The organism is Hyphomonadaceae bacterium ML37 (genome assembly GCA_027627685.1).
Taxonomy (GTDB): domain Bacteria; phylum Pseudomonadota; class Alphaproteobacteria; order Caulobacterales; family Maricaulaceae; genus Oceanicaulis.
This window is the reverse complement of record CP091241.1, coordinates 388,777-498,876: the sequence shown is the minus strand read 5'-3', so window position 1 is coordinate 498,876 and position 110,100 is coordinate 388,777. Positions and strand designations below refer to the sequence as shown.

Below are 110,100 nucleotides of genomic sequence, written 5' to 3'. Positions count from 1 at the left end.
GTCGGAAACCGCCCGCGCGCAAGCCGACGGCCTGCTGGCCGCCGACCGCACGCGTCAGGAGGAGATCACCCGCTCGCGCGAGACCATCGCGTCAGTGTCCAGCGCCTTTGAGCAAAGCGTCACCGCCGTCCTCACCGATCTTCAGGCCGCCTCGGGCGAGCTGGGCCAGCTCGCCGGTCAGCTGCGCACGGATGCGGGCGCCACGCGCACCAGCGCCGAAGGCGCCGCCGGTCAGGCGCGCGACACCAGCGCCCATGTGGAGGCCGTGGCCTCCGCGGCTCAGGAGCTCGCCGCCTCTATCGCCGAAGTGACCCGCACCTTGAGCGCCGCCGACGAGATTTCCATCCGCGCCGAGACCGAAGCCGGCCGCGCCGGCGGCTCCATGGAGGAGCTGCACAATGCCGCGCGCGAAATCGAGGACATCGCCGAACTGGTCAGCGCCATCGCCGAACAGACCAATCTTCTGGCGCTGAACGCCACCATCGAAGCGGCGCGCGCTGGCGATGCCGGGCGCGGCTTTGCCGTGGTGGCCAGCGAGGTCAAGCAGCTGGCGGTCCAGACCGCCCGCGCCACCGGCGATATCCGCAGCAAGATCGAAGCGATGCGTACGGCGGCCGCCTCCGCCAACAGCGCCCTCACCGGCATTGCCCGCACCATTTCCGACATCCGCGAAGCCTCCTCCAGCGCGCGCAACGCCTTCGCCGAACAGTCCTGCGCCACTGATGAGATCGCCCGCCTGGCCGCCGACGCGGCAGGCTCCACCGCCCGCGTGGGCGAAGAGGCCGGCGCCGTCACCGGCGCAGCGGCCCGCGCCGACGAGGCCGCCGCCCGGTTCGAGGACGCCGCGCGGGGCCTCGCCTCAGCGGCTGACCGTCTGGGCGAGGAGCTGGTTCAGTTCCGCGGGCGCCTCACCGACGCGGCCTGAGCTGCGGCGCAACCGCCGGCGGCGCAGATCAGGGCACGCCTTAGCGCCTCGCGCGCAGCGCTGTCGGGCGCGCCGGCGCGCGTGATGACGCCAGGACGCACGACAAGTCCTTCAAAGGGCGCGCTGGCGAGGCGTAAAATCCGTTCGGCGACAAGCCGGGCAAGGACGGGTTCGGGCGCGACCAGCACATGGTCAGACACCGCGCAGACCTGCGCCAGCAGGGCGTAATCATCACTGACCAGATTGGCGTCCGCTGACGGCCAGGGCCAGACCGGACGGCGCATGCGCGCGGGCGGCGTGGCTGAAACGAACGGAAAGTCGGCCAGCGGTGCGCCCGAAAGGGCGGGATGTCCGGGCCGGACGGCGGCCGCGATTCCGGCGCCGGAAAGCGCAGTCACCGCCAGGGCCGAATCAGCCTCGGCCGGCTCGCTGTCACACACCGCCATGTCCAGCGCGCCGCTGCGCACCGCCTCTACAAGCTGTTCAGAGGCGCCTGCCTGCACGCGCAGCCGGACCCGGCGCCCGTCCTGGTAATAGACCGCCAGAGCCCCCGGCAGAAGATGGAAGGCGACGGCGGGACCGGCGCCCAGGGTCAGCACGCCGGCCTCGCCCGTGCGCCAGGCCCGCGCCTGGGCGATCAGGTCCGCGCTTTGCTGCGCCAGCGCCGTGGCGCGCGGCAGGATTGCCTCGCCCAGCGGTGTCAGGATCAGACGCCGTCCGCTCCGGTCGAACAGAGCGCCGCCCAGGCGCGCCTCGATCAGCGCCAAGGTGCGCGACGCTGCAGGTTGGGAGACATTGAGCGCTTGCGCAGCCGCCGTCAGCGTACCCTCACGGGCACAGGCGGTCAGGAGACGCGCTTCACGGACCTCCAAAACCATAACCTCCATGCATGACAGAATGTGTTTTTGATATTGGATGTTATGCGTGGTGCGGTCCAGTCTGGATTGCGATACGCACCGGGGAGCGCCATGGCCTACCAGATCATCATTCCGGCGATTTTCATCGGCTTCGCCCTGCTGGAAATCTTGCTGGGCCGGTTCAACCCGAAGGACCGCGCGAGCGCGCGCGACGCCTTCATCGAGGCGGTGTCCACCCTCACCATCATCCTGTTGACCGTGCCGGCGATCTTCGCGGTGGCGCCGCTGCTGGTGGAGATGATCCGTCCGGGCTCGGCGGGCGCGCTGGCCTTCCTGCCCATCTGGGCGATGGTTCTGATCCTGCTCGTCGGCGACGACATGACCCAGTACTGGTGGCACCGGCTGAACCACCAGATTCCCTGGCTTTACAATCTGCACCGCGCCCATCATTCGGGCGCCTATATGAGCGTGCGGATCGTCTACCGGAACAATCTTTTCTACTACCTGCTCATGCCGGGCATCTGGATCTCGGCGGTGCTGGTCCATCTGGGGTTCGGACCAGTCTACGTGGTCTATCTGATCATCAAGATGACGGTCATCTTCGCCGCCCATTCCAGCTGGCGCTGGGACGAGCCGCTCTACCGGATCAAGGCGCTGTCGCCTTTGATGTGGCTTATCGAGCGCACCATCTCCACCCCCGCCACCCACGCCGCCCATCACGGTCTGGACGCCACGGACGGCGTCACGCGGTACAAGGGCAATTACGGGAACCTGTTGTTCTTCTGGGACGTGCTGTTCGGCACCGCGCTGATCACGCGGCGCTACCCGGAGACCTACGGCATCGAAGCCATGGCGCCAGTCAGCGCGCGCCGCGAACTCCTGTGGCCTCTGGTTCGCAAATAGCCCAGAGCGCAATCCGAAAAGTGGGAACCGGTTTTCGGAAAAATTGCGGTCCAGATCAAAAGCTGGAGCGTGCGGCCTGACGCAGTCAGGTCGGTTAAAGCTCTAGCCCTTGAAGAAGGCCTCCACGTCGCGCACCAGGGAGTCCCGGGCCGCCGCGACAATCTGGGCGCCCTTTTCCGGCGTGGCCTGGGAGGGGTCCGAGCCGATGCGCCCGTCGGGGAAATTGCGCCGGTAATCGGCCGCATCCGTGAACGAACCTTCCGGCGCGATTTTCGGCGTCATGACCACGTCCTTCTGGGCGTCCGGATAGGCGTAGTACGTCACCGCCACTTCCGAGGCCGTGGCGTGGCTGCCATCGCCCACCGGGAAGATGGACTTGCACACGCCCATGACGCCGGGCAGCTCCCACCAGTTCATCTGGCGCAGCTTGTAGGGGCAGGCGTCGCCATCCATGGACCAGGCCGCATAGCTTTCAGCGAACGCCGCCGAGATCGTCGCGATATTGCCACCATGACCGTTGAGGAAATAGATCCGCCGGAAGCCGTGGCGCACCAGCGAATCGATCCAGTCATTGATCGCCGCGATCATGGTGGAGGGGCGCAGCGTCATGGAGCCGGGAAAGCCCAGATGATGCTGGGCCACGCCCACATTGAAGGTCGGCCCCACCAGGAAGCCGCCCGCATCGCCCGCCTCGCGCGCAATGACTTCAGGGCAGATGGCGTCAGTGCCGATCAGCCCGTTGGGCCCATGCTGCTCGAACGAGCCGATGGGTATGACGATGCCTTTGGAGGTCTTGAGATGGGCCTCGATCTCGGGCCAGGACGCCTGTTGTAGCTGCATGGCGCTCCCCTTCACGCTGGGACGGACAATGCGCGCGACAGGACAACACGTCGGCCCGAAGCGCAAGCGGAGTGTTCAGGAGTCCCCCCTCACCCCACCTCGATCACATCGCCCGCCTTCAGCAGAGTCAGCAGCGCCACCAGATCATCGCGCGCAATCGCGATACAGCCCTCGGTGGGCCGATAGTCCGGGCTGGCGCAGTGGAGGAAGATCGCCGAGCCGAGGCCGGGGACCGGCGGGTCGTCGTTGTGGCCGAGCACGACGACAATGTCGTAGAGCCCGTCTTCGCGGGTCATCACTTCATGGCGCCCCGGCCAGGGCAATCTGACCGGCCGGTTATAGGCGGAGTCCGCCGGGTCGTCGCACCAGCCGTCATCCGGCCCGATCGGGTCGAGGACCAGGGCCGTGTCCGGACGTTCCAGCCGGTCGGGGCGCCACAGCGCGCGGCGCACCGTCCAGGCGCCCGCCGGGGTCGCGCCGTCGCCCTCGCGCTTCGTCTCCGCCGCGATGAGGCCTGAGCGCCCGATGGCGGCCGGAAGCGGACCCAACATGTCTCCCTCAAGGGCCATGACGACCCCGTGCGGCCCGTTTACGTCCCGCAAAACACGAATCGCGGCCATCTTATCCTCCGGATAGCGCCTGCCCGCCGCGCGCGGTGCGCCGCCATCACGCAAAGTTTGACACCGCTCACCCATGCGTCAATCGCCCCGCGCCGCGCCTTGCGGTAGTGAGCCGCCGACCGCCCGCGCTTGCGCCGGGCGGCGGAACAGGCAAGGCTGGCGGCTTAATCGTCCGGCCAGGGAGCGCCCGCCATGACGACCCACACCATTCTTCTGGTCGATGACGACGATTTGCTGCGTGAGGCGCTGGCCGAACAGTTTGGCTTTGAGGACGGGTTCGCCGTCCTGACCGCCGACGGGGCCAGGCCCGGCATGGAGCTGGCCAGATCCGAGCCGGTGGACCTGATCATCCTGGATGTCGGCCTGCCGGATATGGACGGGCGGGAGGCCTGCCGCCACTTGCGCAAGGCCGGGATAACCACGCCGATCATTCTTCTGACGGCTCAGTCCGGCGACGCTGATCACGTGCTGGGATTGCGCTCAGGCGCCGATGATTTTCTGGCCAAGCCGATCTCCTTCGTGGTGCTGCTCGAACGGGTGAACACCCAGCTCAAACGCCATCAGGCCAGCGAGGATGCGGTGCTGCCGCTGGGTCCCTACCGCTTCAAGCCGGCGATGAAGCTGCTGCTCACAACCGAGGACAAGAAGATTCGCCTGACCGAGAAAGAGACCAGCATTCTCAGATACTTGTACCGCGCCAGCGGCAAGCCTGTGGCGCGCGAGGAGCTGCTGGACCAGGTCTGGGGCTATCACCGCGAGGCCAATACCCACACGCTGGAAACCCATGTCTACCGCCTGCGCCAGAAGATCGAACCCGACCCCCAGCACGCCCGCCTGCTGATCACCGAAACCGGCGGCTACCGCCTGCAGATCTAGGGACTTAAGGCGCTCAGCCTCAGCCCCCATGGCGGATCAATATGGCCATCTGGCTGGCGCCGCCAATATCTGGATCGACGCCCCCCATGTCCTGAAAGCCTGCGCCATAACCGGCCCGGCGCGCCACGCGCCGCGCCCAGTCGCGAAACTGCGCCCGGCTCCATTCAAACCGGTGTTCGGGATGGCGAAAGCGGTGGGCGGGCACGCCCAGCCGCGCATTGTATTCGGCGTTGGGCGTGGTGAGAATCAGCGCGGGCGGGCGCGCCTCGTGCAGGATGCGCCGCTCCAGCCGGCCGAGCTCGGCGGGCGCCAGATGCTCGATGACCTCCACCATGACCACGCAGTCCGCCGCACCGATCCAGCGCCCGGCTTCGATCAGCGTATCATGGCGCAAGGTGACGCGCGCCTGCGCGTCCGGTCCCGCTTCAGCCAGGCGCGCCGCCAGCGCGTCCAGCCGCGCACGGCTGATTTCCACGCCGGTGATGTGGTCGATGGTCTCATCCTGCGCCAGACGGATCAGAAAATCGCCATCGCCGCAGCCCAGATCGGCGATGCGCCGCGCGCCCAGCGCCCGCAGGGCGTCGTGCACAGCGTCAAGGCGTTCAGCGTGCAAGGGCGTGGGCATGGGCGGCTTCCGTTCAGCGCGGCGGGGTCTATAACACGCGCCATGCCCCCGCCCGCACCCTCAGAAACAGCCATCGGGGCCACCCCGCCCTGCCCGGTCTGCCGCACGCCGGAGCCTGCGCCCTTCGCCCGAGTGGACGGGACGGATTACTGGCGCTGTACGGCGTGCCAAGCAATTTTCATGGATGCGCGCCATCACCTGCCGCGCGAGGCCGAGCACGCCCAATACCGCCTGCACCGGAACCACCCTGATGATCCGGGCTATCGCAATTTCCTGTCAAAAATGGCGGACCCGCTCATGGCGCGGCTCAAGCCTGGATCAAGCGGGCTGGATTATGGCTGCGGGCCGGGACCGGCGCTGGCGGCCATGCTCAGCGAAGCCGGGCACGCCATGGCGCTATACGATCCGCTCTTCGCGCCAGGCCGCGCCGTGCTGGACGCGCGCTATGACTTTGTCACCTGCACCGAAACCGCCGAGCATTTCCACGATCCCTGGACCGAGTTCGAAACCCTCGCCGGCCTCCTGAGACCCGGCGGCTGGCTGGCCGTTATGACCAGCTTTCAAACCGACGAGACAGCCTTCGCCCGCTGGCACTACCGCCTCGATCCCACCCATGTGGTCTTCTATAGCGAGGCCACGCTGCGCCATGTCGCGGCGCGTCTGGGCCTGGAGATAGATGTTCCGGGCAAGGACGTGGCGCTGATGAGGAAGCGGGTATGAGGCTCAGGCGCGTGAACACGCCTGCCAGCCTCCTACCCGCACGCACCCCTACCCCATCGTCGGAATGACAAACGCCTGATCCGTCACTTCGCCGGTGGGCCAGCGCTGGGTGACGGTCTTGATCTTGGTGAAGAAGCGCACCCCTTCCATGCCATGCTGGTTGGTGTCGCCAAAGGCAGACCGCTTCCAGCCGCCAAAGGTATGATAGGCCACCGGCACCGGGATCGGCACGTTCACGCCCACCATGCCCACATTGACCTTGGAGGCGAACTCGCGCGCCGCCAGCCCATTGCGGGTGAAGATCGCCACGCCATTGCCATAGGGGTGCTCGCTGGGCAGGCGCGCGGCTTCTTCCAGATCCTGCGCGCGCACGATCTGCAGCACGGGGCCGAAAATCTCTTCCTGATAGGAGCGCATATCCGCACGCACCTTGTCGAACAGGCTCGGCCCGATGAAGAAGCCGTTCTCATAGCCCTGCAAGGCAAAGCCGCGCCCGTCCACGATGAGCTCGGCGCCCTCGTCCACGCCCATCTGGATATAGCTTTCCACCCGCGCCTTGTGGGCGGCGGAGACCACCGGACCATAGGCCGCATCGGGATCGGTGGAAGCGCCAGGGACCAGCTTCTCGATCTCGGGCAGGAGTTTCCTGATCAGCGCATCGGCGGTCTTGTCGCCCACCGGCACCGCCACAGGCAGGGCCATGCAGCGCTCGCCGGCCGAGCCGAACGCGGCGCCGATGAGGTCGCGCGCCACCTGGTCAAGATCAGCGTCGGGCAGGATGACGGCGTGGTTCTTGGCGCCGCCCATGGCCTGCACGCGCTTGCCGTTCTGCGCGCCGGTCACATAGACGTACTGGGCGATGTCGGACGATCCCACAAAGCTCACCGCCTTGATGTCAGGGTGGTGCAGGATGGCGTCCACCGCTTCCTTGTCACCGTGGACGACGTTGAGGATGCCATCAGGCAGGCCCGCCTCGGTCATCAGCTCGGCCAGGCGCAGCGGCACGCTGGGGTCTTTTTCCGACGGCTTGAGGATGAAGGCGTTGCCGCAGGCGATGGCCACGCCGAACATCCACATCGGGATCATGGCGGGGAAGTTGAACGGGGTGATGCCCGCGGCCACGCCCAGCGGCTGGCGCATGGAATACACATCGATGCCGGGACCGGCGCCTTCAGTGTACTCGCCCTTCATCAGGTGCGGCACGCCGCAGGCGAACTCGATCACTTCCAGTCCGCGCTGGATATCGCCCTTGGCGTCAGCGACCACCTTGCCGTGCTCGGTGGCCAGCAAATGCGCCAGGTCATCGATCTCGCGCTCCATCAGCTCCTTGAAGCGGAACAGGACGCGCGCGCGCTTTTGCGGATTGGTGGCGGCCCAGGCCGGCTGGGCGGCTTTGGCGGCAGCCACGGCCTCGCCCAGCTCTGCGGCGCTGGCCAGCCCGACGCGCGCCTGCACCGCGCCGGTATTGGGGTCGAACACATCGCCGTGACGGCCCGACGTCCCGGCGAGGCGCTGGCCGTTGATGTAGTGGGGAATTTCGCGGGGGCCGGACATGGGGCTTCCTCCTTGCGCCGCCTCTGGCGGGCGGCGTCTTTTGTTTTGTTCGATGATTATCCGGGCCGGTTTAGCCGCTGGCGCCGCGTCTTGTCGAGGCTGGGCGCGCGCGTGCGCTCAGCGGCGCGACAGCTGCGCCTGCGCCCCGCTGGCGGTCTCGCCCGCCCAGCCGCGCAGCTCGTCCGGGGCGGCAGTCATCAGCACGCCGCCCATACCATCAAACAGGGTCAGCACGCTGTCTTCTGTGTTGAGGCGCCAGAACGCCGCCTCATCGAGCCCCGCCGGGCAATCTGGGAAGGCCATCGCAAGGCCGGCGGCGCCATCGACGGTGACCAACGATCCTTCCGGCGCAGCGCTCGGCGCATCCAGCACGACGCGGCACACCCGCTCTTCAAGGCGCAGCTCATAGGATCCGGGCGCTTCGGCAGTGGACAGAAGGGCGGCGGAGGCGAAGGCGGCGAGGATCATGGGGTGCTCCCAAGGCTGGAGCGCGATGCTAGTGCGCGACATGCCCCGGTGTCGAGGCGTGAGGGACGCCGCGCCTCACAAAGCCTGCTGATTCACCCGGGCCATCAGCGCCTCGGCCGTTTCCTTCCGTTCGGAATACCGGTCCACGAGATAATCGGCGCAGTCGCGGGTCAGGAGCGTGAATTTCATGAGCTCCTCCATCACATCGGCGATCCGGTCATAATAGGGCGAGGGACGCATGCGTCCATCCGGCCCGAATTCCTGCCAGGCCTTGGCGATGGAGGACTGGTTGGGAATGGTGATCAGCCGCATCCAGCGGCCAAGTACGCGCAGCTGATTGACAGCGTTGAAGCTCTGCGACCCGCCACAGACCTGCATCACCGCGAGCGTCTTGCCTTGCGTGGGCCGCACCGCGCCCAGCGAAAGCGGGATCCAGTCGATCTGGGATTTCATGACGCCTGTCATGGCGCCGTGGCGCTCCGGGCTCGACCACACCATGCCCTCGCACCAGGTCACCAGCTCGCGCAGCTCGGCCACCTTGGGATGGCTGGCCTCGGCGCCGTCGGGCAGGGGCAGTCCCGACGGATTGAAGAAGCGCGTCTCCGCGCCCAGCCGCTCCAGAATACGCGCCGCTTCCTCCGCCGCCAGACGGCTGTAGGACACCTCCCTGAGCGATCCGTAGAGCAGGAGGATGCGCGGGCGGTGGGTGGCGCGCACGGGCGGGAACAGCCGGTCCGGTTCGGGCGTGCGGAAGCTGTCCTCGTCCATTTGCGGCGTATCGTTTGGATCAGCGGTCATGGACTTCACGCCTCCGGGAAGAAGCGCCGCGTGCGGTTGGCCAGCGCCACCAGCGACAGCATCACCGGCACCTCCACCAGCACGCCCACCACAGTGGCGAGCGCCGCGCCGGAATTGACCCCGAACATGACGATGGCCACCGCCACGGCGAGCTCGAAGAAGTTCGATGTGCCGATCAGCGCGCAGGGCGCCGCGATCCGATGCGGCGTCTTCCACGCCCAGGCCGCCGCATAGGCGATGGCGAAGATACCATAGGCCTGAATGAGCAGCGGCGCCGCGATCATGGCGATGACCAGCGGGCGTTCCAGGATCACATCGCCCTGAAAGCCGAACAGCAAAACCACCGTCGCGATCAGCCCGATGACTGAGGCCGGTTTGACGCGGGACGTGAAAGCCGCGACTCGCGACTCGCCGTCCGGCCTGGCCAGCCCGCGCGTCAGCCACAGCCGCGTCGCGATGCCGGCGGCCAGCGGGATCACCACATACAGCACCGTCGACAGAATCAGCGTGTCCCACGGCACGGCGATATCGGTGACCCCCAGCAGGATCGCCACCAGCGGCGCGAAGGCGAACACCATGATGACGTCATTGGCCGCCACCTGCACCAGCGTGTAATTCGGGTCGCCTTTGGTGAGCTGGGACCACACGAACACCATGGCGGTGCATGGCGCGGCGCCCAAAAGGATCAGCCCGGCAATGTATTGTGTTGCGTCTTCGGGCTCGATGAAGGGTGCAAAGACAAACTCGAAGAACACCACCGCCAGAGCCGCCATGGAAAAAGGCTTGATCAACCAGTTTACGACGAGGGTGATGACCAACCCCTTGGGCTTGTCGCTCACCCGGGCGAGGCTGGTGAAGTCCACGCTGATCATCATCGGGTAGACCATGGCCCAGATCAGGACCGCCACGGGCAGGTTCACCGAGGCGTATTCCAGCCCCGCCAGCCCATTGAACGCGCCGGGAAACACATAGCCCAGACCAACCCCGGCCAGAATCGCCAGCGCCACCCAGACAGAGAGCCATTTTTCAAACAGGCCGATCCCGGCGGCGGGCTTGTCCCGGGTGATATCGGTCATGAACAGGCCTCATGGGCGGCTTTGAGGGCGGCGCTCAGCCCTTTGGGATCGTGCGGGCCGGCGTCCGAGGCCAGCACATGCCGGACGCGCGCGTCCAGCGCCGCATACGTCGCCTCGAACGCCGCGCGGCAGGCGTCGGGATCATCGATATGGGCGGGGTCGGGCAGGCCCCAGTGGGCGCGGGCCGGCGCGCCGGGCCAGACCGGGCAGGGTTCGCTGGCCGCCGAATCGCACACCGTGATCACCGCGTCCATGACCGGCGCGCCCGGCGCCTCGAACTCGTCCCAGCGCTTGGAGCGAAAGCGCGTGATGTCATGACCGTGGCGCGCCAGCGTGGCCAGCGCTTCAGGGTGCGGCGCGCCCTTTGGATTGGACCCGGCGGAGAAGGCGGTGACGCGCCCCTTCCCCAGCGCAGCGAACAACGCCTCGCCCAGGATCGACCGCGCCGAATTACCCGTGCACAGGATCAGAATGTTCATCGCATGCCCCGCCATCAAACCGGTTTTGCCGCCCGTGAGTGGCCGTGATACGATCCTTACTTCAACATTTCAAGAGATATTGAAATGAGAGGCAGCACATGATCGCAGACACGCTCGCAACGGCCCAGGACGCCCTCACCGGCCAGGCCTCGGCGCGGCTGGGCGCGCTGGCGCATGAGACGCGGCTGACCGTGTTTCGCGCCCTCATGCGCGCCGGGCCGGAGGGACTGGCGGCGGGGGCGCTGGCCGGGTCGGCACAGGTCAGCGCGTCCAATTTGTCATCCCATCTGAACGTCCTGCTGGGCGCCGGGCTGGTGACGGTGCGCCGGGACGGACGTCAGCGTATCTATGCGCCCGATCTCGAGGCCGTGCGCGAGCTTCTGGGCTTTCTGGTCAATGAGTGCTGCCAGGGCGCGCCGGAAGTGTGCGGCGGCCTGGTGAAGTGCTGAACCAAACTAGTTCGCCACGATGATGCGCACGGCGTCCGGGGCGCGCCCGAACCGGATTGTCTGCACGCCGCGCAGTTCGCGCGCGCCAGGGTCAAGCTGGATCACGCGCTCGAACACGCTTGTCAGCTCTTCCTCGCGCCCGTCGGGAAAGACCGCGAAGGCGTCGGGCGAAGGTCCGTCGAACACGAAGTCAATGCGGCGGGGCCGCGGCGCGATCAGAGCGCGCAAACCAAGTGCGCGGCGCATGGCGGCCCGGGTCTGGGCCAGCGCCGCCTGGAGATAGGCAAGTTCATAAGTTTGCGACGGCGCACCGGTCAGGGCAAATTGCACATTCACCGCAACGCCGCCCTGGGGCGCGTCGGTCGCCAGCAAAAGGCCGGCCGCCAGCCGGTCCGGCGCGGGCGGCGCCACGGCGCCGTCCGGGCCCGGCTCCAGCGCACGCCAGTCCTCGCCCTCCAGCCCCGTCCAGAAGCGCCGCGCCTGCCCGTCCGGACCGGGCTGCGCACGCAGCTCATAGCGCAGGGTGAAGGCGTCGCGTTCGTCCTCCGGCAAAGCGTTGTATTCGCCCCAGAAGGCAAAGATACGTTCGGCCGGAATTGTGCGGGCCTCGGGCGCCGGAAGATCTGCGCCCGCCAGCGCCAGCGCAGCCAGAAGGGCGGCGAACATCAGTCGGTCTCCGGCTTGCGGAACAGCAGCGTCATCCGGTCCGATTCCCCGATCGCCTCGTATGGTGCGCGGTCAAAGGACGGGTCGGGCGGCTCGCCCAACGGCGAGGTGCGGCTCACCGGCGGCAGGGTCCAGACCCCGAACGGGTGATCAGCCGTGTCGGCCGGATTGGCGTTGATCTCGCTGGCGCCGACCAGCTCGAATCCCGCCTCCACGGCGAGCGCAATGACATAGTCTTCCTGCACATAGCCCGACGCCGCACGAGGGTCCTGCACCCGGTTGGCGGGCAGGCGGTGCTCCACCACGCCCAGCAGTCCGCCGGGCCTCAGCGCCTCGAACATGGCCTCATAGGCGGTCTCGACAAAACCGCCCGCCATCCAGTTATGGGTGTTGCGGAAGGTCACGATGGCGTCGGCGGCGCCGGGCTCGAACCGTGTGAAGCCTTCCGGCCCGAAAGCGGTCAGGGTGAGGTCGCCGAAGGCGGGCTGTTCAAACCGCGCCGCGAACCGCTCGCGCAGGGCCAGTGCGCCCGCATCGTCCGGCTCCACTGCTGTCCAGGCCGCCACATAGGTTCCGCCATGGGCCGCAATCCAGGGCGCCAGAATATCGGTGTACCAGCCACCGCCCGGCCAGATCTCAACGATGGTGGATGACGGATCGAGGGTGAAAAATTCCAGCGTGTCAGCGGGATTGCGCGCCGCATCGCGCGCGCGCGCCGCCGCATCACGCCAGGGCGCCGCGGTGACATCGCCCAGCCGGGTGAAGTCCAGCGCTTCGGCAGGCTCCGATCCGGGCGTGTCCTGCGGCGCGGTTTCAGACCCGTCGGACGCCGCGTCCGAAGCCGCATCATCTGCAGGCGGCGCGTCGGGATCGGGCGCCCCGCCGCCGCATGCAGCGAGCCAGAGGCTGAAACCGGCGCAGAGCGCCAGGGCGGACAGGGGGCGGGCGGACCGGATCATCAGGCAACTCCGTTGCGGCCAGGGTCACAAGTCATGGCCAAACCACGTCGGTCCGGCAAGTGGCGGGGCGCCTCTTGCAGAGCGCAGAATCGATTCCCACATCGGTCTCGTCGGGCAGCCAGACGGGGCCTGACAGAACGACGGCCCTGACGTCCGGCGCTGCTCAGGCAGGCCCGACAGGGGGCGAACAGAAACTGCAAAGGGCGCTCTTCCACACCGGGAGCGCGCCAGATCGCTTCGAAGGAGGATCACGATGCGTACTGTAGACTTCACCCCGCTTTACCGGACCATTGTCGGTTTTGACCGGCTGGCCGACATGATCGACACCGCCGCCAAGCAGGAGACCGGTGTCGCCTACCCGCCCTACAATATCGAGCAGGTCAGCGAGCACGAATACCTGATCGAGCTCGCTGTGGCGGGCTTTGCGGAAAACGACATTGATGTCGAGGTTCAGGAGAACGTCCTGTCCGTGGCCGGCAAGCGCGCCGTCAACGATACTCAGGAGGCGCGCAATTTCCTGCACCGCGGCATCGCGGAACGCTCGTTCGAACGGCGCTTCCACCTGGCTGACCATATCCAGGTCCGCGATGCGCGCCTTGAGAACGGGCTGCTGACCATCCGGCTCGAACGCGAAGTGCCCGAGGCCATGAAGCCGCGCCGGATCGAGGTCAATGGCCGCACCGATGGCCGGACCGGCGCCAAGCTGCTCTCCGGCGCAAAGAAGGCGTCCGCCGCCTGATTGCACGGATGAGCCACGGACCGGCCGGGCGCGATTCCCTCCCCCCAAGCCCGCGCCCGGCCGGGTCCGGTATCTGAAGATGTGTTCCCCCGACTGACCCTGCGCGCCGCTTCCCACGGCGCGCCGGTTGTCGTTCAGGCGTCAGCTCTTGGGATGGGTGTCGCGCCATTGCTCCATGGACTGGGAGATGGCGAAGGTCTCGCGGTATTTCGGGCTGCCGGCGGGGCGCGGGGCGCGGTCGCGGGTCAGCTCCATGATTTCGGCCAGCTTGTTGTGCGCCGCGCCAGACTGCCCCGCGCCGATATAGGCGTGCAGCTCCACCAGCGCGCTCGACAGGGCGTCATGGGCGCGGATGACGAAATAGGGCTCGTCCTCGGCCAGATCGGGATAGCAGTCATACTGGGACGGATTGGCTTTCGAGCCGATTGGGGCGGCCATGGCGAGAATCTCCCTGATGTGCGTGCAACACTGCGCGACAGAACACTAGCGGGCTTCGCGCCTGCACGGGACCCGGTTTCGCAGGAAATCTGACTAGAGCGCGCTGAGCGCCGCGTCGAGATCAGCCCACAAATCCTCCACATCCTCCAGCCCCACCGACAGGCGCACCAGACCGTCACCGACGCCAGCCTGCGCGCGCGCCTGCGGGCTCATTGCCGCATGGGTCATCAGGGCCGGGATGGACACCAGCGATTCAACCCCGCCCAGCGACTGGGCGAGGGTGAAGAGGGCGAGTTTCTGCGTGAGCGTCCGCGCGGCGTCCGTTCCCGCGTGGAGTTCGAAACTCAGAAGCGGTCCGTACCCGTCCTGCTGGCGCGAGGCGATCGCGTGGCCGGGATGGTCCGTGAGGCCGGGATAATCCACCCGCGCCACAGACCGGTGCGCGGCCAGCCGCACGGCGATGTCTCCAGCGCTCTGCGACTGCACCCGCGCGCGCACCGGCAGGGTCCGCAAACCCCGAAGGGCCAGGAACGCATCAAACGCCGCCCCGCCCGTACCGGCGGCATTGGCCCACCAGGCCAGGCGTTCTGCAAGCGCGCCATCGCGCGTGCACACCACGCCGCCCACCATATCCGAATGACCATTGATCAGCTTGGTGATGGAGGCGAGCGACACGTCTGCGCCATGTTCCAGGGGCCGCTGCAGCACCGGCGACAGGACGGTATTGTCCACTACGCTCAATGCGCCCGCCTCGCGCGCCAGCGTACACGCGGCGGCCAGATCGGTCAGGCGCAGGCGCGGATTGGACGGGGTCTCGAAGAATGCCAGCGCCGCGCCGGGCGCCAGCGCGCGGGCCAGCGCCGCCGGATCGGTGCAATCGGCATAGACCAGATCAAACCCGCGCTGCGCCGTGCGCGCATCGAACAGGCGCCGCGTGCCGCCATAGCAATCATGGGCGCACACGATGCGCGCGCCATTGGGAAGGTCGTTGAGAATGAGATCGATGGCCGCCATGCCCGACGCGGTGACCACCGCGCCCGCTGCGCCTTCCAGATCGGCGATGGCGCGCGCCAGCAGGTCCCGGCCCGGATGGGCGGTGCGGGCATAGTCGAAGGGCCCGGGCACAGCCGGATCGTCCCGGCGATAGGCCGCCGACAGGCTGACCGGCGCCACCACCGCGCCCTCAACCGGATCGGCATTGATGCCCGCGCGCGCCGCCCGTGTGCGGATGCGGCTCATGACCGCCCTGCCAGGAAGGCGTTGACCGCCTCGACCTCTTTGAGGAAACCGTCATGGCCATACAGGCTGTCAATACGGATGACGCTGGCGCGCGGGGCGCGGGCGGCGGTGGCCGCCACATCTTCGGGCGGCACCAGCCGGTCGGAATTGATCGCGAGGAAGCGCAGCGGAACCGCGATGGTCTCCATGGCGATGTCCACGGCGTCCATTGACTGGGACAGCACGAGGAACCGCTCCGGCTCCGTCACCGCCGCATAGCGCGCGCCACAGGCGGCCAGATAGGATTCTGTTTCAGCGGGGCTGGCGAACCGGCCTACGAACTCCTCCGGCGTGCGATAGGTGGTCATGGCCAGACGCCGGGCCAGATCCAGCGCCTGCGCGCCGCGCCCGGTCTCCAGGCCCAGATGCACGATCTCGCGCTGGATGGAGCGCCAGGCTGCGGCCATGGGATGAGGCCGCGCCGCAGCGCACAGAATATCCGCCCGCACGACCCGGTGCGGCGCCGAGGAAGCAATGGCCAGCGCGATCATGCCGCCATAACTCGCCCCGGCCAGCGCGAAACGCTCGATTCCGGCGGCGTCGGCGAGGGCCAGTACGGCGTCCGCCTGGTCCTCCACGCTGGGGAAGGGCCGCGCCTCGCTGCCGAGAAAATCAAGGCTCAGGAACCGCCCACGGCGCGGGTCCAGCGCCCCGCCGGGCCCCGCCACGCCGGGCCACCAGCCCGCGCCATCCGCATCCGCAAGAAGCCTGCGCCCGGCGGAGATGCCGCCCAGCACCACAGTGACCGGTCCGTCCGGCGCGCCTGCAACGCGTCCCGCCGCCTCGTACCAGGCGCCGCTGCGGGCCGCGAAGCCGCACACGATGTCCTCCACCGGCCAGGACGCCGGCTGGGTCTGCCTTGCCAGAGCCGTCATGCACATACCGATGCGATCAGCCGGTGCACATCGCCCAGCATGCTGGCCGCCGTGGGCGCCCGCCCGGCGCCCTTGCCCGCGACGATCACCTGTGCGCCGCGTTCGGGGCTGAGCACCACGCAATTGCCTTCGTCGCGCGTGCGCGCCAGCGCGTCGGCCTCGTCCAGCGCTTCAATCCGCACGCATGCGCGCACCCGGCTGCCCACGCGCTCCAGCAGCGCCACCTGACGCAGGCGGCGCGACTGGCGCCGGGCGCTGGCCGCAGCGCTGGCGGGGAGATGAGAGATGGATTCGCGCGTCACCGAGGCCGGGTCCAGGCTGACGCCCCAGGCTTCACGGGCGATCAGCACCAGTTTGTTGGCCGCGTCCAGCCCGTCCAGATCGGCGCTGGGGTCGGCTTCGGCGAATCCCGCCGCCTGAGCCGCCGCCACGGCGCTTTCCAGGCTCTCTCCCCTCTGCAACCGGTCGAGCACGAAATTGGATGTGCCATTGAGCACGCCGCGCACACGAGCGATCCCGGCGCCGGACGCGGCCAGCCGCGCCACTGTCTCCAGCACCGGCGCGCCGCCGCCGACGGCGGCGGAGTGGGCGAAGACAAGGCCCGACGCTCGCGCCTCGCGGATCAGGTCGGGCCGGCGTGCGGCCACATCCTTGTTGGCGCTGATCACGTGGCAGCCTTGCGCCACCGCGCGGGCGAGAAGCGCCTCAGCCTCGGCTCCGCCCGGCAGGGCCTCGATCACCAGATCGGGCCGGGTGGCGAACACAGCGTCCGCATCGGTGAATACCGGCGCCGGGTAAGCGCCCTCAGGACGTCCGGTGCGCGCCAGAATGGCGGTGAGGATCAGGGGTTCGGGCAGATTATCAATGACCCCGCCGCCCGCCACGCCGCATCCCAGCACCACCGTGCGCAGGGGCCGGACGGCCCGGCGCGCCGCGAGACGCGCTTCCAGTGTGACGGGGACGGCCATCGCGGACGTGTCAGCGTAAGTCTGGACGGGCTTCGGGGTGGTGAGTAAGGCGGGCATATCGGTCTCCGGTCACAGCTGGCGCTTGAGCGCACGGGCGGGAACAGGAGGCAGCGTCTGGGCGCACGCACGCCCCGGTCAGGGCGTGTGAACCACTCAGTCGCTTCGCTTTAGCTGCACTTGTTCCGCGCCCGCAAGCTGAAGCTCAAATCGGCGCGTCAACAAATATAAAGATATGCTTATGTCGTGTCCAGAGCCAAAATGACCCGCTCACAAAAACAGCGCGGCGCCTGTGAATGTGGTCCCGAGCAGGATCAGGGAGGCCAGCGCGCACAGGGCCAGAGGACGCCAGCCCGCCTGCGTGATCCGGCGCGGATCAATCGCCAGACCCAGCGCCGCCAGCGCCGCACAGAACAAGAGCGAGGCGAGCCAGGCGCTGGCCGCAATAAGCTCCGGCGCAAGGGGCGCCTGCCAGGCCACCAGCGCCGCCACTGCGAATCCGGTGACGAACCAGGGCGGCAGAAGCCGGCCGAGCCCCGTCGAACCCGGCGCCCCGCCCGGCGCCAGCAGCATCAGCACCGGCGCCAGCATGGCCACACGGATGAGCTTGGCGCTGACGCCGGCCGCGCCCGCCTCTTCGCCCATGGCCGAAGCCGCGCCGGTGGCGTGGGCGAGCTCGTGCAGCGATGCTCCCGCCCAGACCCCGCCGGCCAGCGCGCTGAGCCCTGCTGCGTGAGCGATCACGGGGATGGCGACCATGGCGAGGCCTCCCATCAGGGTGATGGCCGCCAGCGTGGTGGTGATGGTTTCCTGCCTGGCCTTGAGCGCCGCGCCCGCCGCCAGCGCCGCCGACGCGCCGCAAATGGAGACGCCGGCGGCCATCACCCGCGCCATGTCCCGGTCCACGCCCATGAGGCGCGCGAGGCCCAGCGTCGCGGTGAACCCGATGGCCACGGCCGCCACCGCCAGTGCGGCGCCCGACCAGCCAATGGCCGCGATGTCGTGACTGCCCAGGCGCAGGCCCAGCAGCACCACCGCCGCCTTGAGCACAGGACCATAGGCCGTAGCGAGACCACGCTCGATCACAGCCGGCGCGCCGCGCAAGACCGCCCGCAGGGCCATGCCCGCCAGCAGCGCCAGCGCCGGGGCGCCCAGCCAGGCCGGGGTCACGCCGGAAACGGCAAGGGCAGCGCCCGCCAGCACCAGCGCAACCGCCAGGCCGGGAAGCAGAGGGAGCGCGGCGCGCGGCCGCCAGAGAAAGATCACGATGGAACTCGATTCACGCGGGCCGAAACGGCCGCCAGAGTCAGGCTTCGCCCTCGCGCCGGACCGTTCCGGGCGCGCCGGTGGCCGGGGCCGCGTGGCGCTGATCGCGATGGGTCACCATGCGCCGGTGCAATTCCTCGATACAACGCGAGCCTGACTTCACGAACAGGAAGGGGAAGAGGCCGTGGACCAGGCAGGCGAACCCGGCGCCGATCATGGCGAAGCCGAAGGACGAGGCCTGGGCCAGATGCGCGCCATAGCTCTCGCCCACAGAGGCGGGGTGTTCGGTGAAGGCGCGCTTGATCATGGCGGTCAGGTCCTGTCCGGAGCGATGATGCTTGGAAGGATGGCGCAGTTCGCGTAGAAAAGGCGTCCAAAATCATGCGCTCAGTGATCCGGATATAGGAGATTATTCTACTCATGGCCGCGAAACTGGATTCCATTGACCGCAAGATCCTGCACTGGCTGCAACAGGATGCCGATTTGCCCATCGCCGAGCTGGCCGAACGGGTCGGCCTGTCCCAGACGCCGTGCTGGCGCCGGGTCAAGCGGCTCACGGAAAGCGGCGTCATCCTGCGCAAGGTCGCATTGGCCGATCCGCGGGCGCTGGGGCTGAAGCTGGTCGCCTTCATCGCTGTGAAGACCAATCAGCACAATGACCGTTGGCTGGAGCGCTTTGCGCGCGGCGTGTCCGGCCTCGGCCATGTGCTGGAGTTTCACCGCATGAGCGGAGAGACCGACTACCTCATCAAGGTGGCGGCGCGCGACATGGAGCACTTCGACGCGATCTACAAAGAGCTGATCCAGATCGCCGATCTCAACGACGTCTCCAGCCATTTCTCCATGGAGACGATCAAGATGAGCACAGCTTATCCGGTGCTGGACGGCGCATGAGCGCGGCCTGCGCCTAGGTCGTGGACTCATAAGCTCTGATCCAGAGTCTTGCTGATGCGAGTGCGATGGCGGCCAGGAAGTTTCTGGCCAGCTTTTCGAATCGTGTGGCGCATCGTCTGAAGTGCTTGAGTTTGCAGAAGTAGCGCTCGACGAGATTGCGTTGGCGATAGATGTGCGGCGCGACCGATCGCTGGACCTTGCAGTTTTTCTGGGTCGGGATGTGAGCTGTGGCGCCCATGGCTTCGATCTGCTCCACAAGGGCGCGGGCGTCGTAGCCGCGGTCGGCCACCACATGGCGGGCGCGGCGCAGGGTGGATATCAGCTCGGCGCCGGCGCTCTTGTCACCAGCCTGGCCTTGAGACAGGGCCAGGCGGATGGGCAGACCCTGATCGTCCACGATGGCGTGGATCTTGGTGCTCAGTCCCCCGCGAGAGAGACCGATGGCGTGATCCGGACCCCCTTTTTTCCGCCTGCGGCGTGCTGGTGGGCGCGGATGATGGAGCTGTCGATAAAGGTCATCGACTCTGGAGACTGGTCGGCCAGAGCATTGAAAACACTCACCCATACCCCCGCCTTGGCCCACCGGTTGAAGCGGTTGTAGACCGTCGTGTACGGGCCGTAGCGCTCCGGCAGATCGCGCCAGGGCGATCCCGTCCGCAATATATAGAAAATCCCGTTCAGCACACGCCGGTCGTCCGTGCGCGGCACACCGCGCGGCTTGTTCGGCAGGAGCGGCGCGATGATCGACCACTCCGCATCACTCAAATCAAATCGGGCCATGACCAAACTCCCTTCAAGGAGCTTGAATCACGACCCAGCTGATTTGGGAATCCCGTTTATGGGTACAGAACCTAGTCCAGCGACTTGACGATGGTCTCGGTCATCTTCTTGGCGTCGCCCAGCAGCATCAGCGTGTTGTCGCGGAAGAAGAGCGGGTTCTCGATGCCGGCATAGCCCGACCCCATGGACCGCTTGACGAACATCACCGTGCGCGCTTTCCACACCTGCAGCACAGGCATGCCGTAGATCGGGCTGGTGGGATCGTCCTCGGCGGCCGGGTTGGTCACGTCATTGGCGCCGATCACGAAGGCCACGTCCGCGGTGGCGAACTCGGCATTGATGTCTTCCAGCTCGAACACCTCGTCATAGGGCGCCTGGGCTTCGGCCAGCAGCACGTTCATGTGGCCTGGCATGCGGCCGGCCACCGGGTGGATCGCATAGGCGATATCCACGCCTTCGGCTTTGAGCGTATCGGCCATTTCCTTCAGGGCATGCTGGGCCTGCGCCACCGCCATGCCATAGCCCGGCACGATGATGACCTTGCTGGCGTTTTTCATGATGAAGGCGGCGTCCTCGGCAGAGCCCATCTTCACGGCGCGGTCCACCTGGCCGTGAGCGCCGGCGGAGGCCGCATCGGCGCCGAACCCGCCCAGGATGACCGAGATGAAGGACCGGTTCATGCCCTTGCACATGATGTAGGACAGGATGGCGCCCGACGAGCCCACCAGCGCGCCAGTGATCAGAAGCGCCGTGTTCTCCAGCGTGAAGCCCAACGCGGCCGCCGCCCAGCCCGAATAGGAGTTGAGCATGGACACCACCACCGGCATGTCCGCGCCGCCGATGGGAATGATCAGCAGCACGCCCAGCACCAGAGCGAGGAGCGTGATGATCCAGAACGCGGTCTTGTTGTCCCCGCCGCTGGCGGTGAGGAACACGATGAAGACCGCCGCCGCGATGCCGAGGCCGAGATTGAGCCAGTGCTGGCCCTTGAACACGATGGGGGCGCCGCTCATCAGGCCTTGTAGTTTCATGAAGGCGATGACCGAGCCGGAAAAGGTGATGGCGCCGATGGCGACGCCGATCGCCAGCTCCACCAGCGACAAGGCCTTGAGCCCGCCGCCCGGCGCGGAAATCCCGAACGCCTCCGGCTCGTACAGGGCCGCGGCTGCCACCAGAACGGCGGTCAGACCCACCAGCGAGTGGAAGCCCGCCACCAGCTGGGGCATGTCGGTCATGGCGATGCGCCGCGCGATCACTGCGCCGATGCCGCCGCCGATGATCACCGCGCCCAGGATCAGGATGATGCCAAGGCCGGTCAGATCGACCACGATCAGCGTCGTGCCCACCGCCACGGCCATGCCGGCCATGCCGAGATAATTGCCCTGACGCGAGGTCTCGGGGCTCGACAGGCCGCGCAGGGCCATGATGAACAGGATCCCGGAGACGAGATACAGGAGGGCGGCGAAATCTGCGGACATGAACAGAGCCTCGTGGCGGGACGGTCGGTGCGGCTTAAAACGCGCCGCTGGTGGTGATCATCATTAGGCGGCGTTCGGCCTGGCCGGCGAGCGTGATCGTCGCCCCGCCGCCTGACGTCTCGGTGATGCGAAGCGCCAAGCCGGCCAGCGAACACAGACCGGGATGGTCATCAAGGGGCTCGCAAGTCATGGGATCGGACAGACGCTGGCCTTCCACGAAGAGGTGGAATCGGGCCTTGCCGCGCCGCCACCGGTCGAAGGTCCAGTGCCCGTCAACCGAGCCGAAGGCCGCCGGCGACGCGCGCTCGAATGCAACGCTGGGAATGCCGGCAAGGCCGTGGAGAAGCGACGGAATGACCTGGGTGGCGAAGCCGTTATGTTCGGTGACGTATCCGCCATCGAACGTGCCATTGTCGTCGAAATCGCGATAGCATTGCACGGTGCGGTTGGGCGCCGCGACATCAATACGCTGGCAGTATGCAAAACCGGTCTGCAGGCGCACGCCGTATAACAAATCTCCCGCCGCAGCGCCGGGCAGCGGACCGGGGCGCGGCCGCTCGGGCGCGTCCTCGGTCATGCGCGCCACATAGCGCGGCGTCAGGCGCTCGTTAAATACCCGCTCGCCACGCGCAACGGTGATCGGCTCAAAAGCCTCCATGGGCTCGAGTATGAGCGGAACGGCGCCGTGCTCGGCGCGCGGGACCATCTGGGCCTGCGCTGCGCCCTCGGCGCACAGGAAGGCGGTGGCCGCCGCGATCACGCCGCTGGACTGAGCGCGCATCAGGACTCACCCTTGGCCGGTTTGGCGGGGCGCTCCTTCTTCTTGTACATCGCCAGCATCCGCTGGGTGACGAGGAAGCCGCCAAAGATATTGATGCTGGCCAGCAGCACGCCCAGCACGCCGAGGCCCTTGGCGAATTGCGCGCCTTCGCTGGCGGCGGCCGCGGCGGCCGCAATCAGGGCGCCGACAATGATCACCGAGGAGATGGCGTTGGTCACGCTCATGAGCGGGGTGTGCAGGGCCGGGGTCACCGACCAGACCACGTAATAGCCCACGAACACGGCGAGCACGAAAATCGCCAGGCGGAAAACATTCGGATCAACTGCGTCCATGTCAGGCTCCGTGAGGCGGCGTGCGGGGCTTAGCCCGCGATGATGGCGGCGGCGGCGAATGCGCTGAGCGTGACGATGGCCGTCACGGCGATGGCGAGCTGGATGATGCGGCGTTTCATGAGCCGTCTCCTTTGAGGGTGGGATGGACGATCTCGCCATCCCGGGTCAGGGCCATGCCCTTGATGATGTCATCGTCCCAGTGGGGGCTGAGCGCGCCGTCTTCGGCGCGCAGAAGCGGGAAGAGATTGACCAGGTTGCGCGCCAGCAGGTTCGAGGAATCGGCCGCCAGGCGCGAAGGCAGATCGCCATAGCCGGCGATCTTCACCCCGTTATGGACAACCATCTCGCCCGATTTCGTCAGCTCGCAATTGCCGCCATTGGCCGCGGCGATGTCGATGATCACCGAGCCCGGCTTCATGGTCTCGACCATGGCCTTGGTCAGCAGGCGCGGCGCCGGGCGCCCCGGGATCAGCGCGGTGGTGATGATCACGTCCTGCTTGAGGATGTGCGCTGCGACGAGCTCGGCCTGCTTGGCCTTGTAGTCGTCGCTCATTTCCTTGGCGTAACCGCCGGCAGTCTCGGCGGCCTTGAACTCTTCATCCTCGACCGCGACGAATTTGGCGCCCAGCGAGGCCACCTGCTCTTTGGCGGCGGGGCGCACGTCGGTGGCGGTCACAATGGCGCCCAGGCGCCGGGCCGTGGCGATGGCCTGCAAGCCGGCGACGCCCACGCCCATCACGAAGACGCGCGCAGCGGCGATGGTGCCCGCCGCCGTCATCATCATCGGGAAGGCGCGGCCATAGAGCGTGGCGGCTTCCACCACGGCGCGGTAGCCGGCGAGGTTGGACTGGGACGACAGCGCGTCCATGGACTGGGCGCGCGTGATGCGCGGGGTAAATTCCATGGCCAGCGCATTGACGCCCGCCTTGGCGCAGGACCCGGCGAAGTCCACCGCGCCATGGGGCTCGAACAGCCCGACCATCACGGCGCCCTTCTTCAGGCCCTTGATCACGGCGGCATCGGGCCGGCGCACACAGAACAGGGCGTCCGCCGCCTTCACCACATCACCGCGCGCGCTCACGGCGGCGCCAGCGGCTTCATAGGCGGCGTCGGCGAAATCGGCGCGGGCGCCCGCGCCGGATTCCACCAGCACCTCGGCGCCGGTTTTGACCAGCGCTTTCACGCTGTCAGGCGTGGCGGCGACCCGGGTCTCGCCCGGATAAGTTTCGGCAAGGATGGCGATTCGCATGCAAATCCCTTGAGCGGCGCGGCTTTAACCTGTGTCCAGCATGCGCGACTCGGCTGGAAAGGCAATGGGTTTCTGGCCCGGCGCGGTCGCGTCAGGCGCTGGCGAGCAGCAGGGTGATCCCGCCCGCCATCAGGGCGATCACTGTCAGCACGCCCAGGAACGCCCAGTAGCGCGGGCCCTGCTTGAGCATGAACCCGGCAAGACCGCCCGCAATCAGAGACACAATCAGGGCGCTGATCCAGTTCGTGCCGGCCCCGAACACCAGGGTCAGATACAGCACGATCAGACCCAGCAGGACCGAGATGAACACCGACACCTTCATGACGGCGCCGTAGGTCGCCTTGTGATGGGAAATGTCCATCTGACCGCGGGTGTAGTCTTCAGCCATCGTCTCGATCCTTGTCTGGAAAGGCTCCGGAGCGCTCGCTCCTGCATGGGGCGCCTCTAGCATGACCGGGCGCCCCCGCCAAGGCGGCAAGCGCCGCAGGGGCATGCGACCCGTCAGCCTGATTTACGCGGCGCCCACCCCTCGACGAGGGCATCGAGCGCGGACACCACTGCAAGCGGGTCATCCAGGATCAGGTGATGGCGCGCGCGCGGCACGGTGATGAAGGGCGAGCGGGTGAAGACCGAGCGCATATAGGCCCAGGTCTCTGTGTTCATGAGGTCGGAGCGTTCGCCCCGGATGAAGGCCAGCGGGCAGCCCAGCGCCGCCGCCGCGGCTTCAGGATCGCGCCGCTGATAGGTGAGCTTGGCCCACAGATCGGGATCAAACCACCAGGTCCAGCCGCCCTCGGCTTCACGCAGCGAACCGCGCGCCACATGGTCCACCAGCCACACATTGTCGCACGGCTGGGCCGGTAGCAGTCGGAAGCGCGCCAGCGCGGCGGCGAGATCAGTATAGACCCGCCCGCCCCGGCGCGGCGGCGAACCTTCGCGCTGCTTTTCCGGTTTGCGGATCGGGCTGTCCAGGATCACCGCAGCGCGCAGGTCCGCGCCAAACTCCTTAGCGGCCTGCAGCGTCACGAACCCGCCGAATGAATGGCCCACGAAAATGGGCTTGCCGTTCTCGAACGCGCCGGCGTCTTCAGCCGCCGCGCGCATGTCGGCGGCGTGGTCGGTCATGGTGTAGACCTCGCGCCAGCCGCTTTGCCCCATGCCGGCGAGATCCGGCGCGATCACCCGGCGCCCTGGCGCAGCCAGGAACGGGCCCAGCGCATCCCACCAGCCCTTGTGCGCCGTACCGCCATGGATCAGCACCAGCGCCGGATCGCCGCGCTTGCCCCACGCCTTCCACACCAGACGCACGCCGTCCCGCTCGACGGCCCCCGTCTCGAAAGGCGCCGCCAGCGCGTCGGCAAACCAGTCCGGCGCAGGCACAGGCTTGCCGGCGAATTGCGCCAGCGGCGGAGGCAGGGGGGCAGGGTCGGTCATGAAGGGGGCATCCAAAAACAAGGACTGGAAACAGATGAAAGGGTTAGCCCTCGTGCTGCGGCGCGTCAAATAGGTGGCGGACGGTGGCCACGCCTCGTCCCTAACCCTTTCTTTACCCTAACCAATTCTCACCGGGCCTTACACGTGATCTTTACCGGGCGTGTCCCATAACGGTGCGCATCAAGACGGGAGACGGCCGCGGAGCCGGGACGGGGAACGCCCCGGCCGGCGCCGCTCAGAAGCCGCCCCCGGTGGATGGGACCGAAAGGGCGTGGGTGCAATGGCGAAGACCGTACTGGTCGTCGATGACGATCCGACCCAGCGCCGCCTGATGCAGGCGGTGCTGGAGAAGCAAGGACATACCTTCCAGGGCGCCGAGGACGGCGATTCCGGCCTGGCCGCCGTGAAGCGCGGCGGGATCGACGTGGTTATGCTCGACATGATCATGCCCGGCATGGACGGGGTGGAGACCCTGGAGGCGATCAAGGCGCGCGAGCCCGATCTGCCCGTGATCATGCTCACCGCCCACGGCGGCTTAGAGACCGTGGTGCGGGCCATGCGCGCCGGCGCAGTGGACTTCTTTGTGAAGCCCGCCAGCCCTGAGCGCATCGCGGTGTCGCTGCGCAACGCGCTCAAGGTGAAAGATCTCTCCAGTGAAGTCACCCGGCTGAAGAAGACCCGCTCGGGTCAGCTGGGCTTTGACGACATGATCGCCGGGGCCCCGGCCATGCGCCAGGTGGTGCGGCTGGGCGAGCGGGCGGCCAAATCCAACATCCCGATCCTGATCACCGGCGAAAGCGGCGTGGGCAAAGAGCTGGTGGCGCGCTCCATCGCGGCGGCGTCGGACCGCGCGGGGCGTCCCTTCGTGGCGGTCAATTGCGGGGCGATCCCGGAAAACCTGGTGGAATCCACCCTGTTCGGCCACGAAAAGGGCTCGTTCACCGGCGCGGTGGCCAAGCATCTGGGCAAGTTCCAGGAGGCTGATGGCGGCACGCTCTTCCTCGATGAGATCGGCGAACTGCCGCTGGACATGCAGGTCAAGCTCCTGCGCGCCCTGCAGGAAGGCGAGGTCGATCCGGTCGGGTCGCGCCGTCCGGTGAAGGTGGATGTGCGCATCGTCTCGGCGACCAATCGCGACCTGACCGAACAGGTCAAGACCGGCGCCTTCCGGGAGGATTTGTTCTACCGGCTCAACGTGTTCCCCATCGAGGTGCCGTCTCTGGCCAAACGCCGGGATGACATCCCGGCCCTGGTGCGCCACTTCATCGCCCGCTTCAATGCCCAGGAGGGCAAGGCCGTGCTAGACGCCACCGGGGAGACCATGGATTTGCTGGCGCGGCACGAATGGAAGGGCAATGTGCGCCAGCTGGAGAATGCGGTGTTCCGCGCTGTGGTGCTCAGCGACAGCGACTATCTGACCCCTGAAGACTTCCCGCAAATCTCCGGCCTGACGCCGACCTTGCGCGAAGCCGAGGCGATGCCGGCGCCCGCGCCGTCTCCGGCCAATATCGCGGCGGCGCCGTCCAGCACAGAGGTGTTTGACGCCGCCGCGCTGGGAGACGAGGACGACGCCCTGAGGGTCGATATCCTGGATGCAGGTGGTCATCTGCGCTCGCTGGAAGCCATCGAGCGTGATCTGATCGCGTTCGCCATCGAGACCTATTCGGGCCGTATGGCCGAGGTCGCCCGCCGCCTCGGCGTGGGCCGCTCGACCCTCTATCGCAAAGTGCGCGAATACGATCTCGAAGTGGATAGTTTCCGCGAGGCGGGGTGAAATCCGGGGACGGCCGCCTCTAAAGCGAGGCGGCCGGCTCGGCTTTTTCGGGCAACGGAAACAGCGTGGCGAAACGCTGCGCCAGCGCTGTATCGCCCTCAACCGACAGGCCCGCCGCGCGCACCGCGTCCAGCGTCAGGCCGCCATAGACCAGACCGGCCACCAGGTTGGGATCGCCCGACAGGGTGAAGGCGGGCCGCAACGCCTCCCCAATCGCGATGTCCAGCTGTGCGTCCTTGATGCGCACCCGGTGGGGCACGCCGTCGAGCACCAGCGCGGCTTCCACATCGAGGCCGGCGGCGCGCTCTGCGTTGAACATCGTTCGAAAAGACAGCATCACTGACGCCGCGCTCATCGGCTTGCCCGGCGCCAGGGTCGGAGAACGCGCCGCCCAGCGGCCGATATCCTTGATCAGTGGCTCAAGATCGGCGCCCCAGGGCGTAAGCGCGTAGACTTGCGAGGCGGCGGGCGGCGGCAATTTGCGGCGCACTACGAGATGCCCGGCTTCCAGCTCAAGGAGGCGCGTGGTCAGGATATTCGTGCTGATGCCGCACAGCGCGGCCTTGAGATCACTGAATCGCTTCGGGCCCGGGATCAGCTCGCGCACGATCAAAAGCGCCCAGCGCTCGCCGATCAGATCGAGCGCATGAGCCGTCGCACATCCATCGTCATAGGGCTTCTTGCGGGCCATGGACCAGATTTAAGTTGATTCTGCGAATTATCCAGTTGCTTTTTTGAACTAGATGTCGGACCTTCGCCTTCGTTCAACACCGGAGGAGACATGTCCATGGCCTATATCGACGGCGTTCTGCTGCCTGTACCGACCGACAAAAAAGAAGACTACCGCGCCCACGCCGAGCGCGCGGCGCACGTCTTCAAGCGCTACGGCCTTGTATCCAGCACCGAATGCTGGGGTGACGATCTGCCCGAAGGCAAGATCAACTCCATGCACACGGCGGTGCTGCGCGAACCGCATGAGAGCGTGGTGCTCAACTGGATGGTCTGGCCCTCCAAAGAGGTGCGCGACGCTGCCTGGGCGAAAATCATGGAAGATCCCGACATGTCCGGCATGGAGATGCCCTTTGACGGCAAGCGCATGATTTTCGGCGGCTTTGAAATCCTCCTCGAAGTCTGAGGGAGGCCGCGATGGAGTTCAAATCGCCTGTCCGAACCTGCCTCTTCCTGCCATCACAGGCCGAGGAGGCGGCCCGTTTCTATGTCGACCTGATCGCAGACAGCGCCATTGATCTCATCCACCGCCCGGACCCGGACGGTCCGGCGCTGGTGGTCGAGTTCACGCTGGGCGGGGCGCCTTACATGACGATGAACGGCAATCCCGAGCCGGCCCCGAGCTACTTGACCTCGATTTGCGTCCTGACCGAGGACCAGGCCGGGACCGACCGGCTCTGGGACGCCCTGACCGAGGGCGGCGAAGCGAGTATGTGCGGCTGGCTGAAGGATCGCTATGGCGTTCACTGGCAGATCGTGCCGGAGGCTTTGCCACGCCTGATGGGACGCGGCGGTGAGACCGCCGGGCGCGTGTCCGCCGCGCTGATGAAAATGACGAAGATCGACATCGCCGCGCTGCAGGCAGCCGCGGCGGGCGGCTGACTTGAAACGGGTTTCGGCGCCCCGGCTCTTGAGCCGGGGGCCGGGCTCGGGTCTGATGACGGCGCTCAGACCGGGCCCCGTTGCGGCCCAGACGTTTCGGAGACGCCGTCATGATCCGCACCTTCGCCCTCGCCCTTGCGCTCGCCTTCACGCCCTCTGTCGCCGCACAGGCGCAGTCTGAAGAGCCCGGCCCCTTCACCGTCCTGATCGCCGATTACGAGGCGTTTCTGGAAGAGCGCGACGTGATGACGCGCGGCCGGCGCGGCGATCTGGACGCGGCCTCGCGCTGGCCCGACGCCAGCTTCGAGGCTGTAGAGACCTGGGATGAGGCCATGGCCGGTTTCCACGCCCGGCTGGAGGAGATCGATCCGGCCACGCTGACCGGAACCGATGTGGCGAGCCACGCCGTGCTCGCCTACACGCTGCGCTCCGCCATCGAGCTGCCACGCGCCCAGAGCGCCATGATCCCCTTCACCAATGATAGCGGGTTTCATACCTCGCCCGATTTCGCCGCCATGAGCGCGCGGGCCCGCACGGTGGAGGAGGCCGAGGCCTGGATCACCCGCATTCGCGCCCTGCCCGATTATTTCGCCCAGCACCAGGCCTGGCTGGAACGCGGTCTGGAGACCGGCTTCACCCAGCCGCGCGCCATTCTGGACGGCGTGGCCGACCAGATCGACGCGCAGATCGTGGCCGCCGAAGACAGCGCGCTTCTGATGCCCATCGACGCCCTGCCCGACAGCCTGCCCGAGGCCGAGCGCACACGCCTGCGCGCCGAGGCGCTGGAGGCCATCGAAACCGCCGCCCTGCCGGCCCTGCGCCGGCTGCATGATTTCTTTGTTTCCAGCTACATACCCAACGCCCGTGAGACCCTGGGCGCGCGCGACCTGCCGGGCGGCGAGGCGTTCTACCCGGCTCTGGTGCGCCAGCACACGACGCTGGACCTGACCCCGGAAGAGATTCACCAGACGGGCCTCGAAGAAGTCGCGCGTATCCGCGCCGAGATGGAAGAGGTGATCACGCAAACCGGGTTTGAGGGCTCGTTCGCCGAATTCCTCGATTTCCTGCGCACCGACCCGCAGTTTTACGCCGAGAGCGAAATGGAGCTGATGATGCGCGCGGCCTGGCTCTCCAAGCTGGCCGACGACCAGATGCCGGCCTTCTTCAATCGGCTGCCGCGCCTGTCATACGGCGTGCGGCCCGTCCCGGCCGCCCTGGCGCCCAACTACACCACGGGCCGCTACTGGTCGGGCGACGCGGAAACCGGGCGGGCGGGCGGCTATATGGTCAACACCTACCGCCTGGATCAGAGGCCGCTTTACGAGTTGCCCTCCCTGACCCTGCATGAGGCCGTGCCCGGCCATCACCACCAGATTGCGCTGGCCCAGGAAATCGAAGGCCTGCCCGAGTTTCGCCGCCGCAGCTACATCACCGCGTTTGGTGAAGGCTGGGGGCTTTATGCCGAGCATCTCGGGCTCGACATGGGCTTCTATGAAGACCCGTATGAGAATTTCGGCCGGCTGACCTATGAGATGTGGCGCGCCTGCCGCCTGGTCGCCGATACCGGCCTGCACTGGTTTGGCTGGACCCGGGAGGAGGCTGAAGCCTGCTTCCTGGAGAACTCGGCGCTGGCGCCGCTCAACATCACCAATGAGGTGTCGCGCTATATCTCCTGGCCCGGTCAGGCGCTGGCCTACAAGACCGGCGAGATCCTGATCCGGCGGCTGCGGGCGCAGGGAGAAGCGGCGCTGGGCGAGGATTTTGATCTCGCCGCCTTCCACGACGCCCTGCTGGAAGAGGGCGCGGTGCCGCTGGATTATCTGGAGACGCGGATGGAGGCGTGGATCGCCGATCAGCCTCAGTAGCCGTCAGCCCTCTCCTATCCCGCCGCGCTCTCCTGCGCCGCTTCCCGGTCGCGGTTCCAGTAGGAGACGCATTTCACCTTGGAGCGGTCGCAACGGTCTGCGTATTTGCGGGCGATATCCGTGACTTCTTCCAGCAGGCCCTCGGCCAGCGTGATGGGATTGAGCCCCAGCGCCAGGAAGGCCGCGTTCTCCACATTGAGTTCGTTCTCGTCCGCTTCGTTGCGCGGATTGGGCAGGAAGGCGACGTCGGCGCCGGTGAGCTTGGCGATGAGCCCGGCCAGATCGCTGACCCGGTGGGTTTCGGTCATCTGGTTCATAATGCGCACGCGCTCGCCAGTCTGGGGCGGGTTCTCCACCGCCAGCTGGATGCAGCGCACCGTGTCCTGGATGTGGATGAAGGCGCGCGTCTGACCGCCTGTGCCGTGCACGGTGAGCGGAAAGCCGATGGCCGCCTGCATCAGGAAGCGGTTGAGCACCGTGCCGTAATCGCCGTCATAGTCGAACCGGTTGATCAGGCGCTCGTCCTTGCGGGTGTCTTCAGTCTGGGTGCCCCAGACAATGCCCTGGTGCAGATCGGTGATCTTGAGCTTGTCGTTCTTGTTATAGAACTGGAAGAACAGCGCATCCTGGGTCTTGGTCATGTGATAGATCGAGCCCGGATTGGCCGGGTACAGGATTTCTGTATCCACCAGACCCTGGGGCGTATCCACCTTCACCTTGAGATAGCCTTCGGGGATTTTCATCCCCGCCGTGCCATAGCCATAGACGCCCATCGTGCCGAGATGGACGAGATGGATGTCCAGCCCGGTCTCCACGATGGCGGCCAGCACGTCATTGGTGGCGTTGAGGTTATTGTCCACGGTGTAGCGCTTGTGGCGCGCCGACTTCATGGAATAGGGCGCGGCGCGCTGCTCGGCGAAATGCACCACGGCGTCGGGGCGCTCGGCCAGCAGGAGATTGACCAGCTCCTGATAGTCCTTGCCCACGGTCAGGTCATGGAAGCTGATGGTGCGGCCCGACACCTCTTTCCAGGCCGCCAGGCGGACAGACATGGGGGCGATGGGGGTGAGGGAATCCACCTCCAGCTCCACATCGATCTTGCGCCGCGACAGATTGTCCACGATCACCACATCATGGCCGCGCGCCGACAAATGCAGCGCCGACGGCCAGCCGCAAAACCCGTCTCCACCGAGAACCAGAACCTTCATCACGCCCCTCATGCACACTCAAACCAATTAACTCGCCATTAGTCATTGCAGGCGGCGCGCATGGACGCAAGCCGCCGCGCCCAGCGGCGCCCGGCGCGTATGGACGCACGCGCGCGAAGCGTCTAAACCCCCGCGCGACAGTCACCGGCGCTGGAGGCCCGCACCGGGTCAGCGCCGATCACCGCATTTGAGGAGCGAGCATCATGGCCCTTCGCGTGGCGATCACCGGATTTGGACGCATTGGACGCCTGGCGCTGCGCGCCGTGCTGGAACAGCAGCGCCACGACGAAGTTCAGGTGGTGGCGATCAACGATTCCTCCACGCCCGAAACCAATGCGCACCTGCTCAAATATGACAGCGTCCACGGCCGCTATCCCGGCGAGATCAAGGTGGGCGAAGACTGGATCGACGCCGGTTTTGGACGCATCACAAAGGTGTCGAGCCGCGACCCCTCCAAACTGCCCTGGGGCGATCTGGGGATTGATATCGTTCTGGAGTGCACCGGCGCGTTCAATTCCAAAGAAGGGTCGATGGCGCACATCCATTCCGGCGCCAAGCGCGTGCTGTGCTCGGCCCCGGCCAAGAACGCCGACAAGACCATCGTCTATGGCGTCAATCATGACGCGCTGACGGCGGACGACATCATCGTCTCGAACGCCTCATGCACCACCAATGGCCTGGCGCCGGTGGCCAAGACGCTCAATGACGCCATCGGCATTGCGCGCGGCCACATGACGACGATCCACGCCTATACCGGCGACCAGCCGACGCTGGACCGGAACCACAAGGACCTGCACCGCGCCCGCGCCGCCGCTCTGTCCATGATCCCCACCACCACCGGAGCCGCCAAGGCGGTGGGCGATGTGCTGCCCGAGCTCAAGGGCAAGCTCGACGGTTCGGCGATCCGGGTGCCCACGCCCAACGTGTCGGTGATCGATCTGGTGTTCACCCCGGGCCGCGCCACCACCATCGAAGAGGTCAACGCCGCCATCCGCGCCGCCGCTGACGGGCCGATGAAGGGCGTGCTGGGCTATGACGACCTGCCGCTGGTTTCCATCGACTATAACCATGATCCGCGCTCCTCAGTGGTGGCGCTGGACAAGACCAATGTCATCGACGGCCAGCTGGTGCGGGTGATGACCTGGTATGACAATGAATGGGGTTTCGCCTGCCGCATGATCGACACCACAGTGGCGATGGGGCGGTTTCTGTAGGGTCCGCCCAGGCCGAGAGGGACACGCCATGATCCGCCGCATTGAAGACGCTGACATCGCCGGAAAACGCGTGCTGGTCCGGGTGGACTTCAATGTACCCATGGAGGGCATGCGCGTCGCCGACGATACGCGCCTGGGCGCGGCGCTGCCGACCATCAACCATTTGCGTGATGGCGGAGCGATGGTGATCCTGGCCGCCCATTTCGACCGGCCGCGCGGCCGGCGCGTGCCGTCCATGTCGCTGGCGCCGGTGGCCTCGGCGCTGGAGGACTTGCTGGGCGCGCCGGTGAAATTCGTCTCCGACTGCGTCGGCCCGGACGCCGAAGGAGCGGCGGGCCTCCTGAAGCCCGGCGGCGTGCTGCTGCTGGAAAACACGCGCTTCCACGCCGGTGAAGAGGAAAATGATCCCGACTTCGCCGCGTCACTGGCGCGCCTGGCCGATATCTATGTCAACGACGCCTTCTCCGCCGCGCACCGCGCCCACGCCTCGACCGAGGGCGTGGCGCGCCTTCTGCCGAGCTATGCCGGCCTCGCCTTGCAGCGAGAAATCAACCATGTGACAGCGGCTCTGGAAGCGCCCCAGCGCCCGCTGCTGGCGATTGTGGGCGGCGCGAAAGTCTCTACCAAGATTGATCTTCTCAAAAACCTTGTCGCCAAGGTGGATCGGCTGTTCATCGGCGGGGCCATGGCCAACACCTTCCTGGCCGCGCGCGGCCACTCGGTGGGGTCGAGCCTGTATGAGCGCGAGCTGCTCGACACCGCGCGGGCCATAGAAGAGGCCGCCGGGCAGGCCGGCTGCACGCTGATGCTGCCTGTCGACGTGGTGGTGGCGCGCGAGTTCAAGGCCCATGCCGACCGGCGCGTGGCGGAGCTGGATGATGTGCAGGGCCCGGACATGATCCTCGATTGCGGGCCGGAGACCATTGACCGGCTCGCCGACGCCATCGAGACGGCGCGCACGCTGGTGTGGAATGGTCCGCTTGGCGCGTTCGAGACGCCGCCTTTTGACACCGGCACGGTTGAGGCGGCGCAGTTCGCCGCGCTGCGTTGCCGTGAGCACGGGCTGACGGCGGTGGCCGGCGGCGGCGACACGGTCTCGGCGCTCAACCGGGCGGGCGCGGCGGACGATTTCACCTTTGTCTCCACCGCGGGCGGAGCCTTCCTGGAATGGCTGGAGGGCAAGACCCTGCCCGGAATCGCGGTTCTTGAAGGCTGACATCTTGACCCTGCGCGCGGGCGGGGACACACAGGCGGCGGATACAGCTCTCCACATTCGCAAAGGGACAGGCGCCATGGATCTCGACCAGCTCAACGAAACCGCCATCGCCTTGACGGCGCCGGGCAAGGGCATTCTGGCGGCGGACGAGTCCACCTCCACGATCAAGAAGCGCTTCGACACGATCGGCCTGACCTCGACGGCGGACAGCCGCCGCGACTGGCGCGAGATGCTGTTCCGCACACGGCCCGCCATGACCGAATACGTGTCCGGCGTAATCCTGTTTGACGAGACGCTGCGCCAGTTCGCCGCCGACGGCACGCCGCTGACAAAGCTGATCACCGACGCCGGCTCGATTCCGGGCATCAAGGTGGATTCCGGAGCCAAGCCGCTGGCCGGCTCGCCGGGCGAGACGGTGACGGAAGGCCTCGACGGCCTGCGCGGGCGGCTGGAGGAGTATTACAAGCTCGGCGCCCGCTTTGCGAAATGGCGCGCCGTGATCGATCTCGGCCGCGGCGGGGATGAGTCCATCCCCTCGCAATACTGCATCAACGTCAACATGCACGCGCTGGCGCGCTATGCCGCGTTGTGTCAGGAAGCCAATATCGTCCCCATCGTGGAGCCCGAGGTTCTGATGGACGGCGATCACTCCATCGAGCGCTGCTATGAGGTGACCGAGTTCGCCCTGCGCCGCCTTTATTCGGAACTGTTCGACCAGGGCGTGATCCTGGAAGGCACGGTCCTGAAGCCGAACATGGTCATCGCCGGCGCCCTGTGCCCCGACCAGGCGAGCCGCGAGGAAGTCGCCGAGATGACGGTGCAGTGCCTCATCAACACCGTGCCCGCCGCGGTGCCGGGCATCGCCTTCCTGTCCGGCGGCCAGTCGGACGAGGACGCCACCGCGCACCTGTCGATGATGAATCAGGGCTTCGACCTGCCCTGGCCGCTGACCTTCTCCTATGGCCGCGCCCTGCAGGCCGCGCCGCTGAAGGCCTGGGGCGGCTCAAACGTCGAAGCCGGCCAGCGCGCCTTCAACCACCGCGCCCGCATGAACTCCCTGGCCGCGCTGGGCGAATGGACCGAAGACCTGGAACGCGACGCAGCGTAGGGGGCGGGACACATTGCAGCACCCGATGCTGCTTTCCCGGACGGCGTAGCCGATCCGGGTTCCATCCTGTGTCAATTCAGCCTGCGCGCCGGTTATCGGCTTGAATGGAGGAATCCCGGCTCTCCCAGCGGTTGGCCGGGAAAGCAGGTTCGGTTTTCAAGAACCGCGCCGCAACTTAACCCTCAACGCCAGACGCCGGCGCCGCTGACGATTACCCCTCGCCCTCGTCCGGCGCATCCATCCCTTCAGGCTGGTCTTCCACGATCCGGGGCAGGATGGTCAGGCGGAAGGCGCGGGACGGGTCGAGGCTTTCGCGTGCGAGGCCGGCGATTTCCTCGACGGTGACCTCGCGATAGTGCGGCTCGGCGGTACGCAGATATTCCAGCCGCTCCGGGTCGGTCTGGGAGCGCGCGAGCGCGTTGATCCAGAACGGGTTGCGCTCGCGCTCCTCGCGCAGGCGCTCCAGCACCGGCTGGCGGGCGCGCTGCAGCTCGTCCTCGCTGATCTCGCCGGACGCCATGACGCCCGCGATCTCGTCGATGATCTCGTACATGCGCTCGATATCGTCCACCGCCACATCCAGGCCCACCCAGACAAAGCCGAAATCAGGATACACCGTAGAAGGCTGGCCCTGGACGATGGGTGAATAGGTGGCGCCCTCGCGCTCGCGGAACCGTTCGGTGGCTTTCAGGGAGAACACCTCGGCCATCAGGTCCAGCGCCCGGCCCCGGCGGCGGTCGAACGCGTCGCCGATGGGGAAATAGGCATTGGCCATGCCCTGATAATCCTGACCGTCGAAATACAGCACTTCCGGTTCCGGCGCGGGTTCGGGGAAGCGCAGCTGCCGGTTGGCGTCATACTCCGGCCACTCAGCCGCGCGCTCGGGCAGGGCGCCAAAGGTCGCGGCCGCCACCTCGACGGCCCGGTCGACCGTGATATCGCCCACGATGGTGATCTCCACCGGCGCCTCGGCCAGCGCCGGGGCCAGCATCTCGCGGGCATGGTCCATGGTGAAGTTGGCGATCTCTTCGGCTGTGGGGAAACCCCAGCGGGCGTCGCCGCTGCGCAGGATGCGCCCGCCGCGATTCACCGCCACCTGGACGGCCTGCGCGTTCTGGCCGCGGCGCACTTCCTCGGCGATGGCGCGGAACTGATTGAGCCCGTCCTCGCGCCAGCCCGGCGCGGTCATGAAGGCGGCCAGCACCTGCATCTGCAGCTCGAAATCGGACGGGGTGGTGGCGTTGGAGAAGAAGAAGCTCTCCGACCCCACGCCCAGCCCGTAACCCACCGAACGCCCGGCCAACAGGCGCTGAAGATCGTCTCGGTCATGGGCCTCGAGTCCGCCGCCCCCGAAAGCCGCGCCCAGGATCGAGCCGGCCGCCGGGACAGGCTGATCGGTCATGTCGCCGGCGCCGAAATCGACCCGCACGCGCACCACGCGTGATTCAAAGTCGGTGGGCTTCACATTGAGCCGCACGCCGTTGGCGAACGTGACCCGGGTGACGCCGAACTCGTCGATTTCGTCGCGCGAGGCGACCTCTCCGGCGGGTCCGAAATCGGTATAGGCGAAGGCGTCGGAGCCGGTTTCAGCCGGCGGATCGACCCGCTCGGCGGTGGAGGCGAGCCAGGCTTCGCGCACCGCCGCTTCGCCTTCGGCCAGATCCTGATTAAGGCCCACCATCACATGCGGCGGCGCAGCCTCCCACGCTTCGCGGAACGCCGCTTCGACGCGCGCCAGCGTGATCTCGCTTTCACGGGCGTCGAACCATTCGCGGGCATATTCGGGATGGTTGAACACCGATCCGCGCAGCCAGCTCGACCATATGCCGTCGGCCAGGCTGGTGGTCTGGCGCGTGGCCGCCTGATCGGCGCCATTGCGCACGGCGGTGCGCACATTGGCCAGCTGTTCGTCCAGCTCGGCGCGGGTGAAGCCGTGCTCCAAAGCGCGGCGCAGCTCCTGCTCGACCATGGCCACGCCTTCGCGCCAGCGGTCCGGCGAGGACACGGCGAACACGCCTGCGCGCGTGGCCATATCAAACTCGCTGACATAGGACAGGCTCGCCTGAACCAGCGGCGAATCCCCACGATTGATGCGCGCCTGCAAGCGGCGCTGGACGATGGACTGACCCAGCTGGCGCAGCAGCGCCTGCTCGCGGCCCTCCCGGGTATCGAGTGCGCCTGGGCCTGGCACGATCACATCTGCGGTGATGAGGGTGAAGACGCCAGGATCATGGAAGAACGCAAATCGCGGCGCGTCGTTGCGGGTGACAGTTCCGGCCTCGGGATCGGCGCCCGGCTCGCCGGGTTGGGACCAGCTGGCGAAGCTCTCGACGCGCTCCACCTCCAGGCCCGGCACGCTGATGTCGAACCCGTCGCGGATCATCGCCTCGATATCATCGGCATTGAAATCGCCGGTCACCACCAGCAGGGCGCGCTCGGGCCGGTAATACGCCTCGTAATAGCGTACGAAGGCCTCGCGCGTGGCGGTCTCGATGACCTCGGTGGTCCCGATGGGGTCGCGCTGCGGGATCATCGAACCGGGATAGAGAAATTCGTAGTATTCGCTCAGAAAGCGGCTGACGGGCGTGTTGCGGAAGCGCTCCTCGCCCAGAATCACGCCGCGTTCGGACTCGATCTCGGCGTCAGCCATGGTCAGTTCCGAGGCGGTCTCACGCATCAGGAACAGGGCGATCCTGAGCAATTCCTCGCTGGCCTGGGGCAGGTTCAGCTGATACCCGACCACTTCATGGCCGGTGAACGCGTTGGTGTCTGGTCCGAAGGCCAGGCCATAGCGTTCAAGCAGGCGCACCATTTCGTTGCGCGGCACGTTGGTGGAGCCTTTGAAGGCCATGTGTTCGATGAAGTGGGCGAGACCGCGCTGGTCGTCAGCCTCGGCCAGCGAGCCGACATCAAGCACCAGGCGCACCGCCGCCGTGTTCGACGGCGTGGAATTGGACATGATCGCATAACGCATCCCGTTCTCGAGCACGCCGTAGCGAACGCCGGGATCGGCCGGGATATCGCTGGCCTCGTGCGCGAAATCAGCCGCCTCGAACGCCGCGCGCAGATCAATTTCTGAATCACCTGATCGTTCGCAGCCCGCCAGAGCCAGAAAGCCCAGCGCTGCGGCCAGCGCCAGCGCATTGCGCCACATCATTGTCATCTGCAACCTCTTACAGCCCGCCCCGTCCCGTCATGAAGGATAGGCGTCTGCCCGCGCACAGCAAATGAAATTGCTGACACGCGCCGGTCAGACGGGCTCGATCTCGGCCAGCGTCTCGATGGGATCATGCTCGGCGACCCAGTGCCCGGGCGCCACTTCGATCAGCTTGGGCCGGTATTGCTCGGCCTCGGGATCGTCGATCAGCTTCGATTTCAGGAAGCGCAGCTGGGCGCGGCTGTCGAGCGGGCTGGGTAGATCGCCCGACAGTTTCAGGCGCTTGCGCGATTTCTCGATGGCCGGATCGGGGATCGGCGCGGCGCTGATCAGGGCCCGTGTATAGGGATGGCGTGCATCGGAGTAGATTGTATCGCGGTCAGCCAGCTCCACCACCCGGCCCAGATACAGCACCATGACCCGGTGAGAGACTTCGCGCACCACCGACAGATCGTGGGAAATGAACAGCATGGACAAGCCAAAGTCTTCCTGAAGCCCAACCAGCAGCTCGATGATCTGGGCCTGGATGGACACATCCAGCGCGCTCACCGCCTCGTCGCAGATCACCAGCTTGGGCTCCAGGATCATCGCGCGGGCGATGCCCACGCGCTGGTTCTGGCCGCCGGACAATTCGTGGGGGTAGCGGTTGATCATGTCGGGATCGAGCCCGACCCGGGCCATCATCGCGCGCACTTCGGTCTCGCGCTCGCGCGCGCTCATGAAGCGGCGATAGGTCAGCATGGGCTCGGCGATGGAAGCGCCGATCGTCATGCGCGGATTGAGCGAGGCCATCGGGTCCTGGAACACGATCTGCAAATCCTCGCGCGCGGCGCGCATGTCCTTGCGGTTCAGCGCCAGCAAATCCTTGCCAATCCAGCTCACCGCCCCGGCCTTTGACGGGACCAGGCGCAGCACAGCGCGCGCCAGCGTCGACTTGCCGCACCCGGACTCGCCCACAATCCCGAGCGTCTCGCCAGGCAGCAGCGCAAAGCTCAGCCCGTCCACCGCCTTGAGCGGTTTGGTCTTGGGAAACAACCCGCCCCCGACCTTGACCGGAAACTGGACCTTCAGATCCACCGCCTCCAGCATCGGCGCGTCGGTGGATTCGCCCTTGCGCGGCGCAGCGCCGGTCAGCTTGCCCGGCTGGTCCAGGCGCGGCATCGCATCCAGCAGCATGCGGGTATAGGCGTGGCGCGGGGCGTTGAAAATATCGTGCACATCGCCGGTTTCCACATAGGCGCCGTCCTTCATCACCTGGACCCGGTCCGCCATGCGCGCCACCACGCCCATGTCATGGGTGATCAGCGCAATGGCCGCGCCGGTCTCGGCTTTGAGATCATCCATGATGTCGAGCACCTGGGCCTGCACCGTCACGTCGAGCGCCGTGGTCGGCTCGTCGGCGATCAGGAGGTCCGGCTCGCACAGCATCGCCATGGCGATCATGACGCGCTGGCGCATGCCGCCCGACAGCTCGTGCGGGAACTGGCGCAGGCGCCGGCGCGCTTCGGGAATGCGCACGCGCTCCAGCCAGTCCACACAGCGCTTCTCAGCGGCTTCACCGCGCAGTTTGAGGTGGACGTCGAGCACCTCTTTCAGCTGGTCGCCGACGCGCATGTGCGGTGTCAGCGAGGTCAGCGGGTCCTGGAAGATCATGGTCATCTTCCGGCCGCGCACGCGGTTCAGCTTGTGCGGCGCGAGATTGAGGATCTCTTCGCCGGCGTAGCGGATCGAGCCCGACGCCTTGCCGTTGGACGCCAGAAGCCCCATCGCTGCGAGGAAGGTCTGGCTCTTGCCTGACCCGGACTCGCCCACCACAGCGAGGCATTCGCCGCGGGCGATCTCCAGGCTGACGCCGCGCACAGCGTTGACGGCGCCATCAGGCGTGTCGAAGGTCACATGCAGGTCGGACACCTGGAAGATCGGCGCAGTCGTCTGGGTCAAGGCGTAAAATCCTGAAAAAGGCCAGCGGAACACTCGGCGCGCAGCATACCGCCTCGTATGGCCATGGCCAGCGCGCGCGGCGCCCATGACCCGGGCACGCGACAGCGCCGCATACATTAGCAGTATACTGCCGCCCATGTCCGATTCGCACAGCCCCACGGGTATGCGCCATGCCTGACGCGTCAGCGGATACGCCCCAGACCGGCCTGACCTGGCGGGCGGTGTTCGACACGCTGCCCGATCCGGCCGCCGTGCTGGATGCGCGCGGGGCGATCACCGCCGTCAACGCGGCGTTCGCCGCCGCCTATGGACCGGGTCCATGGACCGGCCGCGCTCTGGACGAGGCGGCGCCGGATTTCACACGGCGCACCGGGCCGGACGGGCTTGAAATGGCCTTCGCGGCGCCGCGGGCGCTGGAGCAGCACGCCGCCGCGCTGGAACGCTCCAACCGGGAGCTGGACCGGTTCGCCACCGTCGCCTCCCACGATCTGCAGGAGCCTTTGCGCAAAATTTCCGCCTTCGCCAGCCTTCTGGCGCGGCGCTATGAGGACCAGCTCGACGCCGATGGCCGTCAGAGCCTGGCCTATCTGGTGGACGCCGCCCAGCGCATGCGCCGGCTGATCGATGATTTGCTGGCCTATTCGCGCACGTCCAATCGCGAAATGACCCTCGAGACGGTGGATTTGAACGCGCTTCTGGAGACCACGCTGGATGAACTCAGCCTGATGGTGTCCGAGGCGCGCGCCGAGATCGAATGCGGTCCGTTGCCCACCGTGCGCGCCGACCTCACCCTGATGCGGCTTCTGTTCCAGAACCTGCTGACCAATGCGCTCAAATACCGCAAGGGCGCCCATGTGCGCGTGGTGGTGCGCGCCGAGCGCGACAGCGAGGCCTGGCGCATCACCGTGGCCGATGACGGCATCGGGTTTGACCCGCGCTTTTCCGACAAGGTGTTCGCGCCGTTTCAGCGGCTGCAGACGCGAGAGGCCTACGCCGGCACCGGCATTGGCCTGGCGATTTGCCAGCAGGCGGTGGAGCGCCATGGCGGACGCATCTGGGTGGATACCGAGCCCTGTTTCGGCGCACGCTTCCACTTCACCCTGCCCGACCGGGCGGACGCGGCCGCCTAGGGATCGATCCGCGCGCCGGCCCAGTCGAACACCTGACCGCTGTCCGCCGGCCCGATCGCGTCGATCACGCCCAGCAATTTCGCGGCTGAATATTCCGGGGTGAACAGCTTGCCGTCGGGCACATTGCGCTGAAACGGTTTGGACAGTCCCGTGTCCACCGTGCCGGGATGCAGGCCGATACAGGCGGCGCCGGGCGCCTTGCGCGCCAGCTCCACCGACAGGGTGCGGATCATCTGGTTGAGCGCCGCCTTGGACGCGCGATAGCCGTGCCAGCCGCCCAGCCGGTTGTCGCTGATCGACCCCACCCGCGCCGAGAGCGCCGCCCAGACAGCCTTGTCCGGCGCGTCACGCGAGCCTCGCGCCAGGCGGTCCAGCGTATGGCGGGCGACAAGCGACGGCCCGATCACGTTGATGCGCATCACCTGCGCCAGCCGGTCTGCGTCCAGGTCGCGCCAGGATTTCTCCGGCTGCAGGTCCGCGCCGTCATGCAAGATCCCGGTCGCCGTGATCACCAGATGCAGCGGACCGCCGGCGCCTGCCGCTTCGGCAGCTGCAGCGATGCTGGCGGGCTCATTGAAGTCAGCCTGCAGCGCGGTCGCGCCGGGAATGTCCATCAGGCGGCGCGAGACCGCGAACACGGCTGCGCATCGCGGATCGGCGGCCAGCGCGCGTACAAACGCGCCGCCAAGCCCGCCGCCGGCGCCGAACACTAGCGCGCGGTAGTTCTTTGGGAAGGAGGTGAGGGACACGCTCATGGCGCATCAGCTAGGGCTGCGGGTCCAGCCATCCAGCGGCTAGAGCATCAACGCGTCGCGGTCGCGTGTCGCAGCATCCAGCACCTGGCTGAGCAATTCGGCGCTGCGCTTCGAGGCGCGGCCGTCAAAATAGAGATTCTTGTCCAGCAGGGTGATGTCCGAGCCGATTTTCTCGGCATCGAGGCCGACCGACCCGCTGAGCACCAGAATCGGCGCTTCGCCGGCGTGCTTTTGCAGAAGGCCGACGGTTTCGTTCGGGTCCGTCGAATCAGGCAGGCGCAGGTCGGCGATGATCAGGTCGTATGCGCGCCTCTGGAGCTTGAAGCCCGCATCGCGCAGAGTGCGCACCACTTCGAAATTGAACGCATAGGCCCCTGCATCGCGCAGCGCCTGCTGCAGCAGCATGGCGTCCGCGAAGTCGTCCTCGACATGCAGCACGTTCAGATCCGGGGACACAGGCGCCTCCTCCAACTTATGAATAGCGGTATGCTCACAGGCTTAAGGGGACGTTAAGGCGTGAGCACGCGCGCCGCTCCCTCCGGCAGCGCGAGGCCCGCACGCCGGGCGGCGGCGGCCAGAGTGTTGATCAGCAGCATCGCGATGGTCATCGGCCCCACCCCGCCGGGCACAGGCGTGATGAAGCCTGCTATATCCAGCGCCGCCTCAAAATCGACATCGCCCGCCAGGCGGCTGGTCCCGTCCGGGCCGTCGACCCGATTGATGCCGACATCAATCACCGTTGCGCCAGGCTTGATCCAGTCCGCCCAGACCATGCCCGCCCGCCCGGCGGCGGCGACCAGAATATCTGCCTGACGCGTCAGAGCCGGCAGGTCGCGGGTGCGCGAATGAGCCAGCGTCACGGTGCAATCTGCTTGAAGGAAGAGGAGCGCGGCCGGCTTGCCGACCAGGATGGAGCGCCCTATCACCACCACATGGCGCCCGGACAGATCACCCAGTGCCCGGCGCGCCAGATAGACGCAGCCGGACGGCGTGCACGGGCGCAGGCCCGGCGCGCCCAGCACCAGCGCGCCCGCGCTGGCGGCGGTGAGCCCGTCCACATCCTTGGCCGGATCAATGGCCTGCACCACGGCCGTGTCGTCGAGACCGTCAGGCAGCGGCAGCTGGACCAGAATGCCGTCCACGCCCGCATCCGCATTGAGACGCGCCACCAACGCCAGCACTTCGTCCTGGCTCACCGAGGCAGGCAAGCGATGCTCCAGCGAGGTCATACCGGCGGCCTCGGTGCGGCGGATCTTGTTGCGCACATAGACCTGGCTGGCCGAATCCTCGCCCACAAGCACCACGGCCAGGCACGGCTTGCGGCCCAGCCGCTCAGCCAGCGCCAGCGCGCACTCCCGGGCGGCGGCGTCAACTTCAGATGCGGCGGCCTTGCCGTCTATCAGCACGGCGCGCCGGCCCGAAGGCCGCAGGATCGGATCAGTTTGGGTCATGGCGCGCGCTCATGGACCGGAGCCCCGGCGTGCGTCAAGCGCGCCGTCAGCCCAGCGCGTTCCAAAGCAGGCCCATAACCAGCCAGTCGCGCACGAAGAAAATGATCAGCAAGAGCACCAGCGGCGAGAAATCCATCCCGCCCAGCGACGGCAGCACGCGCCGAATCGGATTGAGCAGCGGCGCGGTGATCGCCTCGGTAGCCCGCCCGATCATGTTGACAAGCTGATTGCGCGGATTGACCACGTTGAACCCGACCAGCCAGGTCAGGATCACATTGACGAAAACCACAATCACCAGAAGCGTCAGCACCGGGTGAATAAAATAGGCGATCAGCGCCTGTCCGAATGTCATGGAGCCTCCTTGGCGGGGCGAAGCGGCCTTGCCGGTCCTGCCTTACCCGGCGCGCGCGCAGCCTGCAAGGCGGGCGCGGCGCTGGCGGGCGCGCTTGACAACACAGGGGCGCCTCCGTATCCGATCGCGCCTCTGGAACGGGGCCGTAGCTCAGTTGGTAGAGCGCGTCGTTCGCAATGACGAGGTCAGGGGTTCGATTCCCCTCGGCTCCACCAGATTCCTGCTGCCCGCACCAGACCATCAGACGCGTGTTCTGTACACCGGTCCGCCACCGGGCGCATTCCGGCTTGAACCCTTGTACGATGGGCGTTACCAAGCAGGCTGAACGGCCCGCTTGCACGCAGGCAGGCCGCCCGGGGGGGGCGAAACTGGGGGACGGATGACTGTTCTGGTGACAGGCGGCGCAGGCTATATCGGCGCCCACATGACGCTGGCCCTGCTTGATGCAGGCGAGCGCGTGACTGTTCTGGACAATCTGGTCACCGGATTTGACTGGGCGGTGGACAAGCGCGCCACTTTTGTGCGCGGCGACGCCGGGGACATGGCGCTTGTTTCCAGACTTATCGCAGAACACGCCATCACCGACATCATCCATTTCGCTGGATCAGTGGTGGTGCCGGACTCTGTCGCTGATCCGCTGAGCTACTACGCCAACAACACCGCCGCCTCGCGCAATCTCATCGACGCGGCGGCAGCCTGTGGCGTGACCCGTTTCATCTTCTCCTCCACCGCGGCGGTTTACGGCATGGCGGGCGACGAACCGGTGAGCGAGGACGCGCCCCTGGCGCCGCTTTCGCCCTATGGCCGCTCCAAGCTGATGACCGAGTGGATGCTGGCCGACACTGCAGCCGCCGGCGCGATGGAGTTCGGGGTCCTGCGCTATTTCAACGTGGCGGGCGCCGACCCGCAGGGCCGCGCCGGCCAGTCCACCGCAAGAGCCACCCATCTGATCAAGGCGGCCTGCCAGGCGGCCCTGGGGCTGCGCGAGCGCCTGGATCTGTTCGGGACCGATTATCCCACGCGTGACGGGACCTGCGTACGCGACTATATTCATGTGAGTGATCTGGTGGACGCCCACGCCATGGTGCTCGCCCGCTTGCGCGCCGGACATGGCAGCGTCACGCTCAATTGCGGCTATGGGCGCGGCGCCAGCGTGCGCGAAGTGATCGATACGGTCAAAGCCGTCTCGGGGGTCGATTTCGAGGTGCGCGAAACGGGGCGCCGTCCAGGCGACCCGGCTGCGATCGTCGCCGGCGCAGACCGTCTGAAGCGCGAACTGGGCTGGGCGCCGCGCCACGATGATCTGACGGGCATTGTCGCTTCGGCATGGGCCTGGGAGCAGGCGCTGCGCGAGCGGAGTGTAATATGAAACGCCTGAAGCGGCCGGGCGCCTGGCGCCGGACCAGATGACGCATTCAAGACTGACGCCCACACCACTTGCAGACACACCCCGCCCGGCGGGCCGGTTTTTTTGATCCGATGAAGGACGTGTAGAGCCAGATGACACAGCTTTCGATGGGCATGACGTCGCAAGAGCAAGAATATCAGGAATTGCTGGCGAAACTGCCAAGCCGGGCGCCGATCTATCTGCCCACCGAAAAAATCCCGCTCGAGGACAAGATCCGCGGCGTCCGCCATGTCATCCAGATCTACAAACACGATCTCGACGCGGTTTATCGCCCGCGCCTGCGCGCGCTGCGCGAGCAGTTCAAGGGGCGCAAGCGCTGCTTCCTGATCGGCAACGGGCCCAGCCTGAACGAAACCGATCTGTCAGTGCTGAAAGACGAAGTGACCTTCGCGGTGAACGGCTTCTTCCTGAAAGCCAAGGATCTTGACTGGAAGCCCACCTTCTATCTGGTCGAAGACCATCTGGTCGCCGAAGACCGGGCCGCGTGGATCAACGAGTTCAAGGGCCCGATCAAGCTGTTCCCGGCTTATCTGGGCTATATGTTCGAGGCCGATGAAGACACGGTTTTCTACAATCACCGCCCGCGCAAAAGCTATCCGCACGGCTTCGATTTCTCCATGGAAGCCGACAAGATCACCTACACGGGGTGCACTGTCACCTTCTCGATGATGCAGATCGCGGCCTATCTCGGCTTCGAGGAAATTTACCTGATCGGCGTCGACGCCAGCTACGCGATCCCTGAAGACGCGAAGGAAAGCAAGGATTACGGGGTCGGGGTTCTGGACATGAAGTCCGATGACCCGAACCATTTCGATCCGAACTATTTCGGCAAGGGCTTCCGCTGGCACGACCCGCAGGTCGACAAGATGGTGGAAGCCTATACCGAGGCGCGCCGGACGCTCGAAGGCACCGGCCAGATGATCTACAACGCCGGCATTGGCGGCCAGCTTGAGGTGTTCGAGCGGCGGCCTTTCCACGACCTGTTTCCGCATGCGCGCTCGCCTGAAGACGTCAAGGCCAATGGCCATTTGCGACGCTATCCGCGCCTTTTGATGCTCGACATGACGCCGTTCGCCAACGGCACCGCCACCGGCGAGATCAAGGCCAATTTGTTTGCCGGCTGGCCCGCGGACCAGCTCTTGCAGATCGCGCGTCACGGCAAGGACGGGCTCGCCCTGTCGAAGCCGGACGGGTCTGGAGGATACGTCACCAAGCCCTGCTCGGAACAGGCGGCCCGCGACGCCGCGCTGAGCTTTGACGCCGACGCGGTGCTGTACCGCCCGGTGCCTGACATGCCGTGGCTGCATTCCCTGGCGATGTCCCTGCTGCACGAGATTGGCAAGCCGGTCGTGGCCTGGGTGATGGATGACTGGCCGCGCGATCTGGCCGAGCGCGATCCCGAGCAATGGCGCGTTCTGGAGCCGGACCTCAACCTCCTGCTCGAACACGCCCAGGCGCGCCTGTCGATCTGCGAGTCGATGTCTTCGGCGTTTGAAGCGCGTTACGGCGCTCCGTTCACACCGCTGGCCAATGGCGTGCGCATCAGCGACTGGCCGGAGCGCGCGCCACACTCCGGGCGGCGTTTGCGTATCCGCTATGCCGGCGGACTGGCCGCTAACATGCAGCGCGCCAGCGTCCTGCGTCTGGCGCGCGCCGTGGAGAGGCTTGGCAAAGCCGGAAACGCCGTATCGCTGGAGATCAACACCCAGCCCTGGTGGCTGCGCGAGGCGAAGGACGATTTTTCGGGTTTTGAGTTCACCTCGGTGACCGACGAGACGCGCCCTCTGGACGTCTACCGCGAATGGCTGCGCCGCGCGGACGCGGTGGTCATCGCTTATAATTTCGACGAGGCCACGCTGCGCTATGTGCGCTATTCCATGGCCAATAAAATGCCTGAGTGCCTCGCCTCCGGCGCAGTGCTTCTGGCCCATGGCCCGGCAGACGCCGCCACCATCGGCTATCTCAAAGACAATGGCCTGGGCATGGTGGTCGATCAGGAAGACGAAGGCGCTCTGGAACGCGCCCTGGTGGACCTGATGAACGATCCGGGCCGTCGTCAGGCGCTGGGCCGAGCTGCGCGGACTTTCGCTTTCGAGAACCACAATCTCGATACGCTGCAAGAGACGCTGCGTCAGCTCGTCGTGGATGCTTCGGCGTCCGGCGCAGGCGGGCTGCCCAAGCCGGTCCGGCGCACACAACCTGACACACCGCCGCCGCCCCGGCCCAGCGACGTGCACGTGCTCCATCAGGAAACTCCAGCCCCACAGCGCCCTGTTCAGGGAAGCGCGCCGGATAAACGTCCCGCTCAGGAACGCGAGATGTCAGGCCACGCTGATCGAACGGTCGTGGAGCCTGCCGGCCTGACCCCGCCCCGGCCCCCGTTGAGCCGGCCTTGGTACGCGCCGGCCGGCGACGCCCTGCGCCGCCTCGCGCCCGGCCTGTTTCCCACACTGCAGAACACCCGCCGCACGCTCTGGCGCGCAGGCGGATCGACTCTTCTCGCAATCGCCGGGCTTGCCGCCCTCGCCGCTCTGGCCTTCGCCGCATTGGGACCCGGGCTGCTCGGATCACGCCTGGTTCTGGCCGGAGCCCTGCTGGGCGCCAGTCTTCTGATCGGCTTGGGCGCGCTGGGCTGGCGGCTGCGGCGGGCCGTCCAGACCCTGTCGGCCGAAAACCGGCGGCTGGCCGACGATATCGCCCGCATTCACGAGCTGGCCGCCGGGCGTGAAAGACGTGTTGAGCGCCTGGTGAATGACCAGCGTGATTTTGATGATCGTCTGGTTCAGTACGGGGGCGCCCAGGCACGCTCTACGCGCGATCTCGAAGACCGGCTGATAGCGCTCAATGACGAGCAGCTGCGAACCGTGAAAACGCTAAAAGTCCAGATTTCGCGCACCGGAGAAACGCTCAAGGGCGAGATTGCCCGTTCGGGCGAGGCGGCCCGGCTGGACGCAGAAGCCGTTCTGCGCGCTCAGCTTACACGTCTTGAAGCCAGGCAGGCCCGTGCCGCGCAGGCGCTCAAGGAAGAGATCGCGCAGGCTGGGCTGGCCGCACGCTCGGGGGCCGAGGACACGCTGCGCGCCGAGCTGGCGCGTTTGGAGGCTGAACAGATCCGCACGGCCGATTTGTTGAAAGACGAAATCGTTCGAGCCAGCGAGGCTGCGCGTGCGGGAGCCGAGTCGGACTTGCGCGCAGAACTGGCGAAACTGGAAGCCGAACAAGCGCGCACGGCGGACTCCCTGAAGGACGAAATCGCGCGCGCCAGTGAGGCGGCGCAATCTCGCTCGGCCGCAGAGCTACGCGGCGAACTGGAGCGTCTTGAAGGCGAGCAGGCCCAAACTGCCAACGCACTGAAAGAGGAAATCGCGCGCGCGGCGCAATCCGCGCGCTCGGGCGCCCAGACCGATCTGCGCGGTGAGCTGGCCAGGCTGGAAACCCAGCAGGCCCGAGCCGCCGAATTGCTGAAAGAGGAAATCGCGCGCGCCAGCCAGGCGGCGCAATCGGGCGCCGAGGCCCCTCTGCGCGCCGAGTTGGGGCGCCTTGAAGCCGAGCAGGCCCGGATCGCGAACGCCTTGAAAGGCCAGATAGCCGAGGCTGGCAGAAATGCCCTCATCGGCGGTGAGGCGGCCTTGCGGGCCGAGCTTTCGGCGCTTGAAGCGCGCCTGTCGGACGACAATTCGGCGAAAGCCACAGCGCTGAGGGACGAGCTGGCGAGTTTGCAGGCGGCTCTCGAACAAAAACTCAGTGCACGCGCCGCTGTGACGACTGCAAGCTTCGGCCGGGCGGCGCAAGCCGCCAAACAGCGCGAAGCCGAGCTGCGCGAACAGATTGAGGCGATGCAACAGGCGCTGAAAAGAGCCGAAGCCGAAGCGCTGTCGGCGCATTCAGCCGCCACTCAGGGCGACAACGCGCTTCGCGAAGAGCTCAAAGCGATCCGCCAGGGCCTCGAACAGCGGCTGCGCGCCGAAGTGGACGAGGCCACGGCGGAATCCATCGGCAGGCTCACTGAACGGTTCGAAGCGGTTGCGATGACCGCCGGTGAATCAGACGCCAAGCTGCGCCGGGAAATCGACACCCTGCGCTCCATTCTCGATGCAGACGTCAAGGCGCCGCTCGCGGCCCTTCAGACCACGTCCAAGCAGGCGCTGGAAATCGCCACCGGGACACAGAAGACCGTCAGCACGTTCCGCAAGACCGGAACCATGCTTCAGGAACGCGTGACTGCGGCCGAACGCCAGATCGGCGCCATCAAATACCCCGATGCACCGGACGTGTTCGTGTTCTTCGGTCACCATAAATGCGGCTCCAGGTTCTTCCGCAATGAGGTTTTTGGCCGGATCGCGGAAAGCACCGGCGCACGGGTGCGCAGCTACAAGATCGCCAATCCGCCGCACCATTATTCGCGGCTGGACGATCTGGATCTGCCCAATATCGATTTTTCGGACCTCGGCCAGAACGGCCGCGATGTCGTCCTGTTTGCGAACGCGACACAGCGCAGCCTCGACAAGATCCGGCGCACGGCTGGCGACTGGCGGGGTCTTCGGATCATCCGCGACCCGCGTCAGGTGCTGATTTCGAACTATTTCCACCACAAGGGTGACCACCATACCGAGCTGAACGGCTGGGTCTGGGATCAGCTCAAGCAGGACAAACCGATCCTCAACGAATTGTCCAAGGAAGACGGGATCCTGTATGAGCTGGACAATATCTCGAAGCACGTGATCGAGGACTTGCTGCTGGCGCCTTTCGACGACGAACGGGTGCTGACCCTGCGTCTGGAGGATTTCGCCGCCAGACCAGCCGCGCATCTGGAGCAGATCGCCCGCTTCCTGAACGTGCCCGACGTGGCGGGTATCGACCTGGCCAGCACGCACGCCAACCCAGGGTCCAGCCCCTGGCCCCAGAACTTCACCTCGAGAATTCGCGAGGCGTTCAAGGAGCGCTACGGCCAGGCGCTGATCGATCTGGGATACGAAGAGGATATGGACTGGTAAGCGGACGTATGAGCGCCGCCTCCCGGCGGCGCTCATACGTCCGCTCGCAAACCAATCCTTTACGCGCGCGGGCCATAAAGGCGACATGATGCGTGTATTGTCATGCCTGAGCGTCGTGGCTGCGGCCCTGTCCGCTCCGGCCGCCTTGGCGATTGCGCCAAGTGCGCCAGAGGCGCCGCCGGGGCGCCACATCACCACGGCGCAATCCTATTTCGCCCAGACACCGGTCCACGCGCCGGTGCGCGCGCGCGGACGTACGGCGGGCCAGCTGCAGATCGCATTCGGGCTCGACATTCCAAGGCGTGAGGACCGGGCGCTGGTCGAGGAGCGTCAACCCTGGCTGCGCGACGCCTATACCCGCACCGTGCTCAATTATTCAGCGCGCCAGTACGCCTGGCCTCACGTGCCGGACGCCGAGGCGATCGCCGCATTGCTGCAAGCTGAAACCGACCGCCTGCTCGGCCCCGGGCGGGCCCGGGTCCTGCTCGACACGGTGATGATCCATTCGGGCTGACCAGCGTCTCAGCGCGCCGCCGTCTCGATGTATTCGGCCAGCTCTTTGTCCAGCGCCGTGACGCCGCCGGCGTCGTGGGTGGACAGCGTGATATCCACCGTGTTGTAGACGTTGAACCATTCAGGATGGTGGTTCATCTGTTCAGCTTTCAGGGCGACGCGCGCCATGAAGCCGAAGGCAGTCTTGAAGTCATCAAAGCGGAATTCCTTGCGCACCGCGTCGCGCCCCTCCACCGCCTGCCAGCCATCCAGCGCCTTCACCAGCGCCGCCGCTCCGATCCGTTCGGACATATCGCATTCTCCTCAACCTGATTGATCGCAGGCAAACTGAACCGCCCGGCCAGCACGGGCAAGGCGCCGGGCGCGCGTTTACGGAAAAATGACGCAGCCATGCCATTCTCGCGCTTCAGACCCGCAACCAAGGAGGCGGACATGACGCGTTACCTGGTCTCCGACGACAATCCGGCCGGCCTGAAGCTGGAGGACATCCTCCAGGCCCTGCGCGCCGAAGTGCTTGTGCGGTGTACGAAAATCTCCGCCGACACGCGCCCCGAAGCGCTGCATGTGCTGGCCAATAATGTGAAGGTGCTCGAACACCTCACCGCCGCCATCGAGCTGGCGTGCGATTCCACCGCCTCGCTCAACCGCGCCTTCGGGCCGTCTGAAGCGGCTCATGGCGGCCCGCCGCGCATCGGCGTCGCCTGACGCGCGCTCAGCCGAACGCCCGGTAATAATGGCTGATCGCCACGGTGATCTGGCCGATCATCGGGTGCAGCTCGGCCAGCGGCTGGACGATGCGCGCCTGTATCTCCGGGTATCCGCGCCGCGCCGGCTCGTCGGCGCCGGTCTGCTCCTCCACCGCGTCCAGTAATTCCAGGCCGGGGCGCGCGGCGGGGAAAATCTCCTCCAGCGCAGTCACCGCTTCGGGAAGGCGCAGGGCGAACACCAGATCGATCAGGTCCTCGCGTGTCAGATCATGGCGGCGTGAAAACGCCGGCAGGCGCGAAATGGTCAGGAAGGCCTGCATGATCAGCGCCTGGCGGATGGCGTGCAGCGCCTCCACCGCGCGCCGGTCGGGATCGTCCCGCCAGGCATGGTCCGACCCGTCGGCGATGCGGTCAAACCGCATCAGATCCGCCGACAGATGATTGCTGAGCCGGGTCAGCGCCGTCTGGCGCGACTGGTCGGAGAGGCGCCCGGCCAGCGCCAGAAAGGCCCGCTCGGCGGCTTCGGACTGGGCCGCCGCCGCCCGGCCGGTCCATTCGCTGGCGTCAAACAGGCGGGCATAGCCGCGCAGCGCATTGAGACTGGTCAGGGTGCGCGCCCGCGAAATCATCCCGCGCAGGGCCGCCATACGCGGCGAGCGCTCCAGAAACGCCGCCATGCGTTCAGGCTCTGATCCAATGGCGGCGCCGAGCCCGCCGGACACATTCACCGGAATGCCGAGCTGCTGCAGCGCCGCGTTATGCGGGATGGCGCGCAGCATGGACAGATCCAGGCTCTGGCCCGGCGCGCCCGGCCGCTTGGCCCGGCGCGAGCCGCTGCGCGCCAGCATGTTGGGCGCAAACGCCGTGACCGCCGTGCGGTAATCAGCATTGTCGAACAGGGCTTCCTGCCAGGCCTTGAGCGACCGGTAGACGTCCCAGGTGTAGTCGATCTCGCCATAGAAGGGATCGCCGCGCGGGGCGCCGGGCTCGGCCAGCAAATGGCGGGCGGTCGACATCATCACCGAGCGCGCCAGCTCGGGCCGGGCGAAATGCAAAAACCCGTCCCCGCCCTGATAGCTGGTCTCGTGGATCACCGGCGCGCCTGCGGCGGCGAACTTGCCGCGCGCCCAGGGGGTCAGCAAATGGTCCAGCCGCTCGTTGAAGCCGCCGGGATGGGCGCCGCGCCCCATGGATTCGCCGTGGGTGTTGAACACCACCACCGCCACGCCCTTGACGCCATAGCGCGCCAGCGCCCGGGCGGTGAGGATGTGCAGGCGTTCAATGGCGAGCTGGGCGCCCGCCTGACCCATGAAACGGCCCGAGTCCGAATAGCCCAGCTGGATGGCCAGCCGCCCTCGCCCGGCGATGTAATCACGATAGACCGGCTCGGCCAGCAGGCGCTCGATCAGGCGTCCGCCGCGCTCCAGCGCCTCAGGCGTCTCGAACAGGGGCGAGATGTCCACCCGATCGGCCACGCCATAAAGACGCGCCAGATAAAGCGCCCCCATCACCGTGGCCGCGGTTTCGCACTCGGCGATGAGGAAGCGGATGGGCGTGTCGCTGTCCACGTGCTTGATAAGCTGGGCGCACAGCATGAACTGGCGCCGGGCCGTCATCTGCTCCAGGAAGACCGAGGCGAAGCTGACCGTGCGCACCTCAGCCTCCGCCGCCCGCTCTGCGGCGCGGGTGAGGGCCAGGCGCCCGAAATCATCACTGTCATCCTCCAGCCCCAGATCGGCGCGCACGGCGCCGCGCAGCTGGGCCTCGTTGATGCGCAGATGGATATGCGCCGCCCCCAGCCCCGCCGCCTTCATCTCCGAGCGCAGGAGGACCAGGCGAGACGCCACGTCATCGTCCGCATCGCCGATGGCGCGGTCCAGTTCAGCGATGGGTCCCGACAGGCTGGTCAGGCGCTCTGGATACTCCACCGTCAGCGCATTGGCGGCGCGCACCACAGCCGAGGGGTCATCCAGATCGGCCTCGAACAGCGCCGCATGCCCTGCGCTCGCCTCGGCGGCTGCACGCAGGCGGGCGGCGAGCGGGTCCAGCTCAGCAGCGCCCGACGCCTCGATCAGCGCCGCATAGCGCATGAGCTGGCGGGATTTTTCCTGCAGGCGAAAGGCGATGGAGCGGCCCCAGTGAATATCGGTGCGGCCATCAAGATCATATCCCACCCAGCTCGCCAGCGAGATGAGGTCGGGATCGAGCGAGCGCCAGCGGTCCGGGAAGGCGGCGCGCGCCACGTCCAGCACCAGGGCGTTGAGACCGGTCAGCGCCTCGCGAGCGGCCTCCACGGCGGCCATGGCCTCGTCATGTTCGTTGATGAGGGTGACATCCTCATCCGGCCCGTGGATATGGCCCGCGCCCACCAGCGCCCCGGCCTCGCCAGTGACGGCGGCGCTGGCGAGCGCATCGCGCACGGCTCGCGACAAGGCGAAGGTCGGATGGGCGGTGAAGACAACGCCGCCGCGCTTGCGCGTCACCGCAGCGGCAAAGGCGTCAAACCCTTCCCCCGCCAGCGCCTCAAGCTGGCCGCGCACATCCGCTTCGGCGGCGCCCGACAACCCGTCGCCATGCAGCGCTGACAGCGCCCTCGCCCGCGCCGCCAGGCCGTCATCGGCGAAATGCTGGATCAGGGCTTTCAGCCCCTCCACCGACACCGCGCCCCGGCGCAGGCCGGAAAAGAGCTGGGCGGCCAGATCGCCCACCGGATTGACCAGCGGCGCATCCCAGTCCTCGCCCCATCCGCCGGCCAGCGCCTCCAGACAGAAGGCCGCCAGCTGATCCGGCGTGCCGGGCAGGCGGGCGCTCTTGGCGCTTTCGGTGTCGTTCAGGGGCATGGCGGATCTCGCACGGCGTCAGGCCGCGACATTATGCGCCTGAGCCTGAATATGTCATCGCCCGCCACTGCTGCAGGTGCGAAAAGCAGGGCGCCCTAACCCGGTGTCGTCTGCACGCTGTCGCCTGTGCCCATGGCCAGCACCTCGCCGGCCAGATAGAGCGAGCCGCAGATGACGATGCGCGGCTGGTCATAATCCTCCAACGCGTCGTGGACCGCCTCGATCAGACCGGCGGCGGTTTGGGCAGGCAGGTCGGCCTTGCGGGCGGCCTGCGCGATGGACTGGGCCGTATGGGCGCCCTCGCGCCCGCCGGAGAAACTTACCGCGATCACCCGCGCGGCCAGGGTCGCGAACCAGCTGAGGAAACCTTGCGCATCCTTGTTGCGCGACATGGCGCAGATCAGCACCAGCGGGCGTTCGCGCGCCGCCTCCATCTCGCCCAGCGCCGCAGCCAGCGCCTGCGCCGCCGCCGGATTGTGCCCGCCATCAAGCCATAGTTCAGCATGTCCGCCCCGGGCGATGTCAGCAAGCGGTCCGGCCGTCAGGCGTTGCAGGCGGGCCGGCCAGCGGGCATTGGCCACACCCGCGCGCACAGCATCCAGCGCGTAACCGCATACCCGCGCCGCCGCGATGGCGAGGGCGGCGTTGGCCATCTGGTGGGCGCCTTTCAGGCCCGGCGCGGGCAAATCCCAGAGCAGGTTTTCTTCCTCATAGACCAGACCGCCATGCTCGGGCCGGATAGAGAAATCACGATCCCAGACCTGCAATGGCGCGCCCCGCCGCCGAGCGGCTGCCTCAATGACTTTCAGCGCCGCCTCGCCCTGCGGACCGCATATCACCGGCGCGCCCGGCTTGATGATGCCGGCTTTCTCGCCCGCGATCTGCGCAATCGTGTCGCCCAGAAACGCCTGGTGATCGAGGCTCACCGGCGTGATCACCGTGCATTGGGGGTTGGGAACCGTATTGGTTGCATCCAGCCGCCCGCCCAGCCCCGTCTCCAGGATCAGCCGGTCGGCTGGTGTTTCAGAGAACAGCAGGAAGGCGGCGGCGGTGGTGATTTCAAAAAACGTGATGTCCGCCCCGTCATTGGCCGCCTCGCAGCGCGCGAAGGCGTCGCGCAGGGCGTCGTCGCTGACGATCTCTCCGGCCAGCACGATGCGCTCATTGAAGCGCACCAGATGAGGCGAGGTGTAGACATGGACCCGCTCGCCCGCCGCTTCCGCGATGGCTTTGAGGAAAGCGGCGGTGGAGCCCTTGCCGTTGGTGCCGGCGATATGGATCAATGGCGGCAGGCGGTGCTGCGGATCGCCCAGCGCCGCCAGCAGGCGTTCTATGCGCCCCAGCGACAGATCGATGGATTTGGGATGCAGGCGCGCCAGGCGCGCCAGCCCCGCCTCGATGGTTTCGGCGCCCTGGTTCATGACGGCTTTCTGTTTACGCTCGCGGGCACCCGCGATGTCAGTCCGCGCTGGCCCTGCGCCAGGCGGGGCGCACCTTGATGCGGTCGAAATAGGCTTTCACCGGCTCGGGCGCATTGTCGAACTGCTTCACGATTTTCAGCAGATAGAACATATAGCCCATCGAGATATCGGCAGCGGTGAAGCGCCCGGCGGCGAGCCATTCGCGGCCATCGCCCAGGCCCCGCTCGGCCACCTGAACGAGCTGGCGGTTCACATTGGCCAGCGCCCACTGTGCTAGGCCCGCATTGCGCTGCTCTTCGGGCAGCAGCATCGTATGGGCCAGGGTGAGATTCACCGACATGGACATGGTCCCTTCGGCGAAATGCAGCCATTCGAGATAGCGGCCGTAATCGGCCTCGTCCGGCGTCACCGCCAGCGGGGTCGGGCCATGCTTCGTGACCAGGTATTCCAGGATCGCGGTGGATTCCAGGATCACCTGATCGCCGTCTTTGAGCGCCGGCACTTTCTGCATCGGATTGACCGCCCGGTAGGCGTCCCCGCCCACATTGCCCCGGTCGAACGCCACGCGCTCCAGCGTGTAGGGCAGGCCCATCTCTTCGAGCGCCCAGCGCGGACGGATGGAACGGGTCATGGGCGCGTGAAACAGGGTGAGATCAGGCTGGGCGGTCATGCGGGCGGTCTCCTCGGCCGGAACAGGCGCGCACTTCACTGCAAACCGCGTTGGCGGGCAAGGCGGCAGGTCAGAACGGGCGCGCGCCCAGCGCCAGGGTGATGATGATCACCACGACGGCGAGGATGATGAGACCAAAGCGCAGGGTGGCGCCGAGGCTGTCGCCGGAGGTTGCGGACTTGCGGGCTGAGCTGGCCGGGCCTGCGCCGCCTTTTGGCGCAGCCAGGCGCCCGGCAATGACGCGCATGGCCGACCAGGGGCTGCTGAGCCCGCTGCCTGCTTCGGCATGCGCCTGGAGCTCGCCGAAGGCCTCGCTGCTTTCCGGAACTATCATGGCGGCGGCCTTGAGGGAGAGCTGCGCCATTCTGCGCGCAGCCCAGCGCGGAGGATCGCTGGATTTCGGGGCGTTGATTTCCACATCTGCCAAACCGGCGATCATCTGCGTCCCGGCAGCCAGAATGGGAACAGCCAGCGCGCCCCAAATCCCTGTCGCCTGCCACAGGCCGCCTATGATCACCGCCGCAACAATGCCGGCGCCCCACCAAAGGGCGCCCGCGCCCGGGCGCTTGAGAAACAGCCAGCGCAGGCGCTCAGCCTCATCCGTGATGACGCGCACAGCATCGGGCGCAAAACCGGCGGATGCCAGCAGCTGTTTCTCGGCGGGCTTCAGGCCTTTGGTGATCATGCCCCTCTCCGGCGCGCACTGTGCAACCGGGGGGCCGCTTTGCCAAGTCGCGCGGGGCAGGCTAATCGGGTGGGCATGCGCCGCATTGAACGCCCCGCTTTGTTGATCCTCGCCGCCGTGCTGGCCGCTGCGCTGATGGGCGGCGCGATCGCCGTCTGGCTGAGCGCATGACGCCGGCCGAGGCGCTGCAGGCAGCTGTCGCCGACGGGCGGCTGCAGGCTGATCCGGCGCAGGCCGGGGCGGCGGCGCGTCTGACCGCGCTGGCTCAGGACATCAAGGCGTGGAAGGGCGGCAAGTCCGGCTGGTTCGGCCGGTCACGGCCTGCCCCGCGCGGGGTGTATCTGTGGGGCGGGGTGGGCACAGGCAAATCCCTGATGATGGATCTGTTCTTCGACGCCGCGCCCGTCGCGGCCAAGCGCCGCGTCCATTTCCATCAATTCCTGCAGGAGCTGCAGGCCCGCATCACCACAGAGCGCACGCGTCAGGAAGCCGATCCCCTGCCGCGCGTGGCGGCGGCGCTGGCGCGCGAGACGCGGCTTCTGTGCTTTGACGAGCTGCAGGTCACCGATGTGGGCGACGCCATGGTGCTGGGCCGGCTGATCGACCATCTGTTCGCGCAAGACGTGGTGCTGGTAGCCACATCCAACCGCGCGCCGGACGACCTCTACAAGGACGGCATCAACCGCCAGCTCTTCCTGCCCTTCATCGCCGCCATCAAGGCGCGCCTTGATGTGATGCGGCTCGATTCCGGGCGTGATTACCGGCTGGAGCGTCTGGAAGCGGCGCCGGTCTATTACGCGCCGCTGGGCGACGCCGCCGACGCCGCCATGGATGCGACGTTTGACCGGCTGACGCTGGGCGCTCAGGCGCGCCCGTGCGAGCTGACCGTGAAAGGGCGCACGCTGGAGGTCCCGCGCGCGGCGGCGGGCGTGGCGCGTTTCAGCTTTGAGCAATTATGCGATCGCGCACTGGGGCCGGCCGATTACCTGACGCTGGCCGAGCGGTTTCACACCGTGATGATCGATCATGCGCCGAAACTCGGGCCCGCGCGGCGCGACCAGGCCAAGCGCTTCGCCACCCTGATCGACGCGCTCTATGAGGCGCGCACCAAGCTGGTGATGAGCGCGCAGGCGCAGGCCGATGCGCTGTATGTCGAGGGCGATTACGCCTTCGAGTTCCAGCGCACGGTCTCACGCCTGATGGAGATGCGCAGCCACGACTATCTCGCCGCCGAGCGGCGGGCGGGCGAGGCGTCTTAGCCCCCCGTCCTAGTCCTCGTCGTCCTCGTCGTCGCGGCCGGCCTTGCGCTTGGGCTTGCCGAACAGCTCGTCAAGCGTGGTCGGCGAGGAGCTCGGCGCGTCATATTCCTCGGCGGGTTTCAGCACGTCTTCTTCAATCTTGACCGTGCCGTCCTTCTCCATCTGGGCGCGGCGCGCGGACGCCTTGGTCACCTGGGCGTCCAGATCGATCTGCGTGCACAGGCCCAGCGAGACCGGGTCGGTCGGCTTGATGTTGGACGAGTTCCAGTGCTCGCGGCTGCGCACCGATTCGATGGTGGTTTTGGTGGTGCCGATCAGCTTGGAGATCTGGCCATCGGTCAGCTCGGGGTGATTGCGCACCAGCCAGGCGATGGCGTCGGGCCGGTTCTGGCGGCGCGATAGCGGGGTGTAGCGCGGACCCTTGCGGCCTGTGTCCTGGTATTCGGAGTATTTCGGCTTGCTCGACGCCATGCGGTAGGACGGGTCGGCCTCGGCCTTGGCGAGCTCTTCGCGCTCCAGCTGGCCGGCAGCAACCGGATCGGCGCCGCGCACGCCTGCCGCCACATCGCCATCGGCGATGCCCTTGATCTCCAGATGGTGCAGGCCGGTGAAATCGGCAATCTGCTCGAAGGTCAGCGCGGTGTTGTCCACCAGCCAGACCGCTGTCGCCTTCGGCATGAGAATGTCAGCCATATCGTCCAACCTCGTTTGCAATAAAAAAACCCGGCGCGGACCGCCGGGCTTTCCGTCGACCGACCTTTCAGCACCGGCGTATTAGCAACCACGTGACGAAAGGATTTGTTCGAGGCGCTTATAGCCTGTGCGCGCGGCTGTGAAAACATCAGTTTGCAACCGTGCGGTCACGGCGTCAGCAGGATCTTGCCGGCATGAGCCATGGCGTCCATGCGGGCATGGGCTTTGGCCACGTCCGACAGCGCAAACACCGAATCGATCACAGGCCGCACCGCGCCCGCTGCAATCCACGGCCAGACTTGGGTCTGTACGCCGCGCGCGATGGCGGCTTTCTCCTCAGCCGGGCGGCTGCGCAGGGTCGATCCGGTGAGGGTCAGGCGCTTGAGCATGACCCGCATCAGATCGAGCTCCACCCGCGCGCCTTTGAGGAAGGCGATCATGGCCAGGCGCCCGTCCGTGTTGAGGAGCGAAAGATTGCGCGCGGCATAGTCGCCGCCCACCATGTCCAGGATCACATCCGCCCCGCCAAAATCCTTCACCGCCTGCACCCAGTCATCGTTTCGGTAGTTGAGCGCCAGATCCGCCCCCAACTGGCGGCACAGATCACATTTCTCCGGCGAGCCCGCCGTGGCGATGACGTGGGCGCCATGGGCTTTGGCCATCTGGATCGCTGTCGTGCCTATGCCGCTGGCGCCGCCATGGACCAGGAATCGCTCGCCGGGCTGAAGCCGCGCGCGGTCAAACACATTGCTCCACACGGTGAAGACGGTTTCGGGCAGGCCAGCCGCATGGATCAGGTCCACGCCGTCAGGTGCAGGCAGCACGCAAACCGCATCGGCGCGCGCAATGTCCGAATATCCCCCGCCCGCCGTCAGCGCCACCACCGGATCGCCGGGCTTCACGTGGCTGACGCCCGCGCCCGCCTCGCGCACATGGCCGGACACCTCCAGCCCCAGCCCGTTGGGCGCGCCCGGCGGCGGCGGATAAAGCCCCATGCGCTCGAACACATCGGGCCGGTTCACGCCTGCCGCCACAACATCAATCAGCACCTCGCCCGGCCCCGCCGGGGCCAGATCGCGCGTCTCGATTCGCAGCGCTTCAGGCCCGCCGGGGGACGGTGCGGTGACGATGCGGGTGGTATGGGTCATGGAAAACGGGACTCCGCTGCGCTTAGGCGCTAGATTGCCAGACTTGAGACGCAAACGGAAAGCGGGTGCGCCATGTTTCAGGATGAACCGCATACGGAGCCTGCGGGCGCCATTCAACCGGGCGAGGACCTGTCGCTGATGGCGGTCGCCGAGCTTGAACTGCGCATCGAGACCTTGCGCAGCGAGATCGCCCGTGCAGAAGCGATGATCGCCCACAAGCGCGACAAGATGAGCGCCGCCGAGGCGGTGTTCCGGCGCGGCTGAACGGGTTGCCGGAGCGCTCTGGCCCCCGGCTTGCTTGGGGGATGGAAAGCGCAAGGTCGCATGAGGGGACGAGGATGAGGGGAACGCGTACGTGATGAGCCCGGTTGATACAGATCGCGGACCCGGGGTTGAAAGCCGGGTGTCCGAATTTGCAGCGTCCGAGCTGTTCCGCCGCCTGTTCCGGGACGGGATGGAGCTGGTGGAGGAGACCGCCAGCTATCTCGACGGCGCCGGGCGCGATGACGCCAAGCGGCTGGGCCGCTCCGGCGCGCTCGCCTATGCGTCCGAATCCATGAGCCTGACCACCCAGCTGATGCAGTGCGCGTCCTGGCTCCTGACCCAGCGCGCGGTGGCCGAAGGCGACATGAACCCTGTGGAAGCCGCCGAGCAACGCTACCGGCTGACGCCGTCGCGCCAGAAAGACGCGCTGTGGCCGGCCGGCGACGATCCCTGCCCGCCGCGTCTGGGCGATCTGGCGCTGCGCGCCTCGACCCTGCACGAGCGCCTGTCGCGGCTGGACCGGTCATTGTTTGACGGCGAGTCTGCGCCTGTCACGCCGAACCCGGTGGCCGGCCAGATGTCGCGCCTAAACGCGGCGTTCGGGCGCAGCACCGGCTAGGTGAAATGCCCGGGCCGCCCGCCAGGGACGGCCCAGAACACGCTCTAAAAAACCGTCTGGTCTAGATCAGCTCCACCGCCATGGCGGTGGCTTCGCCGCCGCCAATGCACAGCGAGGCGACGCCCTTCTTCAGCCCGCGGGTTTCCAGCGCCGCGATCAGCGTCACCAGAATGCGCGCGCCTGACGCCCCAATGGGGTGGCCCAGCGCACAGGCGCCGCCATGCACGTTCACCACGTCATGGCTGAGGCCCAGCTCTTTCATGGCGATCATCGGCACCACGGCGAACGCCTCGTTGATCTCCCACAAATCCACATCGGACATGGTCCAGCCGGCGCGCTCGACCACTTTGCGCATGGCGGGCACGGGCGCGGTGGTGAAATAGGCCGGCTCCTGGGCGTGGGCGGCGGTGGCGACGATTTTCGCCAGCGGCTTCAGGCCGCGCCGGTCAGCCTCGGAGCGGCGCATCAGCACCAGAGCCGCCGCGCCGTCCGAAATCGCGGACGCGTTGGCGGCGGTGACCGTCCCGTCCTTGGAGAAGGCGGGCTTCAGCTGCGGGATTTTGTCCGGACGCGCGCGCTTGGGCAGCTCGTCGGTGTCCACCACCGTATCGCCGCCGCGGCCTGAAATGGTCGCCGGGGTGATCTCGCGCTTGAACGCGCCGGTCTCGGTGGCCTTGAGGGCCCGCGACAGGGTTTCCAGCGCATAGGCGTCCTGGTCCTCGCGGGTGAACTGGTGCTCGCGCGCGATCATGTCGGCATAGACGCCCATGGCCTTGTGCTCATAGGCGTCTTCCAGCCCGTCCAGCGCCATGTGGTCCTTGATCACGTCGTGGCCGTATTTGAAACCGGTGCGGTGGGTGGGCAGGAGGTGCGGCGCGTTGGTCATGGATTCCATGCCGCCAGCCACGATCACCGAAGCCTCGCCCGAGGCGATAGCCGCGCGCGCCATGATGGCCGCCTGCATGCCCGAGCCGCACATCTTGTTGAGCGTCGTGGCCTCCACCGATTTGGGCAGGCCGCCCTTGATCGCCGCCTGGCGGGCCGGAGCCTGGCCCTGACCGGCTCCGAGCACATTGCCCATATAGATCTGGTCCACATCATCCCCGGCAATGCCCGCTTCCGCGAGCGCGGCCTTCACCGCCAGCGCGCCAAGCTCATTGGCCGAAAGGGCAGACAATTCGCCCAGCAGGCCGCCCATTGCGGTGCGCGCCATGCCAACGATGACAATTGGATCTTCGGAACTCATAGGTCCGTCTCCTCAAAACTGATCTGGCCGGTTTTCATCCCTCGACAGGGGCTCCGGCGGATGGCGCGCAGATGACCCTTTCCTACCGCGCCGCGTCAAGCCTCTTCGCAGATGCAGCAGAATGGCGGCAGCCTCCTCCCGGCTTAAGCGCTTCGCGCGAACCGCAGTGAAGGGCCAGAAGCTTCTACTTAAAGCTTTACTTCTGGCGCGATCCTGCAAAAATACAATTTGAAATAGTTTGGTGGGGTCATGATCTCCCTCGAATCCTTCGTCACGGCGGTGAAGACGGCGGTTCACCAGGCCGCCCATATCGCCCGTGAGCAGAACCTCCAGATGGTCTACCGCTTCTTCGAGGTGCGCGAGCCACGCCCGCCCGAACCGCCGCCTGCGCCGCCCCCGCCCTCAGGTCGCGGCCGGCCGCAGGACGGCCTGCCGCTCGCCGCGCGCAAGGCCCGATCGGCGGGCGATGACGGTGATCGCGGCGGCGGCGCGCCGCCCGGAGCGCCGCACGGCGAGCCGGAAGGACCGCCGCTTCTGACGCCGCGCATGGTGGCCTTTGAATACCCGATAGACACGCCGGACGGTCCGGCCCTGCACACCGCCTACGCGCCGCTGGTCAGCCTCACCGGCATGCAGGCGATGGAGATCGCCGAGTTCCGCATGGTTCTGAAAATTCATGCCGCCGAGGATGGCGAGACCCTGTCCATCGCCTTTCCCGGCACGCCCCGGACCGATGGCGCAGGGCGCGGGCGCCGGCCGCGCAAGGGCCCTGACCCGGACGCATCGCCGCAGCCCGACACCGAGAGCGGGACCATCGAGATCGTCCTGAAAAGCGTCGATCCGCCCAGCGGGTTCTACGAAATCATCCGCGGCTATGACCGCGCCCTTCGCGCCAACATCCCGGGGTGAATTGAAGCCGGGGCCGGGATCCCAGCGATGCAAACCAACAGGAGATGACAATGGCGGATAATGACGAACTTGTTTCGATGGCCCAGGCCTTCACCGGCCTGCCCATGCGCGACCTCATCGGCGGCCCGCTCATGGCCGCCACCGAAGCCAACAACCAGATGGTCATGACCCAGACCAAATACATTCTGGATACCGGCTTCAACCGGGTGGCGCTCGACGACAAGGACCCGAAGAAGGGCTACAAGTACGAGCCGATCATGGTCAACATGGTGCTCAAGCGCCCTGTGATCATCGAGCCGGGGCCGGATTCCAGCGGCAAGCCCCAGCCGCCGGTGATCGAGACCGTCACCAGCGAAGTGGATGTGCCGATCATCTCCCTGATGCCGATCCCGACGCTGGGCGTGGACGAGGTCGACATCACCTTTGATATGGAGGTCAAATCCAGCTACGGCTCCACCCAGTCCAGCTCGAAGTCGGACACGCTCGCCGAGCAGGGCAGTTTCGAGGCGAAGTTCGGCTACGGGCCGTTCTCGGTGTCGGTCAAGGGCTCCGTGTCCCACAACCAGTCCAGCCAGTCCTCCAGCGAGACGACGCACACCGCCTCCAACTCCGCGCACTACCATGTGGAGGTTCACGCCTCGCAGCAGCCTGTGCCCAAGGGCCTGTCGCTGATCCTGGAAGCCTACGCCAAGAATATCGGGCCGTTCACCCTGCCCACCGATTCCGACGGCAAGAAGACCCAGGCGCAGCTGGAAAGCGCCTGATGATTTGCGGACGGGCGCGCGCCAGACGCGCGCCCGGACGGACTCAAGCGCCCGATACCGGTGAAGACGGCGCCGGGCCAGGGGGCAGCGCGTTTGAATTCGGGCGCGATCCCCGGTCCGTCCCCGCGATCCAGCCGCCGCCCAGCACCCGGTCATGGTCGTCCGGGCTGTAGAAGACGCAGGCCTGCCCCGGCGCCACACCCTCTTCGCCCGCCTCCAGCAGCACATGCACGCCGCCAGCGGCGTCGAGCTCCAGCACGGCGGGAACCGGCGGGCGGGTTGAGCGCACTTTCACGCCAACGCGCGCGCCATCGGCGCCCGTGAGATCGCCCTCGCCCAGCCAGTTCACGTCCTTCAGGGCGATGCGGCGCACGGTCAGCGCCTCGCGCGGGCCGACCCGCACGCGGGCGGCTTCGGCATCCAGCGCGATCACATAAAGCGGCTCGCCTGCGGCGATGCCCAAACCCCGCCGCTGGCCCACCGTGTAGTGGATCACCCCGTCATGGCGGCCCAGCACCCGGCCATCGAGATGCACGATCTCGCCCGGCCGGGCCGAACCGGGGCGCAGTTTTTCCACCACCCGCGCATAGTCGCCGTCGGGCACAAAGCAGATATCCTGGCTGTCGGGCTTGGCCGCCACGATCAGGCCGAAGGCTTCAGCCAGCGCGCGGGTCTGGTCCTTGCTCAAATGGCCCAGCGGGAAGCGCAGGTAATCGAGCTGCCGCGCCGTGGTCGCAAACAGGAAATAGGATTGGTCCTTGCCCGCATCGGCGGCCCGGCGCAGCTGGGGCGCGCCGTCGCGCACTTCGCGCCGGATATAGTGGCCGGTGACCAGCGCATCGGCGCCCAGTTGCTGCGCCGTCGCGAGCAGGTCGGCGAATTTGACCGACTGGTTGCAGCGCACGCAGGGGATCGGCGTGGCGCCGGCCAGATAGGTGTCGGCGAAATCCTCCATCACCGCTTCGCGGAAGCGGGTCTCGTAATCGAGCACGTAATGGGCGAACCCCATGGCCTCGGCCACGCGCCTGGCGTCGTGAATGTCCTGACCGGCGCAGCACGCGCCCTTGCGCTGGATTGCCGCGCCATGGTCGTAAAGCTGCAGCGTCATGCCCACGACCTGATAGCCCGCGCGGTGCGCCACGGCGGCGACCACAGAGGAATCCACGCCGCCGGACATGGCCGCGACGATGCGGTGGCTGGCGGGGTCGCCGCCCAGATCGAGGAAATCGCCGGTCAGGCCGAACTGCGCCAGCAGCGCATCAACACGCGCCGCATCCATAACCGGGGCGCCGGGCGCACGGCGCGGCGCATCCGCGCGCGGCGGATTGGAAATCAGGGTCGTCATCATCACCTCTCCCCCGCCGGGTCAAGGCCGGCGGCGAATAGCATCAAGGCCCGTGCATATAGGGGAAAGGAGGCGGACGCGCCAGACGGGGCCGCGCCTCACGCTGAACAGCTGGCGCCGCCAAGCACGCAGAACTGGGCGCAGAATTTGTGCTGCAGCTTCACCGGCCTCAGAGACTGCGTCAGGGTGACTCCCATCTCGAACGCATCGTCATAGGGCAGAAGCGTGCACGATATGACGCTGGCGCGCGGCGCGCCCTTGCGCTTCACCACCATGCGGCTGGACGCGCACATGATGGTTTTGGGGTCGAGATCGAGAATGCCCCAGCAGGCGGTGGTGATCTCCGGCGGCTCGCCCGCCGGGTCCATTTCGGGAAACAACACCAGACGGCCGGGATCGTGCGCGGGAATGTCCGCGCCCAGCCGGGCGAACAGGGCGGCGAAGCCGTCGCGGGCCTCCGCCTCGCTCTCAGCCATCGCCATGCGCCCGGCGCAGGACAGGCGGAAGCCATGGCGCGCCAGCCAGGCCAGGCCCTCGATTGTGGCGTCAAACGCGCCCGCGCCGCGCTCGGCGTCGTGCACCGCCGCGCTGTGGTGATCCAGGCTGATGCGCAAGGTCAGCCGGTCGCCATGGCGGTCTTTCAGCGCCAGCAGGCCCTGTTGCACCGCCGGGCGCATCATGGGCCGCATGGCATTGGTCAGCACCAGCGCGGCGTGCCCGCGCTCCAGCGCCATGCCGGTCAGCGTGTTCATATGCGGGTTGAGGTAAGGTTCGCCGCCGGTGAAGCCGATCTCTACCGGGCCACAGCCCAGCGCGTCGATCTCGTCCAGAAACGGCGCCGCGTCATCCGGCGTCAGATACACCAGCGCGTCGTTTGTGGGCGAGCTCTCGATATAGCAGTTGACGCATTCGATATTGCACAGCGTGCCGGTGTTGAACCACAGCGTCCTGAGCGTGTCGAACGCCACATGGGCGCGCGCCTCGCCCCCGGCGGTCACGTCCGGGTCGGTGAAGGGGGCGGGCCAGACGGGCTGGGCGGTATCGGGCATGCGGACGATGTCCTGAAATAAACTCATGCATGACGCTAGGCCAGCGCGATCTCGCTCTCAACCCGCACTCACGCAAGCGTGCACAGCATGAACAGGCCTGTGAGGCTGACACAGCGCTTTTGCCGCGCGCCAGGATCGGCTAAACCTTGCGCGACGTGCCCGTTTGCGGGCTCAATGCGCCTGCCGCGCGCCGCCGGACAGAAGGTCACGTGATGAAGCATGCCCTGCGCCTGATTGCGCTCGCCGCCACCGCTCTTGTGCTCGCCTCCTGCGCCGGGAGCGAAAGCAACCGGCTGGCTTATGTGGAGCGCCCGGTTGAGCAGCTCTACAATGAAGGCTTCGAGCAGCTGGAGCGGCGCAATTTCGACCGGGCCGCCGCCTTCTTCGATGAGGTGGAGCGTCAGCACCCCTTCTCTGAATGGGCCCGCCGTTCGATCCTGATGGGCGCCTACGCGCACTATCGCGCCAATCGCTACGAGCAGACGATCGCCAGCGCCCAGCGCTTCATCGCCCTGCATCCGGGCAGCTCCAGCGCGCCGTACGCCTATTATCTGATCGCGATCAGCCATTACGAGCGCATCATGGATGTGGGCCGCGACCAATCCACGACCCAGACCGCGCTGGATGCATTGCAACAGGTGGTGCGCCGCTATCCGGAAAGCCCCTATGCGCGCGACGCCCGGGTCAAGATCGACATGACCCGTGACCATTTGGCGGGCCGGGAAATGAGCGTCGGGCGCTGGTATCTGCGCAATGGCTTCTATCTGGCCGCCGCCAACCGCTTCCAGAACGTCATCCGCGATTACCAGACCACCAACCACACGCCCGAGGCGCTTCACCGCCTGGTCGAGGTCTATGTGGCGCTGGGCGTCGACGACGAGGCGCGCATGGTCGCCGCCGTGCTGGGCCATAACTTCCCCGGCTCGGCCTGGTATGGCGACAGCTACCGGCTGATGACCTCGCGCGGGATCGACATGGAAGGCATGGAGCGCGTCGACGAAGACCCGAGCCTGCTGCGCCGCGCCCTGGGCCGCATCTTCGGTTAGGCCGGAGAGGCGGATATCGGCGCACCCATGCTGGTTTCGCTCTCCATCCGCGACATTGTTCTGATCGACCGGCTTGAGCTGGCTTTCGGAGCGGGCCTGTCGGCGCTGACCGGCGAGACCGGGGCCGGCAAATCCATCCTTCTAGGCGCGCTCGGACTGGCCTGCGGCGACCGCGCCGAGCGCGGCCTGATCCGCGCCGGGGCCGATCAGGCGAGCGCCAGCGCCGTATTTGAACCGGCGCACGACCACCCGGTCTGGGCGGTGCTGGAGGAAGCCGGCGTCAGCGCCGGGCCGGGCGAGCCGGTGATCCTGCGCCGGACGCTGGGCGCCGACGGCCGCTCGCGCGCCCATGTCAACGACCAGCCCGCCAGCGTTAGCCTGTTGTCCCGGCTCGGCGATCTGCTGGTGGAGATTCACGGCCAGCATGACGGACGCGGCCTGCTCGACCCTAAAACTCATCGCAGCGCGCTGGACGCCTATGTCGGCGCAGACCGCGCTAGCGCGTCGGTCGGCGAGGCCTGGGAGGCGCTCAGCGCCGCCCGCACGCGTCTCGAACGCCTCACCGCTGAACGTACCCGGGCCGCCGACGAGGAATCCTTCCTGCGCACCAGTCTCGAAGCGCTGGATGAGCTCGACCCGCGCCCCGGCGAGGACGCAGCGCTGAGCGATGAACGCAAATTCCTGCAACAGGCGGAGACCGCCCTGAGCGAGCTTCAGACCGCGTCCGAATCTCTGGCCGGCGGTCAAGGGCTCAGCGCGCGCCTCACCACGGCCCTGCGCGGGCTGGAGCGGGTGCGCGGCGCGCTGGGCGCCGGCGGTGATGAGCCCGGTGCGGCGGGCGGCGCGGCGTCAGCCCGAACGGCGGTGGACCGAGCCGCCAGCGCGCTGGACCGCGCCCTGATCGAGTTCAACGAGGCCGAGGACGCCCTGAGCGACGCCGCGTCCGCCTTCGAGGTGGAGCCCGGCCGGCTCAACGCGGTGGAGGAGCGCCTGTTCGCCCTGCGCGCCGCGGCCCGGCGCCACCATGTGGAGCCTGACGCCCTGTCCGTTGTGCGTGCCGACCTGGCCGCACGGCTCGACCTCATCGACCATGCCGGCGACCGGGTGCAGGAGGCCGAGGCTGCGCTGACAGCGGCCCAGGCCGATTACGCGCGCGCCGCGACCGCCCTGTCAGAGCTGCGCCAGGGCGCCGCCAAGCGCCTGTCGGCCGCCGTGGAGACCGAGCTGGCGCCGCTGAAGATGGACAAGGCGCGCTTTCGCGCCTCGGTCATCCCCGATATGGACCGGCCCGGCCCCTCGGGCTGGGACCGGGTGGCGTTCGAAGTGTCCACCAATCAAGGCGCGCCCTTCGGCCCCCTGGACAAGATCGCGTCGGGCGGCGAGCTGTCGCGCTTTGCCCTGGCGCTGAAGGTTTGCCTGACCGGCGGCGCCGACAAGGTGATGGTGTTTGACGAGGTGGATCAGGGCGTTGGCGGCGCCGTCGCTGACGCGGTCGGCCACCGGCTGGCGCGTCTGGCCGCTTCGGGTCAGGCCCTTGTGGTCACCCACGCACCGCAAGTGGCGGCCCGCGCAGAGGCCCATTTCCGCATCGAGAAATCGGATGGCGAGGACGGCGTGCGCACCCATGTGCGGCTCCTCGCGCCCGGCGAACGCCGCGAAGAAATCGCCCGCATGCTGTCGGGCGCCGAAGTGACCGACGCCGCGCGCGCGGCGGCGGATGAGTTGATGGCGCGGTGAGGGGTTAGACTGACATGTCCCCAGCCCTGAAAGACGTATCCGCCCTCACCGCTGACGAGGCGGCTTCCGAGCTGGAGCGGCTGGCGCGCGAGATCGCGCAGCATGACCGGCTTTACTACGAGAAGGACGCGCCGAAGATTTCCGACGCGGCCTATGACGCCCTGCGCGCGCGCAACTCGGCCATCGAGGCGCGCTTTCCCGATCTGGTGCGCGCCGACAGCCCGTCCGTGAGGGTCGGCACGCGCCCCTCTGACCAGTTCGCCGAAGTCATCCACGCCATGCCCATGCTGTCGCTGGGCAATGCCTTCAGCGATGAGGATGTCGCGGACTTCGCCGGCCGCGTCGTCAAATTCCTGAACCTCAAGGAAGAGCCCGCCTTCACCGCCGAGCCCAAGATTGACGGCCTGGCCATCTCTCTGCGCTATGAGGACGGGGTGCTGGTGCAGGCCGCCACGCGCGGCGATGGCCGCGCGGGCGAGAATGTCACCGCCAATATCCGCACCCTCGACGACATCCCCGAGCGTCTGCCCGGCGGCGCACCCGCCGTGCTGGAGGTGCGCGGCGAGGTGTATATGAGCCATGCCGATTTCGCTGCGCTGAATGCGCGTCAGGAGGCGGCGGGCAAGAAAACCTATATGAATCCGCGCAACGCCGCCGCCGGCTCGCTGCGCCAGATCGATCCGACAGTGACCGCGCAGCGGCCCTTGCGCTTTTTCGCCTATGGCTGGGGCGAGCTGGCCGAGCCGCTGGCAGCCACCCAGTTCGGGGCTTTGCACCGGCTCAAGGCGCTGGGCTTTCCGGTGAATGAAGATCTGGTGCTGTGCGCAGACGTGGCGGCCATGCTGGCCCATTACCGGTCGCTGGAGGCGCGCCGCGCCGGTCTTGGCTATGACATTGACGGAGTGGTCTACAAGGTGGACCGGCTCGACTGGCAGGCGCGCCTGGGCTTTGTGGCGCGCGCCCCGCGCTGGGCCATCGCCCACAAATTCTCCGCCGAACAGGCGATGACATTGCTCAACGCCATCGAGATCCAGGTCGGACGCACCGGCGCCCTCACACCCGTGGCCAAGCTGGAGCCGGTGACGGTGGGCGGGGTGGTGGTGTCCAACGCCACCCTCCACAATGAAGACGAGATCGCCCGCAAGGACATCCGCGTGGGCGACACCGTGGTGATCCAGCGCGCCGGCGACGTGATCCCGCAAGTGGTTGAAGTGGTTCTGGAGCGACGGCCCGAGGGGAGCGTGGCGTTCGAGTTTCCGAAGCTCTGCCCCTGCCCGCTGGGGACCCAGGCTGAGCGGGAGGTCAATCCGCGCACGGGCGAGCGCGCCGTGGTGCGGCGCTGCAGCGGCGAGTTCGCCTGCCCCTATCAGCGCAAGGAGCACCTCAAGCATTTCGTGTCACGCAAGGCGTTCGATATCGAAGGGCTGGGCGAAAAGCAGATGATCGCCTTCCACGAGGCCGGCGAGGTGAAGGAGCCCGCCGACATCTTCACTCTGGAAGCGCGCAACGCCTCCGGCGAACTCACGCCGCCCCTGCAGGAGCGCGAAGGCTGGGGCGAGAAATCCGCCGCCAATCTGTTCACCGCCATTGACGCGCGCCGCACCATCGCCCTGTCGCGCTTCATCAACGCCATGGGCGTGCGCCATGTGGGCGAGGAGACGGCGCGGCTGCTGGCGCGCACCTATGGGGACTGGCCCGCCTTCCGCGCCGCCGCCCTCGCCGCCGCGCAGCCCGGCTCCGAAGCGCGCGAGGCCATGCTGTCGGTGGACGGGCTCGGCGATACCGCCGTGGACGCGCTGGGGCGGTTTTTCAGCGAAGCCCATAACAGCGCGGCGCTGGACCGGCTTCTGGAGCATGTCACACTCGAACCTGAAAAAGTCGAGACCCAAGAGTCCCCCGTCACCGGCAAAACCGTCGTCTTCACCGGCGCGCTGGAGCGCTTCACCCGGGACGAGGCCAAGGCGCGCGCGCAATCCCTCGGCGCCAAGGTCGCGGGCGCCGTGTCGAAGAACACCGACTATCTCGTCGCCGGCCCCGGCGCCGGCTCCAAGCTGAAAAAGGCGGAAGAGCTGGGCGTTCAGGTGCTGACCGAGGATGAGTGGCTGGCGCTGATTGAAGGGGTTTAGGCGAAGCGAGGGGCTGGCTGGGGGAGCAAGCGCCCCCCTCCGTCGGCTTCGCCGACACCTCCCCCGCAAGCGGGGGAGGACAAGAATGCGCGCTGTGGCGCCGATGGCCGTCTCCCCCCGCTTGCGGGGGGAGTGGCCCGAAGGGCCGAGGGGGGCGGACGGAACACACACCCCTCGCCCTTGCCGCCTGCATCCATCGCGGCCAATCTATCCGTCGATCACGCGCCCGCCCGGGCCAGGACCCGGCATCCGCGGGGCGCACCCGCTCGCCAATCCAAGGAGACCGATATGAAGCTTCTCACCACGGCAGGGCTCGCCGCCCTTATGGCCATCAGCGCGCCGGCGCTGGCTCTGGCCCAGGCGCCTGAACGCGTCACGCGCGGCAATCTGGTGATGGAGAACATCCCCGAGATACCCGGGAGCGTGCGCGAACGCCTGCGCCAGTACCAGAATGTGCGCAGCGCCGGCTTCTCCGATTTCGCGCCCGATGGCAGTGTCTACATCGTCACGCGCTTTGGCGAGACCAACCAGATCCACCACGTGGCGCAGCCCATGGGCATGCGCCGCCAGGTCACCTTCTATGACGAGCGCACCAGCGGCGCCAGCGTGCGCCCGGACGGGTCAGGCCAGTTCGTCTTCTCGCGCGATGTGGGCGGCGACGAGTTCTTCCAGGGCTTCCTGTTTGATCCCGAAACCGCGCGTTCGGTGCAGTTCACGCAGGATCAGACCCGCAATCAGGGCTTCACCTGGGCGCGGGACGGCGCCTTCGTCGCGTTCGCATCCACCACATGGGACGAGCCTGACTATACCATCTTCACCGCTGACCCGGCGGACCCCGCCTCGGTGCGCGAAGTGTATACGGGCGAAGGCGCGATCGCGCCGCGCGACATCTCGCCGGACGGAACGCGCATGGTGATCGGGCGCTATATCTCCATCAACGAGACCCGGCTCCAACTGCTGGACATCGCCAGCGGCGAGGTCACGCCGATCAATCCGGATGTGACCGCATCCTATGGCGCGATCAGCTTCTCCGCCGATGGCGAGCGCCTGTTCGTGGTGTCGGATGAAGGGTCGCAGTTCCGGCGTATCCTGGAGATCGATCTGGCCGACAACTCCCAGCGCGTGGTCGCCGAGCATGACTGGGACGTTCAGGCCATGGATTTGTCGCCGGACGGATCCCTGATCGCCTACACGATCAATGCTGGCGGGATTTCCGAGCTGCACATTGTTGACGCGGCCACCGGCGAAGCGCGCCGCGCGCCCGACCTGCCCGTGGGCATTATCGGCGGCGTCAGCTTCAGCCCGGACGGATCGCGCATCGGCTTCAGCCACAGCTCGGCCGGGTCGCCGGGCGATGCCTGGACCTATGAACTGGCCAGCGGCGACCTGACCCGCTGGACGCAGTCGGAAGTCGGGGGGCTCGACACCTCGCGCTTTGAGGCGCCCGAGCTCGTCCATTACGAGAGCTTTGACGGGCTGGAGATTCCCGTCTTCGTTCACCGGCCCGAAGGCGATGGCCCGCACCCGGTGATCATCTCCATCCATGGCGGACCGGAGAGCCAGTCGCGCCCCGGCTTCAACGCCAATTTCCAGTACTGGATTCATGAGCTGGGCGCGGCCGTGCTGGTGCCCAACGTGCGCGGCTCGTCGGGCTATGGCAATGAATTCGTCAATCTGGATAATGTGCTCAATCGCGAGGACTCGGTGCGCGATATCGGCGCGTTGATCGACTGGGCCGCCGCCCAGCCGGAGTTCGACGCCGACCGCATCGTGGTCTATGGCGGCTCCTATGGCGGTTACATGGTGCTGGCCAGCCTGATGCATTATTCCGACCGGCTGGCCGGCGGCATCAATATCGTGGGCATCTCCAATTTCGTGACCTTCCTGGAGAACACGGCCGGCTACCGTCAGGATTTGCGCCGGGCCGAGTATGGCGATGAGCGCGATCCGGACGTGCGCGCCTTCCTGGAAAGCATCTCGCCGGCCAATCACGCCCACCGCATCACCGCGCCGCTCTTCATCATCCAGGGCGCCAATGATCCGCGCGTGCCGCTGTCGGAGGCCGAGCAGATCCTGGCCGCCGTGCGCGAGGCCGGGGGCGATCCCTGGTATCTGGTGGCGCTGGATGAAGGCCACGGCTTCGCCAAACAGTCCAATCGCGATTTCCAGCGCGAGGCCGAGACCATGTTCCTGACCGAAATTCTCGGACTGGAGTGAGCGTCAACCGCTGAAACCGGCCGTCAGGCCCCGGCGCACCTGCGCCGGGGCCTTTTTTTCGTTCGACCTGCGCAACCCGGTCCCGGTTGCGCGCGAAACGCACTAGATTACCGCAACCTGTCACGGCCTCACGAGGATATGACCCATGATCCGCGCCCTTGCTCCCGCCTTCGCCGCCCTGATCGTGCTCGCCGCCTGCGGTGAGCCGCCCGCCTCCGACCCCGCGCCCGAGACCACCCCGGCGGCCACGCCCGAGGAATCGGCCGCGGCGGAAACAGGCGAGCTCACAGGCAATGAGCGCGACGCCGCCGAAATCCTGAACGCCTTCATCGCCGAGCAGGAACAGGCGCAGGCCGGTATTGACCCCGAGATCGCGGCCATTGTCGGCGAGGCGCGCGCCTGCAATCGCGAGGGCCGCGAGGATGGCGCGTTTGCAATGCCCGAGCGCACGTCAGACCAGAACACCAGCCAGTACAATACCGCCGTCTCGGCGGCCTTCCTCGAAGCCAATGCCGCCAATCCGTGCGTGTTCGCCCTGGCCTCGGGCCTCCAGTTCCGCATCGATCAGGCGGTAGACGACGCCCCGTCCCTCGCCCGCGCCGGCGAGCGGGTGCAGGTCCATTATGAAGGCCAGCTCATTGACGGCACGGTGTTCGATTCCTCCTTCGCCCGCGGCGCCCCGGCGGTGTTTCCCTCCGACCGGCTGATCGCCGGCTGGGTCGAAGCCCTGCCGCTGATGAATCTGGGTGAAGAATGGACGCTGTTCATCCCGGCAAACCTCGCCTACGGCGCAGACGGGACACGCGGCGGGCCGATCGGCCCCAATCAGGCGCTGGTGTTCCGCCTCGCCTTGCTCGGCCTGCCTGATCAGGGCGTGTCGGCCGAAACGCCCTGATCTCATCGGAACGATTTGATGACCGCACACAAAAGCGCGCGCGACTGGCTCACCGAGCTGGTGGCGTTCGACACCACCTCGCGCCACTCCAATCTGGCGCTGATTGACCATGTAGAGGCCTATCTGTCCGGTCTGGGCGCGCGCTGTGAGCGGGTCGCGAACGCTGACGGGACAAAGGCCAATCTGCATGCCGTGATCGGCCCGGATGTGGATGGCGGCGTCGTCCTGTCAGGCCACACGGACGTGGTGCCGGTAGACGGCCAGGCCTGGTCCAGCGATCCCTGGGTCCTGACCGAACGGGGCGGCCGGCTCTACGGGCGCGGCTCGTGCGACATGAAGGGCTTCATCGCCTGCGCACTGGCCGCCGCGCCGGACTTAGCGCGCGCGAGCCTGAAGCGCCCGGTGCATTTTGCGCTCTCCCATGACGAGGAGGTGGGGTGCCTCGGCGCCCCCGCCATGATCGCGCGCATCGCCGCGCAGAGCCCCCGGCCGTCCTGCGTGATCGTGGGCGAACCCACCGAAATGCAGGTGGTGAGCGGGCATAAGGGCCTCTACTCGGTGCGTGTGGAGCTGACCGGCAAGGAAGCTCATTCAAGCCTGGTGGAAAGCGGCGCCTGCGCCGTGACCCATGCCGCCGGCCTGATGCACTGGCTGACGCAGGAAGCTGCGCGCCTGAAGGCCGCGGCGCCAGCGGACAGCCCGTTCGACCCGCCCTACGGCACGCTGACCATCGGACGCATGGGCGGGGGGTCGGCGGTGAATATTCTGGCGCGCGAAGCCTGGTTCGAGGCGCTGATGCGCCCGGCGCCCTGGGATGACGGGCCGGGCCTGGGCGCCCGTCTTGTGGAGGAAGCGCGCAAGGTGGAAGCCACGATGCGCCGCACCGCGCCGGATGCGCGCGTGACCGTCACCGTGATGTCCGACGTGCCGCCCTTGCGTCCCGAAGAGATGGGCGAGGCCGAGGCGCTGGCGCGCGCCATCACCGGCGACAACGCTCCGCGCGTGGTCGCCTATGGCACTGAGGGCGGGCAATTTCAGGAAGCGGGCTTCTCCACCGTCATCTGCGGGCCCGGCTCCATCGCCCAGGCCCACCAGCCCGACGAATTCATCGTGGCCAGCGAGCTGGACGCCTGCATGGCCTTCCTGAAAAAACTGGAGCTGCGCCTGTCGGCTTGAGGCGCGCCCGGTCTGCGCTCAGGCGGCCTTGGGCGGATTGACCACATCATTGCGCTCGTCCAGCAGCACCACGGTGGGCTGGTAGACGCGCGCGGCCTCGGCGTCCATGCCGGCATAGGCCACCACGATGATGCGGTCGCCGGGTTGGGCCAGACGCGCCGCGGCGCCATTGATCCCGAACGTCTTGGATCCACGCGGCGCGGTGATGGCGTAAGTGGTGAATCGCAGGCCGTTATTGATGTTGAGCACATCGACCTGCTCATGCGGCAGGATGCCGGCGGCCTCCAGCAAGTCGGCGTCGATGGAGATCGACCCCTCGTAATGCAGGTCGGCCTGCGTCACCACGGCGCGGTGAAGCTTGGCTTTCATCATGGTGAGCTGCATGGCGTTTGCTCCTCGAACACGGCCCGCCCCTCTTGGCTGCCGAGCCGGTATTGTGCAGCGCATATAGCGCGTCCGGCGCGCGAGTGCATCCCCCTTGCCTGTGGAAAGCGTCCGGGGCCGGACACTGCGAACGCTTGGCCTGCAGGCCCGGCGCTGGCTAGGCTGACCGTCTGTCGCGACCGGAGCCTTCCCATGACCCAGCCCGTCACCACCCACCAGGCCGAAGAGGATGCGCGCAACGAGGCGATCCTGATCTGGGTCAACGGCGCACTCAAACCAAAGGCCGAAGCACTGGTCAGCGTCTATGACAGCGGTTTCATGCTGGGCGACGGGGTGTGGGAAGGCCTGCGGCTCTACAACGGCCGCTGGGCGTTCCTCGATGAGCATCTCGACCGTCTGTTCGAGGCCGCGCGCGCCATCGATCTCGACATCGGGCGCACGAAAGACGACCTCGCCGCTGCGCTGGAAGAGACCCGCGAAGCCAATTCCATGGTCAGCGACGCCCATGCCCGGCTGATGGTGACGCGCGGGGTCAAGACACGACCCTTCCAGCACCCCTCCTTGTCACGACAGGGGCCCACTCTTGTCATCATCATGGAACATTCGCGACCGGCCATTCCACGGCCCGTGCGCCTCGCCACCGTCCCGCATATGCGTGGCCTGCCCATGACCCAGGACCCCAAGCTCAACTCTCACTCCAAGCTGAACTGCATTCTGGCCTGCATAGCCGCCGAGAAGGCGGGCGCAGACGAGGCGCTGATGCTGGACGTTCATGGGTTCGTTAACACGACAAACGCCTGCAATTTCTTTATTGTACGCAAGGGCGAGGTTTGGACCTCCACCGGCGATTACTGCATGAACGGGATTACACGGCGCAAGGTGATCGAACTGTGCCGCGCAAACGCCATCCCTGTATTTGAGCGCAATTTCTCGCTGGTCGACTGCTACGGCGCGGACGAGGCCTTCCTGTCCGGCACATTCGGCGCCCAGACGCCGGTGGGGCTGATAGACGGGCGGGTGATCGGAACCGGCGAGACCGGTCCCGTCACAGCGCGAATCCGCAAGCTCTACAAACACCTTGTCGGAGCCTGACGCCATGCGCCTCGCCATGTGGTCCGGACCGCGCAATCTCTCCACCGCGCTGATGTATTCATTCGCCTCGCGCGCCGACTGCGCCGTGATCGACGAGCCCTTCTACGCCGCCTATCTGGCCCGCACCGGGCTGGATCACCCCATGCGCGACGCCGTGATCGGCGCTGGCGAGACCGATCCGGACGCCGTGATCGCGCGCCTCACCGGCCCGGTCCCGGGCGGCAAAGCTCTGTTTTATCAAAAGCATATGTGCCACCACATGCTGGACGGGTTTGGCCGCGACTGGATCACGTCCTGCGCGAATGTCTTCCTGATCCGGCATCCGGCCCGCGTCGCGGCGAGCTTTGATGCGCGCCATGAAAACCCCACGGTGGACGATCTGGGCTTTCCTCAACAGGGCGCGCTCTATGACGCGGTGACCGCGCTCGGTCTTCCCGCCCTGGTTATCGACAGCGCCGATATCAGAGCTGATCCGCGCGCTGCCCTTTCCGCCCTGTGCGCTGCGCTCGGCATCGCGTTCGACCCGGCCATGCTGAACTGGCCCAAGGGCGGACGGCCCGAGGACGGTGTCTGGGCGTCCCACTGGTACGCGTCCGTGCACGCCAGCACCGGCTTCGCCGGGCCAGAGGGCGACCTGCCCCGACTGTCCCCGCACCTGCAGGCGGTGGCGGACGCTGCGATGGACGATTATAGGCGCCTGCACGCCCTGCGCCTGACGCCGGGTTGAGGCGCCCTGAAACGGCCATTTACGCGCCGCGATGCACGCCTAAACTCGACGCCATGGGACGCAAAAGCGATCAGGCCGGGGACAGGCTGGACTCCATTTTGCGCGCGGCGCGGGCCGGGCTGCATCCATCAGAAGCGGCGGATGCCGGGCGCCTGACCGCGGCCGCCGATCTGTGCGGGCCAGAGGAGATCGCCCTGATCTTCGAACGGCTGGACAGCGTCCACGGCGCATACGATGCCGCTACGCCAGGCGATGATGAGGCCCGCGACGATGCACGCGCTGCCGCCGGCCATTTGTCCGGCGTGCTCGCTCACCTGCCGCCCGATGAAAGTGAAGCCCTCGCCGCCGGGCTCGCCGCCGCCCATCCGCGCACCCGCGAGGCGGCGGCCCGGGCGCTGCAGGCCAGCGGCGCGGCCGATCAGATCCCCGCCCTGTCCAGAGTGATGGCCCATGAGCCCGATGACGCCGCCCGCCGCGCCATGATCCACGCCTATAATGCGCTGGGGCGGCTCGCCATGCCGCCCGAACGCCGCCCCGCGCGCGAGTATTCGCGCCTGGCCCACAGCGTGCGGCCGTGGCCGATTGCGCGCACCTTGCATGTCTGGCTGGACAGCGGCCGCCTGTGGTGGCGGCGCGGACAGGACGGGGCGGAACACTCGGTTGATCTGCACGACGTGGTCAGCCTGCATGTCGGACACCCTGACCTGGGTCTGCTGGCCGAAGCCCGGATCAAAACCCGTCAGGGCGCGGTGTTCAGAATCCCCGCGCGCCACTGGCGCATGCTCGACCTGCATCAGCACGCGGACAGCTATGACCGCCTCACAGCGGCGCTGGCGCGGCGCATCGCAAGGGCGAGCCCGGATGCCATTCTGACGCGCGGCGTGACGCTCCGCACCCGGACCGCCCTGTGGCTCGGATTGGGCGGATATCTTGTCATGGCCGGGGGCTGGATCGCCTGGCGGTCGCTGCTCAGCGATGTCTGGGCCGCAGAGGGTGTCATCCTGTTTGTCCTGGGCGCGATCCAGCTGCGTTTTCTCTGGCCGCTGATCACGGCGAACGGCCCGGAGACGATCGACCCGGACCGGCCCTAACCGCGCTGCAATGGCCGCCCGAAACGCTCGAACAGGAACGGGCTGTCCGTTGGCGGATAGATATCCTCGCAATCGAACAGCTCTGCTGCGCCGTGCGCGGTGCGAATGGCCAGGCCAGGTTCACCGCGGCGCGGATGATACAGCAGGGTCCGGCCTGGGGCGGCGCCCGCGATCTCGGCGCCGGGGCCGGTCCCGGTCCGGTGCAGGCTGAACCGTCCGCTATCCATGATGAAAGCCCGGGAGGCGGTTTGTCCGTCGACAAATGCGCCTGTGCGCCGGTCGAGGATGAAAAAGGCCAAACTGGCCTCGTCAGCTGGATCGGACAGCGTCCAGCGCCCCGCATAGGCGTTCATCCATCCGGTCTGGACGCAATAGAGATCATGGGCCGGCCCTGGTTCAGGCTGGCGCTCGGTGTCCGCAGATTGCGCCAGCAGGGCGGCCGCCAGAAGGATCACGGGCATCATAACAATAGCTTTGCGCCGCGCCCGCGGGCGCGCCCATCCCCTGTTCGGGGCGGGCGGGAAGGGCTGCGACATCCTGCCGCACCCGGGCGCAATTCAGGACCACTTCCGCGAGGGGCAGGCAAGGCGCATCTGTAGGGAGGCTGGCGCTTTGCCGGCCTTTTTTGAGGTGTTCTTTCAATGACTGACCAAGCCATGCGCGCCCCTGTGCGCGCGAGCCTCGCCGACGCGATCGCCGCGGCGGCGGGCGCCCTGTTTGTCGGTATATGCGTCTTCTGTGCCGCCGGCGCGTTTGTCTGGGCCCTATGCTTCATGGCCGGTGTGCCCGTGATCGTGATCGGCGCCGCCGAGGTGGTGACCGCGGCGGCCAGCATCGCCATTGCGTGGCTCCTGTTCCGCGCCGGGGTGAAGTACGCTGCCAGCGGGTTCGACAGCGTCTGACGGCGCCCCGTTTCGAACCGGGGCGAATTGGGCTAGGCAGATCACCTTTCCGCCACGCAGCACTCGGACGCGACCGATGAAAAAGGATCCTGTCGACGTCACGCCGCCCGATCCGGCTTGGGTCGATGAAGGCTATGAGTGGGCCGAACGTGTCGCGGGCGCGCTGCGCGCCCTGGCGCTGCGGGTCGATCATGTCGGCTCCACCGCCGTGCCGGGCCTGCCGGCCAAGAACGTGATCGATATCCAGGCGCTGGTGTTCCGGCTGGATGAGCCCGAGGCGATCATCGCGGCGATGGCCGAGGCGGGCTTCCGCCATGCGCCCGACAATACCAGCGATACGCCCCATGCCGACGCCACCCCGGTGCTGGGCGAGGATGACTGGCGCAAGCTGTATTTCCGCGAACCCAAGGGTTCGCGCCGGGTACATGTGCATGTCCGGCGAAATGGCGCGGCAGCGGCCCGGCGCACCTTTCTGATGCGCGATTATCTACGCGCAGACGCCGCCGCCCGGCGCGATTATGGCGCCTTCAAGCTGGCGCTGGCGGAGAAGACCAGGAAGGATCGGGCGGCCTATCAGGCGATCAAGAGCCCGTTTATCGAGACCGTCATGCGCGCGGCTGAAGGCTGGGCCGAGCTCAGCCGCTGGCAGACCAGCGCGCCCGACGCCTATTGGAGGACCGAGTAATGGCGGAGCGCTTTGTGCTTGGCGTGATCGGTGGGTCGGGCCTGTATGCCCTTGACGGTTTGACCAATGTGCGCGCGGCGCGGGTGGAGACGCCCTGGGGCGCACCGTCGGGCGCTCTGGTGCGCGCACGCCTGGAAGGGCTCGACATCGTCTTCATGCCCCGCCATGGCGAGGGCCACGCCGTACCGCCCAGCGCGATCAATTACCGCGCCAATATCGACGCGCTCAAGCGCGCCGGGGTTACCGATCTCCTGTCCCTGTCCGCCTGCGGCTCGCTGCAGGACCACCTCGAGCCCGGACATTTCGTGGTGGTGGACCAGTATGTCGACCGGACGTTCGCGCGCCAGAAAAGCTTTTTCGGCGCCGGGTGCGTGGCCCATGTGGCCATGGCCGACCCGGTCTGCGCGCGCCTGTCAGGCCTGGCCGCCGACGCCGCCGAAGCGGCGGGCGTGGCGCATGTGCAGCGGCGCGGGACCTATCTGGCCATGGAGGGCCCGCAATTCTCGACCCGGGCCGAGAGCGCGCTCTATCGGTCCTGGGGGCTGGATGTGATCGGCATGACCAACATGCCCGAGGCCAAGCTCGCCCGCGAGGCCGAGCTGCCCTATGCCAGCGTGTGCATGGTCACCGATTATGATTGCTGGCGCGCGCCGGACGCCGATGTGGCGATTTCGGAAATCCTAGAAGTGATGGCCGCCAACACCCACCACGCCCACGCCATGCTGCGCGCTCTGGCCAAAACCCTGGCCGGCCAGACCCGCACGCCCTCGTCCCAGGGCATCGAGCGCACGCTGGACCACGCCATCATCACCCCGCCATCGCACCGCGATCCTGTCCTCGTCGCCAAGCTCGACGCGGTTGCAGGCAGGGTGCTCAGGCCCTGACGGCAGGCGGCGCGATCCTCAATCCTCATAATCTTCCGGGCGCGTGACGTAGTTGAGCGCCAGGCGGCCGCCGTCGGGGTAGAGGCATTGGCCGGTCATGTAGCTGGAATCGCGTGAGGCGAGAAACCAGGCGACGCCGGCGATTTCGTCCGGGTCGCCGATGCGGTTGAGCGGCGTGCGCGAGAGGATGCGTTTCATGGCGGCGCGGTCCTCCATCACTGATTTGAGGATGTCGGTGTTCACCGAGCCCGGCCCGATGGCGTTGACCCGCACGCCCCAGGGCGCCAGCGCCAGCGCCATGGACTTGGTCAGCTGGTTGAGCGCACCCTTGGCGGTGCAATAGGCGAGCTGGTTGGGAATGGCCACCACGGCGTTGACCGAGGACATGTTGATGATGGCGTAGCGCCGGCGGCACTCGTCGGCGCGGGTCTGCTCCTCCTCGATCTGCTCCACCATCTGGCGCGCCGCGGCGCGCGCCACCAGGAAGGCGCCGCGCAGATTCACGCCCATCACCCGGTCGAAATCCTCCAGTTCCAGATCGAGAATATCGCCAGCGGATATGATCGCGGCGTTGTTGACCAGCACATCCACCCGGCCAAAGGCCGAGCGCGTTTCGGCCATGAGATTATTGACCGCCAACGTGTCGGACACATCGCACTGGACGAAGATCGCGCGCTCCTTGCCCGCACCCAGCTCATCGGCCAGCACCTCACCGGCCAGATCGTCCACATCGGCGATGACGACGCGCAGGCCCTCTTCGGCAAAGCGGCGGGCGCAGGCGGCGCCAATGCCTTTGGCGGCTCCGGTGACGATGGCGACGCGGTCAGACGCGGGCATGGCGATACCTCATTGTGGTCTATGGGGGACGGGCGGCGCTCAGGGTTCGCCGGTGCGCTCATAGTCGGCGGTGATCTCGCGGCTCACCGGGTCCAGCTCATGGGCGCGGGCATAAAGATCGCGCGCCTCGTCCAGGCGGCCCAGCTGCTCCAGCGCCGCGGCGCGCGAATGGGTGATGGCGCCGCTGTCGGGGCGCGCCTCCAGCGCCGCGTCACATGTGGGCAGCGCGTCGCCCGCGCGCCCGGCCTTGACCAGCGCCCAGCACAGGGCGTTGAGCGCGCTGGCATCTTCAGGCGCGATGCTGACGGCGTCCAGCGCGTCGGCCAGCGCGTCATCGTGGCGGCCAAGCTCGGCGAACGCCGCCGAACGACCCGCCAGCGCGCCGATATCGTCCGGCGCCAGCGCGAGCGCAGCATCAAACGAGGCGGCCGCCGCCTCGGCCTGTCCGGTCTCCAGCTGCGCCGAACCGGCGATCATCCGGATCAGCGGGTCGCGCGGCCAGCCCGCCAGGGCGATCTCCAGATCGTCCAGCGCCGCCTCGGCGCGCCCCACCTGCAAAAACGCTATCGCCCGGTTTCGGCGCACGACCGGATGGCTGGAATCGCCGGTGTGGGTCTCCAGCAGCGCCAGAATCTGGGCGTAAGTCACCAGCGCCGCCTCGGGCCGCTCCAGCGCCATCTGCGCGGCGGCCAGGCCCATGCGCAGTTCGGCCTCGTATTCCCACTCATGCGTACGCGCCGCCAGACAGGCCTCAAAGGCCCGCTCGGCGTCGCCATAGCGCGCGCCATCCAGGTGAGCCGGGCCATCGCCGCACGGGTCATCGCTGGCGGCGGGACCGCAGGCGGCAAGGGCGGACAAGAGACTGAGGAGGAGGAGGCTGAGGCGCGGCATCAGGGTCCTGGCGCTGAACGGGCGGTCGCAAGGCTGTCCAGCATGGGGCGCGCGCCCGGGCGGGGCAATGGCCGATAGCGGCGGGCTGCAATAAAAACGGGGCGGACGCTGATGCGTCCGCCCCGTCATCACCCGCTTCAAACCGGGTGCGTCGTCACGTCCCGCGCCGTCTCATTGGCGTCGCCGGAGTCGCGCTATCTCTTCTTTAAGCTTGAGTTTCTGTTTCTTGAGGGTGGCGAGTTGAAGCGTGTCGGCGGAAGGATGTTTGAGGGTTTCCTCGATCCGGGCGTCCAGTTGTGTGTGACGAGCATCCAGTTCCTTGATACGCGCTTCAGTGGCCATAGGTGCCTCCTTGGCTGGTTGGGAGTAGAGTGAACCATCAAACCGGGGGCGATGGCAATTCACGAATTGCTCCGTATCCCTGACAAACTGACGCAAGGTGAAGCATGACTGACCAGCCGCGCCTGGTGGTGGGCATATCGGGCGCCTCGGGCGTCGTGTACGCGCTGCGGGCGCTGGAAGCGCTGCGCGAGCTGGGCGTGGAGAGCCATGTGGTGGCCAGCAAGGCCGCTGAAATGACCCTGTCCTATGAGACCGGGCTGGCGCCGTCGGTACTGCGCGAGCGGGCTGATCATCTTTACAAAATGCCCGATGTGGGCGCGCCGATTGCCTCGGGCTCCTTCCGCACGCTGGGCATGCTGATCGCCCCGTGCTCGGTGCGCACCATGAGCGAGATCGCCACCGGCGTCACCTCCAGCCTCCTGACCCGCGCCGCCGACGTCGTTCTGAAAGAGCGCCGCCGCCTGGTGCTGATGGTGCGCGAGACGCCGTTTCATCTGGGCCATCTGCGCACCATGGTTCAGCTGACCGAAATGGGTGCGATCATCATGCCGCCTCTGCCGGCCTTCTACGCCAAGCCTGAAACGCTCGATGACATGGTGGACCAGTCGGTGGGCCGGGCGCTGGATCTGTTCGGGCTGGACTGGACGCCAACCCGGCGCTGGGGCGAGGACATCAAGGAGGGCGCCCGCCCGGCTGCGCGCACCCGCAAGCCATGAGCGCGCCGCCGGTACGGTTCTGGGATTTCTCCCTCGCGGTTTATGGAAGCAAGGGCGTGAAGCCCGCCTGCCTTGCGCTTCAGGATGCGGGGATGGACGTGAATCTGGCGCTCTGGATCACCTGGCATAGCGCTCATGGCCGCGATGCACGCCCGGCGCTGGACGCCGCTATGGCCCTCTCGGCCGACTGGAGCACGCGCGTCGTCAAGCCGCTGCGCGCCGCACGCAATGCACTGAAATCGCAGCCAGATTATGTGAACGCCGATGCCGCCAGCGCCCTGCGCAAGGCGATCCTGAGCGCCGAGCTGGAGGCTGAACGGCTTGAGCAGCTGGCGCTGGAAGCTGTCGGCGGGGCAGTCGCAGACGACGGAGACGGGCGCGCGCTGACTCGGGCGGGACTTGCGCAGTACGCCGCCCGGCTGGGCGTGGAGACTGCAGATGGGCCGTTTGTCGAATCCGTTTTCGGCGCGCTGGAAAAGGTGTAATATCCCCTCATCTTGAAGGGATGGTCCCGCGCGTGGGAGCTTGGCGCGAGACCGGGCCTGAACATCTGTAACCACTTGATCTGGCGCGCCTGCAGCCCTTGGCGCGGCGCACGGCAAACATTCTGGAGGCAGCGATCAGCGCCATGGACGGGGAAGTTGACGAGCTGGTTCTGAGCCAGCGCCTGGAAGCCCTGCGCAGTGAGCACCGCGCGCTGGATAACGAGGTGCGCGCCCTGACCATGTGCGGGGTGGTGGATCAGCTGAAAATCATGCGGCTGAAACGGCGCAAGCTCTCGTTAAAAGACGAGATTTTCCGGCTTGAGGACATCCTCAATCCCGACATCATCGCCTGAGCGCTGACGCGCCGCCGGTCTTTTTCCTGAGGCACAGAGGCGACATCGGCCCGTCCGAGGATGGCCGCCGGTCGCCTTGCGCATGGCTGTTTTCGGATTGAGCGTTCAGATAACGGAAGAATATAAGAATTCTGGTGATGCAAGTAAGTTTCAAGTTCTAGCACTGATTTTGCACTGCAGCAGAAATCCGTTATAAGCAGCCATCCAATTCCTGCTGAACATGGAGCGCCCCAGATGGCTGCAACGTCCCAGAATCCCATCCTCAATCGCATTTATAATCTTCAGGGCGGTCCGGAAGAATGCCGGGATGCCTATAGGGACTGGGCGAAGTCCTATGATGAAGACACAGTGGAGGGCATGGGTTATGTGGCGCCGAGAGTAACGGCGGATAAGATCGCCAGCCTGTTGAAGCCGGATGCGGTGATTCTCGACGCGGGCTGCGGGACAGGGCTCGCCGGCGAGGCGCTGTCCGAACGCGGCTTCAAGACGATTGACGGCATGGATATCTCGCCCGACATGCTGGAAGTGGCGCGCGCGAAGGGCGCCTACCGCACGCTTCAGACCGAAGACATGACCCAGCCACTCTCATACGAAACAAACACTTACGACGCGGTGGTGTGCGTGGGCACTTTCACCCACGCCCATGTGGGGCCGAAAGGGTTTGACGAGCTGGTGCGGATAACCCGGCCGGGCGGACCGATCGTGGCGACGGTCCATGAGGACGTGTGGGGCGATGGCTATGAAGCCCATTTCGCCAGGCTGGAGGCGGACGGCGCAGCCAGGCTGGCGGGGATAGAGGACGCGCCCTACCACCTCAACACATGCAAGCTGGTCACCCTGAACGTGACGTAAACCGGCCTTCATGTGACGTTGATGGGCCTCTACAGGTCGTCGGCGCGCCGCCATGTGTCAAACGGCTAGCGATTGCGTCCTAGCTTTTCGTGGCTCTCCACCCAGTCGCCGGCCACCACCGCGCCCGCCAGCGACACCTCGCCGGCCAGAACCGTCGCGGCGCAGATTTCGATGAAGCGGCCCACCTTGCCCTTGCCCCGGCAACCGAGAATGTCGAGGCACTCGGCCTGGGTGGGCAGACCCGTGCCGCCGCCGAAGGTGGCGACGATCAGGGCGGGCAGGGTGATGGACCAATAGTAGGTCTGGCCGTCGTCTTCGAGGCGCACATAGGTCATGGCGGCGTGGCTTTCGGCCACGTTGGCGGCGTCCTGGCCGGTAGCGATGAACAGGGCGGCCAGGGCATTGGCGGCATGCATGCCGTTATTGGCCGAGCCTGCCATCACGGACCCGGCGAAGGAGTTCAGGCGGGCGCGGAACAAATCCGCCGCGCCGGTCCCCACCCGCTGGCGCAACAGGGCGTCGGGGATGCGCGCCTCGGCCACCACCCTTGCCCCGCGCGAGTGCAACACATTGAGCTGGGAGTGTTTCTTGTCGGTGTCCATGGCGCCCGACAGCGTGTAGCGCGCGCCGCCGGGATGATGCGCCGCGATCCAGCGGCAGGCGGCGTCGGCGGCCTTGCCCGACATGTTCTGACCGGCGGCGTCACCCGTTTCGAAATTGAAGCGCAGGTGCAGCATGGGCCCGACGGCGTAGCGCTCGATATGGGAGAGTTTCGCCACTGAGCTCGTCGCCTCGGCGGCTGCGCGGATGTCATCCATATGCGCCTGGACCCAGGCGGCGAAATCGCGGGCGGCGCGCGCATCGTCGAAATGGAAGACCGGGGCGCGCTGCATATAGCGCTCCACGATGGTGGTCTTCACCCCGCCCGCTTCCGACAATATGCGCATGCCCCGGTTATAGCTGGCCACCAGCGTCCCCTCGGACGTGGCCAGTGGCACGTAAACATGTTCATCGGCGACGTGTTCGCCGCGGATGCGCAAGGGACCGGCAAGGCCTATGGGCACCTGCGCCGCGCCGATGAAGTTCTCGATATTGCCGCGCGTCACCGCCGGATCGAAGCTGTAGGCGCCGACATGGGTGAGGTCTGCGCCGGTGCGCGCCGCGATGAAGGCGCGGCGCTCGTCAGCAGCCTCACGGGTGTGATCATCATCCTTGCGCCGGGGCACCGGCATGCGCGTGTCATTGGGGATCATCAGACAGCCTCCAGCCCGCCCAGCCAGGCGGGCAAAACTTGCGTTGCGGGTCCGTAGTGACGCTCGTCAAACATCGCGCTGACCTCGCCTGGCTCCAGGGACAGCTCCACCGTCCAGGCGCGCGCGGCTTTGGCCTCCTGCACGAAGCCGGCGGCGGGCCAGACCGTGCCGGACGTGCCGACAGCGACGAACAGGTCCACGGTTTCCAGCGCGGTGTAGATCCGGTCCATGTCCAGCGGCAATTCGCCGAACCAGACCACGTGCGGACGCAAGGTTCCGGCTGCGCCGCAGGACGGGCAGGCGCGGGCCAGCGTCAACGGCTCGCGATCAGTGAAGAGATGGCCGCACGCCGTGCAGCGCGTCTTCAACAGCTCGCCATGCATGTGCAGGAGGTTCGCCGACCCCGCCTGCTCGTGCAGATCATCAATGTTCTGGGTGACCAGCAGAAACTCGCCCCGCCCCGCCATCATCCAGGCCTGTTCCAGCTGCGCCAGGGCGAGATGGGCGGCGTTGGGCTTAGCATCGAGCAGGTTCGCCCGCCGGGCCGAGTAGAAGTCCAGCACCGCATCGGGATCGGTGGCGTAGCCTTCGGGCGTGGCGAGCTTCATGGGATCGAATTTCGCCCAGATCCCGCCCGCATCCCGGAACGTGCCCAGCCCGCTTTCCGCGCTGATCCCGGCGCCGGTGAGGATGACGATATTGCGTGCTGGGCCAGTCATGGCCCAAAGGGTGGCCGCGCCCGGCGCGCCCTGTCCAGCGCTTTTGCACGGGCGGGTTTGCGCACCGGCTTTGGTGAACGCTTTCTTAACCGCACGCGCGCGACAGTGCCGCCAAACGCCTGACATACAGGGGAAGGCCTCATGCGCATCCGTCCTGGAGACCCGCTCGGCGCATCATCGGTACGGCGCGAGCCGTCGTCTGCGGCGCGCGGTTCCAGCGGCGCCGCCTCAGCCGGCGCAAGCAGCCTGCGTGCGCCCGACAGCGCCTCCATCATGGGCGTGCCCGAAGCGGAGCTCACTCCCAATGTCCAGCGCGCGCTGCTGTCTCTCATGGGCGAGGTGGACCAGCTGCGCCGAGAGACCGAGGCCTTGCGCGCCAAGGTGCGCGATCTGGAAAATCTCGCCGACCGCGACGTCTTCCTGCCGGTGCTGAACCGGCGCGCCTTCCTGCGCGAAGTGTCCAAGGCGCTGGCCCTGGCCGAGCGCCACGACGCGCCCTCCTCGCTGATCTATATCGACCTGAACGGCTTCAAGGCGATCAATGACGCCCATGGCCACGCAGCGGGCGATGCGGCCCTGCGCGCGGTGGCCGATCTGATCGCGGCCCATGTGCGCGAAACCGACGCGGTGGGGCGCTTAGGCGGTGACGAGTTCGGCATCGTCCTCACCCTCACCCCCGTCAGCGCCGCCGAACGCAAGGCGCGCGAACTGGTCGAGACGCTGGAAGCCACGCCCATCATCCATGAGGGCCGGCAGCTGCAGGTCGGCGCGGCCTGGGGCGTGCGGGCGCTGGAAGCCGGCGTCGACGTCAACACCGCCATGGCCGAGGCGGATGCGGCCATGTATGCGCGCAAGATGGGCGCGGCCTGACGGGCAGTGAGCAACCGCCATTCAGCGTGTTGCGCCATACTCCTACAAAGCCTAGAACAACCCCATTGACGGGCGCCGCAGATGGAGCCGGTCCCGCTCGCATGAGGCCTCGGCAATGTCCCGACTGACTGAATTTCGTGAATATGCGCTCGCCAACAAGATGGAGCTCGAGGCCATCCTGAGCGAGGTCTATGCCGAACTGATGCGGGACCGCTCCGGCTTTGCAATGTTTGATGGCGGTGCTCACAAGGGTTACCACACGCTGCGCATGCTGGCCTTGCCGGGCTGCGAGCGTGTGATTGCAGTGGAAGCTGACCCGGTGATGGCCCAGCGCCTGAAAGAAATCCTTGAGCGTGAGGCGCCCGGTGATGAGCGTGTGACGCTGGTGCAGAAAGCTTTGCAGCGCGATCCCTCCATTCGCTCCATTCCCTGGCGCTCCTCGAGCAGTCACCAGGGCCGCTCGTCCATCATCTCTGAGAATTCCGGCCGTCCGACCATCTGGCACGGCAATCAGGAAATGGAGTATCGCGACGTCACCCAGGTGGACGCCGCCACGATTGACAATATTGTTGGCGGCAACTCCCTGCCGCTCGGTTTCATCAAGCTCGACCTGGAAGGCGCCGACCTGCATGCCCTGTTCGGCGCGCGCGATACTCTGGCGCGCCACCGGCCCGTCGTCGCTTTTGAAAACTCGGTCCATGCCCCCGAGGTCCACGGCTTTACTCTTCCCGAAGTGGCGGGCTATTTTCACGGGCTGGGCTATGTGGCGATGAACGTGGTCGGCGACGTGATCGGTGTCGACACCTGGTTCGGGTTTTTCGAGGCCTGGGCCGTCCCACGCGAGCGGGTCACGGATGTGTCCGCGATGATCAATGATGCACTGGCGCGGCGAGGGTTTAAGTAAACAGCCTCGCCAATTCCTGCTGCTCCAGCTTGCCGCCCAGAGCCCGGCGCCGCCGGGGGACTAGATCAGCCGCCGGACACCATTTTTCAACAATGTGACCAGTGTAGCCCCGTATACTTGATCAAGCTCCTTTTGAATGGTGTCTGGTAGCACAATTTTGGCTCTTTCAGCATAAGACTGATGCTCAGCGTCTGATATCCGTTCTACTGCATCGGATGGCTGCGAGGACGAGAACTCAAGAATTCGGTCTGCGGCGAAGGCGGTGTTGCTGGCCATGCGCTCCTGGGAAACAACGAACACTCTATCAATTCCGACAGCGCTCAACAGTTCATTTATGTATAGATCGTATCTCAATCTATCTTTTGCATATCGATCATAATATTCTTCAACATTGCAGTTCGCATAAAAGTCACGCTCTTTATAGGCAATGTGATTTTTATTTCGTCCAGTCTTTGCGATAGTTCTATGCATATTCCACCAGGAAACAAGTGATTTGGATGGATCTCTTATACAAACAACAAATTTTCGCTCTTTATTTTCTGACAAATATTGAATGGCTTTTGGATTGTAAATATAGGCTGCAAATTTATGACAAACGAGGCGGGCGCCACTGTCAGCGATCTCGCGGAGCGAAGCTTCAGTCTCAAGCTCCATGATCGCTGGCCAAGCAAGCTCCAGTGAACCGTTCGGTGCGGTCAGAACCTTGACGCCTTCGCGCCCGTCCAGCTCGCGCATCAGCGCGGACGTACCGGACTTGGGAAATCCAAGCACAACAAGGCTTGAAACTCGATTGTTCATGACTGGTTACCTTTAGCGATATCTGATCAACACTTATCCGAAAAGCTGGCGGTCGGGAGAATGCAATATTTTGAACTCGCACCGACACAGCCGGCGGGTAGATGGACCACCCACCCTCCTCCATACCCGATCACTTCATGCCGACGGCTGTAGAGTTGTGAGCCGCGCTAATCGCGCTCCATGAACTGGAGGGCTTTCGCAAAGTTTTCTATCTTTAGTTTGTTGACCGCCACTATGTCGGTTTGGATGAGGTCGAATTTAGTCTTGTATTGCCGGAACTCCTCACGGAAATTGTTCCACGGGTGTTTCTTGTAGGCATGCTAGCGAAGCTGTCCTGTTGAGGCGTGCTTGGTAAACGCGAGATCAAATATCTCCAGCGCTTCAGGTGTGGGTTCGCCTCGAAACACATATTTCGTGTCAAACAGCATGAATCCTAGCTCTGACATTGTATCGTAAAGATCAGGATTTCCGAGATACTCGACCCACATAAATTCTACATCACCTAATAAAGCCGACATGCCCTCAATTGCGTCGACCTCTCCTCCCTGCAAATCCAGCTTGATGAAGCCAATTTTTTCGCCTGGCGTCACGACGTCTTCCGCGCGTACGCAATCAACCTCAATGGTCTGAGATCCAGGGCGATTTCTGATGCTCAACGATCCGACCGAGGAATAGCCCGCCATGCCTTGTTCGCCCCACTCAGACGCCTCTGGCACCACGCTTGGAACCTCAAACTTCGCTGTCTGGCTTTTGTTTCCCAGCGCCTGCTTTTTCAGAAGGATTCGCTCGTCCGCACCTTCGAAGAACCTGTGATTGCCAGGGAAGGGTTCGAAGGCGTAGCATCTACACAACTCAGGGTAAGCGCGCAACATGCTGCGCGCCGTGCTTCCGGCGCCCGCACCCCCGTCTATAACCGACCCGATTTCGATTTTGGCGTCACGATAGCCTTTGAGCATGGTCGTGAATGAGGAAATCTTCAAAGCTGACAATAACTCGTTCATGGTGCCCCTCCCGGCGCAGAGCCCGTACCTGATGATTACGTTATGTCATGTGATATCAGGTCGAGAAAGGCCAACGTCTCAGAATAGCGGTAGATGCTGCTTTTATCGTGCTAGCGTCGGCTTTAGGCGCCATTGAGATCGCAGCCCCGGCTATCACCGTGGAGAGCTGAAGCCGATCTGCGCCAGGGACGCTTGTGGGTGCGGAGCCTAGAACTCGCGCCGTACAATGGCGACCTTGGAGTAGTCAACATAGACTGACTGGTTCGGCGTCAGGATGGTGCGCTTTTCCGGCACGCGCTTTTCAAAGGCGTACCGGGCGAAAGCCGCCACCATATCGTCCGCCTGGGCCGAGGTGGTTTCGATCTCCACCGCTGCGCCCGATTCCAGAATGACTTTTACCAATGCCATGATATTACCCCTGATTTCCCGATGAAGGCTGTGCCTTCAGGTGCGTGTTTCTAGCAGGCGCAGCTGCGCCCTGATAGCGTGATCAGCCGCGTTTGCTGCGGCGGGCCGAACTGGTCTGGGCGCCGGCGGGCGCGCCGTTCATGACCATAGAGACCTTGCGGAAGTCGACGAAAAAACTGCTCGCCTCGTCCACCTTGAAACGCGTGGTTGGCGCCTCGCCGCCTTGTGTGAACTTGGCGAAGGCGGTCACCAGACGTGCGCCGATCGCGTCTGGGAGCGCGAGTTCTGTCTCGTTGCCGGAATCAAATACGATCTTCACGTTGGCCATGATGCCTGCCCTTTTTTTTGCCTGTCCTTGGAAACCCGGAGCCGTTGGAATGGTACGGCTCAATTGATCCTGCGCACGACAGCGGCCTTGGAAAAGTCGACATAGATCGACTGGCTGGGCGTCAGAATTGTGCGCTTGTCCGGCATACGCTTGCCCGACACATAGCGCGCAAATGACGCCACCATGTCGTCGGCGATCTTGTCCGTGGTCTCCACATCGACCAGCACGCCCGAAACGAGCGTGACCTGAACTTTTGCCATGAAGTCCCCCGTGTGCGCCCCCCCGGGCCTGCGCTGGCGGTTATACCAGTTTTTCGCACCTGCACAAATTCATTTTGTCCCGGGTCCCGGAAAGCAGTCAGCCGGCGGCGTCCAGAAGCGCCTGAAGGATGGCGCGCGCCTCGGCGCCATGCTCGGGATCGGCCAGCGCCATGGCGGCGCTGGCGCGCAGATAGCCGGTCTTGGAGCCGGTATCGAACACCTCGCCGGTAAAGGGCAAGGCGTGGAATGCGTGGGTGGCCATGAGGGTGAGCATGGCGTCGGTGAGCTGGATCTCGCCGCCCGCGCCGGGCGCCTGGCGCGACAGGATGCCGAAAATCTCCGGCTGAAGGATATAGCGGCCGGAAATCATCAGGTTGGAGGGCGCGTCCTCCACGGCGGGCTTTTCCACCATGCCGCGCATCTCGATCAGCGCGCCCTTGCGCGCGCCCGGATCAATGATCCCGTAGCTGGAGACATCCGTGCGCGGCACTTCCTGAACCGAGATGAGGTTGCCGCCAACCTGCCCGTAGGCCTGCGTCATCTCTGCCAGACAGGCCGGATCGGAGCGCATGATCATGTCAGGCAGCAGCACCGCGAACGGTTCGTCGCCCACCAGCTCGCGCGCGCACCACACCGCATGGCCCAGGCCCAGCGGCGCCTGCTGGCGCACGAAGCTGCAGGCGCCCGCCGCCGGAAGATCGGCGCGCAGGGCCTTGAGCAGGTCTGTCTTGCCCTTGGCCTCGAGCGTGGTTTCAAGCTCATAGGCGATGTCGAAATAGTCCTCGATGGCGCCCTTGTTTCGCCCGGTGACGAAGATGAAATGCTCGATGCCCGCTGCGCGCGCCTCATCGACGACATAGTGGAGCGCCGGCCGGTCGAAGACAGGCAGCATTTCCTTGGGGATGACCTTGGTGGCCGGGAGCACGCGCGTGCCCAGGCCGGCGACTGGCAACACCGCCTTGCGGACAGGTTTGATGGCCATGAGCTGTCTGCGCCTCCCGATTGCGTCCCTCGCGCCGGTCTAGCCCGCGTGTCCGGCGCACGCAATATCAGGTCCGACTGTGCAGCGGCCAGAATAACCCCTTCAAGCGGGCGCGGGCTTGGACTAGAACACCGGACGAGCCGGGGGGCTAAGACTGGGGGCGATCAGATATGACCACGATGCGGCCATTCATCCTGTGCGGCGGGTCGGGGACCCGTCTGTGGCCCGTGTCGACGCCGGAGCGGCCCAAACAGTTTCACGCCCTGTCCGGCGCGCGCAGCATGATCGCTGAAACGGCCGCGCGCCTGCCGGCCCGTCTTGGCGCCATCACCCTCGCCCCGGCCTCAGCCGTCGCAGGCGCGCGCTGGCGTGAGGCGCTGGCGGCCCATCTGCCCGGCGGCGCCATGGTGCTCGAACCGATCGCGCGCAATTCAGGACCGGCCGTGGCGGCGGCGGCGCTGTGCGCCGATGGTGACGATCTGGTGCTGATCCTGCCGGCTGACCATCACATCGCCGATGTGCCCGCCTTTCACGAGGCGTTGGCGCGCGGGGCCGAAGCGGCCGCGGACGGCGCGCTGGTCACGTTCGGCATCCGCCCCGATCATGCCGCAACGGGATATGGCTATATCGAGCTGGCCTCGCCCGAAGCGGCTCAGGCGCGTTTTGCTCCGGCGCAGGCGTTTGTCGAAAAGCCGGGCCGCGAGGTGGCGGAAAGTTATCTCGCCGGCGGGCGGCATTTGTGGAATGCCGGCATCTTCCTGTTCCGCGCCGGCGCCATGATCGCCGCGCTGGAACGCCATGCGCCGGACATCCTGACCGCCGTGCGCGCCGCCCTGCCGGCGGCAGGTCCGATGGCGCCTGACGAGGCGCGGACCCTGATGCGCGAGGCCTTCGCCGCAGCGCCGTCCATCTCCATCGACTATGCGGTGATGGAAAAAGCGGAGCGCGTGCATGTGGTTCCGGTCTCCATGGGCTGGAGCGATCTGGGCGATTTCCGCGCGCTCAAGGCCCTGCACGGGGCGGGCCGCGACAGCGTGCTGATCGGCCCGGCGGCGGAAGATCAGGGATCGGACAATTTCATCTTCTCCACCGGTCCGCGCGTCGCCGTCCGGGGCCTGTCCGGCATCGCCGTGGCGGCGAGCCCGGACGGGGTGCTGGTCACTGCGCTGGACCAGGCCGCCGAGATCCGCGGCGCCGTGGAAGCGGCCAGCCGGCGCTATGCGCCCAACCTCAATCCGGCCCTGGCGGACCGGGCCCGCGCCTGGGTGTATGACCGCATGCTGCCGGCCTGGGCGGCGTCAGGCTGGGACCCGGTCCATGGCGGGTTTGTCGAAACACTCACACGCAAAGGCGCGCCCAATCTCGCCCAGCCGCGCCGCGGCCGGGTGGCGCCGCGCCAGGTGTTCGCCTTCGCCACGGCCCTCATGCACGGCTGGGACAAGGACGGTGCGGCCAGCCGGCTGGTGGATCAGGGGCTGGATTTCCTGGACGGGCGCGCGCGCGCCCCCGATGGCGGCTGGGCGCATGTGCTCGACGGATCAGGCGCGGTCACCGATGCGCGCCGCGATCTCTATGACCACGCCTTTGTGGCGCTGGGCGCCGCGCGCGCCTTTCAGGCCACCGGGGATGAGCGCGCCGAACGCATGGCGCGCGAGGCCTTTGCGGTGATCGACGCCACCCAGCGCAATGGCGGGCCCGGCTGGGCCAGCCCCGAAACCACGCCCGGCCTGAAACAGTCCAACCCCCACATGCACATGCTGGAAGCCAGCCTGGTCTGGTTTGAAGCCAGCGGCGATCCGGACGCGCGCGCGCGCATCGAGACGCTGGCCTGGCTGTTCGAGGCGTATCTGTTCGATCCGATGAGCGGCGCGGTGGGCGAAGACTATCACCCCGACTGGACGCCGGTGGGGGACGCGGCCAGCGCACGCATCGAGCCGGGCCATTGCTATGAATGGGCCTGGCTGTTGTCAGAGGCGCAGCGCCTGACCGGGCGGGACACCGCCAGCTGGTCGCGCCGCCTGATACAATTCGCCGATACGCATGGACGCGGACGCGACGGGTTCTCGCTGGACGCCGTCACCGCCGATGGCGCGCCCATCGCCGCCACCTGCCGCGCCTGGCCGCAGCTGGAGCGCATCCGCGCGCGGCTGCGCTTTCCCGAAACGGCGGCGCCGGGCGAAGCCCAGCGCGAGCTCGCCGTCTTCATGGACGCCTATATCGACGAAACCAGCCTGGCCTGGTGTGACCGGAGGCAGACGGACGGATGCGCGCCCATGGACTATCTGCCCGCCTCCATGCCCTATCACTTCATGACGGCGCTGGGCGGGTTGTAGGTTGGCACGCCCGGCTCCAGGAAGCTGAGTGCCTTGGTAAAGTTCTTCAGCTTCCGCTTGTTGACGGCAACAATGTCAGTCTGGATGAGATTAAATCTCTTCTTGCAGAAAATAAATTCCTCTTTGAAGTTACTCCAGCGCTGCTTCTTGTAGCCATGCCAGCGGAAATCTCCCGTCGACGCCGTCGTTGTATAGGCCACATCAAACGCTTCCAACGCATCCGGGCTGGGCTCGCCTCGAAACACGTATTTGGTATCGAACAGCATAAATCCGAGTTCTGACAATTTATCGCACAGAGCGGGATCGCCGAGATACTCGACCCACAGGAACTCCACCTCACCCAGCAAAGCAGACATGCCATCCAGAGCGTCGGCTTCACCGCCTTGCAGATCGAGCTTGATGAAACCGATCGTCTCGCCCGGCGCCACAACATCATCCGCGCGTACGCACTCCACATCAATCGTCAGCGCGCCGGGACGGCCCATTACCTTCAGAGAGCCGCCCGAGGAATAGCCAACCAAGCCGCGAGCACCCCAGGCGGACCCTTCCTGCACCACGCTGGGGACCTCGAACTTCACCACACCGTTCCGGTTCGCCAGCGCCTGCCTGTGCAACACGATGCGCGCGTCCGCGCTTTCGAAGAAGCGGTAATTGCCCGGGAACGGCTCAAAAGCGTAACATGTCCGGATCTGCGGACAGGCCTGCAACATCCTGTGGGCCGTCTCCCCCCAGCCGGCGCCCCCATCAATGACGGCAGTGATCTCGATCCGGGCCTCGCAATAGGCCTCAAGCAGGTTCGTGAAGCAGGACACCTTCAGGGCGGAGAGCAATTCGTTCATGGACAATCATCCCGACCAATACGGCGTTCAGTCCAATTGGACGCCACGCACCGCCACAGTGCAATGACCCCACATACGCGCCCAGAGTAACCAGAACGGCCGATGTGCCTACGGCCGTCCCACGCTCACATAGCGGAAGCCGCGCGCGGCGGTTTCGGCCGGGTCGTAGATATTGCGCAGGTCCACGATCAGCGGCTCTTTCAGGGCCGACTTGAGCCGGGCGAAATCCAGCGCCCGGAACTCGTTCCATTCGGTGAGGATGACCAGAAGGTCGGCCCCTTCGGCGCACAGATAGGGGCCGGTGACGAAGTCGACGTTTTCAAGCAGTTTTTCGGCTTCCTCGATGCCCGCAGGATCGAAGGCGCGCACCCGCGCGCCCGCCGCCTGCAGGGCCGGAATGATGTCCAGGCTGGGCGCCTCGCGCATATCGTCGGTGTTCGGCTTGAAGGTCAGGCCGAGGACCGCAATGGTCTTGCCCTCCACCGAGCCGCCCGCCGCCGCAATGACCTTGCCGGCCATGGCCTGTTTGCGGCGGTCATTGATCTCCACCACGGTCTCGATCAGACGCACCGGCGCGCCGGCTTCCTGGGCGGTGCGCACCAGCGCGATCGTGTCTTTGGGAAAGCATGACCCGCCATAGCCGGGGCCGGCATGGAGGAATTTTGCGCCGATCCGGTTGTCGAGGCCAATGCCGCGCGCGACTTCCTGCACGTTCGCGCCCACCTGCTCGCACAGATCGGCCATCTCGTTGATGAAGGTGATCTTCATGGCCAGGAAGGCGTTGGCGGCGTACTTGATCAGCTCCGACGTGCGCCGGGAGGTGAACACGATGGGCGTCTCGTTGAGATAAAGGGGGCGGTAAAGCTCGCGCATGCGCGCCGTGGCGCGCTCGTCCTCGGCGCCCACCACCACGCGGTCGGGCCGCTTGAAATCATCAATGGCCGCGCCTTCGCGCAGAAATTCCGGGTTCGACACCACGGCGAAATCGGCGCCCGGCCGGGCCTTGCGGATCACCGCCTCCACCTCGTCGCCCGTGCCCACCGGCACGGTGGACTTGTTCACCACGACGGTGAAACCGTCCATGACGCGCGCCACTTCCTCGGCGGCGGCGTAGACATAGGACAGATCGGCATGGCCGTCGCCGCGCCGCGAGGGCGTGCCCACGGCGATGAAGACCACGTCGGCATTGCGCACCGCCTCGGTCAGGTCGGTGGCGAAGTCCAGCCGGCCTTCGCGCACATTGCGCTCCACCAGCATGTCGAGACCGGGCTCATAGATCGGCACGCCGCCATTGCGCAGAAGCTCGATCTTGTCGGCGTTCTTGTCGATGCAGGTCACATGGTGGCCGAAATCGGCAAAACAGGCGCCCGACACCAGGCCGACATACCCGGTTCCGATCATCGCTACACGCATGGGCGGTCCTCTCCCTGCACAGACACATGAGGCCGGCTTGCAACCGGCACGGCAGGCATAGCAGCGGGCCGGAGCAAGTCCAAGCATGCGGGCCAGCGGGGCGGGGCGCGCATCGCCCTGACCGTTGAAACTGTCACGCGCGGGCGTTAACCTTTGTAAACACACGAGGGGGGGGGATAATGACGAACTCGTCAAACAAGGTCAGCGCAGAGTCTTGCGGCAAGCTGGCGGACGCATTGTTGAGTGTACGCAAGCGCGCCATTGTGTCGGAACGCTGGATCCAGACACAGCTGAGCCTGGCGCTGGAGACCCATAACTGGCGCGACAGCAAGCCGGGCCACTTGCCCAAGGTGGCCAAACAGGTCGCCAGTCTTGTCTATGGGAAGCCGGTTGATCGGGACGCTCTGGCCAAAAAGCTCGCCGGGCTCACCCGCGAGGCGCGCGTGCGCGACGCGGTCCGGCGATTCTTCAATCAATCCGGCCTCGAAGTCCATGGCGTGCCTGTGGACCATCCCACCATCGGGCGCGAACAGCTCATGGCGGCCATGCTGGGCCGGTTCATCTATGAGCAGGAGCCAGGCTATCAACAGGAGGAACTAGCCCATCAGGGCGTCTACGTCCTGCTTCAACGCGCCGGCGACTCTCAGGTGAACCGTTCGCTGCTCATCATCGATTCTCAGGGCGCGCAGAATGTGATGTGGGCGGTGCATTTGTACCGGCCCGCGAATATCCCCGACGCCCGCCTGAACATGCGCACAGGCGTGTTCCTGCCCTATGAGGCCCGGACCGCACTGATGTCCGGTTCACGATGGATCAGCGCCGAAATCCTGATCCGCAAACACCTGACCGAGGGTGATGCAGACGCTTTGATGGCAACGGTTTCCGACGGCTCTGAAGGCGAAGACTTCGAAGCGCGCGAACTGGCTATCTTGACCCTGAAACCTAATGGCGCCGCCGTCATGCGGATCAAGGACGCGGGCAAGGAGTATGGCTATGTCAAGCTCAAGAACCCGGTCAATCCCGACGCTTTTGCCGCGCTTGGTCTGAAGAACCGCGACGCGCTGAGCGCAGAAGAAGCCGCCGTGATCCCGCGCCACAGCGCCGAACATGCACAAGCCTTTGCCGATGTGCAGGACGCGCTGGCGCGCTTCGCCGCGCTCGCCGGTGCGCCGCGACTGGACGCTGCGATGGCGGAACCCGCGCAGGAGGGAAAACCGGATCTGGCCACCGCTCCGGCAGCCGGCATGCTTGAGACGCTGGAAGCGTCAGCAGCGCCCGGTCCGCACACTCTGGACGCGAACGACCGGGCCACCATTGACCCTGCGGTCGGCGGCCCGGCCATTCATTCTGCCGATGACCCGCGGCCGACTGACAAGGACAACGCCCCGCCTTCTCAGATCTCCTGATCGAAGGCGCCGATCTCGGGGTGGCGGGCCAGCTCTTCGCGGATGGCCGCGAAGATGGCTCGCATGTCGTCCTTGCTGGTGAGGCTTTCCACCACGATGACCAGATTGGGCGTGTTGGAGCTGGCGCGCACCAGGCCCCAGGCGCCGTCCTCCAGCGTGAAGCGCACGCCATTGACCGTGTTGATGTCGGCGATCGCGCGTCCGGCCACCTTGTCCCCTGAAGCCGCTTTGGCCTTGAACGCGGCGATAATGCGGTCGACGACCTCGTATTTCTGCTCGTCGGTGCAGGCCGGCGACAGGGTCGGCGAGCCATAGCTGACCGGCAGGGCGCGCTTGAGGTCGGCCATCGACTGGCCGGGGTTGCGGTCGAGCATTTCCAGGATGCAGCGCGCGGACACCAGCGCGCAGTCATACCCGCGCCCGATAGGCGGCTGGAGGAAGTAGTGGCCAGACTTCTCAAACCCGGCCAGTGCACCCAGCGCGTGGGAGCGGCGTTTGATGTAGGAATGGCCGGTCTTGTAGTAATCGGTCGTGGCCCCGCTGGCCTTGAGCACCGGGTCGGTGGCGAACAGGCCGGTGGATTTCACATCCACCACGAACACCGCGCCGGGGTAGGACGCCGACAGATCGCGCGCCAGCATCAGGCCGACCTTGTCGGCGAAAATCTCCTCGCCCTCATTATCCACCACGCCGCAGCGGTCGCCGTCGCCGTCAAAGGCCAGGCCGACATCGGCGCCGGTCTCGCGTACGCGATCCGCCAGCGCGTGCAGCATTTTCATGTCTTCCGGGTTCGGATTATAATTGGGGAAGCTGTGATCGAGGGTGCAATCCATCTCGATCACCTCGGCGCCCAGCGCCCGCAACAGGTCCGGCGCGAACGCCCCCGCCGTGCCATTGCCGCAGGCGGCCACGACCTTGACCGGGCGGGTCAGGCGCACGCCAGCGGCGGCGTCTGCCTTGTAGGCTTCAGCCACGCCCTCGCGGCGCACATAGCCGCCGCCGGACCGGGCCTGGCCCTCGCCGCCCAGCACGATCTGTTTCAGCCGGCTCATCTCGTCAGGGCCGAAGGTCAGCGGGCGCTCCACGCCCATCTTCACGCCGGTCCAGCCATTGGCGTTGTGGCTGGCGGTGACCATCGCCACGCTTTCAATGTCCAGATGGAACTGGGCGAAATAGGCCATGGGCGACAGCGCCAGGCCGATATCGTGCACCTCGATCCCCGCCTGCATCAGGCCAACGGTGAGCGCCTGTTTCACGGTGAGCGAATAGCTGCGGAAATCATGGCCGGTGACAATTTTGGGCGATTTGCCCAGCTCGTGGATCAGCGTGCCGAGCCCCAGGCCCAGCGCCTGAACGCCGTAGAGGTTGATGTCCGGGGTCTTGTCCGAGCCCGGATGACCGAACCACCAGCGCGCGTCGTACTCGCGAAACCCGGTCGGTCTGATCAGCGGCAGGGTTTCGAATTCCCACGTGTTCGGCTTGATGTCGGCGTTCATGGCGTCCCCTCATATCCAGTTTGCGAGCGGCCTGGTCCGGCGACCGGTCAGCGTCAACGCCTACCCGGCCGCATCCTCGTTCAGAATGCGCACTTCGATGCGGCGCACCAGAAGCGGGCGTCCGCCCCCGTCCTCGTCCGGCCAGATCCCCACCCAGTCCAGCCCGCCCAGCGGCGTGCCTTCGGGGATGCGATGGCGCAGGGTCACGGTGCGGAACACTGTGTCCACGTCCACCTGGCGCCAGCCGGTATCGGCGTCGCCAACGACAAAATACCCGATATGGGCGGAGGTGAGGTCGGGATCCGGAGCGCGCATGTCGATGCGCACCTCGATATCGCGGCCCACCACCGCCGACTCGAACTCGGGGGGGATGACCGCGCCCACGCCCGCCGACAAATGACCGGCGGCCTCGCGAGACGCCGTCGCGGTCAGGCGCGCCACCGGGCCGCCCGACGCCGCCGGATCGAACAGGGTGCGCGTGCCCGGGCCCGGGATGAGCTGGTCGAGGGCGGCGCCCTCCATGATGAACGTATCGGCGGTGATGACCGCGTCCTGCCCTGAGGGACGATACTGCATCGCGCCCCAGATCAGCGCCGCGAACACCACGGCCGCCAGCGGCCAGAACAGGCGGTCCGGCAGAGAGAAGCGCGCCACAGAGTCCATCAGCTCACACCCGCGCGCAACAGATCATGGATGTGCAACAGGCCTTCGGGTCGGCCGTCCTCGCCGCACACGAAAAGCTGGGTGATCTTGCGTGATCCCGCCGTCATGTGGCGCAGCGCTTCGGACGCCAGCATGTTCGGTCCGACCGTCACCGGCGCGGGCGTCATCACCGCATCCACCGTCTCCGACACCAGGTCCGGGCTCATCTTCCGCCTGAGATCGCCATCGGTGATGATGCCCAGCAGCCGGCCCTCGCCATCGATCACGCCGACACAGCCAAGGCCCTTGGCGCTCATCTCGATCAGCGCCTCGCCCATGCCCGAACCCGACGCGGCCAGAGGCAGGGCGTCGCCGGCATGCATGAGCGCGCCGACATGGGTCAGCGCCGAGCCCAGCGCGCCGCCGGGATGGAACCTTGCAAAGTCGCGCGCGGTGAACCCGCGCGCCTCGATCAGCGCCACCGCCAGCGCATCGCCATAGGCCATCATCATGGTGGTGGAGGTGGTGGGCGCGCGCGTCTCGCCGCACGCTTCTTCGGCGGCGGGCAGCAGGAGCAGAAGATCAGAGCCGCGCGCCAGGCTGGACTCTTCGCCCGCCGTCAGCGCGATCAGCGGCACGCCAAAGCGCCGGCAATAGGCGATCATGTCGCCCAGCTCGCGCGTCTCGCCGGATTTCGACAGCGCCAGCACCGCATCGTCCGGCGTGATCATGCCCAGATCGCCATGACTGGCTTCTGACGGGTGAACATATTGAGCCGGCGTGCCGGTGGAGGCGAAGGTGGCGGCGATCTTGCGCGCGACATGGCCGGACTTGCCGACGCCCGCGCAGATGACCCGGCCCTTCAGCCCGGCGATCAACCGCACGGCGTCCACCGCCTGCGGGCCCAGAGCGCCGGACAGGGCGGCCAGCCCGTCAACCTCCAGCGCCAGCGTGCGGCGCATGGCGGCGATCAGGGCGGTTTCGTCGAGCCGTGATGCGTCGGGGCGGGTCATGGGCACTGGTTCTAGACCAAGCCTGCGCGCGCTCCAATGGCCGTTTCAGGGCGCCTTGAGGCGCTTGGCGCGGGGCGCAATTTCCCCGATGATGGCGCCATGGATATCGAAACGCTTGAGCTTGACGGTCTTTGCCTGATCCGACCGGCGCGCCACGGTGATGAGCGCGGCTGGTTCGAGGAGGCCTGGTCCGGCCCGCGCCTACGCGCAGCGGGGCTCGATCTCACATTCGAGCAGGACAATCTCTCCTACTCGGTTGCGGCAGGGACACTGCGCGGCCTGCATTTCCAGGCGCCGCCCGCCGCCCAGGGCAAGCTGGTCAGCGTCATCACCGGTGCGATTCTGGATGTGGCCGTGGATGTGCGCACCGGTTCGCCCAGCTATGGCCGGCATGTGGCTGTGCGCCTGAGCGAGGATGATCCTGCGCGTCTTTATGTGCCTGAGGGGTTCTTGCACGGGTTCGTGACGCTGACGCCGCACACGCGCGTCGCCTACAAGGTGACGTGCGCCTATAGCGGCGAGCATGACCGGTCGGTGGCCTGGAATGATCCGGAGCTGGGCATTGACTGGGGCGTTGAGCGCCCTGTCCTGTCAGACAAGGATGCGCGCGCGCCGACCCTGAGCGGCATGCCGGCGCCCTTCCCCCCGGGCTGGCGCAAGCGCGGTTGATCAGCAGAGCGTCAGATTGGCGTTCTGACTGACGAAATCGACAAAGCGCCGCAGCGTGTCCGCCGTCTCGGTCTCTACAATCCGGCTGGTCTCGCCCGGAGCAGAGCCGCTGAGATAAAACACGCACTCGCTGGATCGTTCGGACAAGTCGCGCGTGAATTGCTCCACCAGCCTGTCAAGCGCCTGAGCCTCGCTCTCGGTCGCGACTGACACCGTCACCCTTTCCATACGAATCCCCCTAAGGTCCCACCTCCCGACCTGACGACTGATGCTTTGCCAGCCGTTCCGACCGGGAGTTATGGTGCGATAACCAAGGTTAGAGTGCAAGACCCATTCCAGTCATGACGCCCTCAATTCGACGCCTGCTCATCCTCGGCCGGTCCGGCCAGCTGGCCCGCGCGCTGCAAGCGCGCGCGCCCGGACACTGTGACGAATGGCGCGCCGCCGGGCGCGACGAGGCCGACCTGGCCCGGCCCGGCGCCGTTTCGCAGCTCATCGCCGAATGGCGCCCGGACGCTGTCATCAACGCCGCCGCCTGGACGGCCGTGGACGACGCCGAGACGCGCGAAGCCGAGGCGCTGCAGGTCAATGCCCTTGGGGCGGGCGAGGCGGCGCAGGCGGCGCACGCGATCGGGGCGCGCTTCATCCATGTGTCCACCGACTATGTCTTCGGCGGCGCGCCGGGCGGTCCGTTTACGGAAAATGCCCGGCCCGCGCCGGTGAACGCCTATGGCCGCACCAAGCTGGCGGGAGAGCAAGCGGTGATGGAGGCCTGTCCCTCTGCCTGCGTCGTGCGGGCGGCGGGCGTGTTCAGCGGCGGCGGCAGCGATTTCCCGAGCGCCATGTGGCGTCTGGCCCAAAACCGCACAGAGATCGGCGTCGTGGATGACCAGCTGACCGGGCCGACATTCGCCGATGACCTCGCCGACCGGCTGATTGCTCTGGCGCTCATCCCTCACGCGTCTGGCCTGTTCCATTGCGCCAGCGGGCCGCATTTGAGCTGGGCGGCGTTGGCTGTGGCGTGTTTCGATCTGGCGCGCGACGCGGGACTGCCCGCGGCGGACGTGCGTCCCATCCCCAGCGCGGAGTTTCCCCGTCCGGCGGCGCGGCCGGCGGATTCGCGGCTGGCGTCCACACGGCTGGAGGCGGCGACCGGCCTGCCGCCACCCGACTGGCGCCCGGGTCTCGCCAAGGCCCTCGACGTCTGGCGGTCCAGCCGGTAAATCCCGCCTGTCCCCTTTGTCCAGACCGGAAAAGCGCCCCATGACCCGTCTCGTCCTCACCCGCCACGGCCAGAGCGTCTGGAACAAGGAAAACCGCTTCACCGGCTGGGTGGATGTCGATCTGACCGACGCCGGAGAGGCCGAAGCCCGGCGCGGCGGCGCGCTGCTGCAGGCCGAAGGGTTCGCGCCGTCGCTGGCCTTCACCAGCGTGCTGAAACGCGCCATCCGCACTTTGAACTTCACGCTGGAAGGCCTCGACCGGCTCTGGATACCGGTGGAGAAATCCTGGCGGCTCAATGAGCGCCATTACGGCGCGCTGACCGGCATGAACAAGGCCGAGGTGACTGCAGAGCACGGCGCGGAGCAGGTAAAAATCTGGCGGCGCTCTTATGACACCCCGCCCCCGCCTTTGCCTCTGGACGATCCGCGCCATCCGCGCTTTGACCCGCGCTATGGCGCGCTGGACCCGGACGCGCTTCCGTCCGGAGAAAGCCTGAAGCTGACCCTTGAGCGGGTGGCGCCCTATTTCAAGGACGCCATCGCGCCGCGCCTTGAAGCGGGAGAGGATGTGATCATTTCCGCCCATGGCAATTCGCTGCGCGCGCTGGTCAAGCTGTTGTTCAACGTGCCCGATGGCGACATTGTCGGCATCGAGATCCCGACCGGCAATCCGCTGCTGATCGAGCTGAAGGGCTTGCGCCCCGCCGCGCGGCGCTATCTGGACGAAGCCCGCGCGCAAGACCTGCCGCCCTGCCCGTGAGCACGCCGCCGATCCTGACCGGCCGCCCTGTGACGCCGGATGATCTGCGTTTCATGGATGCGGCGCTGGCGCTGGCCTATGCCGGGCTCGGCCGGACCGCCCCGAACCCGTCAGTGGGCTGCGTGATCGTGCGTGACCGCCGCGTAATTGCGTCTGCGGCGACGGCGCCCGGCGGGCGCCCCCATGCCGAGACCCAGGCGCTGGGGGCCGCTGGCGATGCGGCGCGCGGCGCGTGCATCTACGTCACCCTGGAGCCGTGCGCCCATCATGGCCAGACGCCGCCCTGCGCACAGGCGCTCATCGATGCGCGTGTCGGCGAAGTGGTCATCGCCTGCCGCGACCCGGACCTGCGCGTGGCCGGGCGCGGCGCGGCGATGCTGCGCGAAGCGGGGATCGCGGTGGTGGAGAGCGTGCGCCAGGGGGAGGCCGAGGCGCTGAATGTGGGCTTCTTCACCCGCATCGCCACAGGCCGTCCGCTGGTGCTGCAGGACCCGCGCCCCGGGCTGTTTGACGCCGATCTGGAGATTGGCCCGGACGAGAGTTTCGGCCAGGCGCTGGACCGGCTTGGACGCGCCGGGATGACGCGGGTGCGCGCGCCTGGGCGCGCAACGGCGCGTTAACGCTAAACAGGCTAGGATTTCCGATGGCTGCACGCCCTGTGCGGCGCTCCGGAACCCGCCTATGACCCGCTCGCCAATCCAGTACCGGACCCTGTCGCAGGCCCAGGTTGACGAGATCTGCCGGCGTCATGATTTCCTGATGACCGGGCGGATGGGCGGCGCGCGCGCCAGCTTCTCATACTGCATTCTGTCGGGCCTGGACCTGTCCGGGCGCCATCTGGCCGATGCGGACCTGACCGGGGCTATCCTGGAAGGCACGAATCTCGCCGGCGCCAATCTCACTCGCGCCGTGCTGTACGCCGCCGATCTGCGGCGCGCCAATCTGGCCGGCGCGGTGCTGCACCGGTCTGACATGCGCGGCGCGATCCTGCGCGGGGCGGACCTGACCGGCGCCGATCTCAGCCAGGCGGACTTGCGCGAAGGCGCCATCGCCCAGGCCGACAAGGAAAAAGGCCTGGCGATGATCAGCCATGAAATGCGCCCGGGCGAAGCCAGCTCAGCCAATTTCGCGCGCGCCAACCTGTCCCAGATCCGCATGAGCGGCGTGGTGGCCCAGTCGTCCGACTTCTCCGACGCGGTGCTGATCGGCGCGCGCCTGACCCGGGCGAACCTGCGCAACTCCCGCTTCCCCGGCGCCAATCTGGAAGGCGCGGACATGAGCGGCGCCGACCTGACGGACGCCGATTTGCGCGACACCGTGCTGATCGGGACCAAGATGGATCTCGCCCGCCTCAACGGGGCGAATATGAGCGGCGCGCTGCGCGATGCGCCGCCGGGCGAGGTGGCCGATCCGGGCGGCGAGACAGCGCGGGCGCTCGATCGTCACGCGCGCTGGTGCGAGACCGGCGGTCAGGAGGGCGCGCCCTCCACCTTTGACGGCAAGGATTTGCGCGGGCTGCACACGCTGGCGCGGCGCAATCTGACCGCCCTGCAGGCGCGTGGCGCGATCCTGTACGGGCTCGACATGGAAGGCGCGGAGCTGCAGGGCGCAAAGCTGGCCAATGCCGATCTGCGCATGACCTCGCTGCGGGGCGCGGATTTGCGCGGCGCGGACATGGCCGGCGCCAAGCTCAGCAATGCCGATCTGCGCGAGGCGCGCATCGGTCCGCTGCTGCTGCCCAATGACCGCCTGCTGGCGGCGTCTCTGGCCGCGGCGGTTTTGCGCTATGCCGATCTGTCCGGCGCGGATCTGCGCCATATCGACGCCAGCGGCGCGGATTTTTCCTTTGCGCGCATGCATGGCGCCGATGTGCGCCGCGGCCGGTTCGCCGGCGCATGCTTTACCGGCGCACGCGCGCCCGAAGGCATCGCCCAGGCGGCCGATTTGAGCGGCGCGGTGGATCTGCCCGCCGCCTGAGTTGCTCCGCGGCGCCAGTCCGGATAAATACTCACTTTGAGCAAAAGCGCGCGCCCTCGCGGGCGCATGCACGGAGGGGCGGCCATGGCAGCGTTCGACACTCTCTACCGGCACCGCATGGTCCGCGTGGCGGCCTTTGCGCCGCGCGTGGCGCTGGCGGACCCGGCGGCCAATCGCGAGGCGATCCTGACGCTGGCGCGCGAGGCGCATGAGCGCCACGCGGCGCTGGCCCTGTTTCCAGAGCTCGCCCTGACCGGATACTCGGTGGAGGATCTGCACCACCAGAGCGCCCTGCTGGACGCCAGCGAGGCGGCGGCGGGCGATGTGATCGCCGCCAGCGCCGACCTGTTCCCGGTGATCGTTCTGGGCTGCGCCCTGCGCCAGCACGGGCAGATTTTCAACTGCGCGCTGTTCGTCCATCGGGGCCGGCTGCTGGGCGTGGTCCCCAAAAGCTATCTGCCTACCTATCGCGAGTTCTATGAGAAGCGCTGGTTCTCAGACGCCACAGGCGTGCTGTCTCCGACCATCGCCGTAGCCGGCCATGAGGCGCCGTTCGGGACCGATCTGGTGTTCGAAGCGGCAGACCTGCCCGGTTTCGTCGCGGCGGCGGACATTTGCGAGGATTTCTGGGCGCCGGTTCCGCCCAGCACCGACGCGGCGCTGGCCGGGGCCAGCGTGATCGTCAATCTGTCGGCCTCCAACGCCACCATCGGCAAGGCGCGTGAGCGGGCCGTGCTGATCGACGCCCATTCGCGGCGCACCTGCGCCGCCTATGTGTTCTGTGCAGCGGGCGCGGGTGAATCCACCAATGATCTGGCCTGGGACGGGCAGCTTCTGGTCTATGAGCAAGGCGTCTGCCTGGCGCAGGGCGAGCGCTTCCTGAACGATCATGCGCGGGTCTACGCCGATATTGATCTGGAGCGCATCGAGCAGGACCGGCTGCGCCTGTCCACCTTCCGCGACGCCGCCGCGCGTGCGGCGCCGCGCCTGAAAGCCATGCGCCGCGTGCGTTTTGAGCTGGGAGTTGAGTTGGACGCTTCTGTTCCGCTGGAGCGCGCCGTCGACCGCTTCCCCTTCGTGCCCAACGATCCGGCGCGGCTGGACGAGGATTGCTATGAGGCCTGGAACATCCAGGTGCAGAGTCTCGTCCAGCGGATGCGCGCCAGCGGCGTGCGCCGGGCCGTGGTGGGCGTGTCCGGCGGGCTGGATTCCACCCAGGCCCTGATCATCACCGCACGCGCCTTCGACCGGCTGGAGCGCGACCGGGCCGATATTCTGGCCGTCACCCTGCCGGGCTTCGCCACATCGGATGAGAGCCATGCGCGCGCACTGGCGCTGATCGAAGGGCTGGGCGTCACCCATCGCGAGATCGACATCCGCCCGGCGGCCGGCCGCATGCTGGCCGATCTGGGCCATCCCCATGCGCGCGGCGAGCCGGTTTACGACATCACGTTCGAGAATGTGCAGGCCGGCCTGCGCACCGATTATCTGTTCCGCCTGGCCAACCACGAACAGGGTCTGGTCATTGGCACCGGCGATCTGTCCGAGCTGGCGCTGGGCTGGTGCACCTATGGCGTGGGCGACCAGATGAGCCATTACAACGTCAATGGCGGCGTGGCCAAAACCCTGATCCAGCACCTGATCGCCTGGGCGGCGCGGCGCGGGGAGTTTGGCGGCGATGTCTCGCGCACGCTGGACGATATCCTGTCCGCCGAGATCACGCCCGAACTGGTGCCCGCCGGCGCAGACGGTGCGGTGCAGTCCACAGAGGCGGCCATCGGCCCCTACGCGCTGCATGATTTTTTCCTGCACTACGCCCTGCGCTACGGGTTCGGGCCGCAGAAGATCGCCTTCCTGGCCCATGCAGCCTGGAGCGACGCCGGCAAGGGCGCCTGGCCGCCGCATGTGGAAGGCGCCAAGCGGCGCGCCTATGACATGGGAGAAATCCTGCGCTGGCTGGAGGTGTTCTCGAAGCGCTTCTACCAGACCGCCCAGTTCAAACGCACCGCCATGCCCAACGGCCCCAAGCTGACATCAGCCGGGGCGCTCAGCCCGCGCGGCGACTGGCGCGCGCCGTCGGACGCTTCGGCGCGGGTCTGGCTGGACGCGATTGCGGCGCTCAAGGCCGAGCTCGGCGTTTAACCTCTTGCACGTGAACATGAAAAAGGCCCGGAGGCGATCCTCCGGGCCTTGTTTCGTCTGCAGCTGACCTGAACGGTCAGTGCTTCACCCGGGCCCACACCGTGCGGTAGGACCAGTACAGGAGCACGGCCAGGCCAAACAGATAGATCATGACCATCAGGCCCATGCTCTTGCGCGATTCCATGTGCGGATCGGCGGCCCAGGCCAGGAAGTGAGTGACGTCAGTGGCCATCTGCTCGACGGTGGCTTCGGTGCCGTCAGCGTACTCGACCATACCGTCCATGAGCTGCGGCGGCATCGCGATGACCATGCCGGGCATGTACGGGTTGTAATAGCTGCCCGGGCGGATATCGAGGTCGGCGGGAGCCTCCTCGTCATAGCCCATGAGCAGTGAGCGGATATAGTCGGCGCCATAGTGACGCGCGCGCACGATGATCGACAGGTCCGGCGGATAGGCGCCTCCATTGGCTGCGCGGGCCTGGATTTCGTTGGCGAACGGATAGGGGAACATGTCCGACGGACGCCCGGCGCGCTGGATCGTGTCGCCGATATCATCGAGATCGTTGATGAAATACTCTGCGGCGAT

The 110,100-nt window shown here is 66.7% G+C and carries 112 protein-coding genes and 1 tRNA gene (2 of these 113 cut by a window edge); 51 read left to right on the top strand and 62 right to left on the bottom strand.

Annotation, left to right across the window (positions count from 1 at the left end; all coding sequences use genetic code 11):
• Nucleotides 1-925, top strand: the 3' portion of a protein-coding gene (locus tag L2D01_02570) for a methyl-accepting chemotaxis protein (GenBank protein WBQ10672.1). Its footprint begins 536 nt before the window's first position; the window shows 925 of its 1,461 coding nt (coding positions 537-1,461); its start codon lies beyond the left edge, outside the window; it ends in the stop codon at nt 923-925.
• Here L2D01_02570 and L2D01_02565 read toward each other — a convergent pair.
• Entirely contained in the window at nt 892-1,803 is a 912-nt protein-coding gene (locus tag L2D01_02565; GenBank protein WBQ10671.1) for a LysR family transcriptional regulator, read from the bottom strand. The genes L2D01_02570 and L2D01_02565 overlap by 34 nt on opposite strands.
• 90 nt (nt 1,804-1,893) lie before the next feature.
• Here L2D01_02565 and L2D01_02560 point away from each other — a divergent pair, with 90 nt between their 5' ends.
• Complete coding sequence (locus tag L2D01_02560) at nt 1,894-2,685, top strand: sterol desaturase family protein (GenBank protein ID WBQ10670.1); 792 nt, start codon at nt 1,894-1,896, stop codon at nt 2,683-2,685.
• Nucleotides 2,686-2,787: 102 nt separating this feature from the next.
• On the opposite strand, the gene L2D01_02555 is transcribed toward L2D01_02560, so the two are convergent.
• Both L2D01_02555 and L2D01_02550 read right to left on the bottom strand, forming a co-directional pair.
• Complete coding sequence (locus L2D01_02555) at nt 2,788-3,525, bottom strand: creatininase family protein (GenBank protein ID WBQ10669.1); 738 nt, start codon at nt 3,523-3,525, stop codon at nt 2,788-2,790.
• Between the two features lie 89 nt (nt 3,526-3,614).
• Entirely contained in the window at nt 3,615-4,076 is a 462-nt protein-coding gene (locus L2D01_02550) for a L,D-transpeptidase family protein (GenBank protein ID WBQ10668.1), read from the bottom strand.
• Between the two features lie 261 nt (nt 4,077-4,337).
• Between L2D01_02550 and L2D01_02545 the strand changes: the two genes are divergently transcribed.
• Nucleotides 4,338-5,021, top strand: coding sequence for a response regulator transcription factor (locus tag L2D01_02545; GenBank protein WBQ10667.1), 684 nt, complete (start codon nt 4,338-4,340; stop codon nt 5,019-5,021).
• Between the two features lie 19 nt (nt 5,022-5,040).
• On the opposite strand, the gene L2D01_02540 is transcribed toward L2D01_02545, so the two are convergent.
• Nucleotides 5,041-5,646, bottom strand: coding sequence for a class I SAM-dependent methyltransferase (locus L2D01_02540; GenBank protein WBQ10666.1), 606 nt, complete (start codon nt 5,644-5,646; stop codon nt 5,041-5,043).
• 180 nt (nt 5,647-5,826) lie between these two features.
• On the opposite strand from L2D01_02540, the gene L2D01_02535 reads away from it, so the two are divergent.
• Complete coding sequence (locus tag L2D01_02535) at nt 5,827-6,366, top strand: class I SAM-dependent methyltransferase (GenBank protein WBQ10665.1); 540 nt, start codon at nt 5,827-5,829, stop codon at nt 6,364-6,366.
• A gap of 48 nt (nt 6,367-6,414) precedes the next feature.
• Here the strand turns inward: L2D01_02535 and L2D01_02530 are convergent, their stop codons facing one another.
• The 5 genes from L2D01_02530 to L2D01_02510 form a co-directional block, all read right to left on the bottom strand.
• The gene (locus L2D01_02530) at nt 6,415-7,920 is read right to left on the bottom strand and encodes a CoA-acylating methylmalonate-semialdehyde dehydrogenase (protein ID WBQ10664.1); all 1,506 of its coding nucleotides are present in this window, start codon (nt 7,918-7,920) and stop codon (nt 6,415-6,417) included.
• Nucleotides 7,921-8,037: 117 nt separating this feature from the next.
• Nucleotides 8,038-8,388 (bottom strand): hypothetical protein, encoded by a 351-nt coding sequence (locus tag L2D01_02525; protein WBQ10663.1) that lies wholly within the window; start codon nt 8,386-8,388, stop codon nt 8,038-8,040.
• A gap of 75 nt (nt 8,389-8,463) precedes the next feature.
• Entirely contained in the window at nt 8,464-9,186 is a 723-nt protein-coding gene (arsH, locus tag L2D01_02520; GenBank protein ID WBQ10662.1) for an arsenical resistance protein ArsH, read from the bottom strand.
• Between the two features lie 5 nt (nt 9,187-9,191).
• A complete protein-coding gene (gene arsB, locus L2D01_02515) occupies nt 9,192-10,262 on the bottom strand; it encodes an ACR3 family arsenite efflux transporter (GenBank protein WBQ10661.1) in 1,071 nt (356 codons plus the stop codon).
• Entirely contained in the window at nt 10,259-10,741 is a 483-nt protein-coding gene (locus L2D01_02510; GenBank protein WBQ10660.1) for an arsenate reductase ArsC, read from the bottom strand. The genes arsB and L2D01_02510 overlap by 4 nt, the downstream gene beginning before the upstream one ends.
• Before the next feature lie 98 nt (nt 10,742-10,839).
• On the opposite strand from L2D01_02510, the gene L2D01_02505 reads away from it, so the two are divergent.
• Nucleotides 10,840-11,190, top strand: a complete 351-nt coding sequence (locus L2D01_02505) for an ArsR family transcriptional regulator (protein ID WBQ10659.1) — start codon at nt 10,840-10,842, stop codon at nt 11,188-11,190.
• A gap of 6 nt (nt 11,191-11,196) precedes the next feature.
• Here L2D01_02505 and L2D01_02500 read toward each other — a convergent pair whose 3' ends face one another.
• Nucleotides 11,197-11,856, bottom strand: coding sequence for a hypothetical protein (locus L2D01_02500; protein ID WBQ10658.1), 660 nt, complete (start codon nt 11,854-11,856; stop codon nt 11,197-11,199).
• Entirely contained in the window at nt 11,856-12,815 is a 960-nt protein-coding gene (locus tag L2D01_02495) for a hypothetical protein (GenBank protein WBQ10657.1), read from the bottom strand. The genes L2D01_02500 and L2D01_02495 overlap by 1 nt, the downstream gene beginning before the upstream one ends.
• A 253-nt stretch (nt 12,816-13,068) precedes the next feature.
• Between L2D01_02495 and L2D01_02490 the strand changes: the two genes are divergently transcribed.
• On the top strand, nt 13,069-13,554 hold the full coding sequence (locus L2D01_02490; protein ID WBQ10656.1) for an Hsp20 family protein: 486 nt from the start codon (nt 13,069-13,071) through the stop codon (nt 13,552-13,554).
• Between the two features lie 141 nt (nt 13,555-13,695).
• On the opposite strand, the gene L2D01_02485 is transcribed toward L2D01_02490, so the two are convergent.
• The 6 genes from L2D01_02485 to L2D01_02460 form a co-directional block, all read right to left on the bottom strand.
• Nucleotides 13,696-13,992 carry an aspartate decarboxylase gene (locus L2D01_02485; protein ID WBQ10655.1) on the bottom strand — a complete coding sequence of 99 codons (297 nt, stop codon included), beginning with the start codon at nt 13,990-13,992 and terminating at the stop codon, nt 13,696-13,698.
• A gap of 93 nt (nt 13,993-14,085) precedes the next feature.
• The gene (locus tag L2D01_02480) at nt 14,086-15,231 is read right to left on the bottom strand and encodes a PLP-dependent aspartate aminotransferase family protein (protein WBQ10654.1); all 1,146 of its coding nucleotides are present in this window, start codon (nt 15,229-15,231) and stop codon (nt 14,086-14,088) included.
• On the bottom strand, nt 15,228-16,145 hold the full coding sequence (locus tag L2D01_02475; GenBank protein ID WBQ10653.1) for an alpha/beta fold hydrolase: 918 nt from the start codon (nt 16,143-16,145) through the stop codon (nt 15,228-15,230). The genes L2D01_02480 and L2D01_02475 overlap by 4 nt, the downstream gene beginning before the upstream one ends.
• Nucleotides 16,142-17,170 carry a hypothetical protein gene (locus L2D01_02470; protein WBQ10652.1) on the bottom strand — a complete coding sequence of 343 codons (1,029 nt, stop codon included), beginning with the start codon at nt 17,168-17,170 and terminating at the stop codon, nt 16,142-16,144. Before L2D01_02470 ends, L2D01_02475 begins: the two co-directional genes overlap by 4 nt.
• Before the next feature lie 210 nt (nt 17,171-17,380).
• Nucleotides 17,381-18,376, bottom strand: coding sequence for a putative sulfate exporter family transporter (locus L2D01_02465; GenBank protein WBQ10651.1), 996 nt, complete (start codon nt 18,374-18,376; stop codon nt 17,381-17,383).
• Between the two features lie 40 nt (nt 18,377-18,416).
• Nucleotides 18,417-18,683: a DUF6356 family protein gene (locus tag L2D01_02460; GenBank protein WBQ10650.1), complete on the bottom strand. Its 267-nt coding sequence runs from the start codon at nt 18,681-18,683 to the stop codon at nt 18,417-18,419.
• Nucleotides 18,684-18,796: 113 nt separating this feature from the next.
• Between L2D01_02460 and L2D01_02455 the strand changes: the two genes are divergently transcribed.
• Complete coding sequence (locus L2D01_02455) at nt 18,797-19,270, top strand: Lrp/AsnC family transcriptional regulator (protein WBQ10649.1); 474 nt, start codon at nt 18,797-18,799, stop codon at nt 19,268-19,270.
• Between the two features lie 13 nt (nt 19,271-19,283).
• On the opposite strand, the gene L2D01_02450 is transcribed toward L2D01_02455, so the two are convergent.
• The 7 genes from L2D01_02450 to L2D01_02420 all read right to left on the bottom strand — a co-directional run bounded on the left by L2D01_02450 (nt 19,284) and on the right by L2D01_02420 (nt 25,324).
• A protein-coding gene (locus L2D01_02450) for an IS5 family transposase (GenBank protein ID WBQ10648.1) occupies nt 19,284-20,050 on the bottom strand; the annotation gives its coding sequence in 2 pieces (ribosomal slippage) (nt 19,284-19,741 and nt 19,741-20,050; 768 coding nt in all).
• Between the two features lie 71 nt (nt 20,051-20,121).
• Nucleotides 20,122-21,528, bottom strand: a complete 1,407-nt coding sequence (locus tag L2D01_02445) for an NAD(P)(+) transhydrogenase (Re/Si-specific) subunit beta (protein WBQ10647.1) — start codon at nt 21,526-21,528, stop codon at nt 20,122-20,124.
• A 34-nt stretch (nt 21,529-21,562) separates the two neighbouring features.
• Nucleotides 21,563-22,309 carry a hypothetical protein gene (locus tag L2D01_02440; protein WBQ10646.1) on the bottom strand — a complete coding sequence of 249 codons (747 nt, stop codon included), beginning with the start codon at nt 22,307-22,309 and terminating at the stop codon, nt 21,563-21,565.
• Nucleotides 22,309-22,641, bottom strand: coding sequence for an NAD(P) transhydrogenase subunit alpha (locus tag L2D01_02435; protein ID WBQ10645.1), 333 nt, complete (start codon nt 22,639-22,641; stop codon nt 22,309-22,311). The genes L2D01_02440 and L2D01_02435 overlap by 1 nt, the downstream gene beginning before the upstream one ends.
• Nucleotides 22,642-22,756: 115 nt before the next feature.
• Nucleotides 22,757-23,890 carry a Re/Si-specific NAD(P)(+) transhydrogenase subunit alpha gene (locus L2D01_02430; protein ID WBQ10644.1) on the bottom strand — a complete coding sequence of 378 codons (1,134 nt, stop codon included), beginning with the start codon at nt 23,888-23,890 and terminating at the stop codon, nt 22,757-22,759.
• A 91-nt stretch (nt 23,891-23,981) separates the two neighbouring features.
• Entirely contained in the window at nt 23,982-24,278 is a 297-nt protein-coding gene (locus tag L2D01_02425) for an aa3-type cytochrome c oxidase subunit IV (protein WBQ10643.1), read from the bottom strand.
• Between the two features lie 113 nt (nt 24,279-24,391).
• Entirely contained in the window at nt 24,392-25,324 is a 933-nt protein-coding gene (locus L2D01_02420; protein ID WBQ10642.1) for an alpha/beta hydrolase, read from the bottom strand.
• A 280-nt stretch (nt 25,325-25,604) separates the two neighbouring features.
• Between L2D01_02420 and L2D01_02415 the strand changes: the two genes are divergently transcribed.
• Entirely contained in the window at nt 25,605-27,098 is a 1,494-nt protein-coding gene (locus L2D01_02415) for a sigma-54 dependent transcriptional regulator (GenBank protein ID WBQ10641.1), read from the top strand.
• A gap of 19 nt (nt 27,099-27,117) precedes the next feature.
• On the opposite strand, the gene L2D01_02410 is transcribed toward L2D01_02415, so the two are convergent.
• A complete protein-coding gene (locus L2D01_02410; GenBank protein WBQ10640.1) occupies nt 27,118-27,789 on the bottom strand; it encodes a winged helix-turn-helix transcriptional regulator in 672 nt (223 codons plus the stop codon).
• A gap of 96 nt (nt 27,790-27,885) precedes the next feature.
• On the opposite strand from L2D01_02410, the gene L2D01_02405 reads away from it, so the two are divergent.
• The 3 genes from L2D01_02405 to L2D01_02395 all read left to right on the top strand — a co-directional run bounded on the left by L2D01_02405 (nt 27,886) and on the right by L2D01_02395 (nt 30,574).
• Nucleotides 27,886-28,233 (top strand): DUF1428 domain-containing protein, encoded by a 348-nt coding sequence (locus L2D01_02405; GenBank protein ID WBQ10639.1) that lies wholly within the window; start codon nt 27,886-27,888, stop codon nt 28,231-28,233.
• Between the two features lie 11 nt (nt 28,234-28,244).
• Entirely contained in the window at nt 28,245-28,709 is a 465-nt protein-coding gene (locus tag L2D01_02400) for a VOC family protein (GenBank protein WBQ10638.1), read from the top strand.
• Between the two features lie 110 nt (nt 28,710-28,819).
• A complete protein-coding gene (locus tag L2D01_02395; GenBank protein WBQ10637.1) occupies nt 28,820-30,574 on the top strand; it encodes a DUF885 domain-containing protein in 1,755 nt (584 codons plus the stop codon).
• Nucleotides 30,575-30,588: 14 nt separating this feature from the next.
• Here L2D01_02395 and L2D01_02390 read toward each other — a convergent pair whose 3' ends face one another.
• On the bottom strand, nt 30,589-31,782 hold the full coding sequence (locus L2D01_02390; GenBank protein ID WBQ10636.1) for an NAD-dependent epimerase/dehydratase family protein: 1,194 nt from the start codon (nt 31,780-31,782) through the stop codon (nt 30,589-30,591).
• 203 nt (nt 31,783-31,985) lie between these two features.
• On the opposite strand from L2D01_02390, the gene gap reads away from it, so the two are divergent.
• The 3 genes from gap (at nt 31,986) to L2D01_02375 (ending at nt 35,320) form a co-directional block, all read left to right on the top strand.
• Nucleotides 31,986-32,996, top strand: coding sequence for a type I glyceraldehyde-3-phosphate dehydrogenase (gene gap / locus L2D01_02385; GenBank protein WBQ10635.1), 1,011 nt, complete (start codon nt 31,986-31,988; stop codon nt 32,994-32,996).
• A 28-nt stretch (nt 32,997-33,024) separates the two neighbouring features.
• Nucleotides 33,025-34,212: a phosphoglycerate kinase gene (locus L2D01_02380; GenBank protein WBQ10634.1), complete on the top strand. Its 1,188-nt coding sequence runs from the start codon at nt 33,025-33,027 to the stop codon at nt 34,210-34,212.
• Nucleotides 34,213-34,288: 76 nt separating this feature from the next.
• Entirely contained in the window at nt 34,289-35,320 is a 1,032-nt protein-coding gene (locus L2D01_02375) for a fructose-bisphosphate aldolase class I (protein ID WBQ10633.1), read from the top strand.
• Between the two features lie 211 nt (nt 35,321-35,531).
• On the opposite strand, the gene L2D01_02370 is transcribed toward L2D01_02375, so the two are convergent.
• Both L2D01_02370 and L2D01_02365 read right to left on the bottom strand, forming a co-directional pair.
• Entirely contained in the window at nt 35,532-38,483 is a 2,952-nt protein-coding gene (locus L2D01_02370; protein WBQ10632.1) for an insulinase family protein, read from the bottom strand.
• Between the two features lie 87 nt (nt 38,484-38,570).
• Nucleotides 38,571-40,418, bottom strand: coding sequence for a dipeptide ABC transporter ATP-binding protein (locus L2D01_02365; protein ID WBQ10631.1), 1,848 nt, complete (start codon nt 40,416-40,418; stop codon nt 38,571-38,573).
• 170 nt (nt 40,419-40,588) lie between these two features.
• Here L2D01_02365 and L2D01_02360 point away from each other — a divergent pair, with 170 nt between their 5' ends.
• Nucleotides 40,589-41,548: an ATP-binding protein gene (locus L2D01_02360; protein ID WBQ10630.1), complete on the top strand. Its 960-nt coding sequence runs from the start codon at nt 40,589-40,591 to the stop codon at nt 41,546-41,548.
• Here the strand turns inward: L2D01_02360 and L2D01_02355 are convergent.
• The 4 genes from L2D01_02355 to L2D01_02340 are packed head-to-tail and all read right to left on the bottom strand — an operon-like array spanning nt 41,545 to nt 44,106.
• Nucleotides 41,545-42,303 carry an SDR family NAD(P)-dependent oxidoreductase gene (locus L2D01_02355; protein WBQ10629.1) on the bottom strand — a complete coding sequence of 253 codons (759 nt, stop codon included), beginning with the start codon at nt 42,301-42,303 and terminating at the stop codon, nt 41,545-41,547. The two genes, L2D01_02360 and L2D01_02355, sit on opposite strands and share 4 nt — an antisense overlap.
• A gap of 39 nt (nt 42,304-42,342) precedes the next feature.
• Nucleotides 42,343-42,759, bottom strand: a complete 417-nt coding sequence (locus L2D01_02350) for a response regulator (protein WBQ10628.1) — start codon at nt 42,757-42,759, stop codon at nt 42,343-42,345.
• Between the two features lie 53 nt (nt 42,760-42,812).
• Entirely contained in the window at nt 42,813-43,754 is a 942-nt protein-coding gene (folD, locus tag L2D01_02345; GenBank protein WBQ10627.1) for a bifunctional methylenetetrahydrofolate dehydrogenase/methenyltetrahydrofolate cyclohydrolase FolD, read from the bottom strand.
• A 46-nt stretch (nt 43,755-43,800) separates the two neighbouring features.
• The gene (locus L2D01_02340) at nt 43,801-44,106 is read right to left on the bottom strand and encodes a YggT family protein (protein ID WBQ10626.1); all 306 of its coding nucleotides are present in this window, start codon (nt 44,104-44,106) and stop codon (nt 43,801-43,803) included.
• Nucleotides 44,107-44,245: 139 nt separating this feature from the next.
• On the opposite strand from L2D01_02340, the gene L2D01_02335 reads away from it, so the two are divergent.
• The 4 genes from L2D01_02335 to L2D01_02320 all read left to right on the top strand — a co-directional run bounded on the left by L2D01_02335 (nt 44,246) and on the right by L2D01_02320 (nt 51,022).
• Nucleotides 44,246-44,321: transfer RNA gene (locus tag L2D01_02335), tRNA-Ala, on the top strand.
• A gap of 164 nt (nt 44,322-44,485) precedes the next feature.
• Nucleotides 44,486-45,475, top strand: coding sequence for a UDP-glucose 4-epimerase GalE (gene galE / locus L2D01_02330; protein WBQ10625.1), 990 nt, complete (start codon nt 44,486-44,488; stop codon nt 45,473-45,475).
• Between the two features lie 131 nt (nt 45,476-45,606).
• Nucleotides 45,607-50,508 (top strand): DUF115 domain-containing protein, encoded by a 4,902-nt coding sequence (locus L2D01_02325; protein ID WBQ10624.1) that lies wholly within the window; start codon nt 45,607-45,609, stop codon nt 50,506-50,508.
• Nucleotides 50,509-50,596: 88 nt separating this feature from the next.
• On the top strand, nt 50,597-51,022 hold the full coding sequence (locus tag L2D01_02320; protein ID WBQ10623.1) for a hypothetical protein: 426 nt from the start codon (nt 50,597-50,599) through the stop codon (nt 51,020-51,022).
• Nucleotides 51,023-51,030: 8 nt separating this feature from the next.
• On the opposite strand, the gene L2D01_02315 is transcribed toward L2D01_02320, so the two are convergent.
• Entirely contained in the window at nt 51,031-51,312 is a 282-nt protein-coding gene (locus tag L2D01_02315) for a 4a-hydroxytetrahydrobiopterin dehydratase (protein ID WBQ10622.1), read from the bottom strand.
• A 141-nt stretch (nt 51,313-51,453) separates the two neighbouring features.
• On the opposite strand from L2D01_02315, the gene L2D01_02310 reads away from it, so the two are divergent.
• The gene (locus L2D01_02310) at nt 51,454-51,726 is read left to right on the top strand and encodes a hypothetical protein (GenBank protein ID WBQ10621.1); all 273 of its coding nucleotides are present in this window, start codon (nt 51,454-51,456) and stop codon (nt 51,724-51,726) included.
• A 7-nt stretch (nt 51,727-51,733) separates the two neighbouring features.
• Here the strand turns inward: L2D01_02310 and L2D01_02305 are convergent, their stop codons facing one another.
• From L2D01_02305 to L2D01_02290, 4 genes are all read right to left on the bottom strand, one after another.
• The gene (locus tag L2D01_02305) at nt 51,734-54,568 is read right to left on the bottom strand and encodes a phosphoenolpyruvate carboxylase (GenBank protein WBQ10620.1); all 2,835 of its coding nucleotides are present in this window, start codon (nt 54,566-54,568) and stop codon (nt 51,734-51,736) included.
• Nucleotides 54,569-54,663: 95 nt separating this feature from the next.
• On the bottom strand, nt 54,664-55,989 hold the full coding sequence (locus L2D01_02300) for a bifunctional folylpolyglutamate synthase/dihydrofolate synthase (GenBank protein ID WBQ10619.1): 1,326 nt from the start codon (nt 55,987-55,989) through the stop codon (nt 54,664-54,666).
• A 37-nt stretch (nt 55,990-56,026) separates the two neighbouring features.
• Nucleotides 56,027-56,659 (bottom strand): glutathione S-transferase family protein, encoded by a 633-nt coding sequence (locus L2D01_02295; protein WBQ10618.1) that lies wholly within the window; start codon nt 56,657-56,659, stop codon nt 56,027-56,029.
• Nucleotides 56,660-56,729: 70 nt separating this feature from the next.
• Nucleotides 56,730-57,344, bottom strand: a complete 615-nt coding sequence (locus L2D01_02290) for a hypothetical protein (protein ID WBQ10617.1) — start codon at nt 57,342-57,344, stop codon at nt 56,730-56,732.
• Between the two features lie 167 nt (nt 57,345-57,511).
• Here L2D01_02290 and L2D01_02285 point away from each other — a divergent pair, with 167 nt between their 5' ends.
• Nucleotides 57,512-58,603, top strand: a complete 1,092-nt coding sequence (locus L2D01_02285) for an AFG1 family ATPase (protein ID WBQ10616.1) — start codon at nt 57,512-57,514, stop codon at nt 58,601-58,603.
• 9 nt (nt 58,604-58,612) lie between these two features.
• Here the strand turns inward: L2D01_02285 and L2D01_02280 are convergent, their stop codons facing one another.
• The gene (locus L2D01_02280; GenBank protein ID WBQ10615.1) at nt 58,613-59,296 is read right to left on the bottom strand and encodes a DUF1013 domain-containing protein; all 684 of its coding nucleotides are present in this window, start codon (nt 59,294-59,296) and stop codon (nt 58,613-58,615) included.
• A gap of 167 nt (nt 59,297-59,463) precedes the next feature.
• Complete coding sequence (locus L2D01_02275; GenBank protein WBQ10614.1) at nt 59,464-60,444, bottom strand: NAD(P)H-quinone oxidoreductase; 981 nt, start codon at nt 60,442-60,444, stop codon at nt 59,464-59,466.
• A gap of 72 nt (nt 60,445-60,516) precedes the next feature.
• Here L2D01_02275 and L2D01_02270 point away from each other — a divergent pair, with 72 nt between their 5' ends.
• Nucleotides 60,517-60,708 (top strand): DUF1192 domain-containing protein, encoded by a 192-nt coding sequence (locus L2D01_02270; GenBank protein WBQ10613.1) that lies wholly within the window; start codon nt 60,517-60,519, stop codon nt 60,706-60,708.
• A 94-nt stretch (nt 60,709-60,802) separates the two neighbouring features.
• Nucleotides 60,803-61,327 (top strand): DUF1465 family protein, encoded by a 525-nt coding sequence (locus L2D01_02265; GenBank protein WBQ10612.1) that lies wholly within the window; start codon nt 60,803-60,805, stop codon nt 61,325-61,327.
• Nucleotides 61,328-61,388: 61 nt separating this feature from the next.
• On the opposite strand, the gene L2D01_02260 is transcribed toward L2D01_02265, so the two are convergent.
• Nucleotides 61,389-62,573, bottom strand: a complete 1,185-nt coding sequence (locus tag L2D01_02260) for an acetyl-CoA C-acyltransferase (protein ID WBQ10611.1) — start codon at nt 62,571-62,573, stop codon at nt 61,389-61,391.
• 249 nt (nt 62,574-62,822) lie between these two features.
• Here L2D01_02260 and L2D01_02255 point away from each other — a divergent pair, with 249 nt between their 5' ends.
• Nucleotides 62,823-63,482, top strand: coding sequence for a hypothetical protein (locus L2D01_02255; protein WBQ10610.1), 660 nt, complete (start codon nt 62,823-62,825; stop codon nt 63,480-63,482).
• Nucleotides 63,483-63,532: 50 nt separating this feature from the next.
• On the top strand, nt 63,533-64,246 hold the full coding sequence (locus L2D01_02250) for a DUF2589 domain-containing protein (protein WBQ10609.1): 714 nt from the start codon (nt 63,533-63,535) through the stop codon (nt 64,244-64,246).
• Nucleotides 64,247-64,289: 43 nt separating this feature from the next.
• On the opposite strand, the gene mnmA is transcribed toward L2D01_02250, so the two are convergent.
• Together mnmA and L2D01_02240 are read right to left on the bottom strand one after the other, a co-directional pair.
• Complete coding sequence (gene mnmA / locus L2D01_02245; GenBank protein WBQ10608.1) at nt 64,290-65,591, bottom strand: tRNA 2-thiouridine(34) synthase MnmA; 1,302 nt, start codon at nt 65,589-65,591, stop codon at nt 64,290-64,292.
• A gap of 98 nt (nt 65,592-65,689) precedes the next feature.
• The gene (locus L2D01_02240) at nt 65,690-66,640 is read right to left on the bottom strand and encodes a radical SAM protein (GenBank protein ID WBQ10607.1); all 951 of its coding nucleotides are present in this window, start codon (nt 66,638-66,640) and stop codon (nt 65,690-65,692) included.
• Between the two features lie 212 nt (nt 66,641-66,852).
• On the opposite strand from L2D01_02240, the gene L2D01_02235 reads away from it, so the two are divergent.
• The 6 genes from L2D01_02235 (at nt 66,853) to argE (ending at nt 75,837) form a co-directional block, all read left to right on the top strand.
• Nucleotides 66,853-67,686: an outer membrane protein assembly factor BamD gene (locus L2D01_02235; GenBank protein ID WBQ10606.1), complete on the top strand. Its 834-nt coding sequence runs from the start codon at nt 66,853-66,855 to the stop codon at nt 67,684-67,686.
• Nucleotides 67,687-67,713: 27 nt separating this feature from the next.
• Entirely contained in the window at nt 67,714-69,423 is a 1,710-nt protein-coding gene (recN, locus tag L2D01_02230; protein ID WBQ10605.1) for a DNA repair protein RecN, read from the top strand.
• 14 nt (nt 69,424-69,437) lie between these two features.
• Nucleotides 69,438-71,549, top strand: a complete 2,112-nt coding sequence (ligA, locus tag L2D01_02225) for an NAD-dependent DNA ligase LigA (GenBank protein ID WBQ10604.1) — start codon at nt 69,438-69,440, stop codon at nt 71,547-71,549.
• Between the two features lie 288 nt (nt 71,550-71,837).
• Entirely contained in the window at nt 71,838-73,766 is a 1,929-nt protein-coding gene (locus L2D01_02220) for a S9 family peptidase (GenBank protein WBQ10603.1), read from the top strand.
• Between the two features lie 145 nt (nt 73,767-73,911).
• Nucleotides 73,912-74,661 carry an FKBP-type peptidyl-prolyl cis-trans isomerase gene (locus L2D01_02215; protein WBQ10602.1) on the top strand — a complete coding sequence of 250 codons (750 nt, stop codon included), beginning with the start codon at nt 73,912-73,914 and terminating at the stop codon, nt 74,659-74,661.
• An 18-nt stretch (nt 74,662-74,679) separates the two neighbouring features.
• Complete coding sequence (gene argE / locus L2D01_02210) at nt 74,680-75,837, top strand: acetylornithine deacetylase (protein WBQ10601.1); 1,158 nt, start codon at nt 74,680-74,682, stop codon at nt 75,835-75,837.
• 18 nt (nt 75,838-75,855) lie between these two features.
• Here argE and L2D01_02205 read toward each other — a convergent pair whose 3' ends face one another.
• Complete coding sequence (locus tag L2D01_02205; protein ID WBQ10600.1) at nt 75,856-76,221, bottom strand: aspartate 1-decarboxylase; 366 nt, start codon at nt 76,219-76,221, stop codon at nt 75,856-75,858.
• Between the two features lie 192 nt (nt 76,222-76,413).
• Here L2D01_02205 and L2D01_02200 point away from each other — a divergent pair, with 192 nt between their 5' ends.
• Genes L2D01_02200 through L2D01_02190 form a run of 3 tightly spaced genes read left to right on the top strand, consistent with a single transcriptional unit; the run spans nt 76,414 to nt 79,131 of the window.
• Nucleotides 76,414-77,313 carry a D-amino acid aminotransferase gene (locus L2D01_02200; protein ID WBQ10599.1) on the top strand — a complete coding sequence of 300 codons (900 nt, stop codon included), beginning with the start codon at nt 76,414-76,416 and terminating at the stop codon, nt 77,311-77,313.
• A 4-nt stretch (nt 77,314-77,317) separates the two neighbouring features.
• Nucleotides 77,318-78,040, top strand: coding sequence for an HAD family hydrolase (locus L2D01_02195; GenBank protein WBQ10598.1), 723 nt, complete (start codon nt 77,318-77,320; stop codon nt 78,038-78,040).
• A gap of 53 nt (nt 78,041-78,093) precedes the next feature.
• On the top strand, nt 78,094-79,131 hold the full coding sequence (locus L2D01_02190; GenBank protein WBQ10597.1) for a HEAT repeat domain-containing protein: 1,038 nt from the start codon (nt 78,094-78,096) through the stop codon (nt 79,129-79,131).
• Here L2D01_02190 and L2D01_02185 read toward each other — a convergent pair.
• Entirely contained in the window at nt 79,128-79,595 is a 468-nt protein-coding gene (locus L2D01_02185) for a hypothetical protein (protein ID WBQ10596.1), read from the bottom strand. The genes L2D01_02190 and L2D01_02185 overlap by 4 nt on opposite strands.
• Before the next feature lie 177 nt (nt 79,596-79,772).
• Here L2D01_02185 and L2D01_02180 point away from each other — a divergent pair, with 177 nt between their 5' ends.
• From L2D01_02180 to L2D01_02170, 3 genes are all read left to right on the top strand, one after another.
• The gene (locus L2D01_02180) at nt 79,773-80,033 is read left to right on the top strand and encodes a hypothetical protein (GenBank protein WBQ10595.1); all 261 of its coding nucleotides are present in this window, start codon (nt 79,773-79,775) and stop codon (nt 80,031-80,033) included.
• 76 nt (nt 80,034-80,109) lie between these two features.
• Nucleotides 80,110-80,718 (top strand): GrpB family protein, encoded by a 609-nt coding sequence (locus L2D01_02175; GenBank protein ID WBQ10594.1) that lies wholly within the window; start codon nt 80,110-80,112, stop codon nt 80,716-80,718.
• Nucleotides 80,718-81,602: an S-methyl-5'-thioadenosine phosphorylase gene (locus L2D01_02170; protein WBQ10593.1), complete on the top strand. Its 885-nt coding sequence runs from the start codon at nt 80,718-80,720 to the stop codon at nt 81,600-81,602. Before L2D01_02175 ends, L2D01_02170 begins: the two co-directional genes overlap by 1 nt.
• An 18-nt stretch (nt 81,603-81,620) precedes the next feature.
• On the opposite strand, the gene L2D01_02165 is transcribed toward L2D01_02170, so the two are convergent.
• The 3 genes from L2D01_02165 to L2D01_02155 all read right to left on the bottom strand — a co-directional run bounded on the left by L2D01_02165 (nt 81,621) and on the right by L2D01_02155 (nt 83,672).
• On the bottom strand, nt 81,621-82,439 hold the full coding sequence (locus L2D01_02165; protein WBQ10592.1) for an SDR family oxidoreductase: 819 nt from the start codon (nt 82,437-82,439) through the stop codon (nt 81,621-81,623).
• A gap of 39 nt (nt 82,440-82,478) precedes the next feature.
• The gene (locus L2D01_02160) at nt 82,479-83,330 is read right to left on the bottom strand and encodes a tetratricopeptide repeat protein (protein ID WBQ10591.1); all 852 of its coding nucleotides are present in this window, start codon (nt 83,328-83,330) and stop codon (nt 82,479-82,481) included.
• A 171-nt stretch (nt 83,331-83,501) separates the two neighbouring features.
• Nucleotides 83,502-83,672, bottom strand: a complete 171-nt coding sequence (locus tag L2D01_02155; protein ID WBQ10590.1) for a DUF465 domain-containing protein — start codon at nt 83,670-83,672, stop codon at nt 83,502-83,504.
• A gap of 104 nt (nt 83,673-83,776) precedes the next feature.
• Here L2D01_02155 and L2D01_02150 point away from each other — a divergent pair, with 104 nt between their 5' ends.
• From L2D01_02150 to L2D01_02135, 4 genes are all read left to right on the top strand, one after another.
• Complete coding sequence (locus L2D01_02150) at nt 83,777-84,388, top strand: UbiX family flavin prenyltransferase (GenBank protein ID WBQ10589.1); 612 nt, start codon at nt 83,777-83,779, stop codon at nt 84,386-84,388.
• On the top strand, nt 84,385-84,873 hold the full coding sequence (locus L2D01_02145; GenBank protein ID WBQ10588.1) for a TIGR02444 family protein: 489 nt from the start codon (nt 84,385-84,387) through the stop codon (nt 84,871-84,873). The genes L2D01_02150 and L2D01_02145 overlap by 4 nt, the downstream gene beginning before the upstream one ends.
• Nucleotides 84,874-85,016: 143 nt before the next feature.
• Nucleotides 85,017-85,226 carry a DUF465 domain-containing protein gene (locus L2D01_02140; protein WBQ10587.1) on the top strand — a complete coding sequence of 70 codons (210 nt, stop codon included), beginning with the start codon at nt 85,017-85,019 and terminating at the stop codon, nt 85,224-85,226.
• 234 nt (nt 85,227-85,460) lie between these two features.
• Entirely contained in the window at nt 85,461-86,078 is a 618-nt protein-coding gene (locus L2D01_02135; GenBank protein ID WBQ10586.1) for a class I SAM-dependent methyltransferase, read from the top strand.
• 65 nt (nt 86,079-86,143) lie between these two features.
• Here L2D01_02135 and L2D01_02130 read toward each other — a convergent pair whose 3' ends face one another.
• The gene (locus L2D01_02130; GenBank protein WBQ10585.1) at nt 86,144-87,331 is read right to left on the bottom strand and encodes a hydroxymethylglutaryl-CoA reductase; all 1,188 of its coding nucleotides are present in this window, start codon (nt 87,329-87,331) and stop codon (nt 86,144-86,146) included.
• Entirely contained in the window at nt 87,331-88,050 is a 720-nt protein-coding gene (locus L2D01_02125) for an NAD-dependent deacylase (GenBank protein ID WBQ10584.1), read from the bottom strand. The genes L2D01_02130 and L2D01_02125 overlap by 1 nt, the downstream gene beginning before the upstream one ends.
• A 141-nt stretch (nt 88,051-88,191) precedes the next feature.
• Here L2D01_02125 and L2D01_02120 point away from each other — a divergent pair, with 141 nt between their 5' ends.
• Together L2D01_02120 and L2D01_02115 are read left to right on the top strand one after the other, a co-directional pair.
• A complete protein-coding gene (locus tag L2D01_02120) occupies nt 88,192-88,920 on the top strand; it encodes a GGDEF domain-containing protein (protein ID WBQ10583.1) in 729 nt (242 codons plus the stop codon).
• 115 nt (nt 88,921-89,035) lie between these two features.
• Nucleotides 89,036-89,824: an FkbM family methyltransferase gene (locus L2D01_02115; protein WBQ10582.1), complete on the top strand. Its 789-nt coding sequence runs from the start codon at nt 89,036-89,038 to the stop codon at nt 89,822-89,824.
• Nucleotides 89,825-89,884: 60 nt separating this feature from the next.
• Here the strand turns inward: L2D01_02115 and L2D01_02110 are convergent, their stop codons facing one another.
• The 6 genes from L2D01_02110 to galU all read right to left on the bottom strand — a co-directional run bounded on the left by L2D01_02110 (nt 89,885) and on the right by galU (nt 93,601).
• The gene (locus tag L2D01_02110) at nt 89,885-90,622 is read right to left on the bottom strand and encodes a sulfotransferase (GenBank protein ID WBQ10581.1); all 738 of its coding nucleotides are present in this window, start codon (nt 90,620-90,622) and stop codon (nt 89,885-89,887) included.
• Nucleotides 90,623-90,942: 320 nt separating this feature from the next.
• Nucleotides 90,943-91,623 (bottom strand): FkbM family methyltransferase, encoded by a 681-nt coding sequence (locus tag L2D01_02105; GenBank protein ID WBQ10580.1) that lies wholly within the window; start codon nt 91,621-91,623, stop codon nt 90,943-90,945.
• Nucleotides 91,624-91,830: 207 nt separating this feature from the next.
• Nucleotides 91,831-92,031 carry a hypothetical protein gene (locus tag L2D01_02100; GenBank protein ID WBQ10579.1) on the bottom strand — a complete coding sequence of 67 codons (201 nt, stop codon included), beginning with the start codon at nt 92,029-92,031 and terminating at the stop codon, nt 91,831-91,833.
• Between the two features lie 82 nt (nt 92,032-92,113).
• Nucleotides 92,114-92,359, bottom strand: coding sequence for a hypothetical protein (locus tag L2D01_02095; GenBank protein ID WBQ10578.1), 246 nt, complete (start codon nt 92,357-92,359; stop codon nt 92,114-92,116).
• Nucleotides 92,360-92,418: 59 nt separating this feature from the next.
• The gene (locus tag L2D01_02090) at nt 92,419-92,619 is read right to left on the bottom strand and encodes a hypothetical protein (protein WBQ10577.1); all 201 of its coding nucleotides are present in this window, start codon (nt 92,617-92,619) and stop codon (nt 92,419-92,421) included.
• 97 nt (nt 92,620-92,716) lie between these two features.
• On the bottom strand, nt 92,717-93,601 hold the full coding sequence (gene galU, locus L2D01_02085; GenBank protein WBQ10576.1) for a UTP--glucose-1-phosphate uridylyltransferase GalU: 885 nt from the start codon (nt 93,599-93,601) through the stop codon (nt 92,717-92,719).
• 170 nt (nt 93,602-93,771) lie between these two features.
• Between galU and L2D01_02080 the strand changes: the two genes are divergently transcribed.
• Nucleotides 93,772-95,934 carry an AGE family epimerase/isomerase gene (locus L2D01_02080; GenBank protein ID WBQ10575.1) on the top strand — a complete coding sequence of 721 codons (2,163 nt, stop codon included), beginning with the start codon at nt 93,772-93,774 and terminating at the stop codon, nt 95,932-95,934.
• On the opposite strand, the gene L2D01_02075 is transcribed toward L2D01_02080, so the two are convergent.
• Both L2D01_02075 and L2D01_02070 read right to left on the bottom strand, forming a co-directional pair.
• Nucleotides 95,904-96,773 carry an FkbM family methyltransferase gene (locus L2D01_02075; protein WBQ10574.1) on the bottom strand — a complete coding sequence of 290 codons (870 nt, stop codon included), beginning with the start codon at nt 96,771-96,773 and terminating at the stop codon, nt 95,904-95,906. The two genes, L2D01_02080 and L2D01_02075, sit on opposite strands and share 31 nt — an antisense overlap.
• A gap of 108 nt (nt 96,774-96,881) precedes the next feature.
• Entirely contained in the window at nt 96,882-98,186 is a 1,305-nt protein-coding gene (locus L2D01_02070) for a UDP-glucose/GDP-mannose dehydrogenase family protein (protein ID WBQ10573.1), read from the bottom strand.
• Between the two features lie 179 nt (nt 98,187-98,365).
• Between L2D01_02070 and L2D01_02065 the strand changes: the two genes are divergently transcribed.
• A complete protein-coding gene (locus L2D01_02065) occupies nt 98,366-99,592 on the top strand; it encodes a hypothetical protein (protein WBQ10572.1) in 1,227 nt (408 codons plus the stop codon).
• Here the strand turns inward: L2D01_02065 and L2D01_02060 are convergent.
• From L2D01_02060 to L2D01_02050, 3 genes are read right to left on the bottom strand one after another with little or no spacing between them, the layout of a single operon-like run.
• Nucleotides 99,580-101,088, bottom strand: a complete 1,509-nt coding sequence (locus L2D01_02060) for a phosphomannomutase/phosphoglucomutase (GenBank protein WBQ10571.1) — start codon at nt 101,086-101,088, stop codon at nt 99,580-99,582. The genes L2D01_02065 and L2D01_02060 overlap by 13 nt on opposite strands.
• A gap of 60 nt (nt 101,089-101,148) precedes the next feature.
• Complete coding sequence (locus L2D01_02055; GenBank protein WBQ10570.1) at nt 101,149-101,751, bottom strand: hypothetical protein; 603 nt, start codon at nt 101,749-101,751, stop codon at nt 101,149-101,151.
• Nucleotides 101,751-102,743 (bottom strand): KpsF/GutQ family sugar-phosphate isomerase, encoded by a 993-nt coding sequence (locus tag L2D01_02050; protein WBQ10569.1) that lies wholly within the window; start codon nt 102,741-102,743, stop codon nt 101,751-101,753. The genes L2D01_02055 and L2D01_02050 overlap by 1 nt, the downstream gene beginning before the upstream one ends.
• A 36-nt stretch (nt 102,744-102,779) precedes the next feature.
• On the opposite strand from L2D01_02050, the gene rfbC reads away from it, so the two are divergent.
• Entirely contained in the window at nt 102,780-103,412 is a 633-nt protein-coding gene (rfbC, locus tag L2D01_02045) for a dTDP-4-dehydrorhamnose 3,5-epimerase (protein ID WBQ10568.1), read from the top strand.
• Here the strand turns inward: rfbC and L2D01_02040 are convergent, their stop codons facing one another.
• Entirely contained in the window at nt 103,413-103,625 is a 213-nt protein-coding gene (locus L2D01_02040; protein ID WBQ10567.1) for a hypothetical protein, read from the bottom strand.
• A 128-nt stretch (nt 103,626-103,753) separates the two neighbouring features.
• Between L2D01_02040 and rfbD the strand changes: the two genes are divergently transcribed.
• From rfbD to L2D01_02015, 5 genes are all read left to right on the top strand, one after another.
• The gene (gene rfbD, locus L2D01_02035) at nt 103,754-104,635 is read left to right on the top strand and encodes a dTDP-4-dehydrorhamnose reductase (protein ID WBQ10566.1); all 882 of its coding nucleotides are present in this window, start codon (nt 103,754-103,756) and stop codon (nt 104,633-104,635) included.
• A 40-nt stretch (nt 104,636-104,675) separates the two neighbouring features.
• Nucleotides 104,676-105,395 (top strand): 2,3-diphosphoglycerate-dependent phosphoglycerate mutase, encoded by a 720-nt coding sequence (gene gpmA, locus L2D01_02030; GenBank protein WBQ10565.1) that lies wholly within the window; start codon nt 104,676-104,678, stop codon nt 105,393-105,395.
• On the top strand, nt 105,392-106,015 hold the full coding sequence (ribD, locus tag L2D01_02025; GenBank protein WBQ10564.1) for a bifunctional diaminohydroxyphosphoribosylaminopyrimidine deaminase/5-amino-6-(5-phosphoribosylamino)uracil reductase RibD: 624 nt from the start codon (nt 105,392-105,394) through the stop codon (nt 106,013-106,015). The genes gpmA and ribD overlap by 4 nt, the downstream gene beginning before the upstream one ends.
• A 61-nt stretch (nt 106,016-106,076) precedes the next feature.
• Nucleotides 106,077-107,372 (top strand): pentapeptide repeat-containing protein, encoded by a 1,296-nt coding sequence (locus tag L2D01_02020; protein ID WBQ10563.1) that lies wholly within the window; start codon nt 106,077-106,079, stop codon nt 107,370-107,372.
• Between the two features lie 84 nt (nt 107,373-107,456).
• Nucleotides 107,457-109,514 carry an NAD(+) synthase gene (locus L2D01_02015; GenBank protein WBQ10562.1) on the top strand — a complete coding sequence of 686 codons (2,058 nt, stop codon included), beginning with the start codon at nt 107,457-107,459 and terminating at the stop codon, nt 109,512-109,514.
• A 76-nt stretch (nt 109,515-109,590) separates the two neighbouring features.
• Here L2D01_02015 and L2D01_02010 read toward each other — a convergent pair whose 3' ends face one another.
• A protein-coding gene (locus tag L2D01_02010; GenBank protein WBQ10561.1) for a cytochrome c1 crosses the window boundary here: on the bottom strand, nt 109,591-110,100 show its 3' portion. It continues 312 nt past the right edge of the window; only the last 510 of its 822 coding nucleotides appear in the window; the start codon falls outside the window, past its right edge — the gene reads right to left on this strand; the stop codon is at nt 109,591-109,593.

Excerpts from the sequence above, each read along its gene's own strand:
- arsB (WBQ10661.1), bottom strand. The coding sequence starts at position 10,262 with ATGACCGATATCACCCGGGACAAGCCCGCCGCCGGGATCGGCCTGTTT.
- L2D01_02380 (WBQ10634.1), top strand. The coding sequence starts at position 33,025 with ATGATCCGCCGCATTGAAGACGCTGACATCGCCGGAAAACGCGTGCTG.
- arsH (WBQ10662.1), bottom strand. The coding sequence starts at position 9,186 with ATGACCGCTGATCCAAACGATACGCCGCAAATGGACGAGGACAGCTTC.
- L2D01_02090 (WBQ10577.1), bottom strand. The coding sequence starts at position 92,619 with ATGGCAAAAGTTCAGGTCACGCTCGTTTCGGGCGTGCTGGTCGATGTG.
- L2D01_02080 (WBQ10575.1), top strand. The coding sequence starts at position 93,772 with ATGACCACGATGCGGCCATTCATCCTGTGCGGCGGGTCGGGGACCCGT.
- L2D01_02095 (WBQ10578.1), bottom strand. The coding sequence starts at position 92,359 with ATGGCCAACGTGAAGATCGTATTTGATTCCGGCAACGAGACAGAACTC.
- L2D01_02265 (WBQ10612.1), top strand. The coding sequence starts at position 60,803 with ATGAGCCCGGTTGATACAGATCGCGGACCCGGGGTTGAAAGCCGGGTG.
- ligA (WBQ10604.1), top strand. The coding sequence starts at position 69,438 with ATGTCCCCAGCCCTGAAAGACGTATCCGCCCTCACCGCTGACGAGGCG.
- L2D01_02160 (WBQ10591.1), bottom strand. The coding sequence starts at position 83,330 with ATGCCGCGCCTCAGCCTCCTCCTCCTCAGTCTCTTGTCCGCCCTTGCC.
- L2D01_02255 (WBQ10610.1), top strand. The coding sequence starts at position 62,823 with ATGATCTCCCTCGAATCCTTCGTCACGGCGGTGAAGACGGCGGTTCAC.
- L2D01_02405 (WBQ10639.1), top strand. The coding sequence starts at position 27,886 with ATGGCCTATATCGACGGCGTTCTGCTGCCTGTACCGACCGACAAAAAA.
- L2D01_02420 (WBQ10642.1), bottom strand. The coding sequence starts at position 25,324 with ATGACCGACCCTGCCCCCCTGCCTCCGCCGCTGGCGCAATTCGCCGGC.
- L2D01_02510 (WBQ10660.1), bottom strand. The coding sequence starts at position 10,741 with ATGAACATTCTGATCCTGTGCACGGGTAATTCGGCGCGGTCGATCCTG.
- L2D01_02495 (WBQ10657.1), bottom strand. The coding sequence starts at position 12,815 with ATGATCCGGTCCGCCCGCCCCCTGTCCGCCCTGGCGCTCTGCGCCGGT.
- L2D01_02540 (WBQ10666.1), bottom strand. The coding sequence starts at position 5,646 with ATGCCCACGCCCTTGCACGCTGAACGCCTTGACGCTGTGCACGACGCC.
- gap (WBQ10635.1), top strand. The coding sequence starts at position 31,986 with ATGGCCCTTCGCGTGGCGATCACCGGATTTGGACGCATTGGACGCCTG.
- L2D01_02055 (WBQ10570.1), bottom strand. The coding sequence starts at position 101,751 with ATGGACTCTGTGGCGCGCTTCTCTCTGCCGGACCGCCTGTTCTGGCCG.
- L2D01_02180 (WBQ10595.1), top strand. The coding sequence starts at position 79,773 with ATGACTGACCAAGCCATGCGCGCCCCTGTGCGCGCGAGCCTCGCCGAC.
- L2D01_02140 (WBQ10587.1), top strand. The coding sequence starts at position 85,017 with ATGGACGGGGAAGTTGACGAGCTGGTTCTGAGCCAGCGCCTGGAAGCC.
- L2D01_02165 (WBQ10592.1), bottom strand. The coding sequence starts at position 82,439 with ATGCCCGCGTCTGACCGCGTCGCCATCGTCACCGGAGCCGCCAAAGGC.
- L2D01_02250 (WBQ10609.1), top strand. The coding sequence starts at position 63,533 with ATGGCGGATAATGACGAACTTGTTTCGATGGCCCAGGCCTTCACCGGC.
- L2D01_02175 (WBQ10594.1), top strand. The coding sequence starts at position 80,110 with ATGAAAAAGGATCCTGTCGACGTCACGCCGCCCGATCCGGCTTGGGTC.
- L2D01_02355 (WBQ10629.1), bottom strand. The coding sequence starts at position 42,303 with ATGAGCGTGTCCCTCACCTCCTTCCCAAAGAACTACCGCGCGCTAGTG.
- L2D01_02015 (WBQ10562.1), top strand. The coding sequence starts at position 107,457 with ATGGCAGCGTTCGACACTCTCTACCGGCACCGCATGGTCCGCGTGGCG.
- L2D01_02070 (WBQ10573.1), bottom strand. The coding sequence starts at position 98,186 with ATGCGTGTAGCGATGATCGGAACCGGGTATGTCGGCCTGGTGTCGGGC.
- galU (WBQ10576.1), bottom strand. The coding sequence starts at position 93,601 with ATGGCCATCAAACCTGTCCGCAAGGCGGTGTTGCCAGTCGCCGGCCTG.
- L2D01_02020 (WBQ10563.1), top strand. The coding sequence starts at position 106,077 with ATGACCCGCTCGCCAATCCAGTACCGGACCCTGTCGCAGGCCCAGGTT.
- L2D01_02260 (WBQ10611.1), bottom strand. The coding sequence starts at position 62,573 with ATGAGTTCCGAAGATCCAATTGTCATCGTTGGCATGGCGCGCACCGCA.
- L2D01_02460 (WBQ10650.1), bottom strand. The coding sequence starts at position 18,683 with ATGATCAAGCGCGCCTTCACCGAACACCCCGCCTCTGTGGGCGAGAGC.
- L2D01_02275 (WBQ10614.1), bottom strand. The coding sequence starts at position 60,444 with ATGACCCATACCACCCGCATCGTCACCGCACCGTCCCCCGGCGGGCCT.
- L2D01_02505 (WBQ10659.1), top strand. The coding sequence starts at position 10,840 with ATGATCGCAGACACGCTCGCAACGGCCCAGGACGCCCTCACCGGCCAG.
- L2D01_02150 (WBQ10589.1), top strand. The coding sequence starts at position 83,777 with ATGACTGACCAGCCGCGCCTGGTGGTGGGCATATCGGGCGCCTCGGGC.
- L2D01_02360 (WBQ10630.1), top strand. The coding sequence starts at position 40,589 with ATGCCTGACGCGTCAGCGGATACGCCCCAGACCGGCCTGACCTGGCGG.
- L2D01_02530 (WBQ10664.1), bottom strand. The coding sequence starts at position 7,920 with ATGTCCGGCCCCCGCGAAATTCCCCACTACATCAACGGCCAGCGCCTC.
- L2D01_02270 (WBQ10613.1), top strand. The coding sequence starts at position 60,517 with ATGTTTCAGGATGAACCGCATACGGAGCCTGCGGGCGCCATTCAACCG.
- L2D01_02370 (WBQ10632.1), bottom strand. The coding sequence starts at position 38,483 with ATGACAATGATGTGGCGCAATGCGCTGGCGCTGGCCGCAGCGCTGGGC.
- L2D01_02130 (WBQ10585.1), bottom strand. The coding sequence starts at position 87,331 with ATGATCCCCAATGACACGCGCATGCCGGTGCCCCGGCGCAAGGATGAT.
- rfbC (WBQ10568.1), top strand. The coding sequence starts at position 102,780 with ATGGCCGTTTCAGGGCGCCTTGAGGCGCTTGGCGCGGGGCGCAATTTC.
- L2D01_02115 (WBQ10582.1), top strand. The coding sequence starts at position 89,036 with ATGTCCCGACTGACTGAATTTCGTGAATATGCGCTCGCCAACAAGATG.
- L2D01_02065 (WBQ10572.1), top strand. The coding sequence starts at position 98,366 with ATGACGAACTCGTCAAACAAGGTCAGCGCAGAGTCTTGCGGCAAGCTG.
- L2D01_02410 (WBQ10640.1), bottom strand. The coding sequence starts at position 27,789 with ATGGCCCGCAAGAAGCCCTATGACGATGGATGTGCGACGGCTCATGCG.
- L2D01_02390 (WBQ10636.1), bottom strand. The coding sequence starts at position 31,782 with ATGAAGGTTCTGGTTCTCGGTGGAGACGGGTTTTGCGGCTGGCCGTCG.
- L2D01_02550 (WBQ10668.1), bottom strand. The coding sequence starts at position 4,076 with ATGTTGGGTCCGCTTCCGGCCGCCATCGGGCGCTCAGGCCTCATCGCG.
- L2D01_02470 (WBQ10652.1), bottom strand. The coding sequence starts at position 17,170 with ATGCCCGCCTTACTCACCACCCCGAAGCCCGTCCAGACTTACGCTGAC.
- L2D01_02235 (WBQ10606.1), top strand. The coding sequence starts at position 66,853 with ATGAAGCATGCCCTGCGCCTGATTGCGCTCGCCGCCACCGCTCTTGTG.
- L2D01_02105 (WBQ10580.1), bottom strand. The coding sequence starts at position 91,623 with ATGAACGAGTTATTGTCAGCTTTGAAGATTTCCTCATTCACGACCATG.
- L2D01_02075 (WBQ10574.1), bottom strand. The coding sequence starts at position 96,773 with ATGAACGAATTGCTCTCCGCCCTGAAGGTGTCCTGCTTCACGAACCTG.
- L2D01_02290 (WBQ10617.1), bottom strand. The coding sequence starts at position 57,344 with ATGATCACCAAAGGCCTGAAGCCCGCCGAGAAACAGCTGCTGGCATCC.
- L2D01_02555 (WBQ10669.1), bottom strand. The coding sequence starts at position 3,525 with ATGCAGCTACAACAGGCGTCCTGGCCCGAGATCGAGGCCCATCTCAAG.
- L2D01_02415 (WBQ10641.1), top strand. The coding sequence starts at position 25,605 with ATGGCGAAGACCGTACTGGTCGTCGATGACGATCCGACCCAGCGCCGC.
- L2D01_02310 (WBQ10621.1), top strand. The coding sequence starts at position 51,454 with ATGACGCGTTACCTGGTCTCCGACGACAATCCGGCCGGCCTGAAGCTG.
- L2D01_02220 (WBQ10603.1), top strand. The coding sequence starts at position 71,838 with ATGAAGCTTCTCACCACGGCAGGGCTCGCCGCCCTTATGGCCATCAGC.
- L2D01_02190 (WBQ10597.1), top strand. The coding sequence starts at position 78,094 with ATGGGACGCAAAAGCGATCAGGCCGGGGACAGGCTGGACTCCATTTTG.
- L2D01_02525 (WBQ10663.1), bottom strand. The coding sequence starts at position 8,388 with ATGATCCTCGCCGCCTTCGCCTCCGCCGCCCTTCTGTCCACTGCCGAA.
- folD (WBQ10627.1), bottom strand. The coding sequence starts at position 43,754 with ATGACCCAAACTGATCCGATCCTGCGGCCTTCGGGCCGGCGCGCCGTG.
- L2D01_02285 (WBQ10616.1), top strand. The coding sequence starts at position 57,512 with ATGACGCCGGCCGAGGCGCTGCAGGCAGCTGTCGCCGACGGGCGGCTG.
- L2D01_02325 (WBQ10624.1), top strand. The coding sequence starts at position 45,607 with ATGACACAGCTTTCGATGGGCATGACGTCGCAAGAGCAAGAATATCAG.
- L2D01_02480 (WBQ10654.1), bottom strand. The coding sequence starts at position 15,231 with ATGAGCCGCATCCGCACACGGGCGGCGCGCGCGGGCATCAATGCCGAT.
- L2D01_02425 (WBQ10643.1), bottom strand. The coding sequence starts at position 24,278 with ATGGCTGAAGACTACACCCGCGGTCAGATGGACATTTCCCATCACAAG.
- L2D01_02295 (WBQ10618.1), bottom strand. The coding sequence starts at position 56,659 with ATGACCGCCCAGCCTGATCTCACCCTGTTTCACGCGCCCATGACCCGT.
- L2D01_02125 (WBQ10584.1), bottom strand. The coding sequence starts at position 88,050 with ATGACTGGCCCAGCACGCAATATCGTCATCCTCACCGGCGCCGGGATC.
- L2D01_02120 (WBQ10583.1), top strand. The coding sequence starts at position 88,192 with ATGCGCATCCGTCCTGGAGACCCGCTCGGCGCATCATCGGTACGGCGC.
- L2D01_02455 (WBQ10649.1), top strand. The coding sequence starts at position 18,797 with ATGGCCGCGAAACTGGATTCCATTGACCGCAAGATCCTGCACTGGCTG.
- L2D01_02375 (WBQ10633.1), top strand. The coding sequence starts at position 34,289 with ATGGATCTCGACCAGCTCAACGAAACCGCCATCGCCTTGACGGCGCCG.
- L2D01_02170 (WBQ10593.1), top strand. The coding sequence starts at position 80,718 with ATGGCGGAGCGCTTTGTGCTTGGCGTGATCGGTGGGTCGGGCCTGTAT.
- L2D01_02440 (WBQ10646.1), bottom strand. The coding sequence starts at position 22,309 with ATGCGCGCTCAGTCCAGCGGCGTGATCGCGGCGGCCACCGCCTTCCTG.
- L2D01_02300 (WBQ10619.1), bottom strand. The coding sequence starts at position 55,989 with ATGAACCAGGGCGCCGAAACCATCGAGGCGGGGCTGGCGCGCCTGGCG.
- L2D01_02100 (WBQ10579.1), bottom strand. The coding sequence starts at position 92,031 with ATGGCATTGGTAAAAGTCATTCTGGAATCGGGCGCAGCGGTGGAGATC.
- L2D01_02315 (WBQ10622.1), bottom strand. The coding sequence starts at position 51,312 with ATGTCCGAACGGATCGGAGCGGCGGCGCTGGTGAAGGCGCTGGATGGC.
- L2D01_02400 (WBQ10638.1), top strand. The coding sequence starts at position 28,245 with ATGGAGTTCAAATCGCCTGTCCGAACCTGCCTCTTCCTGCCATCACAG.
- L2D01_02205 (WBQ10600.1), bottom strand. The coding sequence starts at position 76,221 with ATGCAGCTCACCATGATGAAAGCCAAGCTTCACCGCGCCGTGGTGACG.
- L2D01_02565 (WBQ10671.1), bottom strand. The coding sequence starts at position 1,803 with ATGGTTTTGGAGGTCCGTGAAGCGCGTCTCCTGACCGCCTGTGCCCGT.
- L2D01_02280 (WBQ10615.1), bottom strand. The coding sequence starts at position 59,296 with ATGGCTGACATTCTCATGCCGAAGGCGACAGCGGTCTGGCTGGTGGAC.
- L2D01_02340 (WBQ10626.1), bottom strand. The coding sequence starts at position 44,106 with ATGACATTCGGACAGGCGCTGATCGCCTATTTTATTCACCCGGTGCTG.
- rfbD (WBQ10566.1), top strand. The coding sequence starts at position 103,754 with ATGACGCCCTCAATTCGACGCCTGCTCATCCTCGGCCGGTCCGGCCAG.
- gpmA (WBQ10565.1), top strand. The coding sequence starts at position 104,676 with ATGACCCGTCTCGTCCTCACCCGCCACGGCCAGAGCGTCTGGAACAAG.
- L2D01_02195 (WBQ10598.1), top strand. The coding sequence starts at position 77,318 with ATGCGCCTCGCCATGTGGTCCGGACCGCGCAATCTCTCCACCGCGCTG.
- L2D01_02395 (WBQ10637.1), top strand. The coding sequence starts at position 28,820 with ATGATCCGCACCTTCGCCCTCGCCCTTGCGCTCGCCTTCACGCCCTCT.
- L2D01_02475 (WBQ10653.1), bottom strand. The coding sequence starts at position 16,145 with ATGACGGCTCTGGCAAGGCAGACCCAGCCGGCGTCCTGGCCGGTGGAG.
- L2D01_02430 (WBQ10644.1), bottom strand. The coding sequence starts at position 23,890 with ATGCGAATCGCCATCCTTGCCGAAACTTATCCGGGCGAGACCCGGGTC.
- L2D01_02535 (WBQ10665.1), top strand. The coding sequence starts at position 5,827 with ATGGATGCGCGCCATCACCTGCCGCGCGAGGCCGAGCACGCCCAATAC.
- L2D01_02485 (WBQ10655.1), bottom strand. The coding sequence starts at position 13,992 with ATGGCCGCCCCAATCGGCTCGAAAGCCAATCCGTCCCAGTATGACTGC.
- L2D01_02305 (WBQ10620.1), bottom strand. The coding sequence starts at position 54,568 with ATGCCCCTGAACGACACCGAAAGCGCCAAGAGCGCCCGCCTGCCCGGC.
- L2D01_02145 (WBQ10588.1), top strand. The coding sequence starts at position 84,385 with ATGAGCGCGCCGCCGGTACGGTTCTGGGATTTCTCCCTCGCGGTTTAT.
- L2D01_02545 (WBQ10667.1), top strand. The coding sequence starts at position 4,338 with ATGACGACCCACACCATTCTTCTGGTCGATGACGACGATTTGCTGCGT.
- galE (WBQ10625.1), top strand. The coding sequence starts at position 44,486 with ATGACTGTTCTGGTGACAGGCGGCGCAGGCTATATCGGCGCCCACATG.
- L2D01_02500 (WBQ10658.1), bottom strand. The coding sequence starts at position 11,856 with ATGTTCGCCGCCCTTCTGGCTGCGCTGGCGCTGGCGGGCGCAGATCTT.
- mnmA (WBQ10608.1), bottom strand. The coding sequence starts at position 65,591 with ATGACGACCCTGATTTCCAATCCGCCGCGCGCGGATGCGCCGCGCCGT.
- recN (WBQ10605.1), top strand. The coding sequence starts at position 67,714 with ATGCTGGTTTCGCTCTCCATCCGCGACATTGTTCTGATCGACCGGCTT.
- L2D01_02215 (WBQ10602.1), top strand. The coding sequence starts at position 73,912 with ATGATCCGCGCCCTTGCTCCCGCCTTCGCCGCCCTGATCGTGCTCGCC.
- L2D01_02185 (WBQ10596.1), bottom strand. The coding sequence starts at position 79,595 with ATGATGCCCGTGATCCTTCTGGCGGCCGCCCTGCTGGCGCAATCTGCG.
- L2D01_02060 (WBQ10571.1), bottom strand. The coding sequence starts at position 101,088 with ATGAACGCCGACATCAAGCCGAACACGTGGGAATTCGAAACCCTGCCG.
- L2D01_02240 (WBQ10607.1), bottom strand. The coding sequence starts at position 66,640 with ATGCCCGATACCGCCCAGCCCGTCTGGCCCGCCCCCTTCACCGACCCG.
- L2D01_02050 (WBQ10569.1), bottom strand. The coding sequence starts at position 102,743 with ATGACCCGCCCCGACGCATCACGGCTCGACGAAACCGCCCTGATCGCC.
- L2D01_02320 (WBQ10623.1), top strand. The coding sequence starts at position 50,597 with ATGCGTGTATTGTCATGCCTGAGCGTCGTGGCTGCGGCCCTGTCCGCT.
- L2D01_02155 (WBQ10590.1), bottom strand. The coding sequence starts at position 83,672 with ATGGCCACTGAAGCGCGTATCAAGGAACTGGATGCTCGTCACACACAA.
- L2D01_02445 (WBQ10647.1), bottom strand. The coding sequence starts at position 21,528 with ATGTCCGCAGATTTCGCCGCCCTCCTGTATCTCGTCTCCGGGATCCTG.
- L2D01_02135 (WBQ10586.1), top strand. The coding sequence starts at position 85,461 with ATGGCTGCAACGTCCCAGAATCCCATCCTCAATCGCATTTATAATCTT.
- argE (WBQ10601.1), top strand. The coding sequence starts at position 74,680 with ATGACCGCACACAAAAGCGCGCGCGACTGGCTCACCGAGCTGGTGGCG.
- L2D01_02200 (WBQ10599.1), top strand. The coding sequence starts at position 76,414 with ATGACCCAGCCCGTCACCACCCACCAGGCCGAAGAGGATGCGCGCAAC.
- L2D01_02110 (WBQ10581.1), bottom strand. The coding sequence starts at position 90,622 with ATGAACAATCGAGTTTCAAGCCTTGTTGTGCTTGGATTTCCCAAGTCC.
- L2D01_02435 (WBQ10645.1), bottom strand. The coding sequence starts at position 22,641 with ATGGACGCAGTTGATCCGAATGTTTTCCGCCTGGCGATTTTCGTGCTC.
- L2D01_02560 (WBQ10670.1), top strand. The coding sequence starts at position 1,894 with ATGGCCTACCAGATCATCATTCCGGCGATTTTCATCGGCTTCGCCCTG.
- L2D01_02490 (WBQ10656.1), top strand. The coding sequence starts at position 13,069 with ATGCGTACTGTAGACTTCACCCCGCTTTACCGGACCATTGTCGGTTTT.